The following is a 114,500-nucleotide window of genomic DNA, read 5'->3' as shown; positions in this document are numbered from 1 at the left end:
CCAGCTGGGCATACGATTCGCCGATGTGGAAAGTCCCGGCGAACGCCTCACGTGGGTCGACCGAGGTGTCGCGCAGGCGGGGTAAGCGGTTCAGCAGCATGTTGATTTTCAGTTGCGAGCCTTCGGGTTTCGGCCCCTCCGGCGTGCCGAGCAACCGGGCCAGCTCGTGCGGCGCGGCGTTCACCAGCACATGGCCCGCACCGACCACTCCGGCCGCATGACGCACTTCGGCTGTCGCACCGTCGGTTTCGATCTCGGTCACGGTACAGTCGGTGACGATTTCCGCGCCAGCCCCGCGCGCGGCATCGGCCAGTGCGTCGGTCAGTGCGCCCATGCCGCCGACCGGTACGTCCCAGTCCCCCGTGCCGCCGCCGATCACGTGGTACAGGAAACATCTGTTCTGCCGCAGCGTCGCATCATGAGCATGGGTGAACGTGCCGATCAGCGCGTCGGTGAGGACGACGCCGCGCACCGTGTCGTCGTCGAAGGCGGACTCGATGATCTCCCCCAACGGCCGCTCGAACAGCGCCTCCCAGGCGACGGTGTCATCGATGACGCGTTGCAGCTCGGTCCGCGTCGGCAGCGGCTGGGTCAGCGTGGGAAATACCCGCTCGGCCAGTCGCTCCGTCATGCCGTAGAACCGTTGCCAGGCAACGAAATCCCGATCCGAGCCGGTGAGCCGGACGAAACTCTCCCGGGTGCGCGCCTCGGAAGCGGTATCCACCAGCAATCCGCTCTCGCCCACCGGCGTATACGACGAGATCTGCCTACGTCGCGTCGCGAAGGCCAATCCCAACTCCTCGACGATCTGCCGCGGCAGCAAACTCACCAGATACGAGTACCGCGACAATCGCGCGTCCACCCCGGCGAACACCCGCGCCGACACCGCCGCCCCACCGGTGTGTGACTGCCGCTCCAGCACCAGCACCGATCGCCCGGCCCGCGCCAGGTACGCGGCGGCCACCAACCCATTGTGGCCGCCGCCGACAATTACCACGTCATACGAGGACCGTGTCGGCTTCATCCGTCCTCGATAGCACGGATTCCGGCCGATCGACACCCCGCCGGACGAAGAGTGCCCACCACAGCCGCCCGAGGTGACAGCACCGCCGTTCGGCCGGTCGGACTGAAGTAGTTTTAGCTGTTCGGTAACGGATCGGTTGCCAAACTGAGATTCCGATCACTCTGCGGTGCGGAGACGGCGATCACAGGACATCCTGATCTTGCTGGGACCGTCACGGCCCGTTTCGACGCAGGGCAGTGAGGGTGCGGGGATTCGAGAACGGTGCGCAGCAGAGTCGAAGGAGCGAGTATTCGTGCGACCGAAGAGGGCACTGACGTGGATTTCCCTGGCCGCGACGGCGGTGCTCGTCGCCGCGAGCTGTGGCAACTCCTCGGAGACCGCCGACACCACCGAAGCGGCGCAACGACCGGGCACGCTGCTCGCGCAGCGGCCGCTGACCAATGGTGGGCCGACCATCTCGGCGGCGGCCGGGTCGGCGACCTACATTCGGTACATCTCGACCGCACCGGACAAATCGCCGATCGAGGTATCGGGTGCGGTGTACCTGCCGAAAGGTCAAGCTCCCGAAGGGGGCTGGCCGCTGGTCGCCTACGCGCACGGCACCTCCGGGGTCGCCAGTGATTGCGCACCCACGAACTCCCCCGGGCTGTACGGCAACGACACCACGGTCGCGGACCTGCTCGACAGCCGCAAAGCGGTGGTGATGACCAACTATCAGGGGCTCGACGGGCCCGGCGCGGCACCGTATCTGCACGCCGAGTCCTCCGGATATGACGTGCTGGACTCCGTCCGGGCCGCGCAGCAGCTCGACCTTCCGGTGACCGAGGAAGTCGTGCTCGTCGGCCTCTCCCAGGGCGGCCGGGCCACCGAGTCCGCGGCCGAGACGGCCAAGGCCTACGCGCCCGACTTGAAGATCATCGGCAATGTGCTGCTGTCGCCCGCCCTACGCAGCGAACTCGCGCAGGCCGCGGAAACGAAGACGCTGACCATCGGTCAGTATCTGCTGTTGCCCTATCTGGTGGCCGCCGTTCGCTACAACGACCCGGACTACTCCTTCGACAAGGTGCTGCACGGCGCACTGCTCTCGGCGGCGCCCCGGCTGGAAGGACTCTGCACCGGCCAGTCGACGCTGAAGGATCTCGCCATCGGCCAATCGGCGACACCGGCCGCCGTCCAGTTCGTCGACGACGACGCTCGGCAGGCACTGGCCGACTACGAGGCGAGCGGGAACCTGCCCAAGGTGGCCACCGACATACCGACCTTCATCTCGCGCGGCGACAACGACGATCTGGTCAACACCGCCTGGGGCAACCAGGCCGTCGCCGACATGTGCTCGCTCGGCACCGATCTGGTGGACACGGTCCTGCCCGGCGGTCACGAAGCGTGGCGGGCCCGTGGTGATCTGGTGACCGCGTGGATCAATGACCGCTTCGCGGGTGCGCCCGTCCCGGCCACCACCTGCCGCCGATGAACGCCCGCCTGAAAACCGGTGCGGTCCTGCTGATCCTGACCGTCTCCTACTACATCGCCGAATTGATCGTCGCCGCCCGCTGGCCGGAACCGCACCCGTACAGCTGGGCCGACAATATGATCAGCGACCTCGGCGTGCCCGAATGCTTCGGCGACATGGGGCGATACGGCTCGGCGACGCCCCGCTACATCTGTTCGCCGTGGCATGCGCTGATGTCCACCGAATTCGTGCTGCTCGGCATTCTGGTGCTCGCCGCGGCGCTGCTGCTCACCCCGCTGCTGCCGAAAACCCCACTCGGACGGTCGATTCCCGTTCTGGCGGCGGTCAACTGCGTCGGCATCGTCCTTGTCGGGACCTTCCCGGGCAGTGCGGGTGAGGTGCCCGGCGGCGACCAGTTGCGGGCCGTGTTGCATCCGGCCGGTGCGTACCTCGAACTGCTGTCCGGCATCGCGATCATGGTCATCGTCGCGCGCCTCTATCGGCCCTATCGCGCTTACACCGCAGTAACTCTCGCGCTACTCGTCGTGAGCGTCATCGGCGTGATCGCCAGTCTCGCCCCCGGCCACCTCGGCCTCGGTGCGGGTGCCGCCGAACGCTTGGCGATCGACCCGTTCGTACTGTGGCGAATCTGCACCGGTGTCGCTGTTCTCATGGCCTTGCCTCGAATTCGCCGACCAGCCGACTGAGACGCAGGGTCGTGGCCGCGCTCGATGGCGCGGCCACGACTACTCGGAACTACCGTGGTTTCACGGCTTTCACGATGGCCGAGTGCATCTCGGCCGCCACCGCATGCGTCGGGGTGATCTCGATGTCGGTGAAACCGGCCGCGGCCAAACCCGCGCGATATTCGCTCATGGTGAGCGCACCGGCGATACAGCCGACGTACTCGCCACGGGCCTGGCGATCCTCCTGCGTCAAGTGATCCTCGGCGACCACGTCGGTGACGCCGAATCTGCCACCGGGAGTGAGGACTCGAAAGGCTTCCGCGAAAACCGCGGGTTTGTCGACGGACAGGTTGATCACGCAGTTGGAAATCACCACGTCCACGGTCTGGTCCGGCAATGGAATGGATTCGATTGTGCCCTTGAGGAATTCGACGTTCGTCGCGCCTGCCTTCGCGGCATTGGCAGCGGCGAGCGCCAGCATCTCATCGGTCATGTCGAGGCCATAGGCCCTGCCGGACGGGCCGACTCGGCGCGCCGAGAGCAGCACGTCGATGCCGCCGCCGGAGCCGAGGTCCAGCACCGTTTCGCCCTCGCGCAGTTCGGCGACGGCGAGCGGGTTGCCGCAACCGAGGCTGGCCGCCACGGCGTCGGCGGGGATCAGGTCACGGTCCGCCGCCGGGTAGAGCTGCTGACCGAAACCTGCCTCGTCGACCTCCACCGCGGCACCGCAGCAGCCGCTGGGGCCGCAGCAGTCGCTGGCCGTCGATTCTGCGAATGACGTTGCCGCCGTGGCATATCGGGCGCGGACAGCGTCCATGACCGCATCGCGGTCCGAAGTACTCATCACTGATCCTCGATCCGTGGTGATCCGGGCCTCAACCGCAGCAACCGGTGAATATCGGACATGACAGAACCTCCACCTGTGAGACATATATCGAAGAGCTTGCCCATTCAGGGTCGCCACCTTTTCGACATATGTCAATACCCCCGGTAGGGTGAATCCGTGCCCAAGACGCTGCCCTTAGTCGACATGTCCGCCCCGGTCTGCTGCCGCCCGGTGGCGGCCGCACCGATCGGTGACGCCGACGCGCTGGAAGTTGCCCTGCGGCTCAAGGCGATTGCCGATCCCGCCAGGGTGAAGTTGATGTCGCGGCTACTCACCAGCGCGGATGGCGCGGAGACCACCGGCGATCTGGCGACCGCGATCGGACTGGCCGAGTCGACGGTCAGCCATCATCTCGGCCAGCTCAAGAAGGCCGGACTGGTCGAGTCCGAGCGCCGCGGCATGAGCGTTTATCACCGTGCCCGCCGCGACGCCCTCGCCGCGCTGTGCCTCGTCCTGGATCCCAACTGCTGCTGACCGAGCCGAGCAGTGAAAACCGATCAGGTCAGCGTGGTGGTCAGCGGCGCCGATTCACGGCGGCTGGCCTGACGGGCCGCGATCCGGTCGCGTCGCTCCTCGAACTTGAGCATATCCCGCTCGTACTTCGCGAGGTACGCCGCGAGTTGTTCCCGGCTCTGCTCACCGCTGGCGGTGAAGTCATTGCGCTCGAAGATCTTCCAGATGCGCAGCACCGGCATCACCACGTCCTCGAGGTGCTGGCGCATGTCGTAGATGCCGTGCTTGGCCATCAAAGCGCCGTAGCGGCGGAAGTTCGGATTCTCCGCGCCCGGCATCTGGAAGTTCGTCAGGGTCAGGGTGATCGCTTCGATCGCCTGATCGGGCGCCAAATCAAGGGCCGCGCCGCACATGTTGCGGTAGAAGATCATGTGCAGGTTCTCATCGGCGGCGATGCGCTGCAGCATCTTGTCCGCGATCGGGTCGTCGCACACCCGGCCGGTGTTGCGGTGGCTGAGGCGGGTGGCGAGCTCCTGGAAGGTCACGTATGCGACGCCCAGCAGGAAGCCCGTGTCGGGGACCGTGCTGGGATCGACGTCGCTGTACTTGGCCACGGCCAGTGGATCGAAGCCGGTAGTCATCGCGACCATCCTGGCGTTTTCCAGTTCGACCGGGTCGACGCCACGGGTGACGACCAGGTAGTCGCGCATGACGATGCCGTGCCGGTTCTCCTCGGCGGTCCATCGGCCGACCCAGGTGCCCCAGGCGCCGTCCTGGGAGAAGTTCTCCGCGATCACCCGGTGATAGGACGGCAGGTTGTCCTCGGTGAGCAAGTTGGTGATCATCGCGGCCTTGGCGACGTCGGACAGCTGCGACTGGTCGGGATCCCAGTCGACACCGCCCATCGCGGCGAAGTTGCGGCCCTCGTCCCACGGCACATAGTCGTGCGGGTGCCAGTCCTTCGCCATCGACAGGTGCCGATGCACGTTCTCTTCCGCGATCGGCTCGAGCTCCATGAGCAGCTCGAGCTGGGTCAGTTTTCTCCCCATTTGCGTTACCCCTCAGACGTTTTGGCGCACCATTCGCTGGACCGAGCAAGACCGCCAGCGCGACAACCTCCGCGAGCCTACGGATCCGTAGGTGGCAATTCAACTGGCCATACCGGTGCCCCCAGAACTGGTGGCGGTGCCGATGAGGGCAGTGTCGTGGGTGACTCCGCGGCACCGGCGATGGTCGCGAATGTCGTGCGGCGATACTGGATATATTGGCCCTCCGTCGGTCGCGGCATGAACCCGGGTGCGGTCGACCGGTAGCCGCGCGTCCTCGATGCGTTCGCCGTTCCACCCATGCTCAGATCTGGCCCCGACCTTGCTCCAGTTGGGCCGCGGCGCCGAGAAGTAGCGGCTCACCGCCGGGTACGGCGGCGAGTTGGACACCGATCGGCCGACCATCGGCCGAGTGGGCCGTCCTCACCTCACGACCGTACCGCGATAGCCACGACTCCCCCGGGGGTCACGACGGCGACGGCCCCCAAACCTTCATGATCAACGGGACGTGGTGGTGGGTGTTCTCGGGCGATGCCGCCATCATGTCCCGTTGATCATGATCGTCTCCTGGGTCGTTGGCCGATCAAATGGACGGGGTGGTTTGGGGCGGGTAGCGTGACCGCCACTCTGATGAGGGGAACGTGGATGAAAAGTATTGCCTTGCTGGCTATTGGAGCCGCACTGGCACTTGCTGGATGTAGCTCGACGGCGAGTACGGACGCGACGCCGACGTCCGCCGCGCTCAACGACGCGGTGCGCGGAAAGTCGTGCGAGAACTACCTGCCGGTGCTGAGCAAATTGAAGGCGGTCAGCGAGGAGTCGGCGAACAAGACCGCGGAAGAGACGATCGCCCTGCTTCCGCAATCGCCGCAATGGCAGACGCTCAGCGAGACCGACCGGCAGTCGACCATTGCCGGGATTCGCGATGCCGCCAAGGGGAAGTGCTAGCGGCATACGGCATCAGACCCCCAGCGGCATCAGCAGGGGGTCCGCCGGGGTGCGCTCGAAGTCCGCGGCCAGCTGGGCGATGATGCGGTGCGCGGCGTGGCCGTCGCCGAAAGGGTTGCCCGCGTTCGCCATTCGAGCGTACGCTGCCGGATCGTCCAGCAGGTCGGCCGCCGCGGCGACGATGGCGTCGGGCGCGGTGCCGACCAGCTCGGCCGCGCCGACCGCCACCGCCTCGGGCCGCTCGGTAGTCGTGCGCAGGATCAGCGCGGGTTTACCCAGGGTCGGCGCCTCCTCCTGGATACCGCCCGAGTCGGTCAGTACCAGGTCGCAGGCGGCGAGAGTGGCGGAGAAGTCGAGATAGTCCAGCGGCTCCACCACCCGGATGTTGCGGTGGCCGGTCAGTTCGGGCAGCAACGCTTCACGGACTGCCGGGCTCTTGTGCAGGGGCAGCAGGATTTCGACGTCGCCCCGGTCGGCGAGCCGCCGCACCGCGGTACCCATGCAACGCATGGCGTCACCCTGATTTTCCCTGCGGTGCAGGGTGAGCAGGACGCGGCGCAGGTCGGTGGTGAAATGACTGTGTCCAACGCGCTGGTCGAGTACCCACAACAGGTTGTCGATGACGGTGTTGCCGGTGACGAACACCGCGGACTCCGAAACCCCCTCGGCCATCAGATGTGCGGCGGCTCCGGCAGTGGGCGCGAAGTGCCAGCGCGCCACCCGTGCGACGAGCCTGCGGTTGAGTTCCTCCGGAAATGGATTGTCCGGCACGCCGGTCCGCAGGCCCGCCTCCACATGGGCGACGGGAACGCGCTCGTAGAACGCCGCCAGCGCACCGGCCAGCGCCGTCGTCGTGTCGCCCTGCACGACAACCAGATCGGGCCGCCCTTCGCGGATCACCTCGCCGAGTTCATCGATCAATCGGGCGGTCAGGGTGGACAATTGCTGCCGCTCGCGCATCACGTCGAGCTCGATGCGCTCGCACACTTGGAAGAGGTCCAGCATCTGGTGCAGCATCTCGCGGTGCTGTCCGGTGGTCACGACGACCGGCTCGAACAGCGAGGAAGCGGTCATGGCGCGGACCACCGGAGCCAGTTTGATCGCTTCGGGCCGGGTGCCGAGAACGAGCATCGCGCGCACTGCGTCGTTGCTCATGACGGGATGGCCGCCCGCTCGGTGGTCATGAGGGGCGCTTCGACGGCGCGTTCGGACTTGGTCCAGCCGACGCGGCGCGTGAGGATGCGCCACACCGCTCGCCACGCCGCAATGAAACCAACGTAGTTCCACAGCAATTGGCCGTGCAGGTAGGCGGCCGACTTCCACAGCGGCACATCGTCGGTGCGCCGCCAGTACATCACGGCCAAGGCCAGGTAACCGGCGAAGGACGCCACGTACCAGCCGACGCCGCTCAGCACGACCAGCCACATCGGGCCGTCGGCAAGACCGAACAGCCCCATGTCGTGCCTGCACACAAGCGAAACCAACAAATACTGCTGGACGATGGACCATGGCAACGTCATCAGATACGGGACCAGCAGGTACCCGGTGAGGTCCAGCCGCACCCCTGGCCGGATGCCGGAACCCCGCCATAGTTCCGGCAGCCGGGTGACGGCCATGATGTGGCCCTGGTACCAACGGGTGCGTTGCCGCAGCAGGCGGCGCGGATCGGTGAGGCCCTGTTGCGACACGAAGGCGCTCGTGGTGGACGTGACCGTCCAACCCGCCACCGCCAGGCTGATACCCAGATCCAGATCTTCGGTCACCGAGTCCGACCAAGGCTGCTCGCCCACCTCGTCCAGCGCGGACAAGCGGGTGAACTGACCATTGCCGCCCATCCCGACCGAACCCATCGCGACTCGACCGAACTGGCAGAGCGCACTGAGTCCCCAGAACTCGACGTCCTGGAACCGCAGGGCCATCTTGCCGCGACCACGAATTCGCACTGCCAGCTGCACGCCGCCGACCTCCGGCCGCTCGAACAGCTCGGTCACTCGTGCGGCGGCGCCCGGCGTCATCCGACCATCGGCGTCCAGCACGCACACCAGCACGCGGGCCGGGTCCAAGGCCTCCTTCTCGACGCGGCGGCGGACGTGCCGCAGACCCGCGTTCAGGGCGGCCCCCTTCCCCCGCCGAGCCTCGGGCAGTGTCCGGTGCACCACCGCGATTCGGTCGCCGCCGGCGGCTCTGGCAAGTTCGGCCGTACCGTCGTCGCTGCCGTCGTCGATGACGATCACCTCGACTCCGGGCTGGGAATCGAGCAGGCAGTGCACCGTATTCGCGATGACGCGTTCCTCGTTCAAACAGGGAACGAGAACGAACACCCGCCAGCCCGGCGGCAGCTCGACAGGCGGTCCCGCTTTCAGCGCGAGCTGCGCCCGCAGCGACGCATCCGAGCGGCGGGCGAACAGGATTCCGACGACGAGCAGCGGCGCGTTATAGAGCATCGTGATCACGAACACGACAAAGCCGACGGTTCGAACAATGGTATCCAGCAGGCTCACGAAATACCTTTCGTCGCGTTTCTCGTTCCACGGCAGCACCCGTAGTAATCGACAAGAAGCGTTATTGCCTGTGCCCGATGGCCGCACGATGTGGAAACGTGCAAGACCCGTCGCCGACGACCGAGCCGACGCATCAAAAAAAACGGGTTCATTAAATATTCGCGGCAGAAGATCTCATGTCTTCCGCTTCTCATATTTGCGCACCTAGGGCGTTCGCGCAAACATCTCGCGACGCGTGTCGCCGTTCAAGAAAACCCGAATCTGTCTGCGGTTACCGCAGGCGAGCAGGTTGCGAGGGCTTCGCTGCCACGGCGAATAACAGCGACGGCAGCGAAGAATTCCGATCGCGCAGAGTCAGCGCCGCGCGGTGCATTCAAACCCCTTTTCGAGGCCGGTCAGCGGGGCGTGGACCCACCGTCCCGCCCGTGTTCCCGCCGATGCAACGCGAGCTGAATCTCCAGCAACAGCCGGTCGGCGGGATCGGTGAGGTCTATCCGAAGGATGTCTTCGACTCGACGAATGCGGTAGCGCAAGGTATTCGGGTGTACCTGCAGGGCGGTGGCGGCGTTGCGCACATCGCCGTGTTCCCGAAGATAGATGTCCACACTTTCGCGCAGGCTCGCGGAATGTTTGAGGTCATAGTCGGAGAGTGCGCGCAGGCGGGGATCGTGCAATTCGGGGCGAGTGCCGACGAGGTCGAGGATTTCGCCGAGCAGGACGGCGGTGCGGGATTCGGCGAGGGTGGTGACCCGGCCTCTCGGATAGGTGGCGATGGTGCTGTCGAGGACCCGGTCGACCTCGCGCCTGGCATCCGCGACACTGCTCAGGTCGGCGACGGGGCAGGCGATGGCCGCCCGAAGCGCCAGTGCGCGTTTGGATTCGAGCTGCTCGACCAGTTGGCGGGTCCACGCGGTGACGGCATGCGCGGCCTTGTAGCTCGGCAACAGCACGTAGACCCGGTCGCCGAGGGTGGCGGTCACCGAGTCGTTGCGAAATGAGCTGGCGCGCAGGCGAAGCATGTTGCCCAGCGCCGAAGGTTCAGTGGCGGGCGCGGTTTCGGTGGCGGTGAGGGCGAACCCGACCACGGCGGCCGGACCGGTCAGCGGCAGGTTCAGCGCGCTCGCCACGGTCGCGACGTCGACGGGGGCGCCCGCACCGAACAGCCGTTGCACGAGTAGCGCTTCGGTGGACGGCGCGTCGAGGCTGCGTGAGATGAGGCGGGCCGCGATGGCCGCGGCGCCGCGCAGGATCTCCGCCGCGTCCGGTTTGAACGGCCGATCGCCCTGCTGTAACCAGATCGCGCCGAGCACGCGCGGCGCCCGCGCGGCCCCGTCGGCCGGATGCCGGACGCTGACCACGAGCCTGCGCTTGATGTTCAACTCTTCGTGCGCGGGCACATCGATGACCTCATCGGTGCGCCGCAACCGGTCGAACACTCCCCACTTCCGCAGCACCGCCAGGTACTCGCGCGGCCCTTCCCTACCCAGGATCGACATCACCCGCATCTGGTCGGCGGCCTCGTCGGAGGCCGAATATGCCAGCACATGGGACTGCGGGTCTTCGATCGACACCATGCCACCCGCGTTCTGCGCAACGATCTGCGCAAGACCGAACAGGTCGATGTCCGCGGCAACAAGCCCACTATCAACAGCCACGACTACGCCTTTCGGCCAACTCGACAACACACTCATCCCATCTTTGTCCTTTTAGCCCATTTCCCGGGCACTTTTCCGGTGTTGACTTCGGCTCACCTCATTATTTGCCACACCAAGCAGGAGGAACCATGGACGCCATCGTGTCCACACCGCGGCCGGTCAACGAGCCGGTCGGCACGTTCGCCCCCGGTAGTGCGGAACGTACACGGTTGCAGGCCAAGCTCGCCGAACTCGGCTCGACCCCGACCGAGGTCCATCACGTCATCGGCGGCGAGCACCGGCGCAGTTCCGGCAAGACGATCGAGGTGGTGCAACCGCATCGCCACGCAGCCGTGCTCGGCACCCTCACCACCGCGAAGCCGAGCGATGTCGAGGACGCGATCGAGGCGGCCACCGCGGCGGCGCCCGCCTGGCGGGCACTGTCGTTCGAGGATCGCGCCGCGGTATTCCTGCGTGCCGCGGATCTGCTGGCCGGCCCGTGGCGCGAAACGATCGCCGCCGCAACCATGTTGGGGCAGTCGAAGACGGCCTACCAGGCCGAGATCGACAGCCCGTGCGAGCTCGTCGACTTCTGGCGCTTCAACGTGCATTTCGCGCGGCAGATCCTCGCCGACCAGCCGATCTCCGCGCCGGGAGTGTGGAACAAGGTCGAATACCGCCCGCTGGACGGCTTCGTCTACGCGATCACCCCGTTCAACTTCACCGCGATCGCGGGCAACCTGCCGACCGCACCCGCACTGATGGGCAACACCGTCATCTGGAAGCCCGCGATGACCCAGTCGGTCGCGGCGTACTGGACGATGAAACTGCTGGAGGCGGCCGGTCTGCCGCCCGGTGTGATCAACATGGTGCACGGCGCGGGACCGAAGGTCTCCGATGTCGCGCTGACCGACCGCCGGCTGGCGGGCATCCACTTCACCGGCTCCACCGCGACGTTCCAGCACCTGTGGCGCTCGGTCGCGACGAACATCGCCGACTACAACGCCTACCCGCGCCTCGTCGGCGAAACCGGCGGCAAGGACTTCGTCCTCGCGCACAGCTCCGCCGACCCCGATGTGCTGACGACGGCGCTGATCCGCGGCGCGTTCGACTACCAGGGACAGAAGTGCTCGGCCGCCTCGCGCGCCTTCATCCCGAAATCGGTGTGGGCCAAGATGGGTCGCGAGTTCGTCGACAAGGTCGCCACGCTGAGCTACGGCGACGTCACCGACTTCAGCCATTTCGGTGGCGCACTGATCGACAAGCGCGCCTTCGACAAGAACGCCGAGGCCATCGCCCGGGCGAAAGTCACGCCGAGTCTGTCGATCGCGGCGGGCGGGCACGCCGACGACTCGGTCGGCTACTTCGTCGACCCGACCGTGCTGCTCGGCGAGGATCCGACCGACGAGGCATTCCACACCGAGTACTTCGGCCCGATCCTGTCCGTCCACGTCTACGACGACTCGGTCCGCGGCTCGTTCGAGCAGACCCTGGAACTGGTGGACAAGGGTTCGCCCTACGCACTGACCGGTGCGATCATCGCCGACGACCGCACCGCGATCAGCGCGGCGACCGAGGGCCTTCGCTTCGCCGCGGGCAATTTCTACATCAACGACAAGCCCACCGGCGCGGTCGTCGGCCAACAGCCGTTCGGTGGGTCGCGCGCCTCGGGCACCAATGACAAGGCAGGCTCGGCACAGAACCTGCTGCGCTGGACCTCCGCCCGCACCATCAAGGAAACCTTCGTCCCGGCCACCGACCACCGTTACCCGCACCAGGAGGCGTAGCGCTCATGGCCTTCTCCACACTGCTGCGGCCCGCCATGCTGGCCGCGTCCCGTTCGCCGCGCATGGAGCGCACCATCACGCGAATGCGGACCACCAAGAAGCTGGTCGACCGGTTCGTCGCGGGCGACTCCGCGGATCAGGCGGTGACCGCCGTGCAATCCCTGCTCGCCTCCGGCCGGTATGTCACCATCGACTACCTCGGTGAGGACACCACCGAGATCGAGCAGGCCCGCACCACCGTCACACACTATCTGCACATGCTGTCCGCGCTGGCCCGGCTCGAGGTCGAGCCGGACACGGAATCGGTTCGGCCGCTGGAGGTCTCGCTCAAGCTGTCGGCCCTCGGCCAGTCCCTGCCGCAGGACGGTCACGCGATCGCGCTCGACCACGCGCGCCAGATCTGCGTGGCGGCAGAGGCCGCGGGCGCATGGGTGACCATCGATGCCGAGGATCACACGACCACCGACTCCACCCTGGCCATCGTGCGGGAACTGCGTGCCGACTTCCCCACTCTCGGCACGGTGTTGCAGGCGTATCTGCACCGCACCGAGGGCGATTGCCGGGAACTGTCGGGCCATGGGTCCCGGATCCGCTTGTGCAAGGGCGCGTACAAGGAACCTGCGTCCGTCGCGTATCAGGATCGTGCCGAAGTCGACGAGTCCTATCTGCGCTGTCTGCGCGTGCTGATGCTGGGCGACGGCTACCCGATGGTCGCCACCCACGATCCGGCGCTCATCCAGGCCGCCCAGGACTGTGTCGAGTCGACCCGTCGCAAGCCCGACGAGTTCGAGTTCCAGATGCTGTACGGCATCCGCGACGCCGAACAGCGCAGGCTGGTCGAGGACGGCAACCATCTGCGGGTCTACGTCCCCTACGGCGACCAGTGGTACGGCTACTTCATGCGCAGGCTGGCCGAACGCCCGGCCAATGTCGCGTTCTTCCTGCGCTCGCTCAAACCCGGTAGTCAGCGGTAGCGCGGGGCGCGATCGAGCCGCGCCCGTACGGTTGGCCAACCGTGTTGAACAATATTTGGCCAACTCGCCGATCACAGGGCCGCTGTGGTCGTATTTAGTAACCACAGCTCGAAGTGTGATCTGCGTTACGCATCGTCGCGTGGCGCGGAGGACGAAAGGAAGCACATGTCCATCGCGCAGTTGCGTAGCCAGATGCTGCGCCGCAAACCCATGGGGGAGATCGATGAGGGCGCCCCCGCCGACGAACAGTTGGCGCGGTCGCTCGGTCTGTGGCAGCTCACGGCGATCGGCGTTGGTGGCATCATCGGCGCGGGCATCTTCACCCTCGCGGGCGCGGTCGCGCACTCCGTCACCGGTCCGTCGGTGCTGATCTCGTTCCTGATCGCCGGTGTCGCCAGCGCCGCCGCCGCGCTCTGCTACGCCGAGTTCGCGGGCATGGTGCCGAAGGCAGGCTCCGCCTACACCTACGGTTACGTCTCGCTCGGTGAGCTCGCGGGCTGGTTCATCGGCTGGGATCTGCTGCTGGAGTACATCGCGGTGGCGGCGGTGGTCGCGATCGGTGTGTCGGGCTACTTCCGATTCCTGCTCGGGCAGGTGGATGTCGACCTGCCGAACTGGATGATGGGTGCGAGCGGCACCGGCGAAGGCCATGTGATCGACGTCTTCGCGGTGCTGTTCTGCCTCGGCACGGCGTGGCTGCTCTCCCGCGGCATCCGCAGCGTCGGCCGGTTCGAGACCGTCGCGGTGGGCATCAAGGTCGCGCTGGTCCTGCTCATCATCGTGCTCGGTGTCTTCCACATCGACAGCTCGAACTACACGCCGTACTTCCCGTTCGGCGCCGGTGCGGTGTGGACCGGCGCGGCCACCGTGTTCTTCGCGGTGTTCGGCTACGACGCGATGAGCACCGCCGCCGAGGAATCGACGGACGGCAAGAAGCACCTGCCCAAGGCCATCCTGTACTCGCTGGCCATCGCGATGGTGCTGTACGTGCTGGCGACCCTGGTGCTGACCGGCATGCAGAAATACACCGAGATCAGCCCGACGAGCGGCTTCTCCACCGCGTTCGAGTCCGTCGGCATGCCGGGCATCGCGAACATCATCGCGATCGGCGCCATTGTCGGCATCGTCACCGTGGTGCTCACCTTCATGCTTGGCGTGACCCGCGTCTGGTACGCGATGAGCCGCGACGGGCTGCTGCCGGAGTGGTTCGCCAAGACGCATCCGGTGCGCAAGGTGCCGACCAGGGTGACCTGGATCGTGGGCATCGGCGCCGCGGTGATGGCGGGCCTGCTGGACATCACCGTGGTCGCGGAGCTGACCAATATCGGCATCCTGATGGCCTTCATCGTCGTCTCGGTCGCGGTGATCGTATTGCGGCGCACCAGGCCCGACGAGCCGCGTGAGTTCAAGCTGCCGCTCATGCCGGTGGTCCCGATCATCGGCATCGGCTTCTCGCTCTACCTCATCTGGTCGCTGCCGTGGGAGACCTGGGTGCGGTTCGCGGTCTGGCTGCTGGCCGGCCTGGCCGTGTACTTCGGCTACTCGCGGACGCACTCCAAGCTGGAGCGCACCGGTTCGGCCGAGGTGGCCGACAAGGTATAGGAGCTCCGAGGGGCACTGACGCCAGCTCCTCGGATCGGTTGGGTGGGTGGACCAATGGCCACCCACCCAGCCCTATTTTCAGAGAGGAACCGATGGGCGGTCACCGAGTTCTGATCACCGGTGCGGGCGGCGGAATCGGCACCCTCATGCGGGCCCGACTACGCCGCCCCGATCGCGTGTTGCGACTGCTGGACCTGGCCGAACTCCCCTCTGCCGCAACGGATGAGCAGGTGGAAATCATCACCGGCTCCCTGACCGACGCCGACACCATGGCGAGCGCGTGCCGCGAGGTGGATGCCATCATCCATCTCGGCGGGATCAGCCGCGAGGACAGCTGGGAACGCCTGCTCGCGGTGAATGTCGATGGCACGCATACGGTTCTGGAAGCCGCTCGACAGGCGGGCGTCTCCCGTGTCGTGCTCGCGTCCAGCAATCATGCTGTCGGGTATCGGATCGTCGGCGAGTCGGGTCCGAATGGCATTGCGGCGGAGGCAGCTCCGCGACCGGACACCTATTACGGATTCAGCAAGGCGGCAATCGAGGTCTTGGGCAGTCTTTACCACTCCCGGTTCGGCATGGACGTGATCTGCGTGCGGATCGGATCGTGCTTCGAGCGGCCGCGTGATGTCCGGGAACTGTCGACCTGGTTATCGCCGGACGACGCGGCGCGGCTACTGGAAGCATGTCTTGCCGCGGAAAGTCCGGGCTTCCGGGTAATCTGGGGCGTATCGAAAAACACCCGCGCGGTCGTGTCGCTGCGGGAGGCCGAGGAACTCGGTTATCGCAGCAATGACGACGCCGAGCGATTCGCCGCAAGCATTCCGGCAGGTTCCACTGCCGCACCGACGTATATCGGCGGCTCCTTCATCGAAACTCCGCTCGGTGAACCCGACCCTCACTGACGCGGGTTCACCGGAATACTGAACTCCTTGTGATTCCCGTCCGTATTGATTGCGAAATGGTCATACGACTATCTACTGTCGGATCTTCGGCCCGACGGCTCGGTCGTGCTGGTCACGCGGTGCGGCGTGACCGAGAGGAGCGATAGCAGATGGATCTCCAGGATGTCGTATCAGCGGGTGTGCTCGAGCAGCGCGAGCTGCTGGAACAGGGGGCGCTGTCGACACAGGACCTTGTCGACGCCACGTTGCACGGCATCGACGAGGCCGCGGAACTCGGTGCGTTCACCCGCGTGCTGCACGAGCGGGCCCGCGCCGAGGCGATCGACCGTGATCGGGAACGCGCGGCGGGGGCGGTCGGCCCGCTGCACGGCATTCCGATCGCGATCAAGGACGAGATCGACGTCGCCGGTGTGGTGACCACCTTCGGCACCAGGGCCAACTCGACCCCGGCCGCGGCCGACGCCGAAGTGGTGCGGCGGTTGCGGGCTGCCGGGGCGGTCATCGTCGGCAAGACCGCGATGCCGGAGTTCGGGCAGTGGCCGTTCACCGAATCGAGCACCTACGGGGTGACCCGCAATCCGTGGGATCGCAGCCGGTCGACCGGTGGCTCCAGCGGTGGCTCGGCCGCAGCCGTTGCGGCGGGGCTGGTTCCGGTCGCGCTGGGCGGCGACGGCGGCGGGTCGATCCGGATCCCGTCGGCCTGCTGCGGGCTGTTCGGTCTCAAACCGCAGCGCGGACGGGTGCCGGTCGCGCCGAACGAGCACCTGTGGTGGGCGCTGGGCGTGTGCGGGCCGTTGACCCGCGGCGTGCTCGACTCGGCGATCGTGTATGACGTGATTCGCGGCAACACACCCCACGACCGGTTCACGGCGGCGGACCCGGTGATGTCGTTCGAGCAGGCGGCCAGGCAATCTACGGCCGGTCTGCGGATCGGGTACAGCACCAAATCGGCCACCCCGCTGGTGAAACCGGATCCCGCGCATGTGCGTGCGGTGCACGAAACCGCGAATCTGCTTGCGGAGCTGGGTCATTCGGTCTTCGAGGTGGACCCGGACTATCCCGAACCGACACATGCCTTCTTCCCGCAGTTCTTCGGCGGGGTGCGGGAAGAAGCCGCGCTGGTCGAGCATCCGGAACTGCTCGAGCGCCGCACCCACCAGACCATCGCACTGGGCGCGTGGGCACGGCGTCCGGTGGTGGAATGGGCGATCCGGCGGGGAGAAGCCTTGGCGCGCAAGGCCGATCGACTCTTCGCCGACTGCGATCTGCTGCTCACCCCCACCATCGCGAACCGCCCGCCGCAGCTCGGCGTGCTCGACGGCGCGAATACCGTCCGCGCCCAGATCGCGTCCATTCCGATGGTGGCGTACACGGCGCTGTGGAATGTGACCGGGCACCCGGCGGCGTCGCTGCCCGCGGGCGTCGGCGCGGACGGCCTGCCGCTGGCGGTGCAGTTGGTCGGACCGACCAACGGCGAGACGACCATCCTCTCGGTTGCCGCGCAACTCGAGCAGGCTCGGCCGCATCCTCGTCCGATGGGCTGAATCCGGGTTCGACGGCTAGGGTGGCCGATGTGACCGAATTGGCCGATATCGCACCCGCATTCGTGGAGATGGCGCACAGCATCGTGTGGTGCACCGTTTCCACGACCGATCCGGCAGGACGGCCACGCAGCCGCATCCTGCATCCGATCTGGGAATGGGACGGGCAGGAACTGACCGGATGGATCTTCACCGGCCCGACGCCCGCGAAACTCGCGCACCTCGCGCACAGCCCCTATGTGGCGTGCAATTACTGGGCGCCGACCCACGACACCTGCCTCGCGGAGTGCGGCGCGGAATGGGTCGACGACCTCGAGACGAAAACGAAGGTGTGGGAGCTCTTCCGGAGCACGCCGGAACCGCTCGGCTACAACCCGGCTGGGATCGGCGTCCCGGGCTGGGACGGGCCGGAATCGCCGGGGATCGGCCTGTTGCGGCTGCGTCCGTGGCGGCTGCGCGTGCTCGAGGGCAAGGAGTTCCTCCAGGGGTTCTCGGCCGCCTCCTGGCGGGAGTGAGCACAACAACCAGTCGATCGTGTTGAAGATAATTCACAATGGACGTGCGATTCACGAACAAGATTCTGTACGGTCGGGGCATGCGTAAGATTGATTCACCCGGCGGCGCGACCTCGCCTGCACCACTGATCCATCCGCCCGCCGGTGTTCCGATCGATGATATCGACCGGATTCTGCTCGACCAGCTCGCACGGGACGGTCGGATGACGAACAACGCGCTCGCTGCCGCGGCGGGCATCGCGCCGTCCACCTGCCTCGGCCGGGTGCGAGCACTGGTGGAACGCGGAGTCATTCGCGGGTTTCACGCCGATATCGATCCGGCCGCGCTCGGCCGGAGTCTGCAAGCGATGATCGCGGTGCGGCTGCGCGCCAGCGCACGTCAGCACCTGGCCGAGTTCGGCGAGCAGATGTCGGAGTTCGAGGAGGTGCTCAATGTGTACTTCATCGCGGGCGCCGACGACTATCTGATCCACGTCGCCACCTCACACACCGACGAGCTGCGCCGGTTCGTGCTGAACAATCTGAGCGAGCATCCCGCCGTCGCCTCGACCGAGACGATCCTCATCTTCGAGCACATGCGACCGCGGACCAATACCACGACATGACAAGGGCGGCCGACCCGCTGGTCGACCGCCCTCGTCGAACGCGTTACGCCGCCAGGCTTTCGGCGACGTAACCGTGCGCGGCCGCGACCGATGCGGACAGCAGCACACCACCATGCGTGCTGAGGCCATCGGCCAGGCCCTTGTCCGCCGCCACCGCGTCGCGCCAGCCGTGTTCGGCCAGCGAAACCACGTACGGCAGCGTGGCATTGGTGAGCGCGACGGTCGAGGTGTACGGCACGGCGCCGGGCATGTTGGCGACGCAGTAGAACACCGACTCGTGCACCCGGTAGGTCGGATCGGCGTGCGTGGTCGGCCGCGAATCCGCGAAGCAGCCACCCTGGTCGATGGCAATATCGACCAGCACCGAGCCCGGCTTCATCTGCGCGACAAGGTCATTGGAGACCAGCGTCGGCGCCTTCGCACCGGGTACCAGCACCGCGCCGATCACCAGATCGGCCTGGCGCACCGCCTTTTCGACCTCGAGCCGGTTGGACATGATGGTCCGCACCTGCCCCTTGTACTGCGCGTCGATCTCGCGCAGCCGGGCGATGTTCAGGTCGAGGACGGTCACCTCGGCGCGCATGCCGTGCGCGATGGCGATCGCGTTGCCGCCCGCCACACCCGCGCCGATGACGACGACGTTGGCGGGCGGGGTGCCAGGCACGCCGCCCATCAGCACGCCGCGGCCGCCGCCGTTGCGCATCAGGTGGTACGCGCCCGCCTGCGGGGCCAGCCGGCCCGCGACCTCGCTCATCGGAGCGAGCAGCGGCAGCGAACCGTCCCGGCCGGTGACCGTCTCGTAGGCGATCGAGGTGATGCCGGAGGTCAGCAGCGCGTCGGTGCAGTCCTTGGAGGCCGCGAGGTGCAGGTAGGTGAACAGCACCTGACCTTCGCGCATGCGTGAATACTCTTCGGCGACCGGCTCTTTCACCTTCAACACCAGTTCCGCGGTGCCCCAGACCTCGTCGGCGGTGTTCAGCACCCGCGCGCCCGCGACGGTGTACGCCTCGTCCTCGAACGCCGACCCGCGACCGGCACCGGCCTCGATGTACACCTCGTGCCCGCGGGACACGAGCTCGTGCACACCGGCCGGGGTAATCGCGACCCGATACTCGTGGTTCTTGACCTCCCGGGGGACCCCGATCTTCACCTGCGCTCCTGAATGTCGATGGATATGGTCGATCCGCATGATGTGGACCGTTCTAGAAGAAATTATGAAGATCATGCAAGATCAGGTCTATATTGTTGAAGATAATTCTCAAAATTGACCATTGCACGGTTGAACCCACAGATCGCCCCCACTCTCGGCTGCCTAACCCGCAAGATGTTCGGCCGCGGCGTTGCGGGTCAGAGACCGAGGCCGGTTTTCAAGGTCGCCCAGGAGTCGTGCAGTGCGTCTTGCCAGTAGGGCCACGAATGGGTGCCGAAGTCGGTGTAGCGGACCGTCGCGGGGACGTCGTGTGCGCGCAGGTCCGCGTCGAACTCGACGGTGCAGTCGTGTGCGAGCAGTTCGAGCACGATCGAGTCGAAGGTGTCGTCAGGGTATTTGTAGGTCGGGTCGTAGGTGAAGTCGACGCGGCCGGGCACCCCGCTGGCGGTCGAGATGTAGATCTGCTTGCCGCGGAGTTGGTCGATATGCAGGCTCGGATCGTGAGCGGCCCATTCGGGATCGGTGGCGGGGCCCCACATGTTGTCGGGGTCGCCACCCTTGACGGTCACCGCCGAGCGCACCGTGGCCTGGTCGAGTTTGCTGGAGATCAGGCAACCGCTGTAGGAAGCCATCGCCTGGTACAGCGACGGATTGCGCACCGCCAGCGTCGCGGCGGCTTGCGCGCCCATCGACTCTCCGGCTATCGCGTTGCGGCCGTTGCCGTGCAGCGCCTCATCGATGAGCGGCGGAAGTTCTCGGGTCAGAAACGTTTCCCACATGTTGTGCCCGAGCTTGGGATCGTCGCGCAGCCAGTCGGTGTAGAAGGCGCCCGGCCCGCCGACCGGCATCACCACATTGACCGGCTTGTCGGAAAAGAACTGCACGATATCGGTCTTGCGGGTCCAGGTGCTCTGCCCCTCGTCGTCGGTGGCGCCGTCACCGTCGAGCAGATACAAGGTGGGATGGGGCGCGGTTTGGTCCGTCGGTAGCAGGACATCGAGTTGCACCACTCGCCCCATCGCGGGCGATTGCACGTAGATCTCTTCCCAGCGCGCCGTCTTCTGCGTGATGTGGTCGATCACGGCCTGCTCCTGCGCCTGTGCGGTGGGCGCGAAGGAGACGGATACCAGTGCCAGCGCGACCGCGACGACAAGACTGGCGGCATACCGGCATGCGGCAACGTATGAGCGACCGAGCAACACGATTCCTACCGTCCTTGCTGCTATCCGAGGTGAGCGAACGACGGCCCTCGGTAGGTCTTCGACGGTCCACCCAGCCCGTGTCGGCCGAGTCGCCGATCAGACGGCAGATATTACTGATCAGCCAACTACCCGCAGTAACAAACCTCACAGTCGGTTAGCTCTCGCCCCTGCCTAAGATACAACTTGTGTCTAAGACGTATTCATCAGCTGAGCACGCCTACCGCGAGGTGAAGGAACGCATCCTCACCGGCACGTTGTCGGGTGGCGAGCTGATCAGCGAGGGTGAGATCGCCGCCGACCTCGGTACGTCACGGACCCCGGTGCGCGAGGCGTTCCTGCGGCTGGAGACCGAGGGGTGGATGAAGCTCTACCCGAAGCGCGGCGCGCTGGTGGTGCCGATCCCGCCGGACGAGGCCGAGCACGTCGCGTACGCCCGCTATGTGGTGGAGGCGGCGGCGGTGCGAGCCCTGGCCTCGACCGATCGCACGGCATTGACCTCGCTGTTCCGCGCGTCGCTCGATCGGCAACGCGAACTCGCCGCGGCCGGAGATCTCGATCAATTCGCCTTGGTGGACACCGACTTTCACCGCTCATACGTGATCGCGGCGGGCAACCCGCTGCTCGCGAGCTTCTATGACTCGCTGCGCGAGCGCCAACGCCGGATGAACAGCGTCGCGCTGCGCCGCGGCCCGATCGACATCGACCGCATCATCGAACAGCACGCGCATCTCGCCGGTCTGATCGAGGCCGGCGAGGTGGACCGCTTCGCCACCGCACTGGCTGAGCACCTCTCCGGCGTGCACCAGCTGGAATTGCGGGGGCTGTGATGACGACGTCGACCACCTCGGTCCGGTCCGCACCCGCCGGAGTCGCGTCGAAACGATGGTGGGGTGTCGCCGCCGCGATGTTCGCGATCGCATGGGGCGGAAACGAATTCACCCCGCTGCTGGTGATGTACAAGAACCACGGCCTGCCCGCGACCACGGTGGATCTGCTGCTGTTCTACTACGTTCTCGGCATCGTGCCCGCGCTGCTGATCGGCGGCCCGCTGTCGGACCGGTACGGCCGCCGCACCTTGCTGCGCCCGGCCCCACTGATCAGTGCCACCGGCTCACTACTGCTGGCTTTCGGATCCGCGTCGGTGCCGGTGCTGTCCGCCGGGCGGGTCCTGTGTGGCGTCGCGCTCGGACTGGCGATGGCCGTCGGCAGCAGCTGGCTCAAGGAACTAGCGCAACCGCCGTTCGGACCGGCGCTACCCGGCGGCACCGGGGCACGACGCTCGGCGATGAGCCTCACCGGCGGCTTCGCGGTCGGCGCGGGATCGGCAGGGGTACTGGCACAGTGGGCGCCGTGGCCGAATTCGCTGGCCTATCTGATCAATGTGACGCTCTGCCTGGCCGCCACCGCGTGGGTCGCACGAGCACCGGAAACCATTCTCCCCCAAGCGAATCCGGGCCGGTTGCGGGATGACCTGAAAGTTCCCGCAGCGGCGCACCGCAGATTCCGGTGCGTGGCGCTGCCGGTCGCGCTGTGGTTGTTCACCTCCGCCGGAACGGCTTACGCGGTCATGCCGACCCTGATGGCGCCGCACATCCACGGTGCGCCGATCGCGTTCTCGGCACTCGTCGGCGTGATCACCCTGAGCTGTGGTTTCGCGATCCAGTCCGTGGCGAGGCGGATCGACAAGCCGGGCACGGCCCGCGCGGCCGTCGTCTCGCTGGTTTTCGTCACGTGCGGAATGGTCACGGCCGCTTGGGCTTCCGGCGCGCTGACCCTGTGGGCAACACTGGCTACGGCCGTCATCCTCGGCGCTGGCTACGGCATCGGACTGGTCGCCGGGCTCCAAGAGATCGAACGAATCGCTCGCCCCGACGACCTGGCGGGACTGACCGCGGTCTTCTACTCGGTCAGCTACCTCGGCTTCGGTGTGCCCGCCCTGCTGTCCTTCCTGCACCAGCACGTGGGCTTCGGCTACCCCGCCATGTTCACCGTCGCGGCACTCATCGCGGCGGGCAGCCTGACGCTCGTGCTACGGAACTATCGCCCACGGAAATCAGTGGCGGCCGACGAGTCCGCGTTGCTACGGTTGCCGCCGCGCTGATGATGCGCCCGAGATATCGGCTGAGCCGGGCCACGAGCCCACGGAAGAAAGAGTGTTTATGACCCGGACCGCGCCGCGCGCGCCTCACCGCGTGGAGTCGAGCCGCACCGGTTTCGCCCACGCCCGCACAGCCAACCGCCGCTAACTACCTTCGAGGCGCGCTCGGCCTGCTCCTGCTGTTTACGCATTCAGCCCTCAGCAAAGGAGTATCCGGGTGTCAGACAACACCTCTCCACACGGTCCCAGCGCTTCGCTGCGTACCGACACCTTCACCTGCGTCCGCTGCGGCCTCGTCGTCGCGACGCTCGCGCCCGACAACAGCTGGCGCAACCACTGCCCGAGCTGCCTGAACTCGCGGCACACCCACGACCATGTCGAGGGTGGCACCTCCGACTGCCGAGCCAGGATGGCGCCGCTGTCGATCGCCGTGCTGCGCACCGGCGAATGGGCCGTGGTACATCGCTGCACCCGCTGTCAGGAACTGGCGCTGCACCCCCTGTGCGGCGACGACAACCAGCTCATCCTGATGCGGATGGCGGTCCGTCCGCTCGCCGAACCACCGTTCCCGCTCGAAGTTTTCGGCGACCTGTAGGGGGTGCGACATGCCACGGAGAAAACCGGCGGCGCGCCGCCCCCAGCGCGCCAAGGACGTATTGCACGGGCGCGCAGGCGAATCCGGCGACGCATTCCGCTGCGTCGGATGCCGGATGGACGTGCCGACCAGCGCACCGGGCACCGCCCACCGCAACCATTGCCCGCACTGTCTGGCCAGCCGCCACGTGGACCGACGCGTCCCCGGCGACCGGGCCGAAACGTGTCGTGGACGGATGGTCGCGGTGAGCATGTCCGCACGCGACGACGGCGAATGGCTACTGGTGCATCAATGCCTCGCGTGTGGATCGGTGAAGGCGAACCGCATCGCAGGCGACGACAACGCACTTGCCCTGATGCGGATCGCGTTGCGCCCGTTGGCCGATCCGCGCATCGGTCGGCGCGCGCTGCTTTCGTTGTGAGCTGGCCCGGTGTCTACCGGAGAACGCACGGTAGACACCGGCTAGTCGTCGATCGACTGCACCTCGGTCTGCAGCGCGCGGCGTAACCGTGCCGCTTCGGCGTCGAGTGCCCCGGCCTGTAGGTAGGCGGCGGTGGTTTCGGCGAGCAGGGTGGCCCAGCGGGTGACGCGTTCGGTACGGCGGGTGACCTCGCGTTCGGCGGCGTCGAGGGCGGCTTCGTCAACGCTCTGCGCCGCCTCCGCCGCGGCGGCCTGCGCCTCGCGCAGCTTCTGTTCCGCCCGGAACTGGAGTTCGCGGCAATGGTCCGGGTCGAAGACTTCGGCGCGGATGTCGGCGGCCTCGCCCTCCAGGTCGGTGATGCGGGCCAGCCTCGGGTCGGCCCGGTCGATCGTTTCCTCGGGCAGCCACTCCTCCTCCTCGGTGGATTCCCATGGCAGCGCGACACTTTCGTCGTCCAATGCCTTCCGCTCGAGGTAGCGCCGGTGGTCTTCCTCGGCCCATTCGAGGTATTCGCGGTACTCGATCATGTCCTTTTCGGTGATCGGCCGGTGCCGCGGATGCGCCGTCATCGATATCGCCACACTGCCGTCGGAATAGCGCAGAATCACCGAGACGACGGTGACCGGCCGCGGTTCCGGCCGATCTTCGACCCGCGCCAGCATCACCTCGTAGCGGTGCTCCTCCACCGCCCTGTCGCACGCCTGCTCGAACACCCCGCAGGCGATCTCATAGTGCTGGCTCGCGGTGCTGCCGGTCAATGGATGCGATTCCCCTAGGCGGTTCTCCCCCGACTCGACGGTCGCGCCGTCGTGGATCACCTCCCAGGTATAGGACTCCGCGAGTTCGGACGCACCCGGCGGCGCGTCGGTGGTATCGGTGGCTTCCTGCACAATCCGCTCCCATCTCGTGGCCGAGCAATGGCGGAGGCGGCCCGGCGCGCCGTTCCCGCACGCCTATGCTTCTCCTTCCGAGCCGAGCACGCCAGCGGCAAATTAGGGGGCGTACGCTACCCGCCGGCGGGAACCGCGTCGGCCAATACGGTCGAGATCGGCTCGCCGTGTGCGCGGATCTCTTCGCGTATCGCCTGCGCCGCCTCGGTGCTCGCACCGTCCAGCAGCGCATCGAGCATGGTGCCGTTGACGACCACGCCCGGCGCGACGAGCAGTCCCGTCATGGCGAAGTAGCTGAGGAAAGTCGGATCGGGTACTGCTCCAGGGCCGGTGAACTGCCGGGTCATCCGCTCCACGGCGAGGTCGAAGTACTTGTGCAGCAACCCGACATGTCTGAAGGGACGGCCGCCGGTGTGCTCGACGCCGGGCCAGCGCAGGTCTTCGAGTGCGCTGAGCCACCAGGCCGGGTAGGAGGCGCGCTGTAACCGCCGGAGCGCGTCCCGCTCGAAGTCCGGCCCGTCCTGTTCGCGCAAGCAGGTGGCGATGTTCTCGGCCTGGATCGCCGCTACCGTCATGCCTTGGCCGTAGATCGGGTCCACCGTGGACAGCGCGTCGCCCAGCACCAGCAGCCCGGCGGGCCACTGCTCCATCTGCTCGTAATGGCGCCGGACGCAGATCGGGATGCGAAAGCCACGGGGAGTGGTCAGCGGTTCCGCGTCCCGCAGTGCCTCGGCAATTGCCGGACTGATCAGTTGGGTCAAGCCCAGATCGAACCCAGCGGCATCGGTCGGTGGATATAGACCGCCGATCCCCGACAGGCACACACTCCAGACATCACCCTCGATGCGCTTCAACACCCCGCCCGCCGGAATCCCCGCGGTGTAGTCATTTTCGATCACCAGCAGCGCCAGCGCATTCTTTTTCGCATCCGGCACGCGGTAGTAGCGGGTGCTGTACCCGATCCCGGACGTGACGACCTCATCCGGTGGCGTTGCGTAGCCGAGCACGGAAAGCCATTGCGGCAGTTTGGAAGAACGGCCGCTCGCGTCCACGACGAGGTCCGCCGACATGGTCGTCCCGGATTCGGGCCGACTGCTGTGCCGAGAGCGGACACCCGTGATCCTTGCGCGGTCATCCGTGGCACACAGATCGACAACGGTGCGCGCATAGTCGAAGTGCACGTTGGCAATCGACTCCACACGCCGGCGAATCACCTGCTCGACCAGTCCTCGGCTGTAGAACGCGCCCTGCTCCGGGCCGGGCATCAGCATCTTCCCGTAGCGATTGGTCCAGTTCAGCACCGCATCCGTGAGCGGAAAAGCGCCGAGCCGCAAGACATCGTCGAGGAACCCGGGAAATAGCTGTTCGAGGATCAGTTCGCCGCGGGGCAGCATCTGATGCAGGTGGAACGACTGCGGGACGCCGCGACGCCGCACCCCCGCCGCCGGTGCGACGTCGCGGTCGAGTACTACCACCTTGCCGTAGTGCTCGGAAAGTACTCGCGCCGTGAGCAATCCGGCGATACCACCGCCGATGACCACTGCCTTGTTCCGTCTACCCGTTTGCGCGCTGCCCATAACCGCAACGCTAGGCGCGCACCGTCTAGCGGTACCTCACACCGCAGGGTGAAAGCCGAATCACCCACCGGTATGAGGTGCTGAGCTTCGTGGAAAGGTGAGGCGGAAGAGCGCGCCGCCGCCGGGCGCGTTTTCGGCGGTTACCTTGGCACCGTGCAGGACTGCCACTTGCTCGACAATGGCCAATCCGAGACCGTGGCCGGATTTGCCGCGCGCGGTGGTGGATCGGTAGAAGCGGTCGAAGATGTGGGGTAGGTCTTCGGCGGGTATGCCGGGGCCGTGGTCGCGGACCGTCAGTTCGTTCTGCTGCAGTGCGACGCGGACGACACCGTCGGCTGGGCTGAACTTCGCCGCGTTGTCGAGCAGGTTGGCGATAGCTCGGCTGAGCCGGGCGGCGACACCGTTGACCGCGGTCTGTTCGAGGTCGGACTCGAATATCAGTGTGGGCCAATGACGTTCGGCCCTACGAAGGCAGTCCAGGACAAGTGTGTCCAGACGCAGATCCTCGAACGTTTCCGGTACGACGGCCGGGTCGTCGGCGCGGGCCAGGTCGATGAGGTCGGTGACGAGTCCGGACAGTTCCTCTGACTGGATTCGTAAGGCGGACGCTGTTTCATCGAGTTGCTCCGGGGTGAGGCGGGTGGCTCGGCGAAGCAGGTCGATATTGGTGCGCAGGGCGGTCAGCGGCGTGCGGAGTTCATGCGAAGCGTCGGCGATCAGGCGATGCTGGGCGGCACGGGAGTTCCGCTCGGCGGTCAGCGCCTGGTCGAGTTCGTCGAGCATGGTGTTGAAACTGTTTGCCAGGCTCCGCATTTCGTCAGGACCGGGGACAGTGATGTGGTGCCGCGGGTCACGAGTACGGGCGATCCGTTCGGCGGCCGTGGTCAGCGTGCTGACCGGGGCGACAGCGCGGCGGGCGACCGCGAATCCCGCCGCGACGGCGAGCAGGGTGCCGACCGCCGCCGCGGCGAAGAGGGCGTAGGCGACGCGGCGCAGGCTGGTGTCGACCGGGTCGGAGCGCTGCGCGATCTGTACCGCGGTGCCGGAACGCAGTGGCGCGGTGTACATCCGGAGCGGATAACCGTCGAGGCTGATATCGCTGAAGTAGGCCGGTCGGGTGCCCGCCGCGACCTCTTCGGTGGCGGCGTCGACCGGGAGGGGCTGGTCCGGGTCGTGTTCGGATTCGATGTGCCCGTCGGCGGCCACGACCTGGACGCAGCTCGGCGCGGTCAGATACCGGCATGGCCCGGAGGCGGTGGCGACGTCGGCGTCCGTGGCGACGGTGCGACTGATGCGCGTGGCTTCCCGGCGCAGTCCGAGGTCGAGGGAGCTGTCGAGTTGATGAGCGACCACGGCGTAGGCCGCCACACCCATGCCCGCGAGCGCAAGCGCGATGGCGACCACGCAGAACAGCGCGATCCGCGCGCGCAGCGAGCCGGGCAACCTCACGGCAGGGCCAGCCGGTAGCCGATGCCGCGCAGCGTGTGGATCAGTCGTGGTTCCCGCTCGGCTTCGAGCTTGCGGCGCAGGTAGCGGATGTAGACCTCGAGCGAGTTCGAGGTGGAGCCGAGCCCGGTTCCCCACACCCGTTCGATCAAAGTTTCCCTCGGCAGCGCCTGACCCTCGTTGCGCAGCAGCACCTCAAGCAACGCGAACTCGGTGCGGCTGAGTTCGACGAGGCGGGTGCCGCGGCGGACCTCGTGGGCGGTGGTGTCCATGACGAGATCCGCACAGGACAGGACGGCGCCGTCGTCGGGGTATGTGCGCCGGACGAGCGCGCGCACGCGAGCCAGGAGTTCGTCCAGGTCGAACGGTTTGATCAGGTAGTCGTCCGCACCGGCGTCGAGGCCGTCGACCCGGTCGGCGACCGCGTCGCGGGCGGTGAGCATCAGGATCGGGGTGCGGTCGCCGCGCGCCCGCAACCGCCGGCACGCGGTCAGGCCGTCCATGAACGGCATCAGCACGTCCAACAGCACGACCTCCGGCTGCCACCGCTGGATCTCGGCGAGCGCCGCGGCGCCGTCGCCCGCCGCGCGGGTCTCGTAACCTTCGCTGTCCATCGCGCGGACCAGTGCCTCCCGGACCGCGTCCTCGTCGTCGACCACCAACACCCGCATCTTCGGAGATGATACGGATCCGATTCGCGCAGGCCCGGGACCCGGCGGCGTCTCATCGAACTCTCATCCGGCCGCGGAAACCTGCCGGGCATGAGACGTCGCAGCATCGAGCGCACCCACCGCAGGATCGCGGCCGGGGCCACCCTCACCACCGTATTGCTGATCGCGGGACTGACCGTCACGGCATGCGACAGTGACCCGGACACCACCCGACCGGAGCAGCGCGGAGACCACGTCCTGGTCCCGATCGGCGGCGGAAAGGCGGACGTGGACACGGCCTCGCTGTCGATCACCGGTATCACCGACGACGGCGGACGCGTCACGATTTCCGACCGAGCTGTCGACGGGCTCGGTGCGGCGGGTCCGATCCGGATCATCGGCGACCAAGCGACCTGGACCTACCCGGACAAGGGGCTGACCGTCTCCGCCGACGCCGCGGACGGCCGCCTCCGGATCGTCCTGCGCAGCGACCGCGACGAGCGGCTGGCCTGGCCGGTGACCGGCACCGATCCCGCCACCGTCGCACTACAGATCCCGCGCGGCGAGGGACTGTCACTGCCCGTCGGCGACCCGTTCTGGAACTCCTCCGACGCCACACTCGTCGACAATCCCCTCGACCTCACCTCCGGCCTGACCATGCCGTTCTGGAGCTACCGCATCGGTGACCGAGGCGTGAGCTACATCGCGCCGACCGACATCGGCACCACCCTCACGGTGACCTCCACGGACGGAAAACTGCGGGCGACGGCCGAACACGAATTCGATGCCAGAGCCGACACCCGTGACTACGCGGTCACATTCGCCCTGACCGACACCTCCCCCGTGGCCGCGGCCAAGGATTACCGCGCCTGGTTGCTCCAGCACGGCCGGTTCCGTTCGCTGGACGACAAGATCCGGGAGAATCCGTCGATCTCCCAGTTGCTCGGTGCCTTTCACGCCTACCTCTGGGGCGACGGGCGCACACCGGAAGCGATCGGGAAGATGCGCGAACTCGGACTGAGCCGCATGTGGCTCGGCTACGACTCCGGCGACGACCCGATGAGTCGCGCCGCCGTCGACGCCGCGAAACAAGCCGGATACCTTGCCGGGCCCTACGATTCGTACGCGAACGCGCAAGACCCGGCCACCGCCGACAACCCGAGCTCCCGCTGGTCGGGTCAGGTGTGGCCGACCGGCTGCGTGCACGACGCCGCCGGCCAGCCGGAGACCGGCTTCGGCAATCGCGGCTGCTACCTCAGTTCCCAAGCACTGGCACAGAATCCGCGCCTACTCGACGACAGATACGCGAGCATCACCGCGAACGGTGCGAACACCTACTTCCTCGATGTCGATGCCGCGGGCGAGTTCTTCGACGACTACAGCCCCGGCCACCCGATGAACCAGCATCGGGACCGCGACAATCGGCTCGCCCGCATGCGCAAGCTGTCCGAAGAGCGCAAGCAGGTGCTCGGATCGGAATCCGCTGGCGCGTGGGCGAGCACCGTGCTCGCCTACGACCACGGCTCCCAGACACCGGTTTCGGACCTGCTGTGGAAGGTGGAGCGGGACAAGCAAACCTGGGGTGGCTGGGCACCGGCGCGGGCCCCGCGCACCTTCTTCCAACCGGCCGAACTACCCGCGGCGGCAGCCAAGGCCATGTTCGATCCGGCCTACCGGGTGCCGTTGTACGAAACCGTCCTGCACGATTCGGTAATCAACCTGGACCGCTGGGAGCTCTCGTACTACAAGCTCCCCCAACAGCAAACAATGCGGGCGCTGACCGCGATACTGAACAACACACCCCTCAACCTAGTGCTCGACCAAGACCAGCTCAGCACGCACGGTGCCGAAATCGCCAGGCTCCAACGGTATTTCGCACCACTGCACGAGGCAGCGGGCACCGCACCGATGTCCGACTTCCAGTGGCTCACCCCAGATCATTCGGTGCAGCGCACCGTATTCGGCGACGGCAAGCTGACCGTCACCGCCAATTTCGGCACACAGTCCTACGGCGACCTCCCGGCAGGCTGCGTCGATGCCCAACTCGCGCAAGATGCCGCGCCACGGCGGCTCTGCCCGGGCAGCTAGCCGCCCGTGCCGAGGGCGGCGGCGCGGTTCGGCCGGTTACTCTCCCTCCGGTACGCCGAGCACCAACCTGCCGATCTCGCCCGCGATCACCTCGGTCGAGTACGCCATCAACTGCCCGGCCTCGGCGTCGCGCAGGTGGCGTTGGATGGGTGACTGTTTGAGGTAGCCCGAGGCACCGCCTACCCGCACCCCCAGCTGCGCGACGTCCACCGCCACCTTGTTCGCGAGATACTTGGCCCGGGACAGGTTGGGAAAGAAGCTCGGCATCCCGTTGTCCGCCTCCCACAGCGCGCGCTCGTACAGCGCGTGGGCGGCCACCAGTCGGGTCTGCACGTCGGCGACCTCGTGTTGCACCCACTGCTGGTGCGACAGCGGCTTACCCAGAATCACCCGCGACTGTGCGTGCTCGACCAGCGCCGCGAGCGCCGCATCGGCGATGCCGAGCGAGATCGCCGGGAGCCCGGCCGGGATCACCGCGAAATCACCGAAACCCGGTGGCCTGCCACGGTATTCGGCGCACAGCAAGGTGTTGTCGAACGACAGCAGCTGGCTGCGCGTCGCCCGAAGGCCGAGCGTGTCCCAGATCGGGATGGTCGAGACCGTCTCGTCGGGGACGACGCCGAAGAACGCGGGCACGTCGTCCACGCGTGCGTTCACCAGCAGGTACTGGGCGATCTCGCAGCCGGAGACGAACCGCTTCGCGCCGGTGAGCGACCAGCCGCCCGCGACCGGAACGGCGTCCTGCTGGGGATTGAGAAACCGGTTCCCGCTGGCCGGTTCGGACAGTGCGTTGGCGAATCGCTTGCCCGCCAGGAACTCGTCTGCGAAGAACGAGCCGAGCGTCTCGCTGGTGAATTCCGCGAGCGCGACCCCCGCCCCGGCATGCATCGTCCAGATCGTCGCCGTCGACGGGTCGGCTTCGGCGAGAACACAAACCAGGCGCCCGAACGCCGCGTAACTCAACCCGAGCCCGCCTACCCGCTCGGGCAACACCGCCCGATCGACATCCGCGTCGTGTAGCGCCCGCAGATGTTCTACCGCGATCTCGGCCCGCTCGTCGTAGTCGGCCGCGACGGCACGAAACCCCGCCGCCAACTCGGCGACTCGATCGAGTACCTTGCGCTCGACCTCGCGGACCGGAACAGGAAACTGGGCAGTCGTCACGAAAGGCTCTCTGGTCGAAGGAGTTCGGGTGACATCGCGGTCGCCGGGCAACTCGCCGACCCAGGGTACGCAGAACCCGCGCCCGCCGAGAGGGGAACGGACAAGCCTGCCGCCACATCAGCGAACGCCAGGACGCTGCCTTCGCCGACCGGCTAATGACTTTCTGAGACAGTTTAGCTAATGTGGATTGTCAGACCCAGACAGATAGTGAAGAGGTAGGCGGATGGCGCAGGCGACGCGGGGGCGGAACGAGCCGAGCACGCCCGGCCACGAGGTGGTGGTGATCGGTGCGGGGCCGAGCGGGATCGTCGCCGGAATCAAGCTGAAGCAGGCGGGGATCGACGATTTCGTCATTGTCGATCGTGGCGGCGACCTCGGCGGCACCTGGCGCGACTACTGTTATCCGGGCATCGCGGTCGATGTGCCGGTGCCGTGGTATGAGTACTCGTTCGCTCGAAACCGGAACTGGTCCAGGATGTTTCCCGGTGGCGAGGAGATCAACGCCTATCACCGACGGGTGGCGCTCGAGCACGGGCTCGGTCCACACTTCCGGTTCCACACCGAGGTGGCGCGTCAGGTGTGGGACGACGGCGCACACCTGTGGCGGCTGACGCTCGCGGACGGCGGCGAGCTCACCACTCGGTTCCTGATCACCGCGGTGGGTGCGTTCGTGGACACGAACGATCCCAATATTCCCGGCACGGCCGAGTTCGCCGGTCGCGTTCTGCAGCCATCACGCTGGGACCCGTCCTACGACTACACCGGCAAGCGGGTGGCCGTGGTCGGCACCGGCGCCAGTGCGGTGCAGATCGTTCCGGGCATGGCGGGCAAGGTAAGTCGGCTGACCGTCTACCAGCGCACACCCTCGTACTGCTGGCCGCGACCGGACTTCCGGCTGCGTCCGTGGATGCAGACCGTGCTCAGTGCGCGCCCGGTCGGCCGGGCCATCGACGTGGGCAGCTTCGCCGTGCTCGACCTCGCGATCCTTGGCCTGACCAGATTGCCGAACTCGGTGATGGCCCGTGGGATGCGGGCGGCGGACTGGGGCACCAAACGCGCTTACCGCGCCTATCTCCGTTTGGTTCTGGACGATCCAGCGTTGCGTAGGTCGCTGGCACCGAGCTACGGGTTGCTCGGCAAACGGCCGACCGCGTCGAATGCCTACCTGCAGGCGTTCCGCCGCGAGCACGTCGAGTTGGTGACCGACTCGATCGAGCGAATCACCGCGCGCGGCATCGTGTCCGCCGATGGCGTGGAACGCGAGTTCGATGTGATCGTATTGGCTACCGGCCAGCAGGTTTTCAGCGATCCCGAATACTACAAGCCGGGAATGATCCTCGGACGCAACGGCTTCGACCTCGGCACCTTCTATGCCGAACACGGACTGCAGGCGTACGAGAGCTCCGCCGTGCCCCGCGTCCCGAACCGCTGGATGATCTCCGGCCCGTACTCGTGGGGCCATTCGCTGCACCCGATGGCGGAGAACGTCGCGATCCACGCGGCCCGCGCGATCGCCGCGGCCCGCCGCACCGGTGCCACCCTGGTCGAGGTCCGCAAGGACGTGCACGACGCGTATCACGCCAAGGTGCTCGACCGCGGCGAGAACCTGCACTACTACTTCAAAGATCTCAACCGCGGACTGCGCACCTACTACCTCAACTCACAGGGCCAGATGGCCGCGGTCCGCCGCACCAGCAACCTCGCCATGCTGTGGCGCAGCGTCCGGACCCCGCTGGCCGCCTACCGGTGCGAAACACTGACAGCACAACAAGATTCGGCTCGGCAAAAGGCCCGGATCACCGCCTGAGGCGCTACTCCACTGCCGGACGACCGGTTCCCGTGCGCCGCAAGCCTTTGTAGTCGTAGAAGCGGGTGATCACGGTACCGAGGACAAGGCCGATGACCAGACCGAGTGCCGCCATCCAGACGCCCCTGGTGAGGCCGGCCGGACCGCTGGCATCGAAGTAGAGAATCGACCGGACGCCGAGGAACACCTGGTGCATCGGCTCGAAGGAGGCCAGCCAGTCGAAGTATTTCGGCGTCGCCTCGATCGGCACGGTACCGCCGGACGAGGGCAGGCCGAGAATGATGAACAGGATCAAGTTCACCAGCAGGCCCGCCGAGCCGACGGCGGCAAGCACCGACAAGCCCGTGATACCGACGGCGATGATGGCGAAGGCGCTGAAGAGGAACAGGCCCAGCGGATGGTCGATCGGCATGCCGAGCGCCTTTGCGACCAGAAGGAACACTCCCGCAACGACATTCGCGGTCACCACCATGACACCCCACTTGATCAACAGGGTGTGAAATCGCGAAATGGGTGTCGGCGGAAAGTGCACGAACCAGGGCCCGTATTCGGTGGGCACAAAGCCGAGCTGGGCATCGATCATCGTATGAATGGTCATCGAGCCGACCAGCCCGGCCAGCAGAAGCAGCAGCGCGTAGAAGAACGCGGTGAGGCCCTGGCCGGTGCCGCTTGGCAGCGGATGGAACGGTTCGACGACGATCTGCAGCGGTTCGGCGAGGGCCACCCGGGTGGCTCCGCTCAGTTCGGGGGCGGGCGGCCCACCGGGCGGCGGCGTCAACTGAGTCTTCACCTGCTCGCTGAGCTGCGCGCCGACCTGCTTGTTCACCTGGTCCAGCGCCTGGGTACCGATCCGATTGACGATCTCGGTGACGAAGGCGCCGCTGCGTGGATTGGTCTGCAAGGTGATGATCGGGCGCTCGATGTCACCGGGGATCACGCTGCCGACGCCGAGGATGCCCAGCCGTTTGCTGAAATCGCTCGGAATCACGATTGTTCCGTACACCTTGTTGTCCTGCATCCGCAGCGACGCCTCGTTCACCGCGACGATCTGCAAGTCGATCTTGTCGGCGGGGATGGCCTTCTTCAGCCCCTCGGTCACCTGGTCGCCGAAGTTGACGCGCTGCTCCTGCCCCGGCGCGCCGAGGGTTTCACCGACGTCCTGATTGACCAGTGCGATCGGAAAGTCGTGCATGTTCTCTTCCGGATCGACCACATAGTCGAGATACATCGTGCCGAGCAGGGCCATGAACACAGCCAGGATCGCCACCGGCACGAGCCACATGCGCGGCCCGAGGCGACGGTCCGATCGACCCGTTTCCGTGCTGTCGGTAGTCACGGTTTCGGACGGTAGCAGCTGAGCGGACGGGGATTCGGGAGCTTCGCCGGGCCGGTTGCCACAAGTATGCGAAGACGGTACGACACGAGCCTCGACGACCCACCTCCACCGAGCAGCCCAAGTCGCTAAGGCGACCGCAAGTCGAGGCGGCGCATCACCCGGTCGACCAGATCCGGCGGCACACCCGGTTCCCGTCGCGCGGCCATGGCCTCGACGCGCCCGGCGGCCAGCACTTCCTGATCGATCCGGCTGAGCTTGCGGTGGAGCGAGAAACTCCGCTCGGCGGCCGCCTCGACGTCGTCGGCCGCTTCCGGATCGGCTCGGGCGAGCCGTCTTTCGATACCGACGCGCAACCGGTCGTAGACCTCGTCGGGCAGTTCCTCGGTGCGCGCTACCTCTCGCAGACGCGTGAGCTCCGCCCGCAGAATGCGGGCCCACAACTGCCGCTCCATGGTTCGCTCGGCTCCGGTGTCGGCGCGAACCCCCGTCGCGCGCACCACGAGCGACAGCGTGGGCCCCTGGATCAGCAGGGTGAACAGCACCAAGGCGAAGGCGGTGAACAGGATTCCGCTGCGCCACGGGAACGGCGCGCCCGACTCGGTGGTCAGCGGCACGGCCAAGGCCAGCGCGACCGTGGCCACGCCGCGCTGACCGGCCCACCAGGTGACCATGGTCTCCCGCCAGGTGTACGGCTCGTCGGCCTCCCGGCGCCGCCACCAGGGACCCAACAGCGCCCAGGTCGCCATCAACCAGACGAGCCGGACGCCGACGACGGCGCCGATCACCGCGGCCGAGACCCCGAGGAAGCGCGGCCAATCCGGCCCCGCGTCGCGCAGCGCGGTGGCCAGCTCCAAGCCGATCAGACCGAAAGCGATTCCGGTGACCAGCATTTCGACGATCGCCCAGAACGAGTCGCCGACCAACCGGTAATCGCTGTCGCCGAAATCGGTGGCCGCTTCGGTCAGATACAGCGCGGACACCAGCACCGCGAGCACCGCCGACCCGGCCAAGGCGTCGGCCAGCCGGTAGGCCGCGAACGGCAGCGCCAGGCCGAGCGCCACCTGCCACGCTGCCTCGTCCAGCCGCCGCATCAGTCGACTGCCGCCCCAGCCGAACACCAACCCGACCGCACCGCCCACCACCGCGGACAGCACGAAATCCAGCGCCGCCGACCACGCGGAGAACTGGCCGGTGACCACCGCCTGCACCGCGATGCCGTACAGCACGATCGCGGTGACATCGTTGAACAGCCCCTCCCCTTCCAGCACCGCGACCAGCCTGCGCGGCAGCCCGAGCCGACCGGCCAGCGCGCCGACGGCCACCGGGTCCGGCGGCGCGACCAGTGCACCCAGCACGAACGCGACCGCGAGCGGCACCGCCGGATGCCACAGATGCACCACCACCGCGACCACGACCGCGGTGGCGACCACCAACCCGACCGCTTGCAGCGCGATCGCGGTCCAGTTCTGCGCGAACGTCCGCCACGAGGTGCGCCTGGCCGCGGCGTACAGCAGCGGCGGAAGCAACAGCGGCAGAATCAGATCCGGCGCCACCCGCACCTCGGGCACCGCCGGGATCAAGGCGAGCACGCAGCCGAACACCGTCATCAGGACGGCCGGGGCGACGCCGAGCCGCCGACCGAGCGGCTGGGCGAGGATCGTGCCGAACAGCACGAGAAACGGCAGCTCCAGATGATTCACGCCAACGCAGTCTGCAGCGCGGGCCTGAGAATCACTGAAACTCTTGCTGATGATCTCGCCCCAGTTTCGCGCAGGCGACTACCTGCGGCGAGATCGCGCTGTCCAGCCGCGCCTTTCAACGCAGATACAGGGACGCCCCGCAACGCTGGCGCAAGCTGACAGTGCGGTGAACCAGATGTCCGGTGGACGTCCGAGCCATCGCCGTTTGGGTGCGCGACACCGCGGCAATCTGGTGCTTACGACGCAGTTCCCTGAGGTGGTGAAAGGAGAGTCCGATGATTATCGGGATGGTTAGCCACTGGGTTCGTTTGATGCTCGATGTGATCGGCATTTGACCCGGCGAGTCAATCACGTGCTAGTGCGCGGAGACCCGCGGGACCGCTCGGCCTCGCGGTGTCTCCACCCGCGCCCATGAAGTCGCAGGACGCGTACGACCTCGATCGATGGGTAATCTAGCGCCATGGACGCAGACTCGGTGACCGTCGGCGTCGAGGAAGAATTCCTCCTCGCCGATCCCGAAACCGGTGCACCCGTCGCGAAGAATGTCGAGGTCGCCCGGACCGCCGCCGAGCTCGGCGTAGATCTCCAACTCGAACTCACTCGCTGCCAGGTGGAGACCAGTACCGGCGTCCACACCAATTCCTCGGAATTGGCGCAGGAACTGCGTAACCTGCGATGCAGTATCGCCACCTGTGCCGAGAAGAACGGCGCCCAGCTGCTCGCGGTGGCCATTCCACCGACCGTGCCGGACAAGTTCCCCGTCACCGATACCCCGCGCTATCAGCGAATCGCCGAATCTTTCGGCATGCTCGCCCATGAGCAAGGGTTGTGTGGCTGCCATGTCCACGTCGCGGTGCCGGACCGCGACACCGCCTTGCAGGTGAGCAACTTCCTGCGACCATGGTTGCCGCTGTTCTTGGCGCTGACGGCGAACTCGGCGATCTACCGCAGCGCCGACACCGGCTATGCCAGTTGGCGCAGCATTCTGTGGCGGCGCTGGCCGAGCGCGGGCCCGCCGCCGTATTTCGAATCGACGCAGGACTATGACGCCATGGTCGCGATGATGCTGTCGAGCGGCAGCATCCTCGACAAGAAGATGGTGTACTGGGACGTCCGGCCCTCGTCGAGCTTTCCCACCGTGGAGATCCGGGTCAGCGACGTACCCGCTACGGTCGAGGAGACCGTGCTGCTCGCCACGCTGGTCCGGGCGACTGTGATGACGGCTCGAATGTCCTTGGCGCAGAACCGTTCCGCACCGGCGGTCGGCGCCGAGGTAGTGCGCGCGGCATATTGGAAGGCGGCGCGCACCGGCCTCGACGGCGACGCGGTGGACCCGCTGTGCGGACGCATCGTGCCGGTTCGGGACCTGATCGCCGAGCTCATCGAGTACGTGGGTCCGGCACTCGACGAGCTCGGTGACCGGCAGCTCGTCACCGACTCCCTCGCCGCGATCCTGGCTCGAGGCAACGGAGCTATCCGGCAGCTCAACGCTTTTCGAGCCCGCCACGACGTCGATGATGTCGTCGCGGAGCTGGCGGCAGCCACCTTGGAAGGCTGCCGCTGACCCCTGCGGCTACAGCCACATGAGACCGCTACAGCCACATGAGACAGAAGATGTGGCCCACCGGATCCGCATAGACCCGGAATTGATCATTGTCGTTGGCTTGCACCAGTTTTGCCCCGAGGGCGAGTGCCTTGGGTTCGGCTTCCTCGATGTCGTCGACCAGCACATCCAAGTGGATCTGCTGGGACGCTTCAGGATCGGGGAAATGCGGCGGCTTGTATTCGGGCGCTTTTTGAAACACCAAACGCCTTCCGTCCGGATCGACGGTGACGACCCAGGTGTCGTCCTGGTCGTCGGTCACTTCGGCGCCGAGCAACCCGACGTAGAACTCGGCGAGCTTGCGCGGCTCCGGGCAATCCAGCACCACGCTGCGCAGGCGTCCGACAAAGCTGCCTGATGTCATGGGAAACCTCCTTCGATCAGCACCCTCGTCGGCTACCCGGCGCAGACGGCGGGCAAACACCCTCGTGCAACGATGAAACATGTTGTGGTCAAATCAGACTCGCTGATACAGGGCGCGCGCTTGCGCCCCAAGCCTTCTACGATATGACCCACAGCCCAAGCACACGGGGGTATGGCCATGACCGACCTGACGCACGTGATCGACCAATCCAAACCGAGTATCGCCCGGGTATACGACTATCTGCTCGACGGCAAAGACAACTTCGTCGTCGACCGGGAGATCGGTGACCACTTCAAGAACAATTTGCCCGGCTCGGTGGCGATCGCCTTCACCAACCGGCAGGCGCTGGTCCGCGCCGTCCGCGACATCGCCCGCGCAGGCGTGCGCCAATTCGTCGACCTTGGCAGCGGACTGCCGACCGCCGACAACGTGCACCAGGTCGCGCAGCGCTACGCGCCCGACGCCACAGTGGCCTACGTCGACAACGACCCGATCGTGCTCGCGCACGGCCGCGCGCTGCTGGCCACCGACCACAACACCACCGTCATCCAAGCCGATCTCCGCGATCCGCGTTCGATCCGCGAGGACCCCGAGGTGGTCAAGATGATCGATTTCGACCAGCCGGTCGCCATCATCTTCAGCGCCATCCTGCACCACCTCAACGACGACGAGGACCCGGCCGGGGTGGTGCGCTACTGGTCCGGACAGCTGTCCAGCGGGAGCCTGGTCTACATCTCGCACTTCCGCTCGGGCCACAACCCGGAGACAACGGCCGCGGAAGAAAAACTCCAGTCCACCTTCGGGCGCGGTCGCTGGCGCAGCGACCAGGAAATCGAGGCTCTGTTCGGCGACCTGGAAATTCTCGAACCCGGCATCGCGCCCTGCGCGGCCTGGCGGCCGGACCCGAAACCGTCCGACGGCATCGGAACGCCGGACCGCGAATTGACCGTCTGGGAACAGCTGATCGTGGCGGGCTTGGCACGCAAGGCCTGACCGCACTCACCTCAGGCGCGCGAGGAAGTCCCGGATCAATCGCACCACCTCGTCCAGATGAGTTTCGAGCAACCAGTGGCCGCCGTCGAGGATGTGCAGTTCGGCGCCGGGATGGTCGCGGTGATAGGCGCGCGCGGCCTCTTCGGGCATGTACCCGTCGTGGCGGCCCCACACGATGAGCGTCGGCGGGCGGTGCGCCCGCAGATAGTCCTGCTGTTTTGCGAACCATTCGAGCGTATGACGTTGATCGGCGAGCAGATTCACCAGATTCGCCCGGCGCTCGGGCGTGTCCGTCACCGCCAAGGACAGCCGCCACAAATCGGGGCTGACCCGGTCGACGAGATGGTCGGGTAGTTCGCCGACGAACTCGTCGCGGAAACCTTCCTCGGTCACCGCGGCGGCGAGCGTTGCCCGGCCCTCCTCGGTCGGGTTGTCCCAGAATAGTTTCAGCGGAGCATATTTCGGGCCGTGCTGGTCTTCATAGATGTCACCGTTCTGGATGATGAGCCCGGCAACCCGTTGCGGCGCGTCCATCGCCAGCCGCAGCCCGAACTGGGATCCGTAGTCGTGCAAGTAGATGACGTATTCGGTGAGTTCGAGTGTCTCGGTGAACTGGCGAAGGAACGCCGAATAGCCGTCGAAGGTGTAGGAGAAGTCCGCAGGGGCCGCGCTGTAGCCGAAGCCGGGTAAGTCGGGGGCGATCGTGCGCCATCGATCGTCGAGCGCGGGCATCAGGTTGCGGAATTCGAACGACGACGACGGATACCCGTGCGGCAGCAGGACTACCGGGCCGTCAGCGGGCCCGGCTTCGCGATAAAAGGTGTCGATGCCGTCCACCGTGGTCCACCGATGCCGTGTGCTCCCCATCCAATTCCTCCCTCGCGTCGTGCTCGCCGTCGATCCATCGATCGTGATCGACTACTTCCCTACTCGCACTACCCACGAGCCCACGAGCGAAAACGACGCCGAAAACGACTGTGCCCCTGGCTCGTCAGCCAGGGGCACAGGTGTTGGGGGAACTACTCTGTCGGTTCCAAGATCATCGGCAGTTTCCCGTGACCGTTCGAGATGAAGCTGACCACGGTCCCCAGCTCCGCCGGGTCCGCCGCCAAGCGCATGTTCGGGAACCGCGCGAAGATGGCGGGCAATGCGATCGCCGCCTCGAGCCTGGCCAGTGGTGCACCGAGGCAGTGATGTACGCCGTGACCGAAGGACAAGTGGTCCTTGGTAACCCGGGTCACGTCGAACTCGTCGGCAGTCTCGCCGTGCACCTTCGGGTCCCGGTTGGCGGCGGCGTAGGAGGCGAGAATCGGGTCACCCTTGGGGATCCGAACACCCTCGATGTCGATGTCGTCGACCGCGAACCGCAGCGGCAGATGCGCGACCGGAGCCTCGAAGCGCAACGCCTCCTCGATCAGATCCGCCCAGCCGACCTTGCCCTCGAGCACCGCGGCCAGCTGCTCGGGCCGGGTCACCAGCGCGTAGATCGCCTGATCGAGCAGGTTGACCGTGGTCTCGTGCCCCGCGCTGATGACGAGCAGCAGCGTGTCGATCAGCTCCTGCTCGGTCAGCTGCGAGCCGTCGTCCTCGTCGCGGTGCGAGATCAGCAGGCTCGTCATGTCGTCGCCCGGCTGCTCGCGCCGGTAGGCCACCAGCTCGCCGAGGATGCGGTACATCTCCATGTAGTTGGCTTGCGACTGCTCCGGGCTGAGCGAGGTGTCGAAGATGCCGTCCACGCACGTGCGCAGACCGGCATTCAGCGATTCCGGCACACCCATCAGTTCGGAGATGACCTGAATCGGCAGCGGGTACGCGAAGCCTTCGCGCAGGTCGACCACCTCGCCGGCCGGGGTGGCGGCGAGCTCGGCGATCAGCCGCTCGGTGATCGCCTCGACGCGTGGACGCATCGCCTCGGTGCGCCGATGCGTGAACGCGGGCGCCACCAGCTTGCGCAACCGCCGGTGGTCGGCGCCGTAGGCGGTGAACATGTTGTTCACCGCGACCCAGAGGAACAGCGGCCAGTCCTGCGGCACTTCACCGTTGGCGAAGGCGGGCCAGTGCTGCCTGGCATCCTTGGACACTTTCGGATCGATCAGCAGGCGCTTGAGCAGATCGGCGTCGGTGATCGACCACGCGCGCACCCCGCCGGGCAACTCGACCAGGGTCGCCGGACCGCGCTCCCGCAGGCGCGCGGACTCGCCCTGGATATCGGTGCCCGTCGGGTCCAGAACTAGGGGCTCAGTGTCCATCGGAGTCTCCTTAAAACACGTTCAACGGTGGTGACTTGGGGAAGACTACGGGGAGGGACACCAGAGCGCGATGGAAAGGTCCTGGCCGCCAAGACAATTCGTTCGCAGCCACAGCAAGATCCAACTCGGGCAATGCATCGAGAAGCTGATCGATGGCGTCCTGCACGATCAGGTATGCCATCGACCTGGCCGGGCAGGCGTGCGGCCCGACGCTCCATGCCAGGTGCGAGCGATTGTCCACGTACTCCCCGACGCTGATCGAGGGGTCGTTGTTACAGCCGGACATGCTGATCACGACCGGCTGGTGCGCTGGCAGCCAGACGCCGTCGATCAGGACCGGTTGCCGGGGATAGGACACGCAGTAGTTCGCCATCGGCGGGTCGGTGAACAGCACCTCGTCGAGCGCGTCGCGGGTCGAAAGGCTGCCGCCGAGAACGTTTCCCGCGAACCGGTCGTCGGTGAGCATCAGCAGCAGCGTATTGACGATCAGATTCTGCTGCGGCTCGATGCCAGCGCCGTACAGCGTCACCAGTTGGTGGATCATCTCCACGTCATCGAGCTTGGCGGGATGCGCGAGCAGTCGTGAGGTGATGTCGTCACCCGGCTCGTTCCGCTTCAGGGTGACCAGGTCGAACAGCGCGTCGGTGAGCATCGCGTTGCCCTTGTCGGCGTTGACGCCCTCGAAGATCGCGGCCATGCCGGACGCGACCTGCTGGCCGATTTCCGGCGGGCAGCCGAGCGTGGCGTTGAGCACCGCGAAGGTGAGCGGAAACGCGTACTGGCTGATCAGGTCTGCCGCGCCGTCCTGACAGAACGCGTTGATCAGCGGGACGGCGATCCGCTCGACGGTGGCGTGCAGGCTGTGCAGGTCGACCTCGGCGATGGCGGCCACGTTGGCCTGCCGGTAGCGAGTGTGTTCCAGGCCCGCGCTGCGCAGCGCGTTCGGCCGCCACTCCAGCATCGGCAGGATCGGGCACTCACCGGGCACACCCTTTTGCCAGGTGCGCGGATCGGCTGGAAAATGCTCGGGGTCATTGAGGATCCGCAACGCGGTGTGGTAGCCGATCACCAGCGTGGCTGGCACGTCCGGCGCGATGTTCACCGGTACCAGCGAGCCGTATTGGCGCCGCATCTCGCGGTAGGCGTGGTGTGGGTCCGCCGCGAATTCCTCGGAGTACAGCGATACCCGGGGGCCATCGGTATCGATCGGGGATCCGTGCTGGACGGGGCAGCGGGCGGGTGCGGAGTGGGGCGCGGACGAAGGCGTGGTCAAAGACGTGACTCCAGACGATGGAACAGGAATTCGACGAGCGTGATCAGGGACCGCAGGCACGTGCCTCTATCACGTGCGTCCAAGGAGGTGAGTGGGGTGTCGGGTGCGAGGTCCAGGGCGTCGCGGACCTCGCCGAGCGGAAAGTTCTTGGCGCCCTCGAACTGGTTGACCGCCACCGAATACGGCACGCCGCGCTCCTCGAGCACGGAAAGCACCTCATCGGACTTCTCGATGCGTCGGGTATCGACCAGCACCAGAGCGCCGAGCGCGCCGCGGGCCAGCTCTTCCCATAACGGGACGAACCGCTGCTGGCCCGGCGTGCCGAACAAGTAGAGCGCGAGCTGCGGGCTGAGCGTGATGCGGCCGAAATCCATCGCCACGGTCGTCTGGGATTTGCCGGGCAGGCCTGCCATGTCGTCGACGCCGACGCTGGCCTCGGTGATGGTCTCCTCGGTGCGCAGTGGCTTGATTTCCGAGACGCTGCTCACGAAGGTCGTCTTGCCGACCCCGAAATTGCCTGCCACCAACAGCTTTACGGAACGGGTAACGGTCTCCGGCACATAGTCGACTGGGCGATCAGACGGCGAGAGCACGGAGCCCATTGAGTACCTCCTCCAGCAGAGCAATCTCCGGCAGGTTTTCCGCCGGGGTAGGCGTGGTCAGATGGCCGCTGTCCATCAGGTCCGCCGTGATGATCTTCACGACGGACGGCGGCAGGTCCAGGTACGCGGCGAGTTCGGCGATCGAGAGCGCACCACGGCGGCTACAGAGATTCATGACCCGGCGTGCATCGGGTGCGGCACCCGGGGATGGGTCCTTGGCGGCGGCGCGGACCAGAGTGACCAGGTCCAACTCGCGAGTGGGACGGGTACGTCCCCCGGTGCGCACGTATGCCCGAACCAGATCGGGATCACGCCGGGACCGTGATGTCATGGCAATTCGCCACCATCAACACGCCTGCGCGGCTGGCTCCCCAGCTCGTGTCCGACCCGACCGGCGAGTTCGTTCATCCGGTGCGCGATGAGTGCCACGTCGATCTCGGTGGTGGTGGCGACGCCCAATAGCGCGCCCTCACCCGCGGCGGTGATCAGGATCATGCCCTGGTCGTATTCCGTCATGTTCTGCCGCACACCGTTGTTCCCGTCGCCGCAGAACTCGCCGAGTGCCTTACCGAGGGACCGCAGGCCCGACGCGGCGGCGGAGAAACGCTCGGCCTCGTCGCGTTCGATACCGGCGGAGTGCGCGATCCGTAACCCGTCCTCGGAGAGGAGAACCGCGAATCTGACTCCCGGGACATTGAGATCTTCGAGTAGCCACCCCAGCTTGTTACTGCTGTCGGTCACCGGTACAGCCATCAGGATGTCATCCCTTCCGTGTGATCGGACTGATCGGAGGCGGCGGCACGGCCGCTCTTGGAGCCGTTGTGCCAGGCGGCGGCGATGTCGGGCCGGGCGAGGCCGGGTTCGGTGCGCGGACCGACCGGTGCGAGCGCGACCGTTCTGCGACGGCGCTTCGGTAAGCCACCGCTGGTGATTTCGTGCACGGCGAATGCCTCACTCTCGCTTGGCTCTTCGCTCTGCGGTTCGCTCACCGGAGCGGGCGCCGGCGTGGGTTCGGCGACGATCTCGCGGGACGGCGCGACCTCCTGGCCGGGCTGCGGGGTCATCAGCAGGGCCTCGGGGATGTAGACCATCGCGCGCATGCCGCCGTAGACGTTCGGGCCGTCGATGTAGACGGTGAAGCCGTAGCGACGGGCCAAAGCGGCGATGCCGGGGAAGCCGACCTTGGGTGAGGGCCCGAGCTGATGGATGTCGACCGAGCGCTCGTGCGCGAGCACCTGCCTGGCCTCTTCCATCTGCTCGGCATTCATCCGCACGCCCGCGTCGTCGATGATCACGGTGACGCCGTGGTGCCCCTCTTGGAAGCTCACATCGACGAAAGACGTCGGCGGCGAATAGCGCAGCGCGTTGTCGAGCAGGGTGGCCAGGGTGTGCACCAGCGGCTCCACCGCACGGCTGATCACCACCCGGTCGAGCTGGTTGGGGCGCACCCGCAGGTAGTCGCGGACGCGGCCGACCGCGCCACCGACCACGTCGGTGAGCGACTGGGCGGGCCAGCGGCGGCCGGGCAGGCCACCGCAGACGATCACATAGGACTGCGCCTGGCGGATCATCTGCTGCACGGTGTGGTCGATCCGGGTGAGGGTTTCGTACACCTCGTCCTTGCGGTGCTCGCGCAGCGCGGCACTGACCACCTGGCTGACGTCGGCGCCGAGACTGACCACCGAGGTGCCGAACGACCGCACCGCCGCGCTGGTCGCCTGTCGCGACGCGGTCGACACCTCGGTGCGCACCGCGTCCTCGGCGGCCTTGATCGCCTGCTGCGCCTCGTGGTTGGCCTGCTCCCTGGTCTCGGACCGTAGCAGGCTCAGGTCGTCGGCATACCGTTCGGCGATCCACCGCAACACCTGGGCGAGCCGCGAATTCTCCAAGGCAGGCGGCATTTCGACGGTGGGAGCTTTGCCATCGAAGCGTCTGATCGACTCGGCTACCGCGGGAATCGTGGTAGTCGCGAAGCGTTCGACGGCTTCCTCGGCGGCGCGCTGCTCGTTACCGAGTGCCTCGGCCCTGGCTCGCTGTTGTCTCGCGTACTGCACTGCGTACAACGCCACCGCTATGGCAACTACGAGAGCGGCGGCGAGGATCCATGAAAGCACCACGGCGATATCTTGATTCATCAGTTCTTTCGTCGTCGATTGGCGCCGAGGAAACGACTCTCCGTCATCGTGCTTCGTCTCGCCTTCCTCGCGACGCCGACCATGCACAACCCTGGTCGGATCTGGTCCACGTCGGAGGACCGGAAACCCGATAGACACCGACGAGGCCGACCAGCTCTTGCCTCACAGTGCCCACGGGGCAGGCGATTTCACGGTCTATCGCCGACCGAACGGATCGTGTCCGAACGGTTACCAGAACCCGACGTTCCGACATTAGCAGCAAAGCAACCAAGTCTCGCCAGATCCACTCACCTTATTGCGTTTGCAGGCAGGAGATGCCGAGTGCCGCCGGGTGCGCAATAATGCTGCGCCGCTGGCGATCACGGCCGCTAGCCACACGGTGACCAGGGGCGTTTCCGATGTCGAGATACAGGACACATCATCCGATCAGGTTGCGCCGTTGCATATCACGTGCGTCGTGTCAACCGTGCCTATCGCGGTGCCGATCCGTCGCGCGGCGGCAACAGAGCATCCGGGTCAGTCTCCGGCCGGAAGTTTGCTGGACCGTCCAGTCTGTTCTAGTCGGAATCACTCGGGTGATCGGCGCCGGTGCGGGCGCAGCGGTTGCCCGTGAGTCGCCCGGCGCGGTCGGAGCCGTACCGGCAGCGCGCTCGAGCGCACCACCACGTGGGGAAGTCGCCCACGTCTTCCAGCGCCAACTAGGGCGAACCCCGGGTACCGGATACTATGCGGCCATGGCAAAGCTGAAGGTCTCCGTCGATGTGCCGATCTCTCCCGAGGAAGCGTGGTCACATACGTCCAATCTCGCCGACCTCGACAAGTGGCTGACGATGCACGAAGCGTGGCGGAGCGAGATTCCCGATCAGCTGACCGTCGGCACCCAGCTTGTCGGCGTTGCCTCGGTAAAGGGGCTGCGCAACCGCGTGACCTGGACGGTGAAGGCGGCCGAGGCACCCCGCCGACTGCTGCTGACCGGTGCGGGTAAGGGCGGCACCAAGCTCGGCCTCGAACTGCTGGTCGCGCCGAAGGGGACGGGCTCGGAGGTGACCGTCGATATCGAGCTCGGCGGCAGGCCGTTGTTCGGCCCGATCGGCGCCGGTGTCGCGCGTGCGGTGAAGGGCGATATCGAGCGTTCACTGGATAAGTTTGTCGCACTGTACGGCTGAAACACACTGCGCCACAGGTGTTTCCGCTCGCGTGGCGCTCAGTCCGGCCGACCGTCGATTCGCTGACCCAACCCGGCCTTCAGGTGGTCGATGACGGCACGGGTGCGCCGCGGTAGTGGCGCGGCGGCGGCATACACCGCGGAGATGTCCGCGCTCGGCGTATCGACTTCGGGCAATATCTGGACGAGTGAGCCGTCCCGCAATAGCGGGCCGACCTGCCAGAGCGACCGCATCACCAGGCCTCGGCCGTCCAGGCACCAGCGGGTGATCACGTCACCGTCGTTGCTGATCAAGTTGCCCGCCACCCGGATCGAGATCTCCTTGCCCGCGCTCTCGAATCGCCACAGCGCATAGTCGGACTCGTTCTCGCGCAAGATGATGCAGTTGTGTTGTTCGAGCTCTTTGAGATTCGCGGGCGCACCGTGCCGACGCACGTATTCCGGTGACGCGCACACCACGCGGCGGTTCACCCACAGCCGGGTCGCGGTCAATCGCGAATCCTGCAACGCGCCGACCCTGATGTCGATGTCGAAGCCGGTGCCGCCGATATTGAGCGGCAGCGCCGAAAGCTCCAGATCCACCTGCACTTCCGGGTGCCGATCGACGAAATTCGCGACGAGCGGCGCGATATGGGCCCGGCCGAGACCGATCGTCGACCGGATATGTACCCGGCCGCGCAGGTCGTGGCGCTGCCCTGAGATCGAGTCTTCCAACTCCGCGAGTTGGGCCGCGATCGACGAGGCGCCCGCAGCGTAGCGCTCCCCCTCCGGCGTCAGCGTCAGCCGCCGCGTGCTGCGCTGGACCAGCAGCACGCCGAGCCGGGCCTCCATCTGCGCCAGTCGTTTACTGACCGAGGACACCGAGATACCGAATTCGCGGGCCGCTTCGGTCAGGCTGCGCGAACGGGCGACGATGTCGAAGAATGTGACGTCGTCGGTGGACGCACCGTACACGGCGACCTCCTCGTCTTTTCCACTCCGGAAAGAGTATCTTTCTCGTTCCTATCTTTTGCCGCGGAATGTCCGAGCCTACCGTTGTGACCGACCCCATGACAACGGAAACCGGGGCGCTATCAAGAAGATCGGAGCACGCGACGATGGGTGCAACTCACCGAATTGCGGTCATTCCAGGAGACGGTATCGGCAAAGAAGTCGTGCCACAGGGAGTTCGAGTGCTGGAAGCCGCAGCGGCCGCATTCGATTTCACCCTGGATTTCACCGAGTTCGGCTTCGCGAGCGCGGAATACTATTCCGCCACCGGAAAAATGCTGCCGGACGGTTGGTTCGACGAGCTGGCCGGTTTCGACGCCATCTTCTTCGGTGCCGTCGGCTGGCCCGAGACCGTCCCGGACCACATTTCGCTGTGGGGCAGTCTGTTGCAGTTCCGGCGGCACTTCGATCAGTACGTGAGTTTGCGACCGGTCCGGCTGCTCGCGGGTATCAGCAGTCCGCTCGCGGGCCGGCTACCTGGTGATGTCGATTTCTACGTGGTCAGGGAGAATACCGAGGGCGAGTACTCGAGCATCGGCGGCAAGATCTTCGAGGGCACCGAGCGGGAAACGGTGATCCAGGAGACCGTGATGACCAGGACCGGCGTCGATCGAATCCTGAAGTACGCCTTCGAACTCGCCCGGCGGCGGCCGAAGCAACACCTCACGTCGGCGACCAAGAGCAACGGTATCTCCATCTCGATGCCCTATTGGGACGAACGTGTCGCCGCGATGGCGCAGAACTATCCCGAGGTCGATGTCGACAAGTATCACATCGACATTTTGACGGCCAATTTCGTCCTGCATCCGGACTGGTTCGACGTGGTCGTCGCGAGCAATCTTTTCGGCGACATTCTTTCCGATCTCGGGCCCGCCTGCACCGGGACCATCGGCATCGCACCGAGTGGAAATATCAACCCCGAACGACTGTTTCCGAGTCTTTTCGAACCGGTGCACGGCTCTGCTCCCGATATCGCCGGGCTTGGAATCGCCAATCCGATCGGTCAGATCTGGAGCGGGGCGATGATGCTCGAGCATCTGGGCGAACACACCGCCGCGGCCGCCGTGTTGTCCGCCGTCGAAACGGTGCTCTCGCGAGACAAGTCGGCCATGACGCCCGATATGGGCGGGTCCGGAACGACGGAATCCCTTGGCGGGCAGGTGCGCACGCAGCTCGCGTCCGCAGCATCGATGACCGGCGTGAGCCGATCATGAAATTGCAGGCACGGCCCGAGCGATCGTTCACGTTGCCGACCCTCGACGGCATCCCGCTGATCGTTCCGATACTCCTGACCGCCGGGGTGCTCGCCGCAGGTCTCTTCGACGCGATACCGGAGAACATGATCGGCGGGCTCGCCGTGATCGTCGGGCTCGGCATGCTGCTCGGCCCCTTGGGCAATCGGCTTCCGGTGATCTCGAAGATCGGCGGTGGGGCGTTGGTCTGTCTGATGGTGCCGTCGATCCTGGTGTACTTCGGGGCGTTCAATTCGAACACGTTGGCGGCCGTCACCGTCTTGATGAAACAGGCGAACTTCCTCTACTTCATCATTTGCACCTTGGTGGTCGGCAGCATCCTGGGCATGAGCAGGAAGGTGATGATCGGTGGTCTGATCCGCATCTTCCCGCCGCTGGTGCTCGGCACATTCGTTGCTGTCTCGGTGGGGATCGGCGTCGCCATGGCATTCGGGTACGGGTTTCATCGGGCGCTGTTCTACATCGTGGTCCCGATCATCGGGGGCGGCATCGGCGAAGGCGTCATTCCCCTTTCCTCCGCGTACGCGTCTGCGTTGGGCGGGCAGCCGGAAAGCTATGTCGCGGAGCTCATTCCGGCGGCGATTGTCGGGAATATCGCCGCGGTGATCACCGCGGGCCTGTTGCGCAGGCTCGGTGATCGCCGACCACAGCTCGACGGTGGGGGCCAGTTGGTGAAGGTGCCCGCATCCGAGACCGCTGCGGTGGCTCCGGTTCCGCACCCCGACCTGACCGCGCGCACCCGCAACCACGCACTCGGCGTCCTCATCATCTGCGGTCTCTTCGTGCTCGCCACGCTGCTGGAGCGGTTTGTCGAGTTGCCAGCACCGGTGCTGGTGATCATCATGTCGGTCCTGTGCAAGCTGTTCGGGGTCTTCCCCACCGTGGTCGAGGACAGTGTGCGCGGCGTGTACACGGTGATCGCGCGACACTTCATCTATCCGACGATGATCGGTCTCGGCATGCTGTATCTGCCGCTGAAGAACATCATCGGCGTGCTCTCGGTGGGTTACGTGGCGGCCTGCGTCGCCGTCGTGTTGTCGATGGCGGCCACCGGGTTCTGGGTCGGCCGGGCCATCGGTATGTATCCGGTCGACGCCTCGCTGGTCACCGTGTGCCACAGCGGGCTCGGCGGAACCGGTGATGTGGCGATACTTTCGGCCTCGAACCGGATGAATCTGATGCCGTTCGCCCAGATCTCGACCCGGATCGGCGGCGTGACCACCGTCATTTCGGCGGCCGCGTTGATCAGGGTGCTGGAAGCATGAAGGTGCTCGTCGCTCCCGACAAATTCAAGGGAAGCCTGACCGCAGCCGAGGTCGCTCATCATCTCGCCCTTGGTCTTTCGAGGTCCGGTGTGGACAGTGAGCAGCTTCCGCTCGCGGACGGCGGCGACGGCAGTGTCGATGCCGCCGTCGCCGCCGGGTTCGCCGGTCAGACGATCACCGTCGCGGGGGCGACGGGGTTACCACGTCGCGCACGGATGGCGGTCCGCGGTGACACCGTCGTCGTCGAGGTCGCGAATACCTGCGGACTCGCGACCCTGCCCAGCGGGCGTATGCATGCGCTCGATGCGTCGAGTCTCGGTCTGGGACACGCCCTTCGGCAAGCGCTGCGACTCGATCCGCGACGTGTAGTGCTTGCCCTGGGTGGCAGTGCGAGCACCGACGGAGGTATCGGTCTGCTCACCGCCTTGGGGTTCCGCTTCATCGACGAGACCGGACGCATCTTGGCGCCGAGCGGTCGGGCTCTGCTCGACATCACTTCGATCGAGGTCGCACGGGCGGTATGCCTTTCCTCCGTCGGATTGGTAGTCGCTGGTGATGTGACCAATCCGCTGACCGGGCCGGAAGGAGCGCCCGCCGTGTACGGGCCACAAAAGGGCGCTGACCTGACGGCAATACATCTGCTCGATCGGGGTCTTCATCACTTGGTGGAGGTGTTGTCCCGCAACGGTTTTCCCGAAGCCGCCGACCTCGCCGCCAGTCCCGGCGCTGGCAGCGCGGGTGGGATCGGGTTCGCCGCTATGCTGCTCGGCGCTCGCATGACCTCCGGTGCCGAGTATTTCCTCGACCTGCTCGACTTCGACCGCCACCGCGCGGAAGCAGACCTCATCGTCACCGGTGAGGGCTGCCTCGATGCGCAGTCCGAGCGCGGCAAGCTACCCGCGGTCGTCGCCCGCCGGGCCGGGCCCGTCCCGGTCGTCGCCGTGGCAGGGCGCAATGAGATCCCCCGAAAGTATTGGTCTCGCACAGGGTTCGCCGAGATATACGCGCTGTCGGACTACACCGACCGCGATACCGCGGGCGACCCGGCGCTGACCGCCGACCTGCTCGTCGATATCGGCCACCGGATCGGCTTGACGCGGGCTGGGAGGCCCGTGCGCCGTCGGCGGTAGCGAGTTCCTCACTCAGCTCGCGAGATCGGCTGTGACCAGCCGGTATCCGAGGTCCAGGGCGGGCCGGTCGGTCAGGTCCGCGTAGCGAGCGGGCCATGCGCCGGACTCGAGATCTTGCCGTAGCCGCGACAGGCCTGGTTGCAGTAGGTGTTTCGCGGTCAGGGCCAGCATCGACATACCGGCTCGGACGGTTTCATCGAGGTAGGCTTCAGGCCTGCGCCAGTACGCGCCCCCGAAGCCGTCGACGCAGTCGTGCGGGACCGGGACCGGTTGTATCTCAGGGTTTTTCAGTAGCACAGTGAGTCTCTCCAGCGGGACAGCAAGTTTCGCATCCGTCGCCGCCGCGGCGGGCAGATAGTCCCGCACCAACCAGAACTCGCGGAAGACCGCATGATCCCAGGTAAGAATCACAATGCGGCGCCGGGCAACTCGGATCATCTCGGCGACCCCGCACGCCAAATCGGACCAGTGGTGGATGGTGAGCACCGCAAGGGCCGCGTCCACCGATCCGTCGCGAACCGGCAGGTGCTCCGCGGTCGCCCGAACCGCGGACGCGGCCCCCGGCGGGCGCTGGCCGATCATCACCTGACTAGGTTCTACCGCTAGCACCGTCCGACCCGGCTCATACGAACCGGTACCCGCGCCAACATTCAGCACCGTGCCCATACCACGCAACGCACCATCGATCATTGCGCCGATACGCGGATCAGGCCGCCTAGTCGCCGCATACGTCCGACCCGTCGCGTCGTAAACAGTCACCGCAACGCCCGCTCACACCCGGCCCCGCAACCACTGATCATCCTGACGCTGCTGGTCGACATGTTCGGACACTATCGCGCCCGTCGCCCCACAGGCCGCCCTGGTACCGGAAGCAAACTGCGGCCCAGGTCCGGCAGTCTCAGCCACCCATACCAAGCAGCTGCACCAGGCGGTGGCCAGCAGGCATTCCCGCGCATTGCGGAGTTCCCTTCGGCGAAGGCGACGCGGCGGCAGGGTTGGTGCCCCTGCCCGCCGCGCGGAGCGGACCGGCTTCAGAGCCGTGCGTACTGGACACCTATCGCAAGTATCCGTGGGTAACGAGCGCGGCCTCGAGCGCGGGATAACTGTAGTAGTCACCCTCTTCTTCCATTTCCTGTACGCCGGAGAGGAACTCGGCAAAGGGCTTGGCGCGACTCTGGCCCAGATGCGCCGTATGTTGGAGAAGGCGTACTGCGATTTCCGGCATTTCGCTTGCACGACGGCACTGCACGTTGGTGCACCAGTTCTCGAGCGCTGTCGCCAGGATGTCGACAGTCAAAAATGGAGCGTGCTTGATGAGGAGCCTTCCAGCTTGTTCGCCCGTGCGGAACGACCACGCTTCCTTGATGAACTCGAGAACCGAAGGAAGGAAGTATGGATCAGGACGCGCGGCAATTACCACGGCCATACGGTCGATCCATGGCAGGTCCTCGAACCGCTGCTCCAAGCCCGGCAACCCCTCGCGTGCGTCCCGGCTCCGCACCACCGCAAGGCCTGCAGCGAGATCGCGCGGGAAGGCTTGCCCTTCAGCAACTGACGAGGGTGCGTCGAGCAGGCCGAGCAACCGCGTTGCGAGGGCACGGTCGACGGAGCTCCAGAAGTAGTCGTGATCACCGAGACGCCCAAGAGTGCGCAACTGCGTCGCGCCATCCAGCGTCCGAAATCGTTCCTTTTGCTTGGCTACCGCCGCTCGCACGGATTCTCGGTCACGTTGGGCAAAAGCATCGAGAGCCACGGCCATGCGGTCTGCGTAGTCCGCGGCAGATAGCTGGCCTGGCGTGTCGATTTCGAGTACCGCGTGCTTCGCCGCAAGGTTGACTATCGTCTGCTTTGTTGCCGATCGAACTCGGTCGAAGAATGTGGCCTGGATATACGGAACGGTCGGCACAAAGGAGGGGTCGTCTATATATGCAGCCAGCCCACTCACCACCTTGCGGCCCTGCACGGGCGGGTGAATGAGCAATGTGGTCAGCGCGACCGCCAGATGCCCGCGGGCGACCTCCGGTCGGGGCTCATATACGTCGTCCAGTGTGCGCAAGGACGGGTGGACACACAGGTTCCGGTCTTCGCGGATACGCTCCAACTCGCGTAGGCCGATCGAATCGATCAGCTCGAACTCAACCGCGTTGGCAAGCAGGGACGATTCGATGCTCTGCATCGCGCGCACCCCATCGCGCTGCAAACCCTTACTCTGCGCTGCGGCGATACTGTTCCGGAAGGACACCGCCTTGTTGTCGCCGTCGTCTGCCAACCAGACAAGTTTGGTAATGATGTCGGCAGTGACAGCTGTCCAGGTTGCCGCTATGCAGGCGCGGATTGCGCCCGCGTTGTAGCACCGCCAGGCGTCCTCGGCAAGCAATCGGACGTCAGGGCTCCACACCTGTCCGACAAAGGTTTCCAAGTCGGCCAATCCCACATCCCCCTTTGCCGCAAGAGTCGGCGGCAGCAGTCCAAGCGTGCGGACACATGTTGAATCAGACTGTCACGGAGTGTAATTCACGATCGTCCCGCGCGTCCTGAGCTACGCTGAGTTCGACCGATGACCGCTGTAGTCGGTTGCCGCCAGGCATGAGGGGGAACTTCATGAGTGATATCAATCGCGAACGGCGTCGCGCTTGGGTCGAGCAGCAGCTCGCCAGGCTGCCTGGACTGACCGCCAAACACCGCCTGTTCCTGTCGGTCCCGCCAATGGAGTCCCGGTGGCACCTCCTCATCGATAGTGGCATACCGTTTCCGCCACAGGATCGTCCAGCAGGGTTCGCCATCGGTCCGAGTGGCGTATTCGCACTTGTGTTCGTCGACGCCATTCCCGAGACGACTCACCTGAGCCGGATACGGACAAAAGCAGAAGAAGCCATCGCGGGAGTCACGTACGGTCGCCGCAAGTACGTCCCGCATATGCTCGAGGTGATGCTGCTCATGGAGCAGGCAGTCAACACCGGTGTGCAGGAGCGCTTCCTGGCCGTAGATCCGATCACGATGCGCCGGACACTCCTGGCGCAGGAGACCGGGCTATCACCCAAACATGCTCGCTACATCGCTACGGAGTTGGCTGGCCGCAGCCGCAGATACACACTGATTTCCACCGACAATGCCCCGGCAGCCGAACCGGTCTCCGCCGAGGGGCTCTTTGCCACAGCTGAGCTGCACGAAAGCAAGCGCACCAAGATTTTGGCCAGACCATTCCAGGAGTGGATGACCTTTCTCGATGACGACCAACTCGATCTCGTACACCGAAACTTCAACGGCCCGGCGAGGTTGAGCGGGCCGGCTGGAACAGGTAAGACGGTTGTCGCACTGCATCGAATGGCCCGATTCGCGAAAAATAATCCTGGTCCGCTGCTGTTCACCAGCTTCGTCAAAACCCTTCCTGGCTACCATCGCTCGGGGTTCCTGCGGCTGGCCCCGCTCGCAGCCGACCGGGCCGCGTTCGTCGGGCTACATGCTTGGACTACTCGGTTTCTCAAGGACCGCGATGTCGCATTCACCCTCAACACCACGGCAGCCGAAGACGCGTTCAGCCGGACCTGGCAGACAGCACGGCGAGTTGTCGGCACTATCGAAGCTAGCCCGTCCTACTGGCGGGAAGAGATCGACCGCGTGATCAAAGGACGTGGCATCACTACGCTCGACGAGTACAAGCGCATCGACCGCACCGGCCGCAATCGAATCCGTCTCGACGGAGCACGCCGCGAAACCGTTTGGAAGCAGCTGTACCAGCCCTACCGGCAACGCCTGCAAGAGCGCGATGCGCACGACTTCAACGACATCATCGCCAAGGCGATCGAAGAACTGGATGCCCACCCGCTGGACGAACCCTTCGGGCTGGTCGTGGTCGACGAGGTCCAGGATTTCACCCTGATGGAACTCCGACTAGTCCACCGCATCGCCGGAGGGCGAGCTGACGCTCCACTACTCCTTGTCGGGGACGGCCAACAGCAGGTGTACCCCGGCGGCTGGCGGCTGTCCGATGCCGGCATTCCTATCAAGGGACGCGGGGCAGTGTTGCGCGTCAACTACCGCAACCGCTCAGCCGTGCACGACTACGCCAAGCGCATCGACGCCAGCAACACCGTCGACGACCTCGACGGGGAACCGGGCTTCGTGTTACGGGACACCGAGATCGTCTTGCCCGGTGGCTACGCCGCCGCAGAACCCGTCCGCCGCAAAGAAGTCGGGGCAAAGCTGGTGGAAGCAATCACTGGTTCCCGCGTCCCTTGGTCCGACATCGCGGTGATCACCATGACGAACAGAGAAGCCGAGCGCTATATGACAGTTCTCGCTCGCGCTGGAATCAGTGTCATGCCGCTGGACAAATATGACGGCTCCCACCAGGACGCAGTAAAGGTCGGCACCGTTCACCGAGCCAAGGGAATGGACTTCGCAGCGGTCTTCCACACGACCGAGATTCCGACAAAGACCGCCGACCAACTCACGGACGGCGAGCGGGACCGAGCGGACCTTGCCGCTCGACAAACCATGGTTGCTCTCACTCGCGCCCGCGACTACATCTGGGTCGGACTGATCGAAGACTGAAGCTGGCTGAGTGGCCGAGCACAGACTTCCCACCACTGGTAAAAGGTCCTATAGCCAGCGCGAGTTCAGGTCGCGCTCGGCTGCGGGGGTTAGGGTGCCGAGGAGGCGGAGGCGGGCTATGCCGCCGTCGGGGTAGATGTCGACGCGGATGTGGGTGGCGGGGCGGGCGGTGGGGGTTAGGCGGAAGCGGTGGGGGGTGTCGGGTTGCAGGGTTGTTCGGGGCAGGAGCTCGAACCAGTCGGGGGCGTCGGTGGGCGGGAGGGGTTCTGGGCCTTGGTGATCGATGGCCAGGAGGCGGGTTTCGCCGGGGGCGTTGAAGAGCAGGTTGGTGGTGTCGAGTTCGATCAGGGCGGGGACGCCTTGGGCGGCGAGTTGGATGACGGCCCAGTCGTTTCCGTTGTCACGGCGGCGGGCGGTTTCCCAGCCTTCGGCTTGGTTGCGGGCGAGACCAGGGGCGAGCATGTTGTCGGGGGCGGAGTAGAACATGTTGGAGCAGGCGACGGTTCGCGCACCGTTCTCGAGCGCGGCCAGGTCGACGGTGAGACCGGTGAGCAGGGTCGGGTCCGGTACTACCTCGCCATGCACGCGGAGCCGGGCGACACCGCCGTCGGGGTAGATGTTCAGGCGTACGTGGGTGAAGATGCGGTCGTCGGAGACGGGGAGCTCGTGTTTCGCGTCGCCGCCGAGGGCGCTGCGCGGCACGATCTCCACCCAATCGGCCGAATCCAGTTGGGCCGGTGACGGATAGCCGGGAGCGCGGCAGGCTTCGACCGAGGTGAAGGGCGGATAATTGCCCTTGAACCAGGCCGTGTCGATGACGACGCCGCGGATCACGCCGGGCATGCCGAGCCGGACAATGGCCCAGTCGTGGCCGGGACCGCGATGGCGGCGGGTTTCCCAGCCGTCGTACTCCTGCCCCTTGGGGCCGAAGGTGTGCGCCGCGAAGCGGGGTTCCCAAGGGTTGATGAGGTTTTCGCGTTCTTCGAACGATTCGTCGCTCGCGGCGATCACGCCCGCGCGGTTGGTGCGCAGCGCTAGATCGGGCAGGCTGGTGAAGTCAGACATGGTTTCCTTGTCGGTTGTGCCGCACGGAGATGAGGCTGCCCGCGGGCGGGTGGCCGTTGCCGACGACCCGGCCGCGCAGCCAGGTGGCGTGGACCAGACCGCGGAGTTCACGCCCGCCATAGGGCGTGATCGGATTCTTGTGGGCCAGCGCGCCGGGATCGACGGTGATCGGCGCCCACGGATCGAAGGCGACCAGGTCCGCATCGCAGCCGATCGCGATCCGGCCCTTGTTCGGCAACCCGGCCAGCTCGGCGGGCGCGGCGGCCATCCACCGGACGACATCGGTCAGCCGGAACCCGCGCTCGGCGGCGGCGGTCCACACGGCGGGCAACCCGATCTGCAGCGATGAGATACCACCCCAGGCGGTCGCGAAATCGCCCTCTTTCAAGTCGGGCGTGCACGGCGAATGATCGGAGACCACGCACGACAGCACGCCGTCGGCCAGGCCCTGCCACAGCGCGTCCTGATTGCCCGCGTCGCGAATCGGCGGGCAGCACTTGAATGCCGTGGACGACGCTTCGGCGGCCGAGAGGGTCAGATAGTGTGGGCAGGTCTCCGCGGTGATCCGCACGCCACGCGCCTGCGCCTCGGCCAGCGGTCCGAGACAGGCCGCCGCCGAGACATGCAGGATGTGCGCACGCACGCCGGTAGCTTCGGCGAGCGCGATAACCTCTTGCACCGCAGCCTTTTCCGCCTCCCCCGGGCGCGAATCGAGGAACGCGCGATAGGACCCGTCGACCGGATCGTGCAGCCGCACCGGATCTTCGGCATGTACGACGAGCAGTCCGTCGAACGCCGCGAGCTCGCGCATCACCGCCTCCACCTCGCCGAGCCCGAGCGGCGGAAATTCCTCCACCCCGGACGGCGAGAGGAAGCATTTGAAGCCGACCACACCCGCCTCGCGCAACGGTCGCAGCGACGCCAGATTGCCCGGAATCGCACCACCCCAGAAGGCGACATCCACGTAGCACTGCCCATCCGCAACAGACCGCTTGGTCTCCAAATGCGGCACGGTGACCGTCGGCGGCAGCGAGTTGAGCGGCATGTCGACGATCGTCGTCACCCCGCCGGCCGCGGCCGCCTTGGTCGCCGTGGCGAAACCCTCCCACTCGGTCCGCCCCGGCTCGTTGACGTGCACGTGCGAATCCACCAGGCCGGGCAGCACGACCAGGTCCGCGAGGTCGGTGGTCGCCGCCGCGGGCAGCACGGCCTCGTAGTCGGCCAGCGCGGCAATCTTGCCGTCCCGCACGGCAATCGAAGCCGCGCGAATTCCATCCGGCAGAGCGACCCGCCGGGACCGGATGACCAGATCATGCATGAGCGCTCGCTCCCAGCCAGGCCCCGGCGATCTCACCGGACAGCCGTTCCAACAGGGGTCCGGCGTTCGCGATGCACACCTCGGGGTCCGGTTCGAGGTCGGTCAGCGCGTACGCCTGCTCGATGTGCGCGCGGCGCAGCTGCTCGCCGGTGAGCGAGCGCTGCCCCGCCACCGCCACGACCGGCACGGTAGCGCCTGCCGCGGCCCGCGCGACCCCGACCGGCGCTTTGCCGTGCAGGGTCTGCGGATCGAGGGAGCCTTCGCCGGTGATCACCAGCCGCGCCCCCTCGATCTGCTCGGCGAAGGACATCAGTTCGAGGATGATCTCGATGCCGGGCCGCACGGTCGCGCCGAGGAAGGCGAGCGCGGCGTAGCCGACCCCGCCCGCGGCACCGGCGCCGGGCCGTTCGGCGACCTCGGCGCCGAGGTCGCGTTCGACGATCGAGGCCAAACGTGCGAGGCCCCATTCCAATTCGTCGATATCGCCCGGGCGGGCCCCCTTCTGCGGCCCGTAGACCTGCGCGGCGCCGCGCGGGCCGAGCAGCGGGTTGTCGACGTCGGAGGCGACGATCACCGGCACCTGCAGCATGTCACTGGCGTCGATGCGGGCCAACCGGCTCAACGCCGCACCACCCGGCGCCAGCTCGCGATCGTGCTCGTCGAGGAAGCGGACCCCGAGCGCGGACATCATGCCCACTCCCCCGTCCGTGCACGCACTACCGCCGAGACCGAGCACCACCCGCCGGGCGCCGCGGGTGGCCGCCGCCCGGATCAGCTCGCCGGTGCCGTAACTGGTTGCGGTCATGGCGGTTTGGAATGTCGGCCGAATCGGCAGCCGACGCAGGCCGGACGCTTCCGCGAGCTCGATCACGGCCGCTTCGCCCCGCATCGCGAACGAGGCCGCCACCGGCAATCCCAGTGGACCGGTGACGCTCGTCTGGAAGCGGACGAAGCCCGACTCCACCACCGCGTCGACGGTGCCGTCGCCGCCGTCGGCCACCGGCATGGTGACGACGGGGACGTCCGGGCGGACCCGGCGGAGTCCGGCCGCGATATGCGCGGCGACCTGAGGCGCGGTCAGCGACCCCTTGAACTTGTCGGGGGCGACGACGCAGTGTCCGTCACGCCACCCGCCGCGCAGTTCGCTCGAGAACGGAGCGTCCGGCCCGCTCACCTGCCGCCTCCTACCGGTTCCGGCTCCGGTTCGATGGCGACGGTGGCGGTCGGCGCGTCCGCTGCGGACAGCGCCAGCTCTTCGAATTCGACGATGTTGTCGATCTCCAGGCCCATGGACACATTGGTCACCCGCTCGAGGATGCATTCGACGACCACCGGTACCCGGTGTTCGACGATCATCTTCTTCGCATCTTCCAGCGCCTGACCGATGCGGTCCGGTTCGAAGACGCGAATCGCCTTGCAGCCCAGCCCCTCCGCGACCTTGACGTGGTCGACACCGTAGCCGCCGACCTCGGGGCTGTTGATGTTGTCGAAGTCGAGCTGCACGTAGTAGTCCATGGCGAAGTTGCGCTGCGCCTGACGGATCAGGCCCAGGTACGAGTTGTTCACCAGCACATGGATATACGGGATGTTGAATTGCGCGCCGACGGCCAATTCCTCGATGAGGAACTGGAAGTCGTAGTCACCGGACAGCGCGACCACCGTCGAATCCGGGTCCGCGGTCGCGACGCCGAGTGCGGCGGGCAGCGTCCAGCCGAGCGGTCCGGCCTGGCCCGCGTTGATCCAGTGCCGCGGCCGATAGACGTGCAGCAGCTGCGACGCCTGGATCTGGGAGAGGCCGATAGTGGAGACGTAGCGGACGTCGGGTCCGAACGCGCGGTTCATCTCCTCGTAGACCCGCTGCGGCTTGATCGGCACGTTGTCGAAGTGGGTCTTGCGCTGGCCGAGCTGCTTTCGCGCCCGCACCTGCGCGGCCCAGGCGCTGCGGTCGGGCAGCTCACCCGCCGCGGCGAGTTCGCGGGCGACCTCGAGGAAGACCGCCAGCGCCGCACCGGCATCGGAGGTGATGCCGAAGTCCGGCGCGAACACCCGGCCGATCTGCGTCGGCTCGATGTCGACGTGCACGAAAGTGCGGTCCCTGGTGTAGGTTTCGATGCCGCCGGTGTGCCGGTTGGCCCACCGGTTGCCGATGCCGAGCACGAAGTCGGCCTCGAGCATGGTGGCGTTGCCGTAGCGGTGCGAGGTCTGCAGGCCGACCATGCCCGCGTGCAGCTGGTGGTCGTCGGGGATGGTGCCCCAGCCCATCAGCGTCGGCACCACCGGAACCCCGGTCAGCTCGGCGAATTCGACGAGCAGGCCCGCGGCATCGGCATTGACGATGCCGCCACCGGCGACCAGCAGCGGCCGCTCGGCCGCGTTCAGCATCGCGATGGCCTTCTCCGCCTGCGCCCTGGTCGCGGCGGGGCGGGGCACCGTCAGCGGCTCGTATGTCTCGATGTCGAACTCGATTTCGGCGAGTTGCACATCGATCGGCAAGTCGATCAGAACCGGGCCCGGCCGACCCTCACGCATCAGCCGGAACGCCTTCTGAAAGGTGCCTGGCACCTGGGCGGGTTCGAGGACGGTGACCGCCCACTTGCTCACCGGCGCGGCGATCGAGGCGATGTCGACGGCCTGGAAGTCCTCCTTGTGCAGCTTCGCCACCGGCGCTTGACCGGTGATGCACAGGATCGGAATGGAGTCCGCGCTCGCCGAATACAAGCCGGTGATCATGTCGGTTCCGGCGGGACCCGACGTACCGATGCAGACACCGATATTGCCCGCGATGGCGCGGGTATAGCCCTCGGCCATGTGCGAGGCGGCCTCGACGTGACGAGCGAGCACATGCTTGATGCCGCCGTGCGCCTTCATCGCGCTGTAGAAGGGGTTGATCGCGGCGCCGGGTAGGCCGAACGCCTGTGTCGCCCCTTCCTTTTCGAGAATCAGGACCGCGGCGTCGACGGTACGCATCCGTGCCATGGTCAGCTCTCCTTGTTCTGGCGTCCGCTGCGGGATTGCATCGAATGCAGGCCAGTACCGTCGGCCGGTTTGTCGGTGCGCACCCAGCCGTCGGGCAGGCCGAGGGCGCATTTCTCGTGTCGGGCAAGCGATTGCGCCATGGGCATGGCGGGCATCCTCATGCCTCGCCCCGGCCCGACAGTGCCTCGGCGACCAGCAGCAGGCCGGAGTGGTCCAGCGAGCCGTAGCCCATGGCCCGGCCCGCGGCGATCAGTTGCGCGGTGAGCGCGCCCATCGGGATGGCCACCTCGGCCTCGCGGGCGGCCTGCAAGATGATGCCCATGTCCTTGTGGTGCAGGTCGATCCGGAAGCCGGGCACGAAGTTGCGGGCCAGCATGGTCTCCCGCTTGAGTTCGAGGATCTTGCTGCCCGCGAGCCCGCCGGCCAGCACGTCCAGACCCTTCGCCGCGTCCGCGCCAAGGTTCTCCATCAGCAGGATCGCCTCGGCGACAAGGGCGTAGGTGCCGCCGACGACGAGTTGGTTGGCCGCCTTGACGCATTGGCCCGCGCCGCTACCGCCGACCAAGGCGAAAGTCTTACCGACCGTCTCGAAGATCGGCGTCGCGGCCGCGAAATCGGCCTCGGACCCGCCGACCATGATCGACAGGGCCGCGTTCACCGCCCCGGTCTCCCCGCCGCTGACCGGGGCGTCCAGCACCCGGAGGCCGTTCTTCTTGCCCTGCTCAGCGGTCCACTTCGCGGTCTTCGGCGTGATCGTCGAGAAGTCGATGTACAGCGTGCCCGGCACCGTGTGCTCCACGATGTCGGGGAAGACCTGCTCGATCTGCTCGTCCTGCGGCAGCATCGTGATGACGATATCTTTGTCGCGCACCACCTCCGCGACGCTGGCGGCAGTCGAACCGCCGTCGGCCTTCAGTTTGTCCAGCCCCTTGGGACCGATGTCGTAGCCGGTCACGTCGTGTCCGGCCTTGACCAGGTGACCCGCCATCGGGCTACCCATGATCCCCAGGCCGATAAATCCGATGCGACTCATTTGATCCACTTCCAATCCAGCTCGGGGTCTTTGTATTCGAGGCCGATCCAGCCGTCGTAGCCTGCGGCGGTGAGGGTTTCGAAGAGCGTCGCGAAGTCGAGGTCGCCGGTGCCGGGACGGCCGCGGCCCGGATCGTCGGCGATCTGCACGTGGCCGATGTGCCGCGCGTAGGTCTTGATCACCTGGATCAGGTTCTCGTCCATCCGGGCAAGGTGGTAGAGGTCGCAGAGGAAGCGCACGTTCGGCTCGCCGGTCTGCTCGATCACCCGGATGGCGTGCTCGGCGCTGACGATCGGGTAGTGCGGCGACTCATGCGCATTCAATGCTTCGACCAGCACCACGGCACCGATCCTGGCGGCGGCGTTGGCGGCGAGCCGCAGGTTCTCCAGCGCGAGCTCGTCCTGCTTCGCCGGGTCCTCCCCCGCGATGCGGTTGCCGTAGAGGGCATTCAGCGCGCGGCAGCCGGTGCGCTCGGCGATGCCGACGGCCACCTCGATATTGTCCCGGAACCTCGTCGCCTCGCCGGGCACGGAGACCAGGCCGCGGCCGACCGGAATCAGATCGATGAAATTCAGTCCGATCAATTCCACACCGGCGTCGTCGATCGCCCGCACGAACGCGTCGATATCTTTGTCTGCCGGAGTGGGATCTTCGCCGAAGGGCCACCAGAATTCGACGGCGTCGAAACCGGCTGCCTTGGCGGCGGCGGGACGTTCCAGCAGTGGTAGATCGGTGAAGAGAATCGAACAATTGACGTCGAATTTCGGGAGACCGGACTCCCCTGCGTAATGCTTCATTCAGCTCCTTCGCGATATTTCTTCCAGCTGCCGATACGCGTGATGTCGATCAGCTCCGGGTACGACGTGGGGGGTCGGCGCAGGACCATCGACAGCACCGAGCGGCCGTCATCCAGCTCGATCGCGCCGAGCTCCAGTTCGGGCGGCTCGGCGGGCAGCAGGTGCTCGCGCAGCACGTCGAGCGGCACGTCGAACAGCTCGCCGGTGATCGAGTGGCCGCCGTCGGGCGACGGTTCGAGGCCGGGAAAGCGGTCGCCGACCGAGAAGAATCGGTATCGCGGGGCGGTTTTCGCTTCACCGGCGAACGGCGCGCCGTTCAACAGATGATTGAGCGGCCCTCCGCGCATGGCGGAACCGTTCAGAAAGATCAACGGCATTATCGGGTCCTTTTGTGTCGAATTTCACCAATTATGCAGGGATTACGCGGTAGCGGGATAGATGAGATCAACCCAAAGCTGATAGATCATTCCGAAGTCGATTTCGTATGATGCTCCAGCCGATACTTGTCACCAGCTCGGAATCAAGTCCCGATGAATCGGTCCGTCGCTCGTGTTGAGCGGGCGCGTCGAGCCGCCACGCCGGACGGCGACGATCTCCGCGGCAATGGCCACCGCGGTCTCCTCGGCGGTTCGGCCGCCCAGGTCGAGGCCGATGGGCGAATGCAGCGCGGCCAGTTCGGCTTCCGAGAGTCCGGTGGCGCGCAGGAGGGCCATCCGTTCCTCGTGGGTGCGTCGGGACCCCATCGCACCCACGTATGCCACCGGTAGCCGTAATGCCTTCTCCAGCAAGGGGATATCGAACTTCGCGTCATGGGTCAGCACGCACAGCACGGTCCGGGAGTCGACCGTGGTGCGGGACAGGTAGCGGTCAGGCCAGTCGATGACGATCTCATGAGCGTCCGGGAATCGCGCTCTGGTGGCGAACACGGGCCTGGCGTCGCAGACGGTGACGTGATAGCCGAGGAACCGGCCGATCCGTGTCACGGCGGCCGCGAAATCTATTGCGCCGAAAACGATCATGCGTGGCGGCGGTACATAGGATTCCACGAAGATCGTGATCTCCCGGTCGCCGCAGCCGACGACGCGTAGCCCGGTCGTGCCCGCATCGAGCATCGCCCTGGCCTCCGCCACCACCACCGGATCGAAGGTCGAGCCGAGCGACCACCAGGGACCCAATGCCATTGCGGCACCGGTATTCATGTCACGAACCAGGGCCACCGGCTCGGCCGACCGCAGCAGCGCCTCGATCGTGTCGTACTCGTCGGACGTGATCGGCTGGATGAACACCTCGATCTTGCCCCCACACGTCAAGCCGACAGCGAAGGCATCGTCGTCGCTGTACCCGAAGGTTTCGCGGATCGGCTGCCCGGTGCGCAGCGCCTCGCGGCAGAGCTCGTACACCGCGCCCTCGACGCAGCCACCGGAAATGCTGCCGATGACAACACCTTCGGCGTCCACCGCGAGGGCGGCGCCCGGTGGCCGCGGCGCACTGCCGCTGACACCGATGACGGTCGCGACGGCGTAGGACTTGCCCGCCCGATGCCATGGCAAAAGTTCTGCCGCGAGGTCACGCATTGTTCTGATCCGCCGTTCTATCCGCCGAGCAGTAGTTCGATGGCCGAGATGCCGAAGTAGCCGGCGAAGACCACGGCGACAATCCAGATCAGCCAGTGGATTTCGCGGAACTTCCCGCGCGCGGCCTTGATCACCACGTAGGAGATGACGCCGGCACCGACACCGTTGGTGATCGAGTAGGTGAACGGCATCAGCACGATGGTCAGGAAGGCCGGGACCGCCACTTCCAGGTCGGCCCAGTCGATCTTGCGGGCCTGGGTCATCATCAGCGCACCAACCAGGACGAGCGCCGGTGCGGCCGCCTGGATCGGCACCACGGCCGCGAGTGGGGTGAACAGCACTGCGAGACAGAACAATCCACCGGTCACGATACTGGTCAGGCCGGTACGTGCGCCCTCACCGACGCCCGTCGCCGACTCGACATAGACCGTATTGCCCGCGCCGCCGCTGACGCCGCCGATGATCTGCGCGACACCGTCGATGGTCAGCACCTTGCCGAGACCCGGCATGGTGCCGCGCTCATCGAGCAGTCCCGCCTCGTCACACACCCCGAACACGGTGCCCATGGCATCGAAGAAGCCGGTGAGTACCAGGGTGAACAGCACGACGCCCGCGACCAGCCCGCCTGCCCTGGCGAAACCGCCGAGCAGGTCGATATCCAGCAGCAACCCGAAGTCCGGCGCGGCGAAGAAACCCTTCGGCGTCTCCGGAACCACCGGACCCCACGTCTTCGGATCGATCTTCGCCAGCGAGTTGACCACGATGGCGAGCACCGTGGCGATGGCGATGCTGATCAGGATCGCACCGGGCACCTTGCGGATGAACAGCGCCAGCATGAGCAGCAGTCCGACGGCGAAGACCACTACGGGCCAACCGGATAGGTGACCAGCCACCCCCAGAGTGACCGGCGGTCCGGTCTGCGAGCCGTGGCCCACCACCCCGGCGGACACCAGACCGATCATTGCGATGAACATGCCGATGCCGACGCCGATGGCGTTCTTGAGCGACAGCGGGATGGCATTGATGATCATCGTGCGCAGGCCGGTCGCGGCCAGCACCACGATGACGGCGCCCATCAGCACCACCAGGCCCATCGTCTGCGGCCAGGTCATATGCGGGGCCGCCTGGAAGGCGACCACCGGGACCACGCCGAGACCGGCGGCCAAGGCGAGCGGAACATTGCCGACGAGACCCATCAGGATGGTGCTGAGCCCGGCCGAGAACGCGGTCGCGGTGGTGAGTTGCGCGATGCTCAGGGTATTGCCGTCGACATCCTGCACCCCGCCGATGATCAGCGGGACGAGCAGGATAACGTAGGCCATCGCTACGAAAGTGGTGATGCCGCCGCGGATCTCGCGGGAGACGGTGGTCTTGCGTTCACTCAGCCGGAAATATCGGTCGAGCGGGGATTTTCCGGTGACCGGCTCCGGGACGGAGGAGTGGGTCTGGACTTGGGTCATGGCGTGCCCTCCTCGGGGCATAGCCGACCTACGATCCGGCCGCAGCGGCCGGACCGCGTGGTTCGGTTCTGCGTTGTGGGGTCTGTACTGCGAAGCGATACAGTCTGCCCCTGTTGATCAACTGCTCCGGATGATGTCTTCCGGACGCACCGGCACTCGGTTGATGTGCACGGTTCCCCCCGCGGATCGGCATGCGTCCCGAATGGCCGAGACGATCGCGGGAGTCGAGGAGAGCGTGGGTGGCTCTCCGGCGCCGCGCAGCCCGTATGGGGCGTGCGGGTCGGCGTTTTCCAGAATCTCCAGCCGCTGTGGCGGCATGTCGAGAATGGTGGGGATCAGATAGTCGGTGAAGGACGGGTTCAGCACCTTTCCGTCGCGGACTTGAATTTCCTCCATGACCGCGAGGCCGAGGCCCTGGGCGGAGCCACCGTGGATCTGGCCCTCCAGCGATAAGCGGTTCATGATCTTGCCGACATCTTGGACGGCGTCCAGGGCGACGACCTTGACCAGGCCGAGTTCGGTGTCGACATCCACCACGGCCCGGTGCACGCACAGGGCGAGCTGGGTGTGGCTGTCGCCCTGGCCCGTCACCGGATCCATGCCCGTGGTCGGCTTGTGGTGGTATTCCCGTGTCTCCTCGATGATTTCGTCACCGAGCAGGTCGACCAGCGAGACGTATACCTCGCCCGTGTGGGACACCACCTTGCCGCCGACCAGCGCAAGACCGCGGGTCGCGCCGAAACGCCCCTGGGCGAGGGCGAGTACGCGCATCCGCACCGCCTCGCACGCCGCCTTCACCGCGCCGCCGGTCATGTAGGTCTGCCGGGAGGCGGACGAGGAACCGGAGCTGCCGACCTGGTTGTCGGCCGGGTGAATGGTGACCCGCTCGATGCCGAGCTCGGTGCGCGCGATCTGCGCCTCGACGGTGACCAGCCCTTGGCCGACCTCGGCCGCGGCGGTGTGCACCAGCGCGACCGGTTCGCCGCCGATCACTTCCAGCCGCACCCGCGCCGTCGAGTAGTCGTCGAAACCCTCGGAGAAGCAGATGTTCTTGATGCCGACGCCGTAGCCGACGCCACGCACGACGCCCTCGCCGTGGGTGGTCTGCGAGGCGCCGCCGGGCAGGTTCCGGATGTCGGAGGCATCCAGCGGTGCGGGCAGCGGCATGTCGCGCGCTTGACCCAGCATCTCGGCCATCGGCATCGGTGCGTGCACGACCTGCCCGGTCGCGATCTTGGAACCCTGGCTCACGGCGTTGATCTGCCGCACGTGCACCGGGTCGAGCCCGACCGCCTCGGCGATCTTGTCCATCATCGACTCGTGCGCGAAACAGGCCTGCACGGCACCGAATCCGCGCATCGCGCCACAGGGCGGGTTGTTCGTGTAGACGCCGTACGCATCGATCTCGAGATTCGGAATCTCGTACGGGCCCACCGCGAGCGAGGCAGCGTTGCCGGTGACATTGTTCGTGGCGGAGGTGTAGGCACCGCCGTCCAGCACGATCCGGACCCTGGCGAAAACGATCTTCCCGGCCCGGGTGACGCCGTACTCGTAGCGCATCTGCGCGGGGTGCCGGTGCACGTGCCCGAAGAAGGATTCCTCGCGGTTGTACATCATCTTGACCGGCTTACCGGTGTAGAGCGCCAGCATGCCCGCGTGGATCTGCATCGACAGGTCCTCGCGGCCACCGAACGCGCCGCCGACACCGGCCAGCGTCATCCGCATCTTGTCTTCCGGCAAGCCGAGACAGGGGCCGATCTGCGTCAGGTCCCAGTGCATCCACTGGGTGGCGACGTAGAAGTCGAGCCCGCCGTCCTCGCCGGGCACGACCAGGCCGGACTCCGGGCCGAGGAACGCCTGGTCCTGGATGCCGACCTCATAGTCCTCGGCCACCACCACATCGGCCAGCGCCCGGCCGACCTCCATATCGCCGACGCGGACCGGCTGATACCGGGTGATGCCGCCGCGTTCCTGCACCTTGTGCCGTTCCGGGTCGGCGACCACGGCGAGCGGGTCGGTGATCGGCTCCAGCACCTCCCACTCGATCACAATGGCTTCCATTGCGCGCCTGGCGATCTCGGGATGATCGGCGGCGACCAGGGCGATCGGCTCACCGTGGTGGCGGACCTCGTCGATGGCGAGTACCGGCTGATCCCAGGTGTGGTCGAGCCCGTACACCTTGCGGCCGGGCACGTCCTCGTGGGTGAGCACGGCGTGCACGCCGGGCAGTTTCAGCGCTGGGCCGATATCGAGCCGGACGATGCGGGCACGCGGATGCGGGCTGCGCAGCGTGGCGCCCCAGAGCATGCCGTCCATCCACAGGTCCGAGGAGTAGGCGAATTCGCCCTTCACCTTGAGGGTGCCGTCGGGCCGCAGCGGGCTCTCGCCGACGCCACCCTTACCGGGCGCGGCGACCTCACCGGGGAAACCGGTGGTTCGAGTCGAGGTCATCGAGATTCCTCCTGTAGCAGGCGGTTCCGCGCGGCCGCACCGGCCCGGCCGACCGCGTCGTGCGAGACGGTGCGCAGCTCGTCGTTCTCCACGACGGTGCGGCCACCGACCAGCAGCCGGGCCAGCGGTGGCGTCGGCCCGAAGACCAAGGCGCACACCGGATCCTGGACCGCGGCCCGGAAGCCGTCGACCCGCCAGACGGCGATATCGGCGAGCTTGCCGGGTTCCAGGCTGCCGATCTCCAACTGGCGGCCCAGGTTCCGAGCGCCGCCCAGGGTGCCGACCTCCAGGGCCTGGCGTGCGGTCAGCGCGGTCGGGCCGTGCACCGCGCGCTGGAACAGCATGGTCTGGCGCAATTCACCGGCCAGCGAGGTCAATTCGCTGGAGGCCGCGCCATCCACCCCGAGGCCCACCGGTGCACCGGCCGCAAGCAGGTCGGTGATCCGGGCGATGCCCGCGCCGAGCCGGGCGTTGGAGCTCGGGCAATGCGCCATGCCCGTGCCGGTCTCGGCGAAGCGGCGGATATCGGCGTCGTGCAGGTGCACGGCGTGCGCGAACCACACGTCGTCGCCGAGCCAGCCCAGCTTCTCCATGTATTCGACCGGGGTGCAACCCATCTGCTCGCGGCAGTGCTCTTCCTCGTCGAGCGTCTCGGCGAGATGGGTATGCAGTCGAACGCCCTTGCTGCGCGCCAACGAAGCCGCGTCGATCATCAGGCCCTCGCTCACCGAGAACGGCGAGCACGGCGCGACGGCGACCCGGAGCATCGAGTCGAACGACGGATCGTGGTATTTGTCGATGATCTCCGAGGTGTTCCGCAGGATCGCGTCCCGATCCTCCACCACCTCGTCCGGCGGCAGGCCACCGTCGGACTGGCCGCGGTCCATCGAGCCGCGGCACGGGTGGAATCGGATGCCGAGCTCGTGCGCCGCACGGACTTCGGCGTCGAACAGATCGCCGCGACCCTGCGGGAAGATGTAGTGGTGATCGCTGCTGGTGGTGCAGCCGGTCAGCGCCATCCAGCCCAACCCGGCCGAGGCCGCGCCGTAGACGACTTCGGCGTCCATCCGCGCCCAGGTCCGGTAAAGCCCGGTCAGCCACTCGAACAGCGTCGAGTCCTGGAACAGGCCCTGGGACGCCCACTGGTAGAGGTGGTGGTGGGTGTTGATCAGGCCAGGAGTGACCAGACAGCCGGTGCCGTCGATGCGTTGCGCGTCCGGCACGGCGGGCGCCGGTCCGGCGCCGAGGGATTCGATCCTGCCGTCGGCGATCACGAGGTGACCCGAGGCGATTTCCGGACCGACTACCGGTGCGATGTAGGCGTTTTCGATAACGACCTTCGGCCCACCCGTCGCCCGGCCGCCGCCCCTGATCGAATCGCTACGCGATGCCATGGTCATTCTGCCGCCTTCCGCTGGGCCGCGAGCCGCACGGCATCGAGGATCTTCTCGTATCCGGTGCAGCGGCAGAGGTTTCCGGCCAGCGCTTCGCGGATCTCCACATCCGAGGGATCGGGGTTGTGCTCGATCAGGTCGTGCGCCTGCACGATGAGACCAGGTGTACAGAAACCGCATTGGACCGCACCCGCCTCGACGAACGCCTGCTGCATCGGATCGAGCTTCGCGCCCTGCGTAAGGCCCTCCACCGTGCGCACCGAGCGGCCCTCGGCCTGACCGGCCGCGACCAGGCAGGAACATACCGGCGTGCCGTCCAAATAGACTGTGCACGAGCCGCATTCGCCTTGCTCGCAGGCGTTCTTGGAGCCGGGCAGGCCCATCCGCTCGCGCAGCATGTAGAGCAGGCTCTCGCCCTCCCACACATCGTCGACGGTCTCCCGCGAGCCGTTCACGTCGAAGGTCACCCGCATCAGGCTGCCTTCCTTTCTGTCAGGTAGTCCGTCCACGCCCAGCTCAGGGTGCGGCGAGCCAACACCGACAGGGCGTGTTTGCGGTAGTCCGCGGTGCCGCGGACGTCATCGATGGGTGCCGCCGCGGCCGATACCAGCGCGCCGAACTCGCGCAGCACCGGCTCGGTGAGCGGGGCGGGATCCTGCCAAGGCAGTTGCGCGGCAAGGAATTCCTCGGCTGGCCTGGCCCGCAACGGTGTCGGGCCCGCGGAGCCGATGCCGGTGCGCGCCGTCCCGGCATCGGGATACAGCGCGACGGCGAACGAGCAGACCGCGATCACCATGGCATTGCGGGTACCGACCTTCGAGAAGTATTGCGGCCCCGCGGCCGGAGCCAGCCAGATCGCGCGGATCAGCTCGTCCGGTTCGAGGGCGTTCTTCTTCACCCAGACGTAGAAGTCGTCGATCGGGATCATCCGGCTGCCGCGGGCGGCCGATTCGACCTCGATCACCGCATCACCCGCGAGCAGCGCGGGGTGGGTATCGCCGGCCGGGGAGGCGGCGCCGAGATTGCCGCCGACGGTGCCGCGATTGCGGATCTGCGGCGAGCCGACGGTGCGCGAGGCCTGGGCCAGACCCGGCAGCCGGTCGCCGAGCCGGTTGATGATCCGGACGTACGGAACTCCCGCGCCGATGCGCAGCTTGCCGTCGATTTCCTGGTACTCGAACAACTCCCGGCAGGGGTTGAGGTCGAGCAGGGCGCTCGGGCGGCCCTTGTCGAAATTGAGCTCGACCATCATATCGGTGCCGCCCTGGATGGGGGTGGCGTCCGGTCGGCTCGCCTTGATGTCGAGGGCGTCCGCCCAACTGGTGGGTCGCAAGAAGTCCATCGTCACTCCCACGCCGGTCCGGCCGCGGGCGCGTCCTCGCGCAGCACGGTGCCTTCGATCAGGCCGTAGGGGCGATCGGCGGCGTAGAACACCTCGTTGTCGTTCGCCAGTCCGAAGGCGGACAGGTCGACGACGAAGTGGTGCTTGTTGGGCAGCGACAGCCGGACCTCGCCGATCTCCGGACAGGCGGCCAGTACTCGCTCGCCCATCGCGTACAGCGTCTGCTGCAGCGAGTAGCTGTAGGTCTCGGCGAACGCCTCCAGCAGGGCGCGCCTGGCTTCGCGGTAGGTCTTGTCCCAGTCGCTCGGCTCGCCGGTGTAGCGCCACTCCGCGTTGACCTCGGTGGCCAGGACGCGGTCGTAGGCTTCCTGCAGCGTCGTGTACTTGTCCTTGATGTAGCCGTGGAACTCCGAACCCGTCGAGTTCAACACCACCAGACCCTGCAAACCCGCGACGACCCAAGTCTTTTCGCCGTCGTAATGTATCCGTGCGGTGCGAATTTCCTGACCGGAACGCACGAACGAATGCTGCTCGTTGCTCGCGCCGAGAACAATCCGCTCCCAGGCGTATTCCTCGACGCTGACCCGCGCGTGGTGAATGGACGGCTGCGATCCGACGAAATGTTCGGCCAGCAGCACACCGAACGCCTCGGGCGAGGAGATGCCGTGCTCCTTGGCGAACGCGAAGACAGTGTTCTTCTGCGTGTCGGTCGGCAGCACCGCGGCGTTGTCGCCGGTGAGGTGGACCTCATCCATGTCGCCGGACAGTGCGACACCCACATTGAGATCCCGGATCTCGTGCACACCACCGTTTTTCGACACACTGACGACATGGGTCTCCGCTTTGCCATATCGGTTCGGTCCGAGCTTGATCGACATTGTTCAGCTACCTCGATAGGTGGAGTAGGAATACGGACTGAGCAGCAGCGGCACGTGGTAGTGCGCGGCCGGGTCGGCGACGGTGAAGTCGATGGCGACCGAGGGGTAGAACGGGCTGATCTCGCCGGTGTCGAAAGTCAGCCGGTGCGTTCCGGTTTCGGGGGCGGGCAGGTCTTTGACGCGGCCGTCGTCGTCGGTGTGCCGCTCGGCGAGCACGGTGCCGTCGGCGCGGGAGAGCTGGACCCGCAGTCCGGCGGCGGGGCGCCCGGTCACCGCGTTCAGCACGTGGGTGGACAGACTCACGTGTCCCCCAGCAGCTTTCGCACGCGCAGGCGGGTGATGTCGGCGAGTTCGCTCTGCACCTTGATGCGCTCGTCGAGCACCGAATGCGCGAGGCGCTTACGCAATTCGCTGAGGATCTCCTCGGCGCTGCGACCGGTGGCCCGGATCAGGAAGACGTGACCGAAACGGTCCTCGTAGGCCTGGTTGCCCGCGGCGAGCTCGGCCAGCACGGCGGCATCGGCGGTCGCGGCCGCGGACTGTTCGCCGCGTGACCACGTCGCCTCGCGTTCGGACAATTCCGCCTTGGCACGATCGCCGATGCGCGGATGCGCCGACAGCGCCTCCTCGACATCCGGCCAACTCAGCTCGCATACCGCGGCAACGGCCGCGGCGGTGGCGCTCGCGGCGTCGGGGTAAGGCCGTGATGCCGCCACCTTCTGCGCCCACTGGCGGGACGCGCAGCAGGTCAGCAATTCCTGCACGGCCGCCTCCGGTGGCAACGAGTTGAGCCATCCGATGTCGCCTGCCATCTGACCTCCTGTCGGGGTTCGCCAATCTGTCCCGCAAGTACACCCGCCGGGCAAGACCGCAGCTAGAAACGAGAAATCTGAACTGTGCGCCAGTTCACACCGAACTCTTTGTGTGAATGTCCAAGGGCGTTCACCGGGGGGCCGACTGTTAGCCTTCGCAACGTGCGCCTTCGATCACTGTTGACCATGGCGGACCTGGGGCTCGAGCTCGTCACCGGCGAGGAAGAGCTGGACCGGTTCGTTCGCTGGGTTGTGACAACGGACATGCTCGATCCGGGCCGCTACCTCTCCGGCGGGGAACTCGTACTCACCGGTATGCAGTGGCGGCACGACCCCGCCGACAGTGAGGTGTTCGTCCGGGCACTGGCCCAGGCCGGTGTCGCGGGGCTGGCAGCGGGCGACGCACGGTACGGCGGTGCGCCACCGGATGTCGTAGAGGCGTGCCGGAAGCATCGGATTCCGCTGTTCCGGGTGCCGGAAGATGTCGCGTTCGCGGCGGTCACCGAGCAGATCACCCGCAATCTGTCCACCGGACGGGCGGCGGATCTGACCGCGATCCTGGATCGGCATCGCCAGCTCGTCTCCGGTGCCGGGCTCGGTTCGGTGCTGGAGCTGATCGAACGCGATCTCGGCATGCGCTGCTGGGTGATGTCGTCTACCGGGCGGGCGGTGGCCGGGCCGGCCGCGCCGCCGCCGGTCGAGGTAACCACCGCGTTTCTCAGCGCCCGTCGCCTGCCGTCCGCGTTTCCGCACGAGAGCGGACGATTCTCGCTGTTCGCGGTGGACGAGCACCGCACCTCTCGGGCCGCCGACTGGTTCCTGGTCTTCGAGGGCGATTACACCGAATGGCCCGAGGAGCGGCGCGCGCTGGCCGGTGAACTCGCCGCGGTCGTCTCGCTGGAACGCGCACGCCAGGACGACCGGCAGAGCGCCGAGGGGCGACTCGCCCAGGAACTCATCGAACTGATCGTCTCCGACGGCAAACCGACCGAGATCATCTCGCGCCTTGAACTCACCGGCCTCGGGCCCGCGGAAACCTATATCGCCGTCGCGGCCGCCGCCGACGACACCTTGCGCCCCGGCGAATTACGCGTGCTGCTGCGCGAAATCCTTTACGGCAGAAGGCCCGCCGCCGGTGTGGTGGACGACGAGGCGATCGCCCTGATTCCGGCCGGGCCGGACACGCCGGTCATCGACGAAATCAACCGGGCGGTAACCGCTTTGGAGCCGGGTCTGCGCGGGAGCCGCCTTTCGGTCGGCGTCAGCGGCGTAGTCGACGGCGAGGGGTTGCGCGGCGCCGTCGAAGAGGCGCGCTACGCCCGCCGCATGGCCGCGGGCCGACTACAACCCGCGAGCGTCGTCGGCCACGACGAACTCGCCACCCACATGCTGTTGCTCGCCTCCGTCCCCGACGAGGTCCGCCGCATGTTCCGCCTGCGCCTGCTCGACCCGCTCACCACCTACGACCAGGACAACCGCGCCGACCTGGTGCACACCCTGGAGACCTTCCTCGAGGTCTCCGGCTCCTGGACCAAATGCGCCGACCTCCTGCACGTGCACGTCAACACCTTGCGCTACCGCATCCAGCGCATCGAGGAGCTCACCGCCCGAGACCTCTCCCGCCTCGAAGACCGCGTCGACTTCTTCCTCGCCCTCGCCCTGCGCTGAGCTTTCCGATTCCCGCCCAACAGCTTTCGGGCATTCAGATATCCGCGGAACCTACCTGCGTGATCTTGCGGATGTCGAGGCGCGACATCAGGTCCTGATGCAGGATTCTGAGCAGGTCGGTGAGGTTTCGCTGCTGCTCGGCGGTGAGGCCGGAGAGTAGTTCTGCCTCACGGCCGAGCACGTGGTCGACCAGGCGCTCGACCAAGGCGTGGCCAGATGGCGTGAGGGAGACGGCCACGCCGCGCGAACCGTCGCCCATGGGTGTGCGGGTGACCAGGTCGTCCGCTTCGGCGCGCGCTACCCGCTGGGAGATGGCGCCGGCGGTGAGCATGGTTTGGTCTTTGAGCTCTCGCGTGGTCAACCGGTAAGGCGGGCCGCTGCGGCGAAGGACGCTGAGCAGGTCGAGGGTGGCGGTGTCGACGCCCTCGGTGGCGAGCACCCGGCGGCGGTCGTCGCCGAATGTCTTGGCGAGCTGCCAGATTCGCGTTACGACGCCGATGGCGTCGACGGGGGTGCCGGGCCGCTCGCGGCGCCAGGCCAGCGCGATCGCGTCGACGGGGTCGTTGTTGTCCATGCCACTCCCGGTTGCGTTTAGGTCTAAACGACGTATACGTTTAGGTCTAAACCTACACGAGAAGGAGAGCGACATGGGACGGAACATCGTGGTAACCGGTGGCGCGACCGGGATCGGCCGAGCCATCGCGAGCACTTTCGCGGCCGGGGGCGACACGGTCGTGATCACCGGCCGCCGAGCCGAGCAACTGCGCACAACGGCAGCGGAACTCGGCATCACGGCGCACACGTGTGACGCGACCGATCCGGCACAGATCGAGGCGCTCCTCGACCAACTCCCCCAGGACATCGACGTCCTGGTCAACAATGCCGGTAGCAATACCGACATCGGCCGGGAGGCGCCGACCGACCTGGCGAGTCTGGCCGCCGCCTGGCGGGCCAACCTGGACGCCAACTTGATCAGCGCGGTACTGATGACCTCGGCACTGCGCGACCGGCTGACCAGCGGAGGGTCCGTGGTGCACATCGGTTCGATCGCCGCAGACAAGGGCGGGACCGCCTACGCGGCGGCCAAGGCCGGTCTCGCCTCGTGGAACGCGCAGCTGTCCGCGGAGTTGGGGCCACACGGCATCACCGCGAATGTCGTCGCACCCGGCTATATCGCCGCCACCGAGTTCTTCCACGACTCGTTGACGGACGAGCGGCGCGACGCACTCATCGCCGCCACGCACACCCGCCGCCCCGGCGTGCCCGAGGATGTGGCCGCGGCGGTCCACTACCTCGCCTCCCCCGGCGCCCGTCAGGTGACCGGTCAGGTGCTGGCGGTCAACGGCGGAGAACACACCACCCGATAATCGCCACGGGACTGCGGTCATCGACGCGGCACGCGGAACAAGGCGGACAATAGGCGCGATCCGGGCAAGCCGAGGGGCAGGGGCTAGCATGATCGAGCTGGTAACGGTGGATTTGCCGATCCCGAGGTGGTTCGATGACGAAAGCTGTTCCACAGCCGGTTGCGCTGGGCGATGAAGCTGCCCGGACCCTGGCGAATGCTACGAAGACCGTTCCGCAGATGGAGTCGATCACCCCACGGTGGTTGGTCCATCTGCTCAACTGGGTTCCCGTCGAGGCCGGAATTTACCGGCGTAACCGGGTAACTCACGAACAAACCGTCGATATTCAGTGCGACAACTTCGACGAGTCTCCGCTGCCGGAGACGTTCATCGACTACGAACGAGACCCGCGGGAGTACCGACTCAAGGCCGTGCACACCATTCTCGATGTGCACACCCGCGTCTCGGATCTGTATTCGAGCCCGCACGATCAGATAGCTCAACAGTTGCGGTTGACCATTGAGGCGATCAAGGAGCACCAAGAGGGCGAGCTGATCAACAGCCCCGACTATGGGCTCATCACCAATGCCGCCAAGAAGCAACGGCTCTCCACGATCGCCGGGCCGCCCACGCCGGACGACCTGGACAATCTGATCACCCGGGTCTGGAAGGAGCCGGGCTTCTTCCTCACCCACCCGCAGGGCATCGCGGCATTCGGCCGGGAATGCACCCGACGCGGTGTGCCACCGCCGACGGTGAGCATGTTCGGGTCGCAGTTCCTGACCTGGCGTGGGATTCCCATCATTCCGTCGGACAAAGTTCCGGTGGAGCGCGGGAAGACCAAATTCCTGCTGATCCGGACCGGTGAAGCCCGGCAGGGTGTGGTCGGTTTGTACCAGCCGGGGCTGGCCGGTGAACAGGGACCGGGGCTTTCGGTCAAGTTCATGGGTATTGATCGCAGCGCGATCGCGTCGTATCTGGTGTCGCTGTACTGCTCGCTGGCGATCCTGGTCGATGACGCGGTGGCGGTACTCGACGGAGCCGAGGTGGGCAAGTTCCATGACTACGCACCGACCTACCGGGGCTGACATCCCGCGGCCGGCGAACGAGGGCGGCGCCGAGTGGATGCTGCCGGACGAGGCGACGCTGAATCGCCTTGCCGGTGCGTTCTTCTCGGCGCTGCCGTCGGGGTCGACGGGTCTGCCCGCCGCACCGGTAGGGGTGAGTGTGGCGCAGCCGGATCTGCCGACTTCGCCGCCGAATGTGCCGGTGCCGTCGCCGGTGCCCGCGGTCACCTCGGCGGGTGCACCGGGGTTTTCCGGTGCCACCCATCCCGGTCTGCATCCGCAGCAGCCGTCTGCGGCAGCGCCCGGCACACAGGGGCTTTCGGGCACCAATCCGCCCGGCGGCCGTGTGCCGCAGCCGTCGGTCCCGGCATCGTCAGGCGCGCAAGGGCTTGCGGGAGCCGCACCGGTCAGTGCTCGCACGCCGACATCTGCTGCGTCAGGAACGCAAGGGTCTTCGAGGACTACTCCGGCCAGCGTCCACGTTCCGGGGCGTTCCTCGGCATCGTCAGGTGCGCAGGGCGATTCGGACACCACGCCGCCAGGCGGACGGACGCCCGAGCCGTCGGTCCCGGGCTGGGGACGCGACGTGCCGATGGCCGACGCGGCGGGCCTGCCCGCGCACCCGCCGGTCAGTACCGCGGGGGTACACACCGACCCGTTCTTGACAGCGCTTCCGTCATTGCGCGAAGTGCTGTCGCCGCAACGCTTTCCCGACGCCGCGCCCCAGCAGGCGGCCGCGGCGCCGAGCTTCTACTTCCTGGAATCACCCGGTAGCGCCGCGCCCAGTCAACTGCCCGACGCGCACCCGCCGTTCGACGTGTACACGGTGCGCAAGGACTTCCCGATTCTGCGAGAACAGGTGAACGGGCATCCGCTGGTGTGGTTCGACAACGCCGCGACGACGCAGAAGCCTCGATCGGTGATCGAGCGCATCGCGCACTTCTATGAGCACGAGAACTCAAATATCCACCGGGCGGCACACGAATTGGCGGCGCGGTCCACCGATGCCTACGAGCAGGCCCGTGCCATCGTGGCCCGATTCATCGGCGCGTCGTCGACGGAGGAGATCATTTTCGTCCGCGGCGCCACCGAGGGCATCAACCTGATCGCGCAGACCTGGGGCCGCAAGAATATTCACGCCGGTGACGAGATCATCATCTCGCACCTCGAGCACCACGCGAACATCGTGCCCTGGCAGCTGCTTGCCGCCGAGACGGGCGCTCAGCTGAAGGTGATCCCGGTCGACGACACCGGCGAGCTGATGCTGGGCGAATACACCAGGCTGCTCTCCGACCGGACGAAACTCGTCTCGGTGGCCCATGTTTCGAACGCGCTTGGCACCATTACGCCGGTGCGCGAGATCGTCGCCGAGGCACAGCGGGCCGGTGCGGTGACGATCGTGGACGGCGCCCAATCGGTGCCGCACACCAGCATCGACGTGCGCTCGATCGGTGCCGACTTCTTCGTGTTCTCCGGCCACAAGTTGTTCGGCCCCACCGGAATCGGCGTGGTCTACGGAAAATCCGAGATACTGCAAGATGTTCCGCCCTGGCAGGGCGGCGGCAACATGATCAGCGATGTCACCCTGGAGCGTTCGCTGTTCCAGCCGCCACCGGGCCGGTTCGAAGCGGGCACCGGCAATATCGCCGACGCGGTCGGCCTCGGCACCGCGATCGAATACGTCGAACGCATCGGCATGGACGCGATTGCGCGCTACGAGCACGAACTGCTCGAATACGCGACCCCCCGTGTTGCCGCGGTGCGTGGTGTCCGGCTGGTGGGCACCGCCGCCGACAAAGCGAGCGTGCTCTCCTTCGTCATGGCGGGCTGCGAGCCGATCGACATCGGAAAGGCATTGAACGAGAAGGGCATCGCGGTCCGCGCCGGTCACCACTGCGCCCAGCCGATCCTGCGTCGCCTCGGCCTGGAAGCAACGGTGCGCCCATCCTTTGCCTTCTACAACACCTTCGACGAGATCGACCGCATGGTCGCCATCCTCGAACAGATCGCAGTCCGCTCGCCCCGATGACCGCGCTCCCGTTCATTCCAGGCAGGCCGCACACCCGTTGTGACAGCCGCACATCCGGTACAACGGATGCACGGCTGCCACAAAGGGTGTGCCGATGAACCCCGCCCTACCCGGGGACCGTGCGGCCGAGTCGGCCGTACGGTCCGGATCAGTACGGCTTTGCGTGGCTCGCCCATCGCGCGGTCAGGTCGCCGGAGGCGTGCTGCGGGAAAGAGATGACGTCGGGGTTGCCGTCCGAGGTGTAGCGCTGGTCCGGGTGCTGCGCGAGCCGATCGAGCCAATAGGTCGAGTCGAAGTCGACGGCCGTTCTGCCCGAACGGATTCGGGGAATCCCGGCGGGGTCTGCCCCGCCGTACGGGGACGGCGCGGGGTTCGCGCCTACCAGCATGATCGCCTCGAACGAATAGGATGTGCCGTCCCAGCTGCCCGCGCTGGCCAGCGCGCGGTCGGCCGGAAAGATGCCGAGCGGCAACGCCATTGTGCGTACCTCGCCCGGCGCCGCGGCCGTGATGGCGCGGACGTTCTCCGCGAACTCGCGCTGGACTCCGGCGGCGTCCAGGTGCGCGAGGTTCGGATGGGTTGCCGTGTGGGCGCCGATCTCGTATCCGTGGGCGGCCAACCACTGCAGGGCACCCGGATTGTCGCCGAACGGCTGGTTATTGACGTAGAAGGTCGCCGTCGGCGCGAAGTCGGGATGCTCGGTCCGGAACTGCTCGAGAATGCCGACGGCGGTGTCGGGCGCGACCTTGCCGTCAGCGGTGAAGGTGAGCTGGCTGAGGGTCGAGTCGTCGAAGGTGAGCACCACCGGGTGGGTGCCCGCGGGGATGTCGATGTCGCCGGAGATGTAGGCGGCCGCGGTCACCGGACGGTAGTGCTCACGATGCAGCCGTTCGAGTTCCGCGCGGAACTTCGCCGGCGTCTGGTCGTATTCGCTGTCCGGTTCGGACGTCAGCTGGTGGTACATGAGGACGGGCACGAGGCCGAGTTCGTTCGCCCGCACCCCGGCCGGATCGGGCGGCGCGCTGCTCGGGGGCGGCGGATTCGCCGTCTCCGTGGCCGCATTTCGATCGTCGATCGGGTCGGGAGCGGCCGCGGCACAACCGGCGGCCGCCGCGAACGCCAAGACCGACAACACAACTCGAACACTGTTAGTCGCGTTCTTCGCCACCGCGCAAACAGTACGCGAGCCCGGCCATTTCACCGGGCAAGACATTGATCAAAATCACGACGGCCGCGGACCGAACCCGCGATAGTAGAGCCGTCCCCGAACGAAAGTTGGTGTGCGCGTTGCTAGCACGAGTCCGCAATTCAGGGCACCTACGATTGGCGGCAGTTGTAGTTATCGCAGTCTTATCAATTCTTATCGCTACCGTGACCATCAGTTCGGCGCGTGGCGAGCCACGGGGATTGACACTCGTCGGCCTGCCGAACAGTCTGGTCAGCGCGGCAGCCTTGTCCGCCATGGCATTGCGCGTGGAGGCGGGCGCCGAGGACGTCAGCGCCATGCGGCTCGAGCTCGACGGCAAGCCCGTCGACGGCACGGTCGAGGGCAACACAATGGTGTACCGACCCGGAAGTCTCGCCGACGGCGAACACACCTTCACCGCCGAGATCCCGCCAAGCACGCTCGGCTTCCTGCGCACCGGCCCCGGAGTGTCCAGGACATTCACCGTGGACAACGAGCCACCCGCCCTCGAACTGAGCCAGCCCGCTGCCGTGAAATCCTATCGCGAGCCGGTTACGTTGCGCGGCAAGGCAAAAGGCGCGGAGCGCGTGTCGGTGGGTAGCCAGTCGGTGACCCCGGCCGCCGACGGTTCGTTCGAGATCACCATGGCGCGGGCACAGACCGGCGCCCAAGTGGTCGCCGTCGACGCGGCGGGCAATGAAGCGACGCAACCGATCACCGCGGCGGTGGAGCAGCCACCGATCAAGGCGGTGCACGTGACCGCGTACGGGTGGTCCGACGACGGACTCCGCGAGGACGTGCTGAACATGGCGCGCGACGGCCGGATCAACACCGTGCAGCTCGACATCAAGGACGAGGACGGCGTGGTCGGCTACGACTCCCAGGTGCCGCTCGCCCGTGAGTCGGGTGCCGCCGCGGGGATCTACGACGCTCCCGCGGCGCTGCGGCAATTGCACGACATGGGTCTTCGAGTGGTCGGGCGGATCGTCGCATTCCGCGACAAGACCATGGCCGAATGGGCCTGGCACACCGGCCGCCACGACTGGGTCATCCAGAATCCCGCCGGGCAACCGTATTCCAGTAAGTACGGCCCGATCGCATTCACCAACTTCGCGCATCCCGAAATGCGCAAATACAACATCGACCTCGCGGTGGAGGCGGCGAAGCTGGGCTTCGACGGAATCATGTACGACTACATCCGGCGCCCGGACGGCGCGTTGTCGCAGATGCATTTCCCGGGCTCGACCGAGTCGCCCACCGTGTCGATCGCCGAATTCCTGCGCGAAAGCCGCGACCCGGTGCGGGACGCGGGCGCCGACCAGAGTGCCGCGGTCTTCGGCATCGCCGTCACCCGGCCCGACCAGATCGCGCAGGACATCGCGCTGATGGCTCGACACGTCGACTACATCGCGCCGATGGTCTATCCCTCGCACTGGAACCCCGGCGAATACGGTGTCGCGAACCCCAACTCCCAGCCGTATGACATCACCTACCGCTCGTTGCAGGATTTCCGCAACCGCATGCAGGGCACCGACGCCAAAATCGTCCCCTGGCTACAGGACTTCAGCCTGGGCGTGAATTACGGGCCCAACGAGATCGAAGCCCAGATCGACGCCGCGAACGACGCGGGCGTCAACGGCTTCTTCCTCTGGAGCCCGACGGTGCGCTACCACCTCGCGCCTGGCGCCTCGGATTGATGGGCGGCTCGGGACGAATCGGACAACGTTTTCGGCAGGCATTCCGCAGGTGCGCGGCTACGCTGGTGTGGTGAACGTTGAGGTGACGCGCTTGCCGGGTATTGGTGTGCGCAAGGACTTTCCGATCAAAGGCCTGCGCCGCCGGATCGGGGTCATCGATCACAAGGACGGCACGATCTATCTGATTGTGAGCAAGGCCGACAATCCGGAGGCCACCGATCAGATTCCGCTGTCCGCGACGGAAGCGGCCGTGCTGGCCAATCTGCTCGGCGCGCCGCAGCTGGTTGCGCAGCTGCGCGAGGAGCATCGCGAGCTGGACGGGGTGAACACTCGGCAGTTCTCGATCCTCGAGGGCTCCCCCTATGACGGCCGGCGGCTCGGTGAGACCGAGATGCGCACTCGGACCAAGGCTTCCATTGTCGCGATCATGCGCGGCGGGGCGGTTATCCCGTCACCGGGTCCGGATTTCACCTTCGCGGCCGCCGACCTACTGGTGATCGTCGGAACTACCGAGGGTCTGGACGCCGCGGCGAGAATACTCACCAACGGCTGATGATGGTCGCGAATACCACCGCACTCGCGCTGATCCAGCTGGGGGCGGTGTTATTCGGCTTGGGTTTACTCGGCCGGATCGCCGCTCGCATCGGCATGTCCCCGATTCCGCTGTATCTGCTCGGTGGCCTGCTGTTCGGCAACGGCGGGTTGGTCGAATTGCACCACGTAGACGAGTTCATCCATCTTGCCAGCGAAATCGGTGTGATCCTGCTGTTGCTCCTGCTCGGCCTGGAATACAATGCCGCCGAACTCGTTACGGGGATGCGCCGGTCCTGGCCCGCCGGGCTGGTTGACATCTTCCTCAACGCGACACCCGGTGTACTTGTCGCCCTCGCGCTGGGCTGGGGCTTCACCGGCGCGGTCACGATGGCGGGCGTCACCTACATTTCCTCCTCGGGCATCGTCGCGAAGCTCTTGGACGAGCTGGGCAGGCTCGGCAACCGGGAAACCCCGGTGATCTTGTCGATCCTGGTATTCGAAGACTTGGTGATGGCCGGTTATCTGCCGGTACTGACCGCCGTACTCGCGGGCGTCAGTCTCCTCGCCGGATTGCAGACGTTGGGGGTCGCATTACTCGCGCTGACCGTCGTCCTCGTCGTCGCGCTGCGCTTCGGCCGGTACGTCTCCGCGCTGGTCGCCAGTGCAGACAATGAGATCTTCTTGCTCAAGCTGCTCGGCTGCGCGCTGTTGGTGGCCGGTGTCGCTTCCTCGGTGCAGGTGTCCGCGGCGGTCGGCGCGTTCCTGCTCGGCATCGCGATTTCGGATTCCACCGCGGAGAACGCGACCAAGATTCTGGAACCACTCCGCGACTTGTTCGCCGCGCTGTTCTTCGTGCTGTTCGGACTCACGACCGACCCCGCCAGCATCCCGCCGGTGCTCGGCTGGGCATGTCTGCTCGCGGTGGTCACCACCGCCACCAAGGTCGGCACCGGATGGTGGGCCGCGAAGCGGGCCGGGGCCTCCCGCTACGGGCGGGTCCGTGCGGGCACCGCGCTGGTCGCGCACGGCGAATTCTCCATCGTGATCGCCGGGCTGGCCGTCGCGTCAGGCGCGGTCCCCATCGAATTCGCCGCCCTGGCAACAACTTACGTGCTGTTGATGGCAATAGTCGGCCCCGTCGCGGCACGCGTGGTCGAGCCGATCCTGGTCTGGTCGGACCGACGCGGGGTTCGCGAAGCCTGACGCCGCCGTCGCGGATGCGATCTAAGCTGGCCGGTATGTCTTGCCGGATCAGCGAAATCGTCATCGACGCCGCCGACCCGCGGGAACTCGCCCGGTTCTGGGCCGAGGTCCTAGGGTACGAGGAACTCGACGCGGACGACGAAAGCGTCGAAATAGGCCCGCCCGGTGTCGGTTTCGGCGGACCGCAACCCACGCTGATCTTCAGTCGAACATCGGACCCGCGAGTGGCGAAGCTGCCACTGCACCTCGACGTCAACTCGACCGACCGGGACCAGGACGCCGAACTCGAACGGTTGCTCGCACTGGGCGCGCGGCACGCCGACGTCGGTCAGACCGGTGACGAGAGCTGGTATGTGCTCAGCGATCCCGAGGGAAACCAGTTCTGCCTGCTGAGGAAGCGGCTACCACCGGTGTGACCACCGCGTCAGCCGGTGAACACGTCGAACACCTCCTCGGCCCTGTCGCGGGTGCGGTACATGTCCAAGGCGGTGGCGGCGAGCCGGTCGGGATCGAGGGTGTGGCCGTCGGCGGCGCCGAAGTGGCCTGGGTCGGCGGTGACCATGGCGTGAATGTCGCCGTGCTCGATGAGACCGCCGATGGTGAGGGTGCCCGCGTAGACGCCGCGTTCGGCGAGGGCGGCATTGAGAGTGACGGCGTAGTTGCGCAGGGCGGCGGCCGACAGAGCCAGCTGGCCGAGCATCGGCATGGGGCGGACGCTGGACAGGCCACCCGCGAAAAGTAGGGCGCCGCTGCCACGTTCGAGCATCGCCGGGAGGACTTGGTGCACCATGTCGACGGCGGGCCAGATGAGTTCGAACGCGGATCGAGCTGCGGCGGCGTCTATCTCGGTGATATCGGCTAGGGGCACGGGCAGCTGCGTGGCGGCGGGGCCGTAATAAGCGAGTTCGATGTCGCCCGCGCGGGCGATCTCGGCCAGCACGGACGTCAGCCGGGCCCGGTCCGTGCTGTCGGCGGTGTGGGCGGTGGCCTCGATGCCCAGGGCGGCAAGGTCTTTCAGATAGCGCTCGTGGCGTGCGTCGCTTCGTGAGAGCAGTGCGACACGGAATCCTTCGCTGCCGAAACGCTTGGCCATGGACATGCCGAGGCCGGGTCCCGCACCGATGATCACGGCCGTTGGTGTGCTGGACATGGTTCTCCTTTTGGCGAATATTGAGGCCCCCCTCATCTTCATCACGATAGCACGAAGTCGAGGTGCCCCTCGACTTTTGTAGGATGGTCCCCATGACCAAGCCGTTGCGCCGCGACGCCGCCCGCAATCGCGAGAAGCTGTTGCGGGAGGCCGCCGGCGTGTTCACCGAGCAGGGGCTCGATGGCTCGCTGGAGGAGATCGCGCGGCGGGCCGGGGTCAGCATCGGCACGCTGTACAACCATTTCCCGCACCGCGACGCGCTCATCGACGCACTGCTGCCCGCCCGCCTTGCCGCGATGGAGGAATTCGCCGCGCGGGCAGCGGCCGAGCCGGACGCGTGGCAGGCGTTCAGCGGGTTCATCGAGCAGCTACTGGATCAGCTGACCGCCGACCGCGGCTTGCTCGAGGCGCTCACCGGCGACCATCCCGCCGCCGCCCAGCTCACCGAGGCGTGCCATCGCGGCATGTCGCATCTGTCGGCGCTGCTGGACCGCGCCCGGCAGGCGGGCGCGGTGCGCGCCGACGCGAGCGACGAAGACGTGGTGCAGCTGCTGTGGGCACTGTCGCTGCTCGGCGAGACGACCGGTACCGCCAGCTGGCGCCGCTGCCTGGAATTCGTCCTCGACGGCCTACGGCCGACCAACGCACCGATCCGATAGGGGACCAGCACCGTGCCATATGCCAAGGCCGCCAACGGCGTTCGCCTCGCCTACCAAACCGGCGGCGATGGCGATCCGCTGGTCCTGCTTGCCGGGCAGTCCAACAACCACCACTGGTGGGATGGGATCAGGGAGGACTTCGAGGCCGAGTACCGCACCATCACCCTCGACTGGCGTGGCACCGGCGACAGCGACAAGCCCGACGAGCCTTACAGCACAGTGGGTTTCGCCGATGACGTGATCGCGGTGCTCGACGATCTTGGCATCGATCGGGCCGCGGTGTACGGCACATCCATGGGCGGTCGCGTCGCGCAATGGCTGGCCGCGCGCCACCCGGCGCGGGTGCATGCCCTGGTTCTCGGCTGCACCTCACCCGGCGGCCGGCACAGCATCGAACGCGGTGCCGATATCCGGCAGTCGCTCATTCAGCCCGATCCGGACGCGGCGAAACAGGCACTGCTGGAACTGATGTACACCCCGGAATGGCTGGCCCGCACGTCCGGGCCGTACAACACCCTCGGCGACGCCACCATGCCCGCCTACGCCAAGCGGCGGCATCTGGTCGCCAGCAACAAGCACGACGCGTGGGATGTGCTGCCGGACATCCGAATTCCCACCTTGATCGTGCACGGGACCGAGGACCGGTTCAATCCGGTAGCCAACGCCGCGCTGCTCGCCGAACGCGTCCCCCACGCTCGCACATATTTGATACCCGGTGCCCGGCATGCGTACTTCGACGAATTCCGTTCTCTCGCAAGTCCGGTCGTCCTGGACTTCCTCGACGAGGTGCGTACCCACCACGCCCCGGGATCGCCGCACTGAGCAGGCGATCTCGGGGCGCGAGTCCTACACGTGCACCGCGGTGACCGCGGCCGCCTCGGGGTTCTTCGGTTTCGTGCGCGGCAGGAAGAACGCCGGAACCAAGGTGAGCACGGTCAGCACCAGCGCCACCACGTAGGTGTTACTGAATGCCGTTGCGGCCTGGCTCAATCCGGTCTCCAGCACGCCCGGCGGCAGCTGGGCGGCGAATTCCGGATTGGCGTTCGCCACGATGGCCGGTTTGGCGAATTCCTCGTTGTTCAGCAGGTTCGTCAGCACCACCGAGATCACCGCGGTCCCGATCGAGCCCGCGGCCTGGTTGACGATGTTCATCAGGGTCGAACCACGGGCGACCTGCTGATGCGTCAGCGTCTGGATGGCCGCGGTCATGATCGGCATCATCGTGCAACCCATGCCGAGACCCATCACGAACAGCGCGGTGAGCATGAGCGGGTAGGAGGTATCCACGTCGAGCTGGATGAAGAACGCGGTGCTGACCGCGATCAGCGCGATGCCGACCAGCACGATCTTCCCCGGCCCGATCTTGTCGACCAAGCGTCCCGCGATCGGCATGGTGAGCATCGCGCCCAACCCCTGCGGGATGAGCAGCAATCCGGCCGTCAATGCCGATTCGCCCCTGACCTGCTGCAAGTAGGTCGGCAGCAGCAACGCGCCGCCGAAGAACGCGATCGCGAACAGCACCATGGTGAGCACCGCGAAGGTCAGCGAGCGGTTGCGGAACAGATGCAGATCGATCAGCGGATGCTCGGTGCGCAGCGCATGGAAGACGAACGCGACCATGAGGACGAGGCCGATGATCGCGGGCAGCAATACCTTCGTCGCCAGGACCGTTTCCTCGCCGGGAATCGACGAGACGCCGTACAGGAACAGCGCGAGCCCGGGCGAGGCGAGCAACATGCCGAGGAAGTCGAACGACTCCGACGGTTCCGGCTTGTCCGCGGGGAACACGATGTAGGCCAGGACCAGCGCGACAACGCCGATGGGAAGGTTGATCAAGAAGATCCACTGCCAGTGGAATTCGATCAGCCAGCCGCCGAGGATCGGGCCGCAGATCGGGCCGAGCAGCATCGGCACGCCGAGCACCGCCATCACCCGGCCGACCCGTTGCGGGCCCGCCGCGTGCGTCATGATCGTCATGCCGAGCGGCATCAGCATGCCGCCGCCGATGCCCTGGATCACCCGGAACGCGATGAGCGACTCGATGTTCCATGCGGTCGCACAGAGCACCGAGCCGAGCACGAAGAAGGCGAGCGCCGCTATGTACAGGCGTTTCGTGCCGAACCGATCGGCCGCCCAGCCGGTGAGCGGGATGACGGTGGCCAGGGCGAGCGTGTAGCCGGTGATCGTCCACGCCGCGATGGCGTAGCTCGTCTCGAATTCCGCTTGGAAGGTGGGCAGTGCGATGTTGACTACGGTGATGTCGAGGATCGACATGATCGCGCCGAGCACGACCACGCCTGCCACCTTGAAGACCGCGGCGTCCAATTTGTCGGCGGTCGGGTCAGGCCCCATCGCCTGAGTATCCGGAGGTTGAGTCACCGCTTCAGCGTTGCATCTCTTCGCCGTCTACACCAGCAAATCCTCTTGCCATTCCCGCGAACAATATTCGAGTGCGGCCACGGCTGCGGAGGTGGCGGCGGCGCTCGCTTGGAGCAGGGGCAGCCGCACTGCCGGACTCGGGATACGTCCTCGAGCAGCAAGAACCGCTTTGATGACGGTCGGGTTGGGTTCGGCGAAGGCGGCGGCGGACAGCGCCGCGAGGCGGTGACTCAGAGCGCGGGCCCGGTCGAGGGGGCCGTCGCGCCAGGCGGCGACGAGGGCAGCGAACGCAGCGGTGTCGAGGTTCGCGGAGGCGAGGATGCCACCCGCGGCGCCGAGGGCGAGCAGCGGTGCCGCGTATAGGTCATCGCCCGCGAGGACCGCGAAATCGGCTGGGCACCTGCGCATCAGCTCGACGGTGGTGTCGTCGATACCGCCGACGGCGTGTTTGACGCCGATGATATTCGGCTCCTCGGCGAGCTGGCACAAGGTGTCGATGCCGAGGGTGCGGGCGGTGCGATACGGAATGTTGTAAATGATCAGCGGCACGGGGCTGGCGGCGGCGAGGCTCCGGAAGTGGGCGAGCACACCCGCTTCCGAAGGGCGCGTGTAGTACGGGACGACGGTGAGCGCGGCGGTGATGTGCGGGCTGAGGTTCGCGAGTGCCTCGATCGAGCCGGCCGTCGAGTTGGATCCGGCGCCGACGATCAAGGCGGCGTTGTGTTCTCGGCACGCGCGGGCGCAAATGTCGACGACCAGTCCGCGCTCTTCGGTGCTGAGGGTCGCGGTTTCGGCGGTGGTGCCGAGCGCGACGAGCCCGGTCGCGCCCGCTTCGAGCGCCGAGCGGGCCAGCCCTTCCAGCGCGTCGGCAGCGAGTGCGCCGTCCGCCGTGAACGGGGTGACAAGGGGGACGAAAAGGCCTGCGAGCGTCATAGATATGAGCGTGCTCGTGTTGAACCCGCAGGTCCAGTCCCCATTTCTACACGCGAGCATAAGCTGAGCTGATGCTCGACATCCGCAAGCTGCGCCTGCTCCGCGAACTGGCGCACCGCGAAACCATCGCGGCGGTTGCCGACGCGCTCGCGTACACGCCCTCCGCGGTCTCGCAGCAGCTCACCGCGCTCGAACGCGAAGCCGGTGTGCCGCTGCTCGAACGAACCGGCCGCCGGGTCACGCTGACCCCGGCCGCGCGGATGCTTGTCGAGCACGCCGAGACAATCCTCGCGGTGCTCGAACAAGCCGCCGCCGAGTTGGCGACCACGCGGGCCGAGCTCACCGGAACGCTCCGGATCGGCGCCTTCCCGACCGCGGTTCGCACGATCCTGTCCCCCGCGCTCGTCGCGTTGAGTCGCGACCATCCCGGGCTCGAACTGATGGTGACCGAGCTGGACCCGGCGACCGCGCCCGCCGCGTTGCGCGCGGAAACCCTCGACGTCGCCCTCGTCCAGGAATACGACTATGTGCCCGTCGAACCGGACCCCGCGCTCGACACCGAGCCGCTGCTCGAGGAAATTATCTATCTGGCCGCGCTGACCGCCGAACCGCTGGCCGCCCATCGCGCGGATTCCTGGATCGCGGGCACGCCCGACACGCTGTGTCACACGATGACCGTCCGCGCCTGTCAGGCCGTCGGCTTCACGCCGCGGATACGGCACCACGCCGACGACTTCGGTACCGTTCTCGCCCTCGTGGCGGCGGGCCAGGGTGTCGCGCTCGTTCCGGAGCTCGGCGCGTTGCCGTGTCCGCCCCAGGTCACGCTCACCCCGCTGGCGACCCGGCGCCGGACCCGCCTGGCCTACCGGCGCGGGACCGGGAACCATCCCGCCGTGCGCGCCGCCCGTTCGGCGCTGGTCGCGGCCACGGCGCAAAGATAGCCGCGGAAACCAGCCGCCGGTGCGGACAAGTGGCTAGGGTTTCCAGAGTGAGCGGGTTTGATCATCTCGTCTTGGCGACCCCGGACCTCGCGGCCACGGTAGGTGTCGTGACGCGAGCGCTCGGCGTGGCGCCGGTCGCGGGTGGCAGGCACATGGGGTACGGAACGCGAAACTTTCTGCTCGGCCTCGGTGACGGCTATCTGGAGATCATCGGCCCCGACCTGGGCCAGCCGGTGCCGCGGCTACCGCGGCCGTTCGGCATCAACGGCCTCGCCGCCCCGCGCCTGGCGACCTGGGCGGCGCGGGTGACCGACATCGCTACGGTGGTCGCCGACGCACGAGCCGCCGGATACGATCCCGGCGATGTCGCGGACATGTCCAGGGCTACTCCCGAAGGGCAGACGCTGCGGTGGCGGCTGACCTGGTCGCGCAAAGACCTGCACGGGGGACTCATTCCATTCCTCATCGACTGGGGCGAGACCGCACACCCCTCGTCGGGACTGCCGCAGGCGACGTTGCGTTCGCTGGAGGCTGTGCATCCGGATCCGGCGGTGCTATCGCTTCCGTTGCAAGCACTTTCGGCTCCCCTGCCGGTGCGCGCCGGGATTCGCGCCGGACTCATCGCGGTCATCGAAGGACCGAACGATACCCTCACGCTGCTCTGAGCGCGGTTGCTGTTCGGCGTGATTTCGGCAACATTGCGCTCGCCTTCGCCGTCGGTGCGTCCGCACTGTTCGCCGCCGGGAAAAAATCGAAGTGATCTACGGCGTACGGGCGGAAGGCCGTTGGCTCGACGACCTGGCAAAACCGTTGAGTCATATAGCCGAAACGGACAATAGGGCAAACGCATCGCCACATCGTCCTGTTTAGGTCCGAGAGCCACGGGCACACGCCAAATGAGCCGTTCAACAGGCTCGGCCGATAACACTCGAGAGGAGATGCACATGCCAGACACCAACAACCCCGGACAGTTCGGCAACCGCAGCGACACCGAGGAACAGGCCCGCCGCGGCGGTCAGGCAAGCACCGGTAGCTTCGGCGACAAGAACAGCGCCGACCCCTCGGCCGCGGGTAGGAAGGGCGCCGAAGCCCAGCCGACCGAGGCCAAGGCCAAGGGCGGCCAGCACAGCGGTAGCAATCGCTGATCAGTGAGCCCATCCGGCTGGGGAGCAGTGGGCGACACCGCTCCCCGGCCGCTACTTCCGGTGTCGTCTCAGACAGATTAAGCTGAGGCTATGTCAGCCGCGCCGACCCGCGCCTTCAACAGCCTCGTCACGCGGAGCTGGAGTCGGCTGGCCCGGGTCTACAACATTCCCCTTGTGCAGCGGATCGCCTACCGGCCACCGCAAGACGAGATCATCGAGCAACTTCGCCGGGCCGATATTCGCCGGGTCGCCGATATCGGCTGCGGCACAGGGATTCTCACCTCCCGCATCCAACACGAGTTGAACCCCGAGGTGGTCTACGGGTGCGATGCGTCCGTCGGCATGCTGCGGCAGGCCAAAGCCCGCTCCGGCCAAGTGAATTGGATCAACCGGCGGGCAGAGGACACCGGGCTGCCCGATGCGGCGGTCGATGCCGTCGTCTCGACGCACGCCTTCCACTTCTTCGACCATCCCGCCGCGCTCGCGGAGTTCCACCGAATCCTCTCCCCCGGTGGGCTTCTCGCGATTGCCCTGAACAATCCGCGCAGCCGCTTCGCGCAGCTGTTGCAACCGACGCCCATTCAAAGTGTGGCGTATTTTCCGTCCCCCGACGAGATGCGATCGTTGGTCGAGGCCGCCGGATTCCGGATCACCGCGCAGCGGTCGGTGCGCAGACCGATTCCGTCCGCGCTGGTACCGGACGTGCTGACCGTCGCACGGCGCATTTGATGGGAATCGCAACGCCACCACCGTTTCCGGTACGAACCGCACGGCGTCGAGTGCCCGGCTGATCCCGCACCGACCTCACCGACGAGCCGTCGAGGCCGCGAGGTAGCCTGTCCGTCGGAACGCGCTGCCCCAGACCCCGTCAGCCGACCGTCTTTGTACTGACATCGGTCGAGGTCGAGAGGGGCAGGTCGTGGATCAGTCTGTTGATGTGCCGGACGTCGCACACGGGAGCGGCGACGAAACGCCGCCCGAGGTCATCGCCAAGGCGCTCGTGGATGCCGACGTCGACGAGGCCGAAACGGTACGGCCGATCGAAGAGGTACTCGGTGCTGGCAGGCCGCAGAGTGCGGGCAGCTTCCGCTTCTGGCTGGCCGACCAGCGCTGGGAATGGTCCGACGAGGTCGCGCTCATCCACGGCTATGCCGCCGGATCGGTGCAACCGACCACCGAACTGCTGCTGGCACACAAGCACCCCGAAGACCGTCAGCAGGTGGCGAACACCATCGCTCGATCGGTCGAGACCGGCGAACCGTTCTGCAGCCGCCACCGCATCATCGACACCGAAGGCCAAGTGCACCACGTCCTCGTCGTCGGCGACCACATGGTCGACGACGACGGAACGGTGATCGGCACCGCGGGCTATTACGTCGACATCACCAACGCGCTCGAAGAAGACCGCAGACAAACCCTCAACGGCGCGCTGCCCGAGCTGTACTCCGCGCGGGCCGGGATCGAACAGGCCAAGGGCGTGCTGATGCTGATCTACGGGATCAACGCTGACCAGGCCTTTCGGGTGCTCACCTGGCGTTCCCAAGAAACCGGCGTCAAGCTGCGCGCGCTGGCCAACCAGCTCGTCGCCGAAGTCACCACGCTGGACGGGCCGATGGTCGAACTGCGCACCCAGTTCGACCATCTGCTGCTCACCGTGCACGAACGGCTGTGACCTCAGGGCTCACGGTGATCGGCGTGGGCGAGGATCTGGCTCGTGTCGATGGTCCGATCGACCACCGCGCGGGCGAGATCGGGTAGCCGCACCCGGGTATGCCGGGCATAGCCGCGCAGCGCGTGGAACGCGGCTTCCGGGTCGAGGTCGCCCTGAGCAGCAAGTATGCCCTTCGCCTGCTCGATGACGATGCGTCCCTGCAACGCCACCTGCAACTGTCCGTTGACCGTCTTGTGGTCGGCCAGCATCCGGGCCTGCAGAATCGCGATGCTCGCGATATCGGCCAGCGCCTGCCCGATCAGCACATCGTCCTCGGTCAGATGTTCGTCGCCCGTGCTGAACAAATTGAGCGCACCCACCCGATCCATGCGCAACCGCATCGGCAGCGCGTACACCGACTGAAAACCCTCCAGCAGAGCCTGCTTCGCGAACGCGGGCCACTGGTCGCGCGCCTCCTCCAGGTCCTCCACGATGACCCGCTCGCAACTCCGGTACGACTGCACGCACGGCCCGTCCTGCGCCTGGATCTGCAGCAGCTCCAGCCAACGAGTCGCCTCGCTGGTCGACGCCAACACCCGCAACTCCCCGTCCGCCCCCGCCAGCAGCACCGCCGCGGTATCGACGGGTAGCAGATCGACCGCCCGATCCAGCAGTTCCTGCACCACATCCACCGGGTCGTACTCCTCCACCAGCGAGTCCGCCAGCTGCACAAACGCCTCGACCAGCCGCCGCTCCCGACTCATCCCCGCCGTCTCCTTCCGCTACGCCGGGCCCACCGCCCGCCCGGCACATTCCGTATCGACGGGAATGCCCCCACTGCTCGCCGCCAATCACCACCACCACCCCACACCCCCTGCGCCCGACCGCCTTTCACACCCCCACCCACCCCACCGCCACGCCGCTCACCAGCCGATTCGCTCCCCCGCCCCCACGTGCGGTAATCTCTTCGAGCGCCCAGCAATGGGCGCACAACGGGCTGTGGCGCAGCTTGGTAGCGCACCTGACTGGGGGTCAGGTGGTCGCAGGTTCAAATCCTGTCAGCCCGACAGAAAAACCCCTTTCGACCTGGGTCGGAAGGGGTCTTTTCGGTTCAGGAGACGGTCCGATTTGAGGGGGATCTCACAGAAATCTCACACTTTTGCCGCCTTCGGTCCCCGGGCCCAGCGCTCCAGGACGTCACGGTTGTCGGGCACGGTCTCGGGAATGTCGATGTAGTGCGCCTTGGCCACCGCGGTGGTGTTGCCCAGTTGCCTGGCGGCGCGCTCCGGGTTCTCGTGGGCGTGGTCGACTTCGGTGCCGACACCGCGGCGGAACGTCCGCAGCGTGACCCACGCGAAGTTCTCGCCGCGCGCCGCACGCCATGGCCGTCCGAAGTTGTTCGGGTTGCGCACTGTCCCTTTCCTCGAGGGCAACAACAGCCTCATCGGGTTGGAGCACGCCGAGGATTCCAGATATGCGATGGCTTCGGCAATCGATTCCACCGAATGCGGGGGCAGCAGGATGCGTCGCCAGCCGTTCTCGGTCTTGGGGAACGGCTTACGCACCCACCGGCCCTTACCTTTGCCCTTCACCTCGACCAGCGTGCCCGTCACATCCAGGTAGGGATGCTCGCAATCGAGGTTGATGTCATCGAGCAGCAGCGCGAACACTTCGTGCGGGCGCAGCCCGGTCCCGGTGATGATGTCGACCACCCACACCACGACCCAGTCGCGCGCGGGCCCGCAGGTGTAAGCCGGGGTGCCGGGAACCGCTTCGCCGCGCGCCCACGCGCGCACCTGGGCACGAAACGCCGGCAACGCATGCTGGTCCTCGACTTTGCCGCGTGCCTTGTTCTTGCGCCGGGTGAACGCCGAGACGCCATCCATCGGGTTGACGTCCAAGGCTCCGTGCCGCACCGCGATGGCCATCATCGCGCGCAGGACGATCTTGTGCTGCTTTGCCTTGCGCCGAAGCTTCAGGGCAACAAGATGTTTCAGATGACGATCGAGCTCGCCAGTGGTCGCTTGCCAGACTTGTAAATGGCCGAGCGAGTTCTCGATCTTGATCGTGTCGGGATTCGCGCGCCGGTCGGTCGAGATGTAGATCTCGCGCCGGTAGTCCTCGACGTTGCCTTCGGTGTAGTCCGGATCGGCCTCCAATTCCACCAGCAGTTCCGCCGCCAGCTCGATCAGCTTCGTAGTCCGCGTAATCCGGGCCCGCCCTTGCTGTTCCCGGAAGTCCCGCATGGCCTCCGCCAGACGGTTTCGGGCGTCGTCGGCGCTGGCCCCCGTACGCTCCAGCTGCTGGGAACCTCGCGCTCCGTAGTAGCGCACCGTCGTGCGCCAGCTCCCGTTCTTCTGCTTCTTCGGCTTCGACGCGTCGCCGAAGGTACCGACGGGCTTGGGCAGCCTGCCTACCACCGATCTCCTCTCATGGATCCCTCGCGAGCCGGTTATCGCAGGGCATCGACTCGGTGACGAACCCAATTCCCCCACCTGTCACCGACCCTTGCCTGACGCCAGCACTTCCGGCACGAGAGTGAGCCAGTTGAGTTACGAATGACAAGAGGTAGAAGTTTGCTAACTGATAGCCACTAAGCTCTCTGAGGGAACCTCGGACGGTCAGCGTCGGTACGTTGGGCTGACGTGTCCGCCGCCACCACCGTGGGCGAGTTGCTCGAGTTCCCAGAGGACGAGGTCAGCGAGGCGGTATCGCCGGTACCGCCCCATTCGCGCGTACCGTGGGCCACGACCCCCGGCGGCCCACGCCGCAAGCGTTTTCGGCCGCATCTTCAGACGACGCGCGACTTCCGCTGTGCTGAGCCAGATTTCATCGTTCGGAGGGTCGTCTACGTCGATCGCTTCACTCTCCGAAGAGCTGCGATCGACAGCGGCGCGTTTCGACTTGGGTTGCGATGACATGTGGGCACCTCAGTTCGGTTCCAACCGTCCACTGAGACGTACCCACCACCCATTGAAGCCGACCTTCGAGGATTTCGCCACCACTGCAGTGATGGCGACACCCGTTGATCACCTGCCGACGTCCGGCTAGAAACCACCGATCGAAGCCTGGATCGATGCATCGAGCCGCCCTTCCTTGCTGGCCCTATTCCAGCAGAACGCCACGCACCAATTTGGATAATACATGGTTAAATGCGCATATCGGAGTATCGGCATGCATGCGGGATTGATTCCTTGGACCAGGACCTCGCCCGCTGGTGGCGCCTCTTTGATGGCCGCCTACAGAGCGTTAAGTGCGAAGTAGGCGGCGTCTGCGGTCATCGAGCTCATGCGTATCTACACCACTGAAACGCACCTGACCGCCAAGCACGAGCGACTCCGCAATCAATTGGTCGACCAGGCCGATCGCGCACCCGACCCATTACCCCCGCCCCGTCAGGCTCTGCGGCACCGTCTTACCGACGACCAGCGCACGGCGATCCGCGCTGCCTACGAAGATGGTGCCTCCACAAACCAACTCGCCGCCCAATACCACCTTGGCAAAGGGAGCGTCCTTCGAATTCTTCGCGCGGCCGGCACGACCATCCGTCAGCAACGCCACCTCACCGAGACGGAGATCGACCTCGCCTCTACCCGCTACCGCAACGGGAAATCCCTCGCCCGCATCGCCGACGATCTCGACTTCGCCGCCGGCACTATCAGTACCGCCCTCCAGCGCCACGGCGTTCCCCGCCGGGACACCCCACGGACGCCCACGATGACCCCACCGGATCCAATACACAGCGCTGGAGCAGCCTCGGCGATGCGATCGCACGATCGCTTTGCAGGTCACCGGCTCTCAACCGACCAAAGGAGCACCTGTGTCGACAACTTCCGGCGGTGCAAACCACGCCATCTCTCGACATGCCCCAACCGAAGGTGTTCCATATCACAAGTAGCGTTCGTTCTGTCGCCGCGAATCTGTAATCGCCGAATATGAGCACAGCCGACCTGCTGCTCGGAAGGGGAACTCTTGTATGGACACCGACATCTCGTGTCCGCTCTGCCATAGGATCGATGCCGTCCAGAACGTGGAAGCACTTCACGCAGATGGCGTGTCCACTAGCTACAGCAGCGACCTCAGCACCGGATTTGCTGTCACGTCCGCTGGGTTGGTACCGGTGCTCGGCGCATCGTCAGGCGAACGGACTCACACGACAGCACTAGCCAGAAGCGTGGCACCTGAACCCCTTCTGCGGCCGACGGGCCGTTTGGTTCTTTGCGGCATCCTGCTCCTGTTTCCGGCTCTCGCCGCGCTCGGTCCGATGGCGTGGTACGTCTTTCATCCGGAAGATGTTGGTGTATTGATGGCTCTGTTCGTCGCTGTCACGGTGGTGACCGGATTGGCTGCGCCCTCGGTCCTGATGCTGGGGATCGCGTATGGCCGGAGCCGCTATAACAGCAGAATCTGGCGGGGAAGACGTGCGGCGTACGCTGTTTGGAGTGCTGGCTACTACTGCCATCGCTGTGGTGTGGCGTACTGGCCCCGGTCTCCGATTTCGGGCATTCCCGCACGGACAGCATTTGCGCCCCAACACTTTCGTCAGCACGTATGGAATGTCGGCGGCTACGTCGGCTGACCGACTACCCTCTGGCCGAATTTTCAGACCACCAATTCCATTCGCGGTTCGCCTTCCGAATCAGAGTCGAGTTCTGTCCTACTCCCGTCGCCGCTTACCTTCGCCGTGGCGGCTGTCGCCCTTGCCTGCCGCAATCCGGAACTCGGCGTTGTGTCGGTTGTCGTCAACACCGCATTCGCTGAGCGCGCGGCCGCGAGCAGGCGCCGAGCTTGCCTCGGTGTGATTTCGAGCAGTTCAGCGACCTCCTCGGCGGTCTGGCCTTCCTCGTGAAGGGCGGCTGCGGCAGCTGCCTGCTCGGCGTGGTGCCTAGCCAGTTCCTCGTTTGCGCGAGCTTCTAACTTCTGTATCCGCCTCTGGTAGCTTGCGATTTCGCGATCCCGCTTGCTCTCGCACTCGGCGATAGCCACCCAAGCCGCGACGTAACGCTTGACTGCGGTGGTGATGGCCTTCTCACGTTGCCGGAGCGCGACGCGCTTGCACCCGCTTGCGGTTTCGTTCTAGGCGTTCATGAATTTCGGGGTGGCGCCCCGGATGCGGGGTCGGCTTCGAACCTGAGCTCGGCATGACAGCGCTCCTGATCGAGCCGTCCACCTGATTCTCCCATTCATCAGGTTACCGGCATCCCGTCGTCCTCCCTCCGTGATCAATCGCGACCTCGCTGTCAGCGTCTGTTGGTGATGGAATCCACCCCTTCCTGCCTCCCGACTTGATCGACGACCCCACCTGAGTGCCTCGGCCGTCGACTGTGCGTCATCAACCCATTCATCGCTCTGTCGAAAGGAACATCCACGCCATGAACGAACCCGAGATCAAGGCAGCCGTGCAGGAAATCATCTGCGCTGATCCGGCGGCCGCGTTAGATCCGCGAGCAGCACGAAGCATTGTGCCGGTCAATGATCCGGGAGAACAGATCGCAGAGATACCCGCCCTGATCGGGTTCCCGCCACAGCGTTCGCTTGTCACGCTCATTCTGCGCACGGTGCATGGCGACGACCAGTCCGCGGTGGTCGACTCGGTGATGCGGTTCGATCTGGATCCTGACCGCGGTCGTGTCCAGTTGCGAGCGGACATGGTGGCCAGCTGTATTGCGCAGGTCTCGGCACACGATGGCATGACCGCGGTACTCGCCGTCGTGGTCGATGACCGAATCGCCGGGCCGGAGCCGTCAGCCGGCGACCGATGCGGCCCAGGACGATTCGAGGTGTTGGTCGCCGACCTGGCCCGGCACCTGGCCGCTGAGGACATTAGCCTCGCGGGTGCCTGGGCGGTGCAGGCGATCGAGCCACAGAAGTGCTGGTGGACCCTGTTCGGGCCCGAACAAGCAGGGGGCCTGCCGGATCCGGCCGCATCGGTATGGGTAGACAGCAAGCCGATGCGCGGCTCTGGTGCCGAACTGGCCGCCATCGTGGCCGAGGACACTGATCTCCAGCAGCAGGTAGCCGCCCTGTTGGACAGTGCTCTGGCCCTCGCCCGCGTGCGGCAAGTCATGGCGGTGCGGCGAGGTGATCCGACCGCCTACAGTCGGCAGGCCCTCGAATATGTGCTGTGGCAGATCACCAGTGTCGAGTCCGGCGAGCAGCTGATGGCCCCGGAACTAGCGGAACTCGCTGTCGCACTGCGTGATAGGTCGGTGCGTGACGCGATGCTCGCGCTCCCGGACGGCGAGCACGCTGCGGCGGCCGAAACCGTGTGGTCGCTCATGACTCGGGCACACTCGGATACAGATCGCGCCGAGGCAGCCGCGTTGCTCGGCTACAGCGCCTACGTCCGCGGCGACGGCCCACTGGCTGGCACCGCCTTCGAAGCGGCACTGCGCGCCGATCCCGAGCATTCCATGGCTCAGCTGCTGGAGACGTCTCTGACCGTCGGCATCCCCCCGGAGCAGATACGCCGGTTGGCGCGCAGCGGCTTTCACAGCGCCGCCGACCTCGGTATAGACCTGGGCGAACCCCGACGGTCAACACCATCCGGATCCACAGACACCGAACCCGATGCTCGGTGACATGGTCGGCATGGACTTCTCCCAGTCGCCTGGCCACCATCGCGAACGACTATTCAAGGAGGGGATGAAATGAACGGTCTAGTCGTTCACCCAGCCGATCCCGCGCAACGGTTAAGCCTGAAGGACACCAACGCGACCTACATAGATCTCAATGACCAGGCAACGCCCTCTGCGGGTCGCTCACAGACTGGGCCGACGACTTCGTGGCACCCGCCTCGCGGATCCCCCGAGAGGAGCTACACACACGTTTGGACGCGGTCCCGGATCGCGCATTGTGGCTCGAGAACAACGGTCACCAGGACTGATCCCCACCCCTCCACGCCACGTATCCGGTCCAAAAATTGTCCCGGCGTGTATGGAACGGAGCGGCCCTGTGTCTGATGACTGCGACGGATTGTTCTCTGTCCCTGCGCTTTTCGATGATGGTTCGATGCCCGTGTGCTGGTCCTACGGCATGGGCGTCGAGAGCACCGCGGGTATCGTCCTGACATTGCTCGAACCGAGATTTCGGCCACCGGAGCTACGTGATGATCTGTCGAATCTGATCGTCATGGTCGCTCAGACCGGCGATGAGTGGACAAGCACCTGCGATCTCGTCACCACCCATATCCTGCCGCTACTGCGTGAGCGTGCGATCAGGTTTGTCGAAGTTGCCCGTGCGGGCCCCTCGGCGGCCGACGGGGTCGTGGTGCTGCAGGATTCGCGCTGCCCGGTGCGCTTACATCCCGATGCCGACGAGCACGGCTTCTACGCACTGAGCGCCGAGCACCGCGCCAACGGCGTTCTTCCCACCCTCGGTGGCAGAAGGACGTGTTCAGTGAAGTCCAAGGGCATGCCCCTGGATGGTTGGCGCGCAAGGTATTTGGCGCATGAACCGTACGTGCATGCGATCGGCTTCAACGCTGAGGAGTCCGGTCGTATCGGCAAGGACTCCTCGGTCACGATGGGCGGGCAGCGGCGCCCGATCTATCCGTTGCATGCCGCGGGTTGGTCGCGGGCGCGTTGTCAGGGGTATCTGTTCGGGTTGTTCGGTGTGTGGTGGCCCAAATCCTGTTGCCGCCAGTGTTGTTTCGTCTCGGTGCCCAGCTGGCCCGAGCAGCTCGAACGGTTCAACATGGCACCCGCCGAGGCGTTCAAACATGTCATCGACGAGTACGTCACGGTCGCGCTGAACCGCAATTCTGGGCTATTCGGGCCCGGCAAGTCGTTGGCCGATCGGCTCCGCCGCGATGGCGCCGAACACGTCCTCGCCCTCGCGGCGGCCGAGCTCGAGCGCTGCGGGTGGGCGGTGTATCGGGTGCGGCGCTGCTACAGCCGACCCGCGACCGCGTGGCGCTCGGTCGAAACGATCTATCGCGGCAGTCGCGTTGCGGCCTCGCAGTTCCTCACACGACTCGGGGTTCACCTTGACATCGCCCCGCATGACGATGGTCAGCACACCCGGATCTGGCTGACCGAACCATCCCCCACCTATCCGCGGTTGGAGGAATTCTTCGTCGCGGCCCCGGATTCGGTTCTGCCCAAACAACGATCCGGCTTCGAGACTCGTTGGCACGGTCACGCCGACACCCGGCTCACTGCCTTGGAACTCGCGGCACAGGCCCTCTACTCCGTCCGTGACGCGGCGTGATCGGCATGCAGCGGGTTTCTTAACGCCCCGACCAGCCTGCCGTGTCACGCCCTCGCCATCGATCGCCCTCAATGTCATCGGTCGTCTGTGGAAGGAGTTGTTATCTATGTCGGTTCACCGATTCGATCCCACCGCATTGATTGCCTCGATGCCGGCCTCGCTGGGCTACGAACCCGAACGTCAGATCGTCCTTGTCTTGTTCAACACCGGTAGTGGCGAGCGGACCTCGGCACGGAGCATGGTCGCGTCCTTCGCTCTCGCCGACCCGGTTGCTCCGGCGGTCACGCGCACGTGTGATGCTGCCCGCCAGATCGATGCCACCTACGCACTGGCGATCGTCGTCGATGACCGTCTGGTCGACTCGCCGCCACGAACAGCTCCGGATTCCGATGTTGAGGTGCTGCTTGCCGCGCTGGTCGACGGGCTCGACCGTGCCTCGGCCTCTCTCGCACATGTCTGGATGACCAGGCGAATCGTTGCCGGTTCGACGTGGTGGTCGCTCACCGACGCTTCCGACCATGGTGTTCTCACCGATCCGGGACAAACAGCCGCCGCGTCCGATCGGGAAGCTCAGGGTTGTACCACCTTCTCCTCTCGACAGGCCCTCATCGACTCGGTGTCCCCTGACCCGGGACTGGCCGCCGAGGTTGAGCGGTGGATGCCTGCGGCGCGGACGCGCGCGCAGCGGGCACGGCAGCGTGCAGGGGCTCAGGACTCCTGGGATAGCCACTACCGTCGGGGTTTGTTGCACACCCTGTTCTGTATCGCCGATGTCGCTGCCGGAGAGGAGCTGGCGCCGGCGGGATTCGCCGAGCTCGCGATGACGCTCTCGGAGCAGATGGTTCTGGACTGTTTACACGCCACCGCGAGCAGCGAGTATCAGGTGCAGGCCGAGCAACTGTGGACGCAGCTTTTGCGTGCTCTGGCCGGGCCCGAGCGTGCCGGGCCCGCCGCGCTGCTCGCCTACAGCGCCTATCTGAGAGGCGACGGGGTGCTGGCCCGTATCTGCGTGCAGGCCGCACTGGACGCGAATCCCAGCCACTGGACGTCCCGGCTGTTGTGGGCGGCCCTCGACAGGGGAATACCGGCCGACAAGCTTCCCGCGTGGACCCGCTTCGGTGTCGCTGCCGCGGCCGACCTCGGGATCGATCTCGCCCGCACCGATCCCTGAGCAGCCAGGCACCCACTACATACCCTGCCCATTCGCCGGCATCACCCGGGCGGTATGCGTTTCTCCGCGTTGCGGTTTCGCTCAGTGCGCTCGTGTGCGTCACCGCCGCCGCCAGTTGCCGCGCCGAGTACGCCTGCGGCCGAGCCCGTGGGTCAGTCACCGATTTCGCGCGCGGTCAACGCGCTGATCAACAAGCAGCGCCTGGCGGGCGGCACCGATCGCGTTGCCACACAACACGCGCGGCCTTCACGCCGACCAGAGCCACTCCAATCAACACAACCGACAAGGAGGAACACCGTTGACATCCCCCACCGGCGGAGTCCACGCCGACAACACTGGCGGACCACACGCCACGCCAGTTTTTGACCTCAGCAGTATCACCAGCAAGACCGCGTGCTGGCAGCTTTGCACCCCCGAGGAGAAAATGGCCCAGCCCTGCGTCGAGCTCGTCGCCTGGTTCTGCCGTCAGGATGACTGCTACCGAGCCGACCTTGTCCCCTTCATCGGCTCGAGTTCACGCTATGGAACACGCTGGACTCCACCGAAACGCGTTTCCATCGCTACTGTTCCCGGGCCGAAGGGCTGCGAGCACTCGGTATTGGAACAGCTCTTCCACGAGGCGATGACAGAACTCGTGCGGCGCTTCGACGCCGGAGATCCCGAGGTAACCGCGCTGTTCGATCCCCACAGTGACGTCTTCGATCAGCACTACCAGCAGCCGAGCGGTCGAAATGAGTAGGCGCACGGGCCGCAGCGTCCACGCCGCGACGTGCAAGCCGTTCCGCTCCTTACCCAGAGCGATCTCGAGACTCAGCAAGGGTGTCGATGCCGTCATCGCGCGATATACGTCCTCGCGGCCCGGCTGTCAGGAAAAAGAAACCACCCCGATGCCACACCCTCCAGCCTGTGATGGCGAAGCGGTGATCACCGTCGTGGAACTGCTGGCGATGACAGGTGGTGTCGTGTTACCTAGCGAGCTCGATCGGGTGCGCCAGCTCATCCCGCGCTCCAGTCTCCGTGATGCACTCGGTGACGTCGTATCGGCGGCTATCGACTCGTTCCGCCGCGAACTCGCCGCCTCGATTCCCGCGTTCCACCCACCGCCACGGCTGGGTGGATGCTTTACCGCCTGTCGACTCGCCGAAGTGGCGCAGGCGACGATCAACGACGCCTTCTCCGCTCTCGGCGGGCTGTCCACGCTGCGGATTGTGCGAGTCACCCACTGCGACATCGCGATTGCCTGCATAGAAGATCCCACGACCGGACGATTCTATGAGCTCGACGGCGACCTGCAATCGTGGCTGCACGGCGACGAACAATCCCCTGGCGACCCCGAATTCTGGATCGGCGAGGCCATCGATGACTTCACCCGCGTCGATCTGCACCCCACCGGACCCCACACCTACCTACTCATGCCGAACTCAGTGCCAACGGATGCCGTGCTCGCCGACCTCGCGACCGCGAGCGAGTAGGCCCAACGTCCCCCGGTACCGGACGGTATGCCGCCGGTTGCCGGTCATGTTCGTGCATGCCGCTTCTCGCAGCGCCATCCGCGACCACCTCGATCTGCGACCTCATCCCTTCGCCCATTACGGAGGTTCCCCATGACCGACCCCACAGATCCCTCGTCGTCATCTCACGCTGCCGCCACCACACCAGCGATCACCCCCGAGGAATTCCGGCCCCGCTCGCGCTAGTGGCGGTTCTCCCGGCCGTGCTATGACAAGTTCTGGCGTTGTCCGGGATGGAACGGCGGCGGACCGCGATTCACCAAGGTTATCCGTTGCCACGACGGCCGAATCACCTATCCCGGCGCTCAATACGGAAATCGCGGCACGCGGTGGCGGTTGGGTCGCTGCCGCGAATGCTCAGTCCTGGTGTGGCCGCTGTGGACCAAGAATCTTTCCCCCTGGGAGCTGCACCGCAAGACGCGATCGCGCATCGGCATGCTCGACGTCAAGGCCGTCAGGTGCCTCGATGACCTTGCGGCGTGGGTGCTCGATATCGCCGACCAAAACGAGCGGCGCAACTGATATTTGCTGTGCGACATCGGACTTCAGCGACCTGCGCATGCCCGCTGCGCCCGTGTCCGGGTATCCGGATCGACGAGGGCACGAACGACACCCATCTCGAGGTTCCCCTACAGCGCGCAGTGGCCGGAACCCAAGTCAGCGAACTCAGCGATCAGAAGGGAGACCCCTCCGAATGCCACACCCACTGAGTGTGATGGCGAAATCTGTTACTTCCTTTGGTGATTCGGCCCGGCCGCGATCGAGGAAGTCGCGCGTGGTCGGCATGCGAACTTCGATCCACCGCGCCGTGTCGTGATCGTGAGCCTGCCGATGGTCGAGATGACGCGCGACATCTATGAGCGCTGTGCCGGACTCACCGCGTCGGGTTGCCTGGTCGTCGATGACGACGGGGTCAAGACGGCATTGACGCTGTGCTGCAACGCATTCGCCACTTTTCACGACGAGCAGCTGTGCTGCAAAGCCTGCTGCGCGAAGTCCCGCTCGAGCACTGCACGCCCGCCGAGATTGCCGTCGCTCGCGATCAAGTCAACGCCTGTATCCCTCCGGAAAACCCACAACCAGATTAGGAGTCGCAGTGGACTGGAACTACTTGACCAACAAGTACCACGCAGAGCTGGCGCTCGTTTCCCGATTCTGTACCGGGCCGGCCATCGTTAGCTCTACCGGCGGTAATTGCTGGGCCATCGGCGGCCAGTTGGTGGACAACGGTCTGAACGTGCTGGCATCCAACGGCGAGATGGAATGCCAGGACGATCCCGGCTGGACCCTTGGGCTCTATCACGTCGACGAACAGCTGGCCTATATCGCGACGGGCACGCTGCATGATCAGCTCACCACCGCGGCCGGGCTCACCCCGACCCAGCTTCACGCGTTGATCAGCCATACCTCTTCCGAGGCAAAGCTACCCGCCGACATCGTCGTGCTCTGACCGCCGACGACAGGTGCGATCCCTGTGGACCCTCACCGCGCAATCAGCTTGACCGCCGCAGTACCTTGCCGCGCTGGTCTGGGTGAAGCGAAAGCCTTCCGGAAGTCCGAGAAAGGTATCTGATGGACGACTACTTCAGCCCGGTTCACAGACCGTGGCGGCTGCTGCTCTGGAACGAAGACAGCGAGCGATGGGAGTCCAAAGGCTGGGGAAGCCCAGACATCACCGGCGCCGTGCGCTCGGTCACGGAGTATGCGACGAAAGGCCAGCGGAAGCGAATCGTGTTCATCGAGGAACGTGAACACCATCGAGTGGGAATGAAAAACTATCGGGCGCGAACGGTCTGGGAGGGTACCCGGCTGCCGTCGTACTTCGGTCAAGGGTTCGAGGTCGGCAACCTGGACGAGGTGGGCGGATGACACCTGAGACCGAGCTGCGACGACTGAAGGACGTGCTGGCGCTTCAACAGAGCGACGTGGAGGTTGTGGGGGTCGACCAAGGAGCGGATATCGCAGCGTCGCTGCGTGCTGCCGGGCTCGGTTTCATCGTTGACGGTTTGGCGTTGATGGACGTCACAGAGGACGAGATCGCCAAGGCTCAGATCCGTCACCATCCACGGCTGTCGGACCTGCTCTGGCACAGCTCCTCACTACTGAAGCCGACCCATCCGTCGATGTTCCGGTCAGAGTTCGTATACCGCGCGCACTGCCGTGAACTACTGGACCGTGTGGCGGCTGGGACGCCGACCGAGTACGGAACAGCAGCAGAGGTTTGCCTGGCTGTGTTGGCGGTCGCCACGGTCACTCCCATCAACACAGCAGCGATGGGGTTACATCTGCGGATGTGGAAGCTAGCTGGCCTTCCTGCACTCGGCGGTCCGGGTGAAAACCTGCCGCATTACGAGGCCATCGCGGGATCGAAGATCGACGACCTCGAGACGACCGCCCGCAAGAAACTCCGGGTCGAGGATCGCGTGCTCGGCGATATCAGGTGCTGCGGACAGCACAACGGAGTCCACGTGCGATGCGAGTACGCATCGGTCTCCAGGATCGCCGCAGCGTGATCGCTCAGCAGGTGGATGTTGAGGCTCAGTTGTGGGGCCGCCAAGTCCGGATGTGGCAATGCAGGGGATCTGCTGCATGGCCGATCCGACCTGCAGATGGCCGTGGCCAGCGAGTAGAGCTGGGACACGGTTGAGCTGCGCACCTTGGTCGAGACTCGCTCTTAACCTCGCGCCGACCAGAACCGCCTAAGCACAACTCGGAACGTTCCTGCCCAAACTTCGGAAGGGTTATTCGTCATGCCCGCAACAGGTTTCGACTCCACCCGGCTCGCACAGTGCTATCGGGACAGCCGTCGGCTCGGCATTCCGGTTGCCGAAGCGTATGCACGTGCCGAGGGCGATGTCTGGGGGTGGCAGGATGCGCGATCGGAGCTGAACGGTACTGCTCAGGCCACCGCTTTCGCAGATGCTCATGCGCGCTATTTCGCCCAATTCCTGACCCAGAAGCGCTGTTTCGTGCATTCGGGCTGCGGGGCGTGGCGCCCATGGCGCAAGTACGGAGACCTCACCGCTACGACGGGCCGGAACGCACGATGAGCACAGCACCGGACCAGGAACGATGGTCAGCGGCCCTCGCTGATCGCAGTGCCCTACTGTTGTGTTTCGAAGCGGTCGGCTACGCGCGCGGGTACTGCGACGCGGCGGGCCTGGGCTCCGGGGACGCGATCGACTTCGGTCATTCCTTCGCCGTGCTCGTCGCCGCCCGCGGCTCACGCCCGTCGATCCAGGACGCCTGGCAGAACTGGCGAAACGGCAAACCCCTCAACCATATCGGCGGCCAACCGGGACCGCCGTCTGGCAGCGGTGAGGACCGATTTTCCACGTGAGCCCGCCCGCGAGCCGGGTGCCGTGCCCGGCGCGATCCATCAGTTCTTGTTCGCGGATGTTTCGGCGTCACCGCACCTCGTGTCTGTCTTGTCGTGTCCCGCAACGATTCCGAGGAAGGTCCCGTCATGGACTGTACTGTCCGTTCGTCTGATCTCGTGCCGATCTCCGATGCCCGTCGCCTGGCGTGGGCGGTGTTGTCACGTGCCGCGTGCGGCCCGTCGCGTGCGCTGTGGCAGCTGGTCGATGAACTCGGTGTCGAGAACGCCGCCGCGGCGGTGGCGGCCGGGGATGTCCCGGTCGCGGTCGATCACAGGGTTCTCGAGCGCGGTGATCCTGACCTCGCGGCCCGAGATCTGGAGACGCTGCATCGTATCGGTGGCCGTTTGCTCACCCCGGAAGACCCCGAATGGCCCACGCAGCGGCTGGCGCAGCTGGCCACGCGCGCCAATGCCCACGCCGATTGTGTTGCGCCGCTGGCATTATGGGTGCTGGGTTCGGCGTCGTTGCGCGGCGTGAGCGAGGATCCCACCGTCGCTGTCGTCGGCAGTGGAGCCGGTTCCGGTTACGGAGACCTGGTCACCACGATGTTCGTCGAGGACTTCGCTGCCCGGGGCTGGACGATCTGTTCCGGCGGCACGATGGGCATCGCCTCGCGAGCACACCGGGTCGCGCTGGCGGCGGCGGCGTCGACAGTTGCGGTGCTGGCGTGTGGGATCGATCGCGCGTATCTGCAGCACAATCAGGACCTGGTCGAACAGATCGCCACGGCCGGGCTGCTGGTCACCGAGTATCCCCCGCAGACCCCGATCAGCAGGTCGAAGGCCCGCGCCCGCGCCCGGATGGTTGCCGCGTTCGCGGACGCGGTCGTCGCGATCGAGGCCGGCCGCGGCAGCCTCGCCCGCCAGGCGGTGTTCTGGGCGAGTCGACTCGACCGCGCCGCCTACGCGGTGCCTGGTCCGGTGACCTCCCCGGAGTCGGCGGGCTGCCACGATCTGATCACCATGGACGCCGCCCAACTGGTCACGACGGCGGCCGACATCCCCCATCCCCAGTACCGGAATGACCGAGCCGGATTGCCCGAAGCGCACGTGTGAACAGTCAAGCCTGGGTCGAGGAACTGCGTGCCCAGATCACCACCGAGTTTCCGCAGGTGCGGCTGTGGGATGCACCTAACCGCGACCCAACACCTGGTGGTGGCCACCTTGATCGTCGCGCCCGAATCGCGCGAGCGGAGCATCGGCTCAACCGTGGTGCTCCAGATCCTCGCCTGCGCCGACCAGCGGGGCGTGGCGGTGGCAGCGACCCCCAGCCGTGACTACGGCGCCAACCTGTCGCGGCTGCGGCGTTTCTCGCGCCGCCACGGGTTCGCCGTCGCCAGCGCAGCCCTTCGCGCTTCGGCTCTGCCGTCGCGGCGGCAACAGAGCCCGCCTGGCGTCTCACCTGCGCAGCGGTTCTGTGTCGCCGGGGATTCGTAGATCCCGAGTCCCACTGTGGGGCTCGGTTTTTCGTCTGTCAGGAGGCGTTTTGTCATGAGCAAGTTGAGCCGTGCGCAGGCCGCCGCGCATCGGGAAGCCTGCGCGTTGGTCGATCTTCGCCGGGATTTGAGCGAGGACGAGAAGTTGTTCGTGCTCACCCATTATCAGGAATCGACCAGCACGACCCAGTCCGCGGATGGGGCGTTCTTCACCCCGGCGGGGTTGGCCCGCGATATGCGTATCGAGGTCGTCGGTACCCGAATTCTGGACCTGGGCGCGGGGATCGGGCAGCTGGCCTTCCACTGCCGAAATCTGTGGGGCCAAGTCAACGGCGACCCACCGCGGGAGCTGACGTGTGTGGAGCGCAATCCGGAGTTCGTGCGGGTCGGGATGAAGGTCGTGCCCGAGGCGACCTGGTGGTGCGGAGATCTGCTGCGGATGCACCGCCAGCGGATGCGCCCGTTCGACACCGTGATCGCCAACCCGCCCTTCGGGCACGTCGCCCGCACCAATGATGGTCCCGGCTACCACGGTCCACGCTTCGAGTATCACGCGATCGCGGTAGGCGCCCAGGTCGCTCGTCATGGGGTGTTCTTGATCCCGCAGTCCTCGGCACCGTTTCGCTACAGCGATCGTCCGGCCATGGAGCACGACTGCGGTGATGCCGAGTATCACCGCTTCCAGGCCGGGACCGGGATCACCCTGCACGCCAACTGCGGCATCGACACCAGCTACTACCGCGACGACTGGCACCACACTGCGACACCCACCGAGATCGTCACCTGCGATTTCACCGACACCGTCCTCGCGCGCCGGCGCCGCTCCCACGCCACGGTCACCCAGATCACTCACGCCTTCGCCCAGCCGGGCTGGCCCGACCGGGCTGCCAGCTGAACTCCGATCACGAGAAGGGACACCGATCAGCCATGCCCGTACCGGCTTTTACCGTCGACGAGCACGCCAACTCCACGATCCACGGCAGCGCCTATCACCTTTTCCCCACCGATGACGCACCGGTGCGTGGGCGGGTGTTTGTCGACATGAGCGAACACGCGGTGATCATCGACGGCCGCCGTGAGTCGCGTCCGGCGGTCGAGTTCCAGTTCTTCGGACTCCTCGTCGAGGGCCGTCCGCTGGGAAACCCGCGCTGCACCAGCGAATTCCACCCGTTTTCGACCGGGGTTCGTTCCATGGTCAGTCTCGGCGAACCCGGCGCGCTGCACCTGAACCTCGGCCAGCGCGTGACCGATATCAGCGACACCGTCACCGGCCTGATTACCGATCTGCTCACCGCGATCAGCGTCGAGTTCCTCACCGATTATCGCGTCGCGCGCTATCGCCACTGGAGCGCCGAGCAGCTGCGCGTGCAGGCCAACACCCTCCACGACCAGGCTCGCACTCTCGAACAGCAGCTCAAGCGCGCGGCCTTGCACGCACAAGCCAACGCCGAGGCCAGCTACGCACTCTTGGCTTCGATCCACGCCCCGCTGTCCGCATGAACCAGTGCACTGGCCTGCGTCGTTTCCCGAATCCGTTCCCCGAGAGGAGTTCTCATGCCGATCCAGACGACGGTCCGCCACGCTGACCTCACTGATCTGGTCGCGTTGCTCAACCGCCAGCAGGCCGCCAAGGTTGATGTCGTCGCACCGGCCTCGGCCCTGCGTGCGCGTAACGGATTCCTGGATCTGTCCGGGGTCTCCCCGGTCCTCGATGAACGCGGTGTCACCGATGTCGAGGGCCGCTATCGTCCCACCGCTGCCGCGGATTCCCAGATCGGCACCAAACTCAAGATCCCCGTCGGCTATTTGAAGTGGCTGCGCGAACAACGCCGCACCGACCTCTACGACGCCAACGTCAACGGCCTGCTCCACGGACCCCTCGACGCACCCGCACTGACCGACGGTGATGACCGGTCGTTTCTGTTGCGGCTGTTCACCTCCGGCGCTCCGGATGAGCCGGGGATCTTGCGGGCGTTCTTGTCGGATCGCTACGGGATCATCGACAACCTCGATGTGCTGTCCGCGGTACTGGACGGGATCAGGGAAGCCGACGCCGATGTGGAAGTGCGCTCGTGTGATCTGAGCGAGTCCAGCATGCACTGCAAAGTCTTCTCCCCCAAGGTTTCCGCACTCGCCCCAGGGTTCCTCACCAACTATCGCAACCCCTTCGACAACCCCGAGCTGGAAAACGAACGCCGACGTGTCGCCGGGGAGATCGATCGGTGGCGCCGGGTCGCGGCCCGCGAAGGCCAGGGCTACCGCCTCGGCACCGAACCGGTGGTGTTCGCCGGGTTCCGGTTCTCCAACTCCGAAATCGGCCACCACGCCGTGACATTGAAACCGGAGTTGTTCATCAGGATCTGCGGCAACGGCCTGACCCTGCCGTTGTTCGCCTACACCAAACGTCATCTTGGCGACAAACTCGACACCGGCACCGTCGGCGGCTGGTCCCAGGACACCTACCGCAAACGGCTCTCGGTGATCACCGCCGAAACCCGCGACAAGGTCTCGGAATGGCTGTCCCCGCAATTCCTCAACTCTCGTGTCGAGGAGCTCGAGCGTCACGCCACGACCCCGGTGTCCAAACCCGACCGGGCCATCGAGGTCATCGCCAAGCAGCTCGGATTCAACGACGACGAACGCGCCGGGATCTTGTCCCACTTCATCGCCGGTGGCCAGCTCACCGCCGCCGGGATCGCCCACGCGGTCACCAGCTACAGCCAGACCATCCCCGACGCCGACCGCGCCGACACCCTCGATGACCTGGCCCTGCACGCAATGGCACTGGTCTGATGGCCACCTTCACCGTCCTCGGCCTGATCCTCGGCGACCAGTTATTGCTGGCCGCCGTGGTCCCGGGCAGGGCCACTGTCAACGTCGCGGACCCCCACGACGCGGATGCTGACCGTGGCTCGAGATCGTCCAAGCACCGACTGCCCGCGACGCCGAGGTCGTGGCACGGTATCTCCACACTCACGACATCGCCCTCGACACCGTCTCCGCCTGCGGGCTGGCACTCGATTCCGTTGTCGTCGACAGCTGCGGGACTGCGCGAGCGATGATCGCGTTGCGCCGCAGCTACCGCGATGTCGAGGTGTGGTTCGAGACTGCCCTCGATATCCCGATCGACCCCGACCACCCCGACTACGCCTACGACCTCCACGCCGACGTGCTGGTCCTGCCACCAGGAGCCCCGATCCCGGCGGGCACCTGCGGGTTTGAGTCTCTGGGATCGAATCCGGTTGTGCCCCAACACCCACCGACGCAGGAGGTTTCCGCATGGCCCGTGCTGAGCGCGATCAGGACAACGCAACCGTCGACGGCCCCCACACCGCCGACGGCGCCGCGGCACTGCCGAGCGAGGGAACTGACATCGACGTCGCCGCAGAGTATCTGCGCCGCCAAGGCTTCACCATCGTCGCGACCTCGTGGATATGCCGATATGGCGTGCTGGACGTGATCGCGCAGGACAAGAAGTACACGGTGTTCATCCACGTCACCGATGCCTCACTACCACCCCAGTGCTGGCCGTTCGCCACCCGTCAACGCCTTCGCCGTCTTGCCTTGCTCTGGCTGGCCGAGCAGCACGATCCCGTGTGGCAGTTGCGCTTCGACGCCGTCACCGTGGACAGGCCCGAGGATCAAACTCCTGTCATCACCCATCACCTGGCGGTGTTCTGATGACGATCGCAGGCGCCCGTTTCGTCGTGGTGTCCGGTGCGAGCGGCCATGTCGTCGAGATGCGTGCCGATCTCGGTCAGGGCGTGGCCTCGGTCACGGTGATCGGTGATGAGTTGTTGGCCGAGTCGCGTGATCGCGTGCGCGCGGCGATCGCCAATTCCGGTGAGCAGTGGCCCGATGCCCGGCTCGTCGTCGCGTCCTCGGCGCCGGTGATCGGTGGGGGTGGCGAGCATGATCTGGCGTTGGCGATAGCGGTGCTGGCTGCGGCCGCAGCCATTCCCGCCCAAACCGATTCCGGGACAGTGTTCATCGGTGACCTGCGCCTGGACGGGCAACTGCGCGGCGAGCGCTCGATCCTGCCCGCTGTCCTCGCCGCGCGCGACAGCGGCTATCGCAGCGTCGTCGTACCCGAAGCGGCGTTGGCTCAGCTGGGGCTCGTCGAGGGCATCGAGATCGTTGGGGCCCAGGATCTGCGGTCGGTGCTGGCGTGGCTGCGCCATCAACAGTCGTTACCCGGACCCGACCGCGTCGAGCTCGACTATCCGCCCCCAGCAACGGATCTGGCCGACGTCGCTGGCCACCCCTACGCCCGCTGGGCGCTGGAAGTCGCCGCAGCCGGGGGCCACCACCTCGCGATCCTGGGCCGGCCGGGCTCGGGCAAGACCCTGCTGGCGCAATGCCTGCCAGGGATCCTGCCGCCCTTGACCGACAACCAGGCACTCGAGGTCCTCGGCCAGCGGCGGTCCGGGCCAGCACAGCGTGTCGCGGATGCCGCCCTACGTCGCACCCCACCACTCCACCTCGGCGACAGCGATGCTCGGTGGCGGATCACGCGCTGCCTTACCGGGAGCGGTCTCCCGCGCCCATCACGGCGTGTTGTTTCTCGACGAGTTCACCGACCTGAGCTCGCGGGTACGCGAAGCGCTGCGGGTGACCCTCGATGACGGCCAGGTCCGTATCGGACGGTCGGGGATGATCGCGAGGTATCCGGCGCGGTTCCAGCTCATCGTCGCCGCGGGCGTGTGCCCGTGTTCCGCGGTCAGCAACGGTGAGTGTGTCTGCTCCCCGCAAGCTCGCCGTCGCCACCGCAGTCGCCTCGCCGAGCCCTGGACCGACCGCATCGACATCTGGGTTGATCTGTCCCCCACCGTGTCCCAGCTCGATACCGCGACCGGTGAGACCAGCGCGGTCGTGCGCGCGCGGGTCATCGCGGCCCGCGCCGCTGCCACACAGCGGTGGCAAGACCACGGCTGTCTCATCAACGCCGATGTGCCCACAGATGTTCTGCGGCACCAGTTCCGGCTTCCACAGCCCACCCTCGCCCCCATCGAGACCGCGCTGCGCGCCGGGCGTCTTTCGGCACGAGGCGGCGACCGTGTTGTTCATCTGGCTTGGACGTTGTGTGGCCTGCGTGCCGGGGTCACCCCCAACGAGCAGGACATCGCTGACGCTTTGATGCTGGGTCAACGCCCGCCACTGTCACATCGCTGAACGCCGACCGCGATTGGCCGGCCTCGCCTCGCGCGACGGGTCGGCTCCCCGGCGCTGCCCTCGCAGTGTTTTCGCCGAGACGACTGGTCATCACTCGTCGATGCGTCCGAATCCCTTTGAGCTCCACCGCCCACCGATACAGGAGGTTTGTCATGGCTGAGACCATCACCCGCGACGAGTTCGAACTCGCCGAGCACCTCGGGGCCGCGGGCCCGACCACCGTGCTGGGCGAGGACACGATGACGCGGTGGCGCGCCCAGGATCCGGACTGGCACGGCAAGCACTGGACCTACACCGACCCCGACGCCAATGGCGTGCGCCATCTGCGCCCGATCAACGTCGCCCCGCGCCCCAAGTCTTCGCCCTGATCACCCGTTCGCCATCCGCGCCCTTCCCCAGCGGTTGATGCCGTGCACGACCCACTCATATCCCGGCCAGGCAGGCCCCGGACAGCCCAAAGCTGACCGGGGCCTGCCCGTTTCACGAGAGGAGCCCGTTTCGATGCCCACCGACACCGCCGAACCGACCGCAGTCGCCCAGCTGGAGAACCTGACCGACCTCGACGCCACCGCGCCCACGGCCGACGCCCCCACCGAGGCCGATAACGCAGGCGCGCCGGTCCCCAGTAAGGCCGGAGTTCTCGAGGACAAGCATCCGGCTGAACTGGTGATCGCCGCC

112 protein-coding genes, 1 tRNA gene and 1 pseudogene (2 of these 114 cut by a window edge) are annotated in these 114,500 nt (G+C 66.3%); 61 read left to right on the top strand and 53 right to left on the bottom strand.

Annotated elements, in window-relative coordinates; all coding sequences use genetic code 11:
- Window positions 1-1,024, bottom strand: partial view of a phytoene desaturase family protein gene (locus KV110_RS18495; RefSeq protein ID WP_218477549.1) — the 5' portion only. 530 nt of this gene lie to the left of the window's left edge; the window shows 1,024 of its 1,554 coding nt (coding positions 1-1,024); its start codon is at window positions 1,022-1,024; its stop codon lies off the left edge, out of view.
- A 292-nt stretch (window positions 1,025-1,316) separates the two neighbouring features.
- On the opposite strand from KV110_RS18495, the gene KV110_RS18490 reads away from it, so the two are divergent.
- On the top strand, window positions 1,317-2,495 hold the full coding sequence (locus KV110_RS18490) for a lipase family protein (protein WP_218477548.1): 1,179 nt from the start codon (window positions 1,317-1,319) through the stop codon (window positions 2,493-2,495).
- Window positions 2,492-3,181, top strand: a complete 690-nt coding sequence (locus KV110_RS18485) for a DUF998 domain-containing protein (protein ID WP_218477547.1) — start codon at window positions 2,492-2,494, stop codon at window positions 3,179-3,181. Before KV110_RS18490 ends, KV110_RS18485 begins: the two co-directional genes overlap by 4 nt.
- Window positions 3,182-3,230: 49 nt before the next feature.
- Here the strand turns inward: KV110_RS18485 and arsM are convergent, their stop codons facing one another.
- Window positions 3,231-4,004, bottom strand: coding sequence for an arsenite methyltransferase (gene arsM, locus KV110_RS18480; protein ID WP_218477546.1), 774 nt, complete (start codon window positions 4,002-4,004; stop codon window positions 3,231-3,233).
- 159 nt (window positions 4,005-4,163) lie between these two features.
- On the opposite strand from arsM, the gene KV110_RS18475 reads away from it, so the two are divergent.
- A complete protein-coding gene (locus KV110_RS18475; protein ID WP_218477545.1) occupies window positions 4,164-4,520 on the top strand; it encodes an Rv2640c family ArsR-like transcriptional regulator in 357 nt (118 codons plus the stop codon).
- Window positions 4,521-4,543: 23 nt separating this feature from the next.
- Here KV110_RS18475 and KV110_RS18470 read toward each other — a convergent pair whose 3' ends face one another.
- Both KV110_RS18470 and KV110_RS41810 read right to left on the bottom strand, forming a co-directional pair.
- A complete protein-coding gene (locus KV110_RS18470; RefSeq protein ID WP_218477544.1) occupies window positions 4,544-5,548 on the bottom strand; it encodes an acyl-ACP desaturase in 1,005 nt (334 codons plus the stop codon).
- 301 nt (window positions 5,549-5,849) lie between these two features.
- A complete protein-coding gene (locus KV110_RS41810; protein WP_281427772.1) occupies window positions 5,850-5,972 on the bottom strand; it encodes a hypothetical protein in 123 nt (40 codons plus the stop codon).
- Between the two features lie 218 nt (window positions 5,973-6,190).
- Here KV110_RS41810 and KV110_RS18465 point away from each other — a divergent pair, with 218 nt between their 5' ends.
- Window positions 6,191-6,493, top strand: a complete 303-nt coding sequence (locus KV110_RS18465; protein ID WP_218477543.1) for a hypothetical protein — start codon at window positions 6,191-6,193, stop codon at window positions 6,491-6,493.
- Between the two features lie 12 nt (window positions 6,494-6,505).
- Here the strand turns inward: KV110_RS18465 and wecB are convergent, their stop codons facing one another.
- The 3 genes from wecB to KV110_RS18450 all read right to left on the bottom strand — a co-directional run bounded on the left by wecB (window position 6,506) and on the right by KV110_RS18450 (window position 10,649).
- Entirely contained in the window at window positions 6,506-7,648 is a 1,143-nt protein-coding gene (gene wecB, locus KV110_RS18460; RefSeq protein ID WP_218477542.1) for a non-hydrolyzing UDP-N-acetylglucosamine 2-epimerase, read from the bottom strand.
- Window positions 7,645-8,994: a glycosyltransferase family 2 protein gene (locus tag KV110_RS18455; RefSeq protein ID WP_218477540.1), complete on the bottom strand. Its 1,350-nt coding sequence runs from the start codon at window positions 8,992-8,994 to the stop codon at window positions 7,645-7,647. Before KV110_RS18455 ends, wecB begins: the two co-directional genes overlap by 4 nt.
- 395 nt (window positions 8,995-9,389) lie before the next feature.
- Complete coding sequence (locus KV110_RS18450) at window positions 9,390-10,649, bottom strand: PucR family transcriptional regulator (RefSeq protein ID WP_343224190.1); 1,260 nt, start codon at window positions 10,647-10,649, stop codon at window positions 9,390-9,392.
- Between the two features lie 128 nt (window positions 10,650-10,777).
- Between KV110_RS18450 and pruA the strand changes: the two genes are divergently transcribed.
- The 7 genes from pruA to KV110_RS18415 all read left to right on the top strand — a co-directional run bounded on the left by pruA (window position 10,778) and on the right by KV110_RS18415 (window position 18,554).
- The gene (pruA, locus tag KV110_RS18445; protein WP_218477536.1) at window positions 10,778-12,415 is read left to right on the top strand and encodes an L-glutamate gamma-semialdehyde dehydrogenase; all 1,638 of its coding nucleotides are present in this window, start codon (window positions 10,778-10,780) and stop codon (window positions 12,413-12,415) included.
- 5 nt (window positions 12,416-12,420) lie between these two features.
- Window positions 12,421-13,389, top strand: coding sequence for a proline dehydrogenase family protein (locus tag KV110_RS18440; RefSeq protein WP_218477535.1), 969 nt, complete (start codon window positions 12,421-12,423; stop codon window positions 13,387-13,389).
- A 165-nt stretch (window positions 13,390-13,554) separates the two neighbouring features.
- The gene (locus KV110_RS18435) at window positions 13,555-14,991 is read left to right on the top strand and encodes an amino acid permease (protein ID WP_218477534.1); all 1,437 of its coding nucleotides are present in this window, start codon (window positions 13,555-13,557) and stop codon (window positions 14,989-14,991) included.
- A gap of 92 nt (window positions 14,992-15,083) precedes the next feature.
- The gene (locus KV110_RS18430) at window positions 15,084-15,893 is read left to right on the top strand and encodes an NAD-dependent epimerase/dehydratase family protein (protein WP_218477533.1); all 810 of its coding nucleotides are present in this window, start codon (window positions 15,084-15,086) and stop codon (window positions 15,891-15,893) included.
- A gap of 149 nt (window positions 15,894-16,042) precedes the next feature.
- A complete protein-coding gene (locus tag KV110_RS18425; RefSeq protein ID WP_218477532.1) occupies window positions 16,043-17,437 on the top strand; it encodes an amidase in 1,395 nt (464 codons plus the stop codon).
- Between the two features lie 29 nt (window positions 17,438-17,466).
- A complete protein-coding gene (locus KV110_RS18420) occupies window positions 17,467-17,949 on the top strand; it encodes a pyridoxamine 5'-phosphate oxidase family protein (protein WP_393540286.1) in 483 nt (160 codons plus the stop codon).
- A gap of 80 nt (window positions 17,950-18,029) precedes the next feature.
- Window positions 18,030-18,554: an Lrp/AsnC family transcriptional regulator gene (locus KV110_RS18415; protein WP_218477531.1), complete on the top strand. Its 525-nt coding sequence runs from the start codon at window positions 18,030-18,032 to the stop codon at window positions 18,552-18,554.
- A gap of 43 nt (window positions 18,555-18,597) precedes the next feature.
- On the opposite strand, the gene ald is transcribed toward KV110_RS18415, so the two are convergent.
- A complete protein-coding gene (gene ald / locus KV110_RS18410) occupies window positions 18,598-19,704 on the bottom strand; it encodes an alanine dehydrogenase (RefSeq protein WP_218477530.1) in 1,107 nt (368 codons plus the stop codon).
- A gap of 197 nt (window positions 19,705-19,901) precedes the next feature.
- Window positions 19,902-20,906: an alpha/beta hydrolase gene (locus KV110_RS18405; RefSeq protein ID WP_246634622.1), complete on the bottom strand. Its 1,005-nt coding sequence runs from the start codon at window positions 20,904-20,906 to the stop codon at window positions 19,902-19,904.
- A gap of 185 nt (window positions 20,907-21,091) precedes the next feature.
- Here KV110_RS18405 and KV110_RS18400 point away from each other — a divergent pair, with 185 nt between their 5' ends.
- The 4 genes from KV110_RS18400 (at window position 21,092) to KV110_RS18385 (ending at window position 24,020) form a co-directional block, all read left to right on the top strand.
- Window positions 21,092-21,733, top strand: a complete 642-nt coding sequence (locus KV110_RS18400) for a GntR family transcriptional regulator (protein ID WP_218477529.1) — start codon at window positions 21,092-21,094, stop codon at window positions 21,731-21,733.
- Window positions 21,733-23,007 carry an MFS transporter gene (locus KV110_RS18395; protein ID WP_218477527.1) on the top strand — a complete coding sequence of 425 codons (1,275 nt, stop codon included), beginning with the start codon at window positions 21,733-21,735 and terminating at the stop codon, window positions 23,005-23,007. The genes KV110_RS18400 and KV110_RS18395 overlap by 1 nt, the downstream gene beginning before the upstream one ends.
- Window positions 23,008-23,221: 214 nt before the next feature.
- Complete coding sequence (locus KV110_RS18390; protein WP_218477526.1) at window positions 23,222-23,599, top strand: RNHCP domain-containing protein; 378 nt, start codon at window positions 23,222-23,224, stop codon at window positions 23,597-23,599.
- A 10-nt stretch (window positions 23,600-23,609) separates the two neighbouring features.
- On the top strand, window positions 23,610-24,020 hold the full coding sequence (locus tag KV110_RS18385; protein WP_218477525.1) for an RNHCP domain-containing protein: 411 nt from the start codon (window positions 23,610-23,612) through the stop codon (window positions 24,018-24,020).
- Window positions 24,021-24,061: 41 nt separating this feature from the next.
- On the opposite strand, the gene KV110_RS18380 is transcribed toward KV110_RS18385, so the two are convergent.
- The 4 genes from KV110_RS18380 to KV110_RS18365 form a co-directional block, all read right to left on the bottom strand.
- Complete coding sequence (locus KV110_RS18380) at window positions 24,062-24,910, bottom strand: hypothetical protein (protein ID WP_218477524.1); 849 nt, start codon at window positions 24,908-24,910, stop codon at window positions 24,062-24,064.
- Window positions 24,911-25,026: 116 nt separating this feature from the next.
- On the bottom strand, window positions 25,027-26,487 hold the full coding sequence (locus tag KV110_RS18375) for an FAD-dependent oxidoreductase (RefSeq protein ID WP_218477523.1): 1,461 nt from the start codon (window positions 26,485-26,487) through the stop codon (window positions 25,027-25,029).
- Window positions 26,488-26,547: 60 nt separating this feature from the next.
- Window positions 26,548-27,936: a HAMP domain-containing sensor histidine kinase gene (locus tag KV110_RS18370; protein WP_218477522.1), complete on the bottom strand. Its 1,389-nt coding sequence runs from the start codon at window positions 27,934-27,936 to the stop codon at window positions 26,548-26,550.
- Window positions 27,933-28,604, bottom strand: coding sequence for a response regulator transcription factor (locus KV110_RS18365; RefSeq protein WP_218477521.1), 672 nt, complete (start codon window positions 28,602-28,604; stop codon window positions 27,933-27,935). The genes KV110_RS18370 and KV110_RS18365 overlap by 4 nt, the downstream gene beginning before the upstream one ends.
- A gap of 90 nt (window positions 28,605-28,694) precedes the next feature.
- Here KV110_RS18365 and KV110_RS18360 point away from each other — a divergent pair, with 90 nt between their 5' ends.
- Window positions 28,695-30,671: a glycoside hydrolase gene (locus tag KV110_RS18360; RefSeq protein WP_218477519.1), complete on the top strand. Its 1,977-nt coding sequence runs from the start codon at window positions 28,695-28,697 to the stop codon at window positions 30,669-30,671.
- A 36-nt stretch (window positions 30,672-30,707) separates the two neighbouring features.
- Here the strand turns inward: KV110_RS18360 and KV110_RS18355 are convergent, their stop codons facing one another.
- Complete coding sequence (locus KV110_RS18355; RefSeq protein WP_246634621.1) at window positions 30,708-31,835, bottom strand: acyl-CoA dehydrogenase family protein; 1,128 nt, start codon at window positions 31,833-31,835, stop codon at window positions 30,708-30,710.
- Window positions 31,836-32,058: 223 nt separating this feature from the next.
- Here KV110_RS18355 and KV110_RS18350 point away from each other — a divergent pair, with 223 nt between their 5' ends.
- Window positions 32,059-33,642: a flavin-containing monooxygenase gene (locus tag KV110_RS18350; RefSeq protein WP_218477517.1), complete on the top strand. Its 1,584-nt coding sequence runs from the start codon at window positions 32,059-32,061 to the stop codon at window positions 33,640-33,642.
- A gap of 4 nt (window positions 33,643-33,646) precedes the next feature.
- On the opposite strand, the gene KV110_RS18345 is transcribed toward KV110_RS18350, so the two are convergent.
- Together KV110_RS18345 and KV110_RS18340 are read right to left on the bottom strand one after the other, a co-directional pair.
- The gene (locus KV110_RS18345) at window positions 33,647-34,924 is read right to left on the bottom strand and encodes a YhgE/Pip domain-containing protein (protein WP_218478589.1); all 1,278 of its coding nucleotides are present in this window, start codon (window positions 34,922-34,924) and stop codon (window positions 33,647-33,649) included.
- A 179-nt stretch (window positions 34,925-35,103) separates the two neighbouring features.
- The gene (locus tag KV110_RS18340) at window positions 35,104-36,678 is read right to left on the bottom strand and encodes a Na+/H+ antiporter (protein WP_218477516.1); all 1,575 of its coding nucleotides are present in this window, start codon (window positions 36,676-36,678) and stop codon (window positions 35,104-35,106) included.
- A 460-nt stretch (window positions 36,679-37,138) separates the two neighbouring features.
- On the opposite strand from KV110_RS18340, the gene KV110_RS18335 reads away from it, so the two are divergent.
- Window positions 37,139-38,242: a glutamate--cysteine ligase 2 gene (locus KV110_RS18335; RefSeq protein ID WP_218477515.1), complete on the top strand. Its 1,104-nt coding sequence runs from the start codon at window positions 37,139-37,141 to the stop codon at window positions 38,240-38,242.
- Window positions 38,243-38,270: 28 nt separating this feature from the next.
- On the opposite strand, the gene KV110_RS18330 is transcribed toward KV110_RS18335, so the two are convergent.
- Complete coding sequence (locus KV110_RS18330; protein WP_218477514.1) at window positions 38,271-38,645, bottom strand: VOC family protein; 375 nt, start codon at window positions 38,643-38,645, stop codon at window positions 38,271-38,273.
- A gap of 177 nt (window positions 38,646-38,822) precedes the next feature.
- Here KV110_RS18330 and KV110_RS18325 point away from each other — a divergent pair, with 177 nt between their 5' ends.
- Window positions 38,823-39,638 carry an SAM-dependent methyltransferase gene (locus KV110_RS18325; protein WP_218477512.1) on the top strand — a complete coding sequence of 272 codons (816 nt, stop codon included), beginning with the start codon at window positions 38,823-38,825 and terminating at the stop codon, window positions 39,636-39,638.
- Between the two features lie 6 nt (window positions 39,639-39,644).
- On the opposite strand, the gene KV110_RS18320 is transcribed toward KV110_RS18325, so the two are convergent.
- The 7 genes from KV110_RS18320 to KV110_RS18290 form a co-directional block, all read right to left on the bottom strand.
- On the bottom strand, window positions 39,645-40,505 hold the full coding sequence (locus KV110_RS18320) for an alpha/beta fold hydrolase (RefSeq protein ID WP_218477511.1): 861 nt from the start codon (window positions 40,503-40,505) through the stop codon (window positions 39,645-39,647).
- Window positions 40,506-40,657: 152 nt separating this feature from the next.
- Window positions 40,658-41,887, bottom strand: a complete 1,230-nt coding sequence (locus KV110_RS18315) for a cytochrome P450 family protein (protein ID WP_218477510.1) — start codon at window positions 41,885-41,887, stop codon at window positions 40,658-40,660.
- Window positions 41,888-41,897: 10 nt separating this feature from the next.
- Entirely contained in the window at window positions 41,898-43,160 is a 1,263-nt protein-coding gene (locus tag KV110_RS18310; protein WP_218477509.1) for a cytochrome P450, read from the bottom strand.
- Window positions 43,157-43,762, bottom strand: coding sequence for a GTP-binding protein (locus KV110_RS18305; protein WP_218477508.1), 606 nt, complete (start codon window positions 43,760-43,762; stop codon window positions 43,157-43,159). Before KV110_RS18305 ends, KV110_RS18310 begins: the two co-directional genes overlap by 4 nt.
- Window positions 43,737-44,093, bottom strand: coding sequence for a DUF742 domain-containing protein (locus KV110_RS18300; RefSeq protein WP_218477507.1), 357 nt, complete (start codon window positions 44,091-44,093; stop codon window positions 43,737-43,739). The genes KV110_RS18305 and KV110_RS18300 overlap by 26 nt, the downstream gene beginning before the upstream one ends.
- Entirely contained in the window at window positions 44,090-44,515 is a 426-nt protein-coding gene (locus KV110_RS18295; protein WP_218477505.1) for a roadblock/LC7 domain-containing protein, read from the bottom strand. The genes KV110_RS18300 and KV110_RS18295 overlap by 4 nt, the downstream gene beginning before the upstream one ends.
- A complete protein-coding gene (locus tag KV110_RS18290) occupies window positions 44,515-45,897 on the bottom strand; it encodes an ATP-binding protein (protein WP_218477503.1) in 1,383 nt (460 codons plus the stop codon). The genes KV110_RS18295 and KV110_RS18290 overlap by 1 nt, the downstream gene beginning before the upstream one ends.
- 734 nt (window positions 45,898-46,631) lie before the next feature.
- Here KV110_RS18290 and KV110_RS18285 point away from each other — a divergent pair.
- Window positions 46,632-47,063 (top strand): type II toxin-antitoxin system Rv0910 family toxin, encoded by a 432-nt coding sequence (locus KV110_RS18285; RefSeq protein ID WP_218477501.1) that lies wholly within the window; start codon window positions 46,632-46,634, stop codon window positions 47,061-47,063.
- Window positions 47,064-47,101: 38 nt separating this feature from the next.
- Here KV110_RS18285 and KV110_RS18280 read toward each other — a convergent pair whose 3' ends face one another.
- On the bottom strand, window positions 47,102-48,016 hold the full coding sequence (locus KV110_RS18280) for a LysR family transcriptional regulator (protein ID WP_218477500.1): 915 nt from the start codon (window positions 48,014-48,016) through the stop codon (window positions 47,102-47,104).
- A 143-nt stretch (window positions 48,017-48,159) separates the two neighbouring features.
- Between KV110_RS18280 and KV110_RS18275 the strand changes: the two genes are divergently transcribed.
- The 3 genes from KV110_RS18275 to KV110_RS18265 are packed head-to-tail and all read left to right on the top strand — an operon-like array spanning window position 48,160 to window position 51,700.
- Complete coding sequence (locus tag KV110_RS18275) at window positions 48,160-49,266, top strand: tartrate dehydrogenase (RefSeq protein ID WP_218477499.1); 1,107 nt, start codon at window positions 48,160-48,162, stop codon at window positions 49,264-49,266.
- On the top strand, window positions 49,263-50,570 hold the full coding sequence (locus KV110_RS18270; RefSeq protein WP_218477498.1) for a 2-hydroxycarboxylate transporter family protein: 1,308 nt from the start codon (window positions 49,263-49,265) through the stop codon (window positions 50,568-50,570). Before KV110_RS18275 ends, KV110_RS18270 begins: the two co-directional genes overlap by 4 nt.
- Window positions 50,567-51,700 (top strand): glycerate kinase, encoded by a 1,134-nt coding sequence (locus tag KV110_RS18265; protein ID WP_218477497.1) that lies wholly within the window; start codon window positions 50,567-50,569, stop codon window positions 51,698-51,700. Before KV110_RS18270 ends, KV110_RS18265 begins: the two co-directional genes overlap by 4 nt.
- A gap of 12 nt (window positions 51,701-51,712) precedes the next feature.
- Here KV110_RS18265 and KV110_RS18260 read toward each other — a convergent pair whose 3' ends face one another.
- Both KV110_RS18260 and KV110_RS18255 read right to left on the bottom strand, forming a co-directional pair.
- Window positions 51,713-52,366, bottom strand: a complete 654-nt coding sequence (locus tag KV110_RS18260) for a class I SAM-dependent methyltransferase (RefSeq protein WP_246634750.1) — start codon at window positions 52,364-52,366, stop codon at window positions 51,713-51,715.
- A 388-nt stretch (window positions 52,367-52,754) separates the two neighbouring features.
- A complete protein-coding gene (locus KV110_RS18255) occupies window positions 52,755-54,134 on the bottom strand; it encodes a hypothetical protein (protein ID WP_246634620.1) in 1,380 nt (459 codons plus the stop codon).
- Between the two features lie 374 nt (window positions 54,135-54,508).
- Here KV110_RS18255 and KV110_RS18250 point away from each other — a divergent pair, with 374 nt between their 5' ends.
- Window positions 54,509-56,254, top strand: coding sequence for a UvrD-helicase domain-containing protein (locus KV110_RS18250; RefSeq protein WP_246634619.1), 1,746 nt, complete (start codon window positions 54,509-54,511; stop codon window positions 56,252-56,254).
- Between the two features lie 48 nt (window positions 56,255-56,302).
- Here the strand turns inward: KV110_RS18250 and alc are convergent, their stop codons facing one another.
- From alc to uraD, 17 genes are all read right to left on the bottom strand, one after another.
- Complete coding sequence (gene alc / locus KV110_RS18245; protein WP_218477493.1) at window positions 56,303-57,319, bottom strand: allantoicase; 1,017 nt, start codon at window positions 57,317-57,319, stop codon at window positions 56,303-56,305.
- Window positions 57,312-58,637, bottom strand: a complete 1,326-nt coding sequence (gene allB, locus KV110_RS18240; RefSeq protein WP_218477490.1) for an allantoinase AllB — start codon at window positions 58,635-58,637, stop codon at window positions 57,312-57,314. Before allB ends, alc begins: the two co-directional genes overlap by 8 nt.
- Window positions 58,630-59,811, bottom strand: coding sequence for a glycerate kinase (locus tag KV110_RS18235; RefSeq protein WP_218477487.1), 1,182 nt, complete (start codon window positions 59,809-59,811; stop codon window positions 58,630-58,632). The genes allB and KV110_RS18235 overlap by 8 nt, the downstream gene beginning before the upstream one ends.
- Window positions 59,808-61,613 (bottom strand): glyoxylate carboligase, encoded by a 1,806-nt coding sequence (gcl, locus tag KV110_RS18230; protein WP_218477485.1) that lies wholly within the window; start codon window positions 61,611-61,613, stop codon window positions 59,808-59,810. Before gcl ends, KV110_RS18235 begins: the two co-directional genes overlap by 4 nt.
- Before the next feature lie 2 nt (window positions 61,614-61,615).
- A complete protein-coding gene (locus tag KV110_RS18225; protein WP_218477483.1) occupies window positions 61,616-61,759 on the bottom strand; it encodes a hypothetical protein in 144 nt (47 codons plus the stop codon).
- Between the two features lie 11 nt (window positions 61,760-61,770).
- Window positions 61,771-62,646 (bottom strand): NAD(P)-dependent oxidoreductase, encoded by an 876-nt coding sequence (locus KV110_RS18220; RefSeq protein WP_218477481.1) that lies wholly within the window; start codon window positions 62,644-62,646, stop codon window positions 61,771-61,773.
- The gene (locus tag KV110_RS18215; protein WP_218477479.1) at window positions 62,643-63,443 is read right to left on the bottom strand and encodes a hydroxypyruvate isomerase family protein; all 801 of its coding nucleotides are present in this window, start codon (window positions 63,441-63,443) and stop codon (window positions 62,643-62,645) included. The genes KV110_RS18220 and KV110_RS18215 overlap by 4 nt, the downstream gene beginning before the upstream one ends.
- Window positions 63,440-63,820, bottom strand: a complete 381-nt coding sequence (locus tag KV110_RS18210) for an allophanate hydrolase-related protein (protein WP_218477478.1) — start codon at window positions 63,818-63,820, stop codon at window positions 63,440-63,442. Before KV110_RS18210 ends, KV110_RS18215 begins: the two co-directional genes overlap by 4 nt.
- Before the next feature lie 129 nt (window positions 63,821-63,949).
- Window positions 63,950-65,017 carry an XdhC family protein gene (locus tag KV110_RS18205; protein ID WP_218477476.1) on the bottom strand — a complete coding sequence of 356 codons (1,068 nt, stop codon included), beginning with the start codon at window positions 65,015-65,017 and terminating at the stop codon, window positions 63,950-63,952.
- A gap of 17 nt (window positions 65,018-65,034) precedes the next feature.
- Window positions 65,035-66,477 (bottom strand): NCS2 family permease, encoded by a 1,443-nt coding sequence (locus KV110_RS18200; RefSeq protein WP_218477474.1) that lies wholly within the window; start codon window positions 66,475-66,477, stop codon window positions 65,035-65,037.
- Between the two features lie 117 nt (window positions 66,478-66,594).
- Window positions 66,595-68,928, bottom strand: a complete 2,334-nt coding sequence (locus KV110_RS18195) for a xanthine dehydrogenase family protein molybdopterin-binding subunit (RefSeq protein ID WP_246634617.1) — start codon at window positions 68,926-68,928, stop codon at window positions 66,595-66,597.
- The gene (locus KV110_RS18190) at window positions 68,925-70,322 is read right to left on the bottom strand and encodes an 8-oxoguanine deaminase (RefSeq protein ID WP_218478582.1); all 1,398 of its coding nucleotides are present in this window, start codon (window positions 70,320-70,322) and stop codon (window positions 68,925-68,927) included. The genes KV110_RS18195 and KV110_RS18190 overlap by 4 nt, the downstream gene beginning before the upstream one ends.
- A 2-nt stretch (window positions 70,323-70,324) precedes the next feature.
- The gene (locus tag KV110_RS18185; RefSeq protein WP_218477472.1) at window positions 70,325-70,795 is read right to left on the bottom strand and encodes a (2Fe-2S)-binding protein; all 471 of its coding nucleotides are present in this window, start codon (window positions 70,793-70,795) and stop codon (window positions 70,325-70,327) included.
- The gene (locus tag KV110_RS18180; RefSeq protein WP_218477471.1) at window positions 70,795-71,664 is read right to left on the bottom strand and encodes an FAD binding domain-containing protein; all 870 of its coding nucleotides are present in this window, start codon (window positions 71,662-71,664) and stop codon (window positions 70,795-70,797) included. Before KV110_RS18180 ends, KV110_RS18185 begins: the two co-directional genes overlap by 1 nt.
- Window positions 71,665-71,666: 2 nt before the next feature.
- Window positions 71,667-72,542 carry a factor-independent urate hydroxylase gene (gene pucL, locus KV110_RS18175; protein ID WP_218477470.1) on the bottom strand — a complete coding sequence of 292 codons (876 nt, stop codon included), beginning with the start codon at window positions 72,540-72,542 and terminating at the stop codon, window positions 71,667-71,669.
- 3 nt (window positions 72,543-72,545) lie between these two features.
- The gene (gene uraH / locus KV110_RS18170) at window positions 72,546-72,845 is read right to left on the bottom strand and encodes a hydroxyisourate hydrolase (protein WP_218477469.1); all 300 of its coding nucleotides are present in this window, start codon (window positions 72,843-72,845) and stop codon (window positions 72,546-72,548) included.
- Window positions 72,842-73,354 carry a 2-oxo-4-hydroxy-4-carboxy-5-ureidoimidazoline decarboxylase gene (gene uraD / locus KV110_RS18165; RefSeq protein ID WP_218477468.1) on the bottom strand — a complete coding sequence of 171 codons (513 nt, stop codon included), beginning with the start codon at window positions 73,352-73,354 and terminating at the stop codon, window positions 72,842-72,844. Before uraD ends, uraH begins: the two co-directional genes overlap by 4 nt.
- A 162-nt stretch (window positions 73,355-73,516) precedes the next feature.
- Between uraD and KV110_RS18160 the strand changes: the two genes are divergently transcribed.
- Window positions 73,517-75,022: a PucR family transcriptional regulator gene (locus KV110_RS18160; protein ID WP_246634616.1), complete on the top strand. Its 1,506-nt coding sequence runs from the start codon at window positions 73,517-73,519 to the stop codon at window positions 75,020-75,022.
- Window positions 75,023-75,056: 34 nt separating this feature from the next.
- Here KV110_RS18160 and KV110_RS18155 read toward each other — a convergent pair whose 3' ends face one another.
- Window positions 75,057-75,596 carry a MarR family winged helix-turn-helix transcriptional regulator gene (locus KV110_RS18155; RefSeq protein WP_218477467.1) on the bottom strand — a complete coding sequence of 180 codons (540 nt, stop codon included), beginning with the start codon at window positions 75,594-75,596 and terminating at the stop codon, window positions 75,057-75,059.
- A 73-nt stretch (window positions 75,597-75,669) separates the two neighbouring features.
- Here KV110_RS18155 and KV110_RS18150 point away from each other — a divergent pair, with 73 nt between their 5' ends.
- The 3 genes from KV110_RS18150 to KV110_RS18140 all read left to right on the top strand — a co-directional run bounded on the left by KV110_RS18150 (window position 75,670) and on the right by KV110_RS18140 (window position 79,464).
- Window positions 75,670-76,389, top strand: a complete 720-nt coding sequence (locus KV110_RS18150; RefSeq protein ID WP_218477466.1) for an SDR family NAD(P)-dependent oxidoreductase — start codon at window positions 75,670-75,672, stop codon at window positions 76,387-76,389.
- Between the two features lie 134 nt (window positions 76,390-76,523).
- Window positions 76,524-77,456 carry a family 2A encapsulin nanocompartment shell protein gene (locus KV110_RS18145; protein ID WP_218477465.1) on the top strand — a complete coding sequence of 311 codons (933 nt, stop codon included), beginning with the start codon at window positions 76,524-76,526 and terminating at the stop codon, window positions 77,454-77,456.
- Window positions 77,428-79,464: a family 2A encapsulin nanocompartment cargo protein cysteine desulfurase gene (locus KV110_RS18140; RefSeq protein ID WP_246634615.1), complete on the top strand. Its 2,037-nt coding sequence runs from the start codon at window positions 77,428-77,430 to the stop codon at window positions 79,462-79,464. The genes KV110_RS18145 and KV110_RS18140 overlap by 29 nt, the downstream gene beginning before the upstream one ends.
- A gap of 148 nt (window positions 79,465-79,612) precedes the next feature.
- Here the strand turns inward: KV110_RS18140 and KV110_RS18135 are convergent, their stop codons facing one another.
- The gene (locus KV110_RS18135) at window positions 79,613-80,599 is read right to left on the bottom strand and encodes a polysaccharide deacetylase family protein (protein ID WP_218477464.1); all 987 of its coding nucleotides are present in this window, start codon (window positions 80,597-80,599) and stop codon (window positions 79,613-79,615) included.
- A gap of 236 nt (window positions 80,600-80,835) precedes the next feature.
- On the opposite strand from KV110_RS18135, the gene KV110_RS18130 reads away from it, so the two are divergent.
- The 4 genes from KV110_RS18130 to KV110_RS18115 all read left to right on the top strand — a co-directional run bounded on the left by KV110_RS18130 (window position 80,836) and on the right by KV110_RS18115 (window position 84,500).
- Window positions 80,836-82,347: a putative glycoside hydrolase gene (locus KV110_RS18130; RefSeq protein WP_218477462.1), complete on the top strand. Its 1,512-nt coding sequence runs from the start codon at window positions 80,836-80,838 to the stop codon at window positions 82,345-82,347.
- Window positions 82,348-82,417: 70 nt separating this feature from the next.
- The gene (locus KV110_RS18125; RefSeq protein ID WP_218477461.1) at window positions 82,418-82,900 is read left to right on the top strand and encodes a cation:proton antiporter regulatory subunit; all 483 of its coding nucleotides are present in this window, start codon (window positions 82,418-82,420) and stop codon (window positions 82,898-82,900) included.
- A 2-nt stretch (window positions 82,901-82,902) separates the two neighbouring features.
- Complete coding sequence (locus KV110_RS18120; RefSeq protein ID WP_218478577.1) at window positions 82,903-84,084, top strand: cation:proton antiporter; 1,182 nt, start codon at window positions 82,903-82,905, stop codon at window positions 84,082-84,084.
- A gap of 35 nt (window positions 84,085-84,119) precedes the next feature.
- Window positions 84,120-84,500: a VOC family protein gene (locus KV110_RS18115; RefSeq protein ID WP_218477459.1), complete on the top strand. Its 381-nt coding sequence runs from the start codon at window positions 84,120-84,122 to the stop codon at window positions 84,498-84,500.
- 8 nt (window positions 84,501-84,508) lie between these two features.
- Here KV110_RS18115 and KV110_RS18110 read toward each other — a convergent pair whose 3' ends face one another.
- Complete coding sequence (locus tag KV110_RS18110; protein WP_246634614.1) at window positions 84,509-85,234, bottom strand: SDR family NAD(P)-dependent oxidoreductase; 726 nt, start codon at window positions 85,232-85,234, stop codon at window positions 84,509-84,511.
- Window positions 85,235-85,326: 92 nt separating this feature from the next.
- On the opposite strand from KV110_RS18110, the gene KV110_RS18105 reads away from it, so the two are divergent.
- Both KV110_RS18105 and KV110_RS18100 read left to right on the top strand, forming a co-directional pair.
- The gene (locus KV110_RS18105) at window positions 85,327-85,893 is read left to right on the top strand and encodes a TetR/AcrR family transcriptional regulator (RefSeq protein ID WP_218477458.1); all 567 of its coding nucleotides are present in this window, start codon (window positions 85,327-85,329) and stop codon (window positions 85,891-85,893) included.
- A gap of 12 nt (window positions 85,894-85,905) precedes the next feature.
- A complete protein-coding gene (locus tag KV110_RS18100; RefSeq protein WP_218477456.1) occupies window positions 85,906-86,715 on the top strand; it encodes an alpha/beta fold hydrolase in 810 nt (269 codons plus the stop codon).
- Between the two features lie 24 nt (window positions 86,716-86,739).
- Here KV110_RS18100 and KV110_RS18095 read toward each other — a convergent pair whose 3' ends face one another.
- Together KV110_RS18095 and dapA are read right to left on the bottom strand one after the other, a co-directional pair.
- Entirely contained in the window at window positions 86,740-88,245 is a 1,506-nt protein-coding gene (locus KV110_RS18095) for a DHA2 family efflux MFS transporter permease subunit (protein ID WP_218477455.1), read from the bottom strand.
- 54 nt (window positions 88,246-88,299) lie between these two features.
- Window positions 88,300-89,205, bottom strand: coding sequence for a 4-hydroxy-tetrahydrodipicolinate synthase (gene dapA / locus KV110_RS18090; protein WP_218477452.1), 906 nt, complete (start codon window positions 89,203-89,205; stop codon window positions 88,300-88,302).
- Between the two features lie 71 nt (window positions 89,206-89,276).
- Between dapA and KV110_RS18085 the strand changes: the two genes are divergently transcribed.
- The 5 genes from KV110_RS18085 to KV110_RS18065 all read left to right on the top strand — a co-directional run bounded on the left by KV110_RS18085 (window position 89,277) and on the right by KV110_RS18065 (window position 92,963).
- The gene (locus KV110_RS18085; RefSeq protein WP_218477449.1) at window positions 89,277-90,146 is read left to right on the top strand and encodes a LysR family transcriptional regulator; all 870 of its coding nucleotides are present in this window, start codon (window positions 89,277-89,279) and stop codon (window positions 90,144-90,146) included.
- A gap of 47 nt (window positions 90,147-90,193) precedes the next feature.
- On the top strand, window positions 90,194-90,811 hold the full coding sequence (locus tag KV110_RS18080) for a VOC family protein (RefSeq protein WP_218477446.1): 618 nt from the start codon (window positions 90,194-90,196) through the stop codon (window positions 90,809-90,811).
- 279 nt (window positions 90,812-91,090) lie between these two features.
- Window positions 91,091-91,291: a hypothetical protein gene (locus KV110_RS18075; protein ID WP_218477445.1), complete on the top strand. Its 201-nt coding sequence runs from the start codon at window positions 91,091-91,093 to the stop codon at window positions 91,289-91,291.
- Window positions 91,292-91,381: 90 nt separating this feature from the next.
- A complete protein-coding gene (locus KV110_RS18070) occupies window positions 91,382-92,020 on the top strand; it encodes a class I SAM-dependent methyltransferase (RefSeq protein WP_218477444.1) in 639 nt (212 codons plus the stop codon).
- A 190-nt stretch (window positions 92,021-92,210) separates the two neighbouring features.
- Window positions 92,211-92,963, top strand: a complete 753-nt coding sequence (locus KV110_RS18065) for a PAS and ANTAR domain-containing protein (protein ID WP_393540238.1) — start codon at window positions 92,211-92,213, stop codon at window positions 92,961-92,963.
- 2 nt (window positions 92,964-92,965) lie between these two features.
- Here KV110_RS18065 and KV110_RS18060 read toward each other — a convergent pair whose 3' ends face one another.
- Window positions 92,966-93,706 (bottom strand): GAF and ANTAR domain-containing protein, encoded by a 741-nt coding sequence (locus KV110_RS18060; RefSeq protein ID WP_218477443.1) that lies wholly within the window; start codon window positions 93,704-93,706, stop codon window positions 92,966-92,968.
- 229 nt (window positions 93,707-93,935) lie between these two features.
- Between KV110_RS18060 and KV110_RS18055 the strand changes: the two genes are divergently transcribed.
- Window positions 93,936-94,009 (top strand) — tRNA-Pro (locus KV110_RS18055).
- 84 nt (window positions 94,010-94,093) lie between these two features.
- Here KV110_RS18055 and KV110_RS18050 read toward each other — a convergent pair.
- From KV110_RS18050 to KV110_RS18045, 3 genes are all read right to left on the bottom strand, one after another.
- Window positions 94,094-95,362, bottom strand: coding sequence for a site-specific integrase (locus KV110_RS18050; RefSeq protein ID WP_218477442.1), 1,269 nt, complete (start codon window positions 95,360-95,362; stop codon window positions 94,094-94,096).
- 201 nt (window positions 95,363-95,563) lie between these two features.
- Window positions 95,564-95,863 (bottom strand): helix-turn-helix domain-containing protein, encoded by a 300-nt coding sequence (locus tag KV110_RS41935; RefSeq protein ID WP_343224189.1) that lies wholly within the window; start codon window positions 95,861-95,863, stop codon window positions 95,564-95,566.
- Window positions 95,864-96,323: 460 nt separating this feature from the next.
- A complete protein-coding gene (locus tag KV110_RS18045; protein ID WP_218477441.1) occupies window positions 96,324-96,623 on the bottom strand; it encodes a hypothetical protein in 300 nt (99 codons plus the stop codon).
- Between the two features lie 295 nt (window positions 96,624-96,918).
- Between KV110_RS18045 and KV110_RS18040 the strand changes: the two genes are divergently transcribed.
- From KV110_RS18040 to KV110_RS17945, 21 genes and pseudogenes are all read left to right on the top strand, one after another.
- The gene (locus KV110_RS18040; RefSeq protein WP_218477440.1) at window positions 96,919-97,521 is read left to right on the top strand and encodes a hypothetical protein; all 603 of its coding nucleotides are present in this window, start codon (window positions 96,919-96,921) and stop codon (window positions 97,519-97,521) included.
- Window positions 97,522-98,314: 793 nt separating this feature from the next.
- Complete coding sequence (locus tag KV110_RS18035; RefSeq protein WP_218477439.1) at window positions 98,315-99,523, top strand: DUF4192 domain-containing protein; 1,209 nt, start codon at window positions 98,315-98,317, stop codon at window positions 99,521-99,523.
- A gap of 430 nt (window positions 99,524-99,953) precedes the next feature.
- Entirely contained in the window at window positions 99,954-101,153 is a 1,200-nt protein-coding gene (locus KV110_RS18030) for a hypothetical protein (protein ID WP_218477437.1), read from the top strand.
- Window positions 101,154-101,259: 106 nt separating this feature from the next.
- Entirely contained in the window at window positions 101,260-102,324 is a 1,065-nt protein-coding gene (locus tag KV110_RS18025; RefSeq protein ID WP_218477435.1) for a DUF4192 domain-containing protein, read from the top strand.
- A 298-nt stretch (window positions 102,325-102,622) separates the two neighbouring features.
- On the top strand, window positions 102,623-103,063 hold the full coding sequence (locus KV110_RS18020) for a hypothetical protein (protein ID WP_218477433.1): 441 nt from the start codon (window positions 102,623-102,625) through the stop codon (window positions 103,061-103,063).
- A gap of 148 nt (window positions 103,064-103,211) precedes the next feature.
- A complete protein-coding gene (locus KV110_RS18015) occupies window positions 103,212-103,796 on the top strand; it encodes a hypothetical protein (RefSeq protein ID WP_218477431.1) in 585 nt (194 codons plus the stop codon).
- A 405-nt stretch (window positions 103,797-104,201) separates the two neighbouring features.
- Window positions 104,202-104,357 (top strand): hypothetical protein, encoded by a 156-nt coding sequence (locus tag KV110_RS18010; RefSeq protein WP_218477430.1) that lies wholly within the window; start codon window positions 104,202-104,204, stop codon window positions 104,355-104,357.
- Between the two features lie 574 nt (window positions 104,358-104,931).
- A complete protein-coding gene (locus tag KV110_RS18005; RefSeq protein ID WP_218477428.1) occupies window positions 104,932-105,285 on the top strand; it encodes a hypothetical protein in 354 nt (117 codons plus the stop codon).
- A 122-nt stretch (window positions 105,286-105,407) separates the two neighbouring features.
- Entirely contained in the window at window positions 105,408-105,704 is a 297-nt protein-coding gene (locus KV110_RS18000; protein WP_218477427.1) for a hypothetical protein, read from the top strand.
- A complete protein-coding gene (locus KV110_RS17995; protein WP_218477426.1) occupies window positions 105,701-106,348 on the top strand; it encodes a hypothetical protein in 648 nt (215 codons plus the stop codon). The genes KV110_RS18000 and KV110_RS17995 overlap by 4 nt, the downstream gene beginning before the upstream one ends.
- 533 nt (window positions 106,349-106,881) lie before the next feature.
- Complete coding sequence (locus KV110_RS17990; protein ID WP_218477425.1) at window positions 106,882-107,175, top strand: hypothetical protein; 294 nt, start codon at window positions 106,882-106,884, stop codon at window positions 107,173-107,175.
- Window positions 107,176-107,301: 126 nt separating this feature from the next.
- The gene (locus tag KV110_RS17985) at window positions 107,302-108,270 is read left to right on the top strand and encodes a DNA-processing protein DprA (RefSeq protein ID WP_218477424.1); all 969 of its coding nucleotides are present in this window, start codon (window positions 107,302-107,304) and stop codon (window positions 108,268-108,270) included.
- 69 nt (window positions 108,271-108,339) lie between these two features.
- The gene (locus KV110_RS17980) at window positions 108,340-108,651 is read left to right on the top strand and encodes a hypothetical protein (RefSeq protein ID WP_218477423.1); all 312 of its coding nucleotides are present in this window, start codon (window positions 108,340-108,342) and stop codon (window positions 108,649-108,651) included.
- Between the two features lie 54 nt (window positions 108,652-108,705).
- The gene (locus KV110_RS17975) at window positions 108,706-109,545 is read left to right on the top strand and encodes a class I SAM-dependent methyltransferase (RefSeq protein ID WP_218477422.1); all 840 of its coding nucleotides are present in this window, start codon (window positions 108,706-108,708) and stop codon (window positions 109,543-109,545) included.
- A 32-nt stretch (window positions 109,546-109,577) separates the two neighbouring features.
- Entirely contained in the window at window positions 109,578-110,150 is a 573-nt protein-coding gene (locus KV110_RS17970; RefSeq protein WP_218477421.1) for a hypothetical protein, read from the top strand.
- A gap of 54 nt (window positions 110,151-110,204) precedes the next feature.
- Window positions 110,205-111,443, top strand: coding sequence for a hypothetical protein (locus KV110_RS17965; protein ID WP_218477420.1), 1,239 nt, complete (start codon window positions 110,205-110,207; stop codon window positions 111,441-111,443).
- 486 nt (window positions 111,444-111,929) lie between these two features.
- The gene (locus tag KV110_RS17960) at window positions 111,930-112,331 is read left to right on the top strand and encodes a YraN family protein (RefSeq protein ID WP_218477419.1); all 402 of its coding nucleotides are present in this window, start codon (window positions 111,930-111,932) and stop codon (window positions 112,329-112,331) included.
- Window positions 112,331-113,414, top strand: a pseudogene (locus tag KV110_RS17955) (ATP-binding protein); the annotation flags it as partial. The gene KV110_RS17960 and the pseudogene KV110_RS17955, both read left to right, overlap by 1 nt.
- A gap of 66 nt (window positions 113,415-113,480) precedes the next feature.
- Window positions 113,481-113,822 carry a magnesium chelatase subunit ChlI family protein gene (locus KV110_RS41530; protein ID WP_246634748.1) on the top strand — a complete coding sequence of 114 codons (342 nt, stop codon included), beginning with the start codon at window positions 113,481-113,483 and terminating at the stop codon, window positions 113,820-113,822.
- A gap of 152 nt (window positions 113,823-113,974) precedes the next feature.
- Entirely contained in the window at window positions 113,975-114,190 is a 216-nt protein-coding gene (locus KV110_RS17950) for a hypothetical protein (RefSeq protein ID WP_218477417.1), read from the top strand.
- A 133-nt stretch (window positions 114,191-114,323) separates the two neighbouring features.
- Window positions 114,324-114,500, top strand: the beginning of a protein-coding gene (locus tag KV110_RS17945) for a ParB/Srx family N-terminal domain-containing protein (protein WP_218477415.1). Its footprint extends 1,620 nt past the window's final position; the window shows 177 of its 1,797 coding nt (coding positions 1-177); it begins with the start codon at window positions 114,324-114,326; its stop codon lies beyond the right edge, outside the window.

The organism is Nocardia iowensis (genome assembly GCF_019222765.1).
GTDB classification, from domain to species: Bacteria; Actinomycetota; Actinomycetes; order Mycobacteriales; family Mycobacteriaceae; genus Nocardia; species Nocardia iowensis.
The sequence above is the reverse complement of the archived record's forward strand: the minus strand, read 5'-3'. Positions and strand labels throughout refer to the sequence as shown.

Coding starts and splice junctions, on each gene's coding strand:
- KV110_RS18465 (WP_218477543.1), top strand. CDS start 6,191: ATGAAAAGTATTGCCTTGCTGGCTATTGGAGCCGCACTGGCACTTGCT.
- KV110_RS18305 (WP_218477508.1), bottom strand. CDS start 43,762: ATGGGCTCCGTGCTCTCGCCGTCTGATCGCCCAGTCGACTATGTGCCG.
- KV110_RS18345 (WP_218478589.1), bottom strand. CDS start 34,924: ATGTGGCTCGTGCCGGTGGCGATCCTGGCTGTGTTCATGGCCCTGCTC.
- KV110_RS18190 (WP_218478582.1), bottom strand. CDS start 70,322: ATGGCATCGCGTAGCGATTCGATCAGGGGCGGCGGCCGGGCGACGGGT.
- KV110_RS18120 (WP_218478577.1), top strand. CDS start 82,903: ATGGTCGCGAATACCACCGCACTCGCGCTGATCCAGCTGGGGGCGGTG.
- KV110_RS18360 (WP_218477519.1), top strand. CDS start 28,695: ATGAGACGTCGCAGCATCGAGCGCACCCACCGCAGGATCGCGGCCGGG.
- KV110_RS17965 (WP_218477420.1), top strand. CDS start 110,205: ATGCCGATCCAGACGACGGTCCGCCACGCTGACCTCACTGATCTGGTC.
- KV110_RS18145 (WP_218477465.1), top strand. CDS start 76,524: ATGACGAAAGCTGTTCCACAGCCGGTTGCGCTGGGCGATGAAGCTGCC.
- KV110_RS18300 (WP_218477507.1), bottom strand. CDS start 44,093: ATGACATCACGGTCCCGGCGTGATCCCGATCTGGTTCGGGCATACGTG.
- KV110_RS41935 (WP_343224189.1), bottom strand. CDS start 95,863: ATGTCATCGCAACCCAAGTCGAAACGCGCCGCTGTCGATCGCAGCTCT.
- pucL (WP_218477470.1), bottom strand. CDS start 72,542: ATGTCGATCAAGCTCGGACCGAACCGATATGGCAAAGCGGAGACCCAT.
- KV110_RS18220 (WP_218477481.1), bottom strand. CDS start 62,646: ATGAGTCGCATCGGATTTATCGGCCTGGGGATCATGGGTAGCCCGATG.
- KV110_RS18030 (WP_218477437.1), top strand. CDS start 99,954: ATGCCCGTGTGCTGGTCCTACGGCATGGGCGTCGAGAGCACCGCGGGT.
- KV110_RS18205 (WP_218477476.1), bottom strand. CDS start 65,017: ATGCGTGACCTCGCGGCAGAACTTTTGCCATGGCATCGGGCGGGCAAG.
- uraD (WP_218477468.1), bottom strand. CDS start 73,354: ATGGCAGGCGACATCGGATGGCTCAACTCGTTGCCACCGGAGGCGGCC.
- KV110_RS18395 (WP_218477527.1), top strand. CDS start 21,733: ATGACGACGTCGACCACCTCGGTCCGGTCCGCACCCGCCGGAGTCGCG.
- KV110_RS18180 (WP_218477471.1), bottom strand. CDS start 71,664: ATGGACTTCTTGCGACCCACCAGTTGGGCGGACGCCCTCGACATCAAG.
- KV110_RS18285 (WP_218477501.1), top strand. CDS start 46,632: ATGGCAAAGCTGAAGGTCTCCGTCGATGTGCCGATCTCTCCCGAGGAA.
- KV110_RS18470 (WP_218477544.1), bottom strand. CDS start 5,548: ATGGGGAGAAAACTGACCCAGCTCGAGCTGCTCATGGAGCTCGAGCCG.
- KV110_RS18015 (WP_218477431.1), top strand. CDS start 103,212: ATGCCACACCCTCCAGCCTGTGATGGCGAAGCGGTGATCACCGTCGTG.
- KV110_RS18075 (WP_218477445.1), top strand. CDS start 91,091: ATGCCAGACACCAACAACCCCGGACAGTTCGGCAACCGCAGCGACACC.
- KV110_RS17985 (WP_218477424.1), top strand. CDS start 107,302: ATGGACTGTACTGTCCGTTCGTCTGATCTCGTGCCGATCTCCGATGCC.
- KV110_RS18040 (WP_218477440.1), top strand. CDS start 96,919: ATGGACACCGACATCTCGTGTCCGCTCTGCCATAGGATCGATGCCGTC.
- KV110_RS18385 (WP_218477525.1), top strand. CDS start 23,610: ATGCCACGGAGAAAACCGGCGGCGCGCCGCCCCCAGCGCGCCAAGGAC.
- KV110_RS18155 (WP_218477467.1), bottom strand. CDS start 75,596: ATGGACAACAACGACCCCGTCGACGCGATCGCGCTGGCCTGGCGCCGC.
- KV110_RS18200 (WP_218477474.1), bottom strand. CDS start 66,477: ATGACCCAAGTCCAGACCCACTCCTCCGTCCCGGAGCCGGTCACCGGA.
- KV110_RS18435 (WP_218477534.1), top strand. CDS start 13,555: ATGTCCATCGCGCAGTTGCGTAGCCAGATGCTGCGCCGCAAACCCATG.
- KV110_RS18025 (WP_218477435.1), top strand. CDS start 101,260: ATGTCGGTTCACCGATTCGATCCCACCGCATTGATTGCCTCGATGCCG.
- KV110_RS17975 (WP_218477422.1), top strand. CDS start 108,706: ATGAGCAAGTTGAGCCGTGCGCAGGCCGCCGCGCATCGGGAAGCCTGC.
- KV110_RS18430 (WP_218477533.1), top strand. CDS start 15,084: ATGGGCGGTCACCGAGTTCTGATCACCGGTGCGGGCGGCGGAATCGGC.
- dapA (WP_218477452.1), bottom strand. CDS start 89,205: ATGACGCTCGCAGGCCTTTTCGTCCCCCTTGTCACCCCGTTCACGGCG.
- KV110_RS18105 (WP_218477458.1), top strand. CDS start 85,327: ATGACCAAGCCGTTGCGCCGCGACGCCGCCCGCAATCGCGAGAAGCTG.
- KV110_RS18275 (WP_218477499.1), top strand. CDS start 48,160: ATGGGTGCAACTCACCGAATTGCGGTCATTCCAGGAGACGGTATCGGC.
- wecB (WP_218477542.1), bottom strand. CDS start 7,648: ATGAGCAACGACGCAGTGCGCGCGATGCTCGTTCTCGGCACCCGGCCC.
- KV110_RS18070 (WP_218477444.1), top strand. CDS start 91,382: ATGTCAGCCGCGCCGACCCGCGCCTTCAACAGCCTCGTCACGCGGAGC.
- KV110_RS18365 (WP_218477521.1), bottom strand. CDS start 28,604: ATGCGGGTGTTGGTGGTCGACGACGAGGACGCGGTCCGGGAGGCACTG.
- KV110_RS18415 (WP_218477531.1), top strand. CDS start 18,030: ATGCGTAAGATTGATTCACCCGGCGGCGCGACCTCGCCTGCACCACTG.
- KV110_RS18215 (WP_218477479.1), bottom strand. CDS start 63,443: ATGAAGCATTACGCAGGGGAGTCCGGTCTCCCGAAATTCGACGTCAAT.
- KV110_RS18140 (WP_246634615.1), top strand. CDS start 77,428: ATGACTACGCACCGACCTACCGGGGCTGACATCCCGCGGCCGGCGAAC.
- KV110_RS18260 (WP_246634750.1), bottom strand. CDS start 52,366: ATGGGCACGGTGCTGAATGTTGGCGCGGGTACCGGTTCGTATGAGCCG.
- KV110_RS18325 (WP_218477512.1), top strand. CDS start 38,823: ATGACCGACCTGACGCACGTGATCGACCAATCCAAACCGAGTATCGCC.
- KV110_RS18060 (WP_218477443.1), bottom strand. CDS start 93,706: ATGAGTCGGGAGCGGCGGCTGGTCGAGGCGTTTGTGCAGCTGGCGGAC.
- KV110_RS18095 (WP_218477455.1), bottom strand. CDS start 88,245: ATGGGGCCTGACCCGACCGCCGACAAATTGGACGCCGCGGTCTTCAAG.
- KV110_RS18295 (WP_218477505.1), bottom strand. CDS start 44,515: ATGGCTGTACCGGTGACCGACAGCAGTAACAAGCTGGGGTGGCTACTC.
- KV110_RS18335 (WP_218477515.1), top strand. CDS start 37,139: ATGGACGCAGACTCGGTGACCGTCGGCGTCGAGGAAGAATTCCTCCTC.
- gcl (WP_218477485.1), bottom strand. CDS start 61,613: ATGGCACGGATGCGTACCGTCGACGCCGCGGTCCTGATTCTCGAAAAG.
- KV110_RS18210 (WP_218477478.1), bottom strand. CDS start 63,820: ATGCCGTTGATCTTTCTGAACGGTTCCGCCATGCGCGGAGGGCCGCTC.
- KV110_RS17950 (WP_218477417.1), top strand. CDS start 113,975: ATGGCTGAGACCATCACCCGCGACGAGTTCGAACTCGCCGAGCACCTC.
- KV110_RS17960 (WP_218477419.1), top strand. CDS start 111,930: ATGGCCCGTGCTGAGCGCGATCAGGACAACGCAACCGTCGACGGCCCC.
- KV110_RS17980 (WP_218477423.1), top strand. CDS start 108,340: ATGCACCTAACCGCGACCCAACACCTGGTGGTGGCCACCTTGATCGTC.
- alc (WP_218477493.1), bottom strand. CDS start 57,319: ATGTCTGACTTCACCAGCCTGCCCGATCTAGCGCTGCGCACCAACCGC.
- pruA (WP_218477536.1), top strand. CDS start 10,778: ATGGACGCCATCGTGTCCACACCGCGGCCGGTCAACGAGCCGGTCGGC.
- KV110_RS18110 (WP_246634614.1), bottom strand. CDS start 85,234: ATGTCCAGCACACCAACGGCCGTGATCATCGGTGCGGGACCCGGCCTC.
- KV110_RS18085 (WP_218477449.1), top strand. CDS start 89,277: ATGCTCGACATCCGCAAGCTGCGCCTGCTCCGCGAACTGGCGCACCGC.
- KV110_RS18330 (WP_218477514.1), bottom strand. CDS start 38,645: ATGACATCAGGCAGCTTTGTCGGACGCCTGCGCAGCGTGGTGCTGGAT.
- KV110_RS18115 (WP_218477459.1), top strand. CDS start 84,120: ATGTCTTGCCGGATCAGCGAAATCGTCATCGACGCCGCCGACCCGCGG.
- KV110_RS18225 (WP_218477483.1), bottom strand. CDS start 61,759: ATGCCCATGGCGCAATCGCTTGCCCGACACGAGAAATGCGCCCTCGGC.
- arsM (WP_218477546.1), bottom strand. CDS start 4,004: ATGAGTACTTCGGACCGCGATGCGGTCATGGACGCTGTCCGCGCCCGA.
- KV110_RS18195 (WP_246634617.1), bottom strand. CDS start 68,928: ATGACCTCGACTCGAACCACCGGTTTCCCCGGTGAGGTCGCCGCGCCC.
- KV110_RS18485 (WP_218477547.1), top strand. CDS start 2,492: ATGAACGCCCGCCTGAAAACCGGTGCGGTCCTGCTGATCCTGACCGTC.
- KV110_RS17990 (WP_218477425.1), top strand. CDS start 106,882: ATGAGCACAGCACCGGACCAGGAACGATGGTCAGCGGCCCTCGCTGAT.
- KV110_RS18035 (WP_218477439.1), top strand. CDS start 98,315: ATGAACGAACCCGAGATCAAGGCAGCCGTGCAGGAAATCATCTGCGCT.
- KV110_RS18185 (WP_218477472.1), bottom strand. CDS start 70,795: ATGCGGGTGACCTTCGACGTGAACGGCTCGCGGGAGACCGTCGACGAT.
- KV110_RS18320 (WP_218477511.1), bottom strand. CDS start 40,505: ATGGGGAGCACACGGCATCGGTGGACCACGGTGGACGGCATCGACACC.
- KV110_RS18290 (WP_218477503.1), bottom strand. CDS start 45,897: ATGAATCAAGATATCGCCGTGGTGCTTTCATGGATCCTCGCCGCCGCT.
- KV110_RS18315 (WP_218477510.1), bottom strand. CDS start 41,887: ATGGACACTGAGCCCCTAGTTCTGGACCCGACGGGCACCGATATCCAG.
- KV110_RS18440 (WP_218477535.1), top strand. CDS start 12,421: ATGGCCTTCTCCACACTGCTGCGGCCCGCCATGCTGGCCGCGTCCCGT.
- KV110_RS18150 (WP_218477466.1), top strand. CDS start 75,670: ATGGGACGGAACATCGTGGTAACCGGTGGCGCGACCGGGATCGGCCGA.
- KV110_RS18375 (WP_218477523.1), bottom strand. CDS start 26,487: ATGGGCAGCGCGCAAACGGGTAGACGGAACAAGGCAGTGGTCATCGGC.
- KV110_RS17970 (WP_218477421.1), top strand. CDS start 109,578: ATGCCCGTACCGGCTTTTACCGTCGACGAGCACGCCAACTCCACGATC.
- KV110_RS18000 (WP_218477427.1), top strand. CDS start 105,408: ATGGACGACTACTTCAGCCCGGTTCACAGACCGTGGCGGCTGCTGCTC.
- KV110_RS18425 (WP_218477532.1), top strand. CDS start 16,043: ATGGATCTCCAGGATGTCGTATCAGCGGGTGTGCTCGAGCAGCGCGAG.
- allB (WP_218477490.1), bottom strand. CDS start 58,637: ATGCATGATCTGGTCATCCGGTCCCGGCGGGTCGCTCTGCCGGATGGA.
- KV110_RS18350 (WP_218477517.1), top strand. CDS start 32,059: ATGGCGCAGGCGACGCGGGGGCGGAACGAGCCGAGCACGCCCGGCCAC.
- KV110_RS18270 (WP_218477498.1), top strand. CDS start 49,263: ATGAAATTGCAGGCACGGCCCGAGCGATCGTTCACGTTGCCGACCCTC.
- KV110_RS18265 (WP_218477497.1), top strand. CDS start 50,567: ATGAAGGTGCTCGTCGCTCCCGACAAATTCAAGGGAAGCCTGACCGCA.
- KV110_RS17995 (WP_218477426.1), top strand. CDS start 105,701: ATGACACCTGAGACCGAGCTGCGACGACTGAAGGACGTGCTGGCGCTT.